The organism is Thalassotalea coralli (assembly GCF_055786205.1).
In genome coordinates this window covers 57672-173014 of sequence record NZ_JBVVBK010000001.1, presented here as the reverse complement: position 1 = coordinate 173014, position 115343 = coordinate 57672, and the positions used below count along the sequence as shown (strand labels likewise).

Annotated in this window: 84 protein-coding genes (1 of these 84 only partly in view); 24 read left to right on the top strand and 60 right to left on the bottom strand. The window is 40.2% G+C overall.

Annotation, left to right across the window (positions count from 1 at the left end):
* Positions 1 to 43 precede the first annotated feature (43 nt).
* From ACOB80_RS00660 to ACOB80_RS00565, 20 genes are all read right to left on the bottom strand, one after another.
* Positions 44 to 2410, bottom strand: coding sequence for a hypothetical protein (locus tag ACOB80_RS00660; RefSeq protein ID WP_473163867.1), 2367 nt, complete (start codon positions 2408 to 2410; stop codon positions 44 to 46).
* Between the two features lie 50 nt (positions 2411 to 2460).
* Positions 2461 to 2961 (bottom strand): DUF6931 family protein, encoded by a 501-nt coding sequence (locus ACOB80_RS00655; RefSeq protein WP_473163866.1) that lies wholly within the window; start codon positions 2959 to 2961, stop codon positions 2461 to 2463.
* 8 nt (positions 2962 to 2969) lie between these two features.
* A complete protein-coding gene (locus ACOB80_RS00650) occupies positions 2970 to 4982 on the bottom strand; it encodes a type VI secretion system Vgr family protein (RefSeq protein ID WP_473163865.1) in 2013 nt (670 codons plus the stop codon).
* 13 nt (positions 4983 to 4995) lie between these two features.
* On the bottom strand, positions 4996 to 8364 hold the full coding sequence (locus ACOB80_RS00645; RefSeq protein WP_473163864.1) for an ImcF-related family protein: 3369 nt from the start codon (positions 8362 to 8364) through the stop codon (positions 4996 to 4998).
* Positions 8361 to 9605 (bottom strand): DotU/TssL family secretion system protein, encoded by a 1245-nt coding sequence (locus ACOB80_RS00640; RefSeq protein WP_473163863.1) that lies wholly within the window; start codon positions 9603 to 9605, stop codon positions 8361 to 8363. The genes ACOB80_RS00645 and ACOB80_RS00640 overlap by 4 nt, the downstream gene beginning before the upstream one ends.
* A 2-nt stretch (positions 9606 to 9607) precedes the next feature.
* The gene (gene tssK, locus ACOB80_RS00635; RefSeq protein ID WP_473163862.1) at positions 9608 to 10930 is read right to left on the bottom strand and encodes a type VI secretion system baseplate subunit TssK; all 1323 of its coding nucleotides are present in this window, start codon (positions 10928 to 10930) and stop codon (positions 9608 to 9610) included.
* A 6-nt stretch (positions 10931 to 10936) separates the two neighbouring features.
* Positions 10937 to 11446, bottom strand: a complete 510-nt coding sequence (gene tssJ / locus ACOB80_RS00630) for a type VI secretion system lipoprotein TssJ (protein WP_473163861.1) — start codon at positions 11444 to 11446, stop codon at positions 10937 to 10939.
* The gene (locus ACOB80_RS00625; RefSeq protein WP_473163860.1) at positions 11431 to 12222 is read right to left on the bottom strand and encodes a hypothetical protein; all 792 of its coding nucleotides are present in this window, start codon (positions 12220 to 12222) and stop codon (positions 11431 to 11433) included. The genes tssJ and ACOB80_RS00625 overlap by 16 nt, the downstream gene beginning before the upstream one ends.
* Positions 12223 to 12225: 3 nt before the next feature.
* Entirely contained in the window at positions 12226 to 12984 is a 759-nt protein-coding gene (locus tag ACOB80_RS00620; protein ID WP_473163859.1) for a transporter substrate-binding domain-containing protein, read from the bottom strand.
* Entirely contained in the window at positions 12953 to 15550 is a 2598-nt protein-coding gene (gene tssH / locus ACOB80_RS00615; RefSeq protein ID WP_473163858.1) for a type VI secretion system ATPase TssH, read from the bottom strand. Before tssH ends, ACOB80_RS00620 begins: the two co-directional genes overlap by 32 nt.
* A gap of 15 nt (positions 15551 to 15565) precedes the next feature.
* On the bottom strand, positions 15566 to 16489 hold the full coding sequence (locus tag ACOB80_RS00610) for a type VI secretion system baseplate subunit TssG (RefSeq protein ID WP_473163857.1): 924 nt from the start codon (positions 16487 to 16489) through the stop codon (positions 15566 to 15568).
* Positions 16480 to 18261 (bottom strand): type VI secretion system baseplate subunit TssF, encoded by a 1782-nt coding sequence (locus ACOB80_RS00605; RefSeq protein WP_473163856.1) that lies wholly within the window; start codon positions 18259 to 18261, stop codon positions 16480 to 16482. Before ACOB80_RS00605 ends, ACOB80_RS00610 begins: the two co-directional genes overlap by 10 nt.
* Positions 18251 to 18682: a GPW/gp25 family protein gene (locus ACOB80_RS00600; RefSeq protein ID WP_473163855.1), complete on the bottom strand. Its 432-nt coding sequence runs from the start codon at positions 18680 to 18682 to the stop codon at positions 18251 to 18253. The genes ACOB80_RS00605 and ACOB80_RS00600 overlap by 11 nt, the downstream gene beginning before the upstream one ends.
* Before the next feature lie 9 nt (positions 18683 to 18691).
* Positions 18692 to 19987, bottom strand: a complete 1296-nt coding sequence (locus ACOB80_RS00595) for a type VI secretion system contractile sheath domain-containing protein (RefSeq protein WP_473163854.1) — start codon at positions 19985 to 19987, stop codon at positions 18692 to 18694.
* A gap of 112 nt (positions 19988 to 20099) precedes the next feature.
* On the bottom strand, positions 20100 to 21572 hold the full coding sequence (tssC, locus tag ACOB80_RS00590; protein WP_473163853.1) for a type VI secretion system contractile sheath large subunit: 1473 nt from the start codon (positions 21570 to 21572) through the stop codon (positions 20100 to 20102).
* The gene (tssB, locus tag ACOB80_RS00585) at positions 21572 to 22069 is read right to left on the bottom strand and encodes a type VI secretion system contractile sheath small subunit (RefSeq protein ID WP_473163852.1); all 498 of its coding nucleotides are present in this window, start codon (positions 22067 to 22069) and stop codon (positions 21572 to 21574) included. The genes tssC and tssB overlap by 1 nt, the downstream gene beginning before the upstream one ends.
* 16 nt (positions 22070 to 22085) lie before the next feature.
* Positions 22086 to 22616: an Hcp family type VI secretion system effector gene (locus tag ACOB80_RS00580; RefSeq protein ID WP_473163851.1), complete on the bottom strand. Its 531-nt coding sequence runs from the start codon at positions 22614 to 22616 to the stop codon at positions 22086 to 22088.
* Between the two features lie 52 nt (positions 22617 to 22668).
* Positions 22669 to 24009: a type VI secretion system protein TssA gene (locus ACOB80_RS00575; protein ID WP_473163850.1), complete on the bottom strand. Its 1341-nt coding sequence runs from the start codon at positions 24007 to 24009 to the stop codon at positions 22669 to 22671.
* A 258-nt stretch (positions 24010 to 24267) separates the two neighbouring features.
* Positions 24268 to 25413 (bottom strand): PepSY-associated TM helix domain-containing protein, encoded by a 1146-nt coding sequence (locus ACOB80_RS00570; RefSeq protein ID WP_473163849.1) that lies wholly within the window; start codon positions 25411 to 25413, stop codon positions 24268 to 24270.
* A gap of 190 nt (positions 25414 to 25603) precedes the next feature.
* Positions 25604 to 27679, bottom strand: a complete 2076-nt coding sequence (locus tag ACOB80_RS00565) for a TonB-dependent receptor (RefSeq protein ID WP_473163848.1) — start codon at positions 27677 to 27679, stop codon at positions 25604 to 25606.
* A 243-nt stretch (positions 27680 to 27922) separates the two neighbouring features.
* Here ACOB80_RS00565 and ACOB80_RS00560 point away from each other — a divergent pair, with 243 nt between their 5' ends.
* On the top strand, positions 27923 to 29560 hold the full coding sequence (locus ACOB80_RS00560) for a methyl-accepting chemotaxis protein (RefSeq protein WP_473163847.1): 1638 nt from the start codon (positions 27923 to 27925) through the stop codon (positions 29558 to 29560).
* 69 nt (positions 29561 to 29629) lie between these two features.
* On the opposite strand, the gene ACOB80_RS00555 is transcribed toward ACOB80_RS00560, so the two are convergent.
* The 3 genes from ACOB80_RS00555 to ACOB80_RS00545 form a co-directional block, all read right to left on the bottom strand.
* A complete protein-coding gene (locus tag ACOB80_RS00555) occupies positions 29630 to 33748 on the bottom strand; it encodes a GEVED domain-containing protein (RefSeq protein WP_473163846.1) in 4119 nt (1372 codons plus the stop codon).
* 483 nt (positions 33749 to 34231) lie between these two features.
* Positions 34232 to 35380: a galactokinase gene (gene galK / locus ACOB80_RS00550; protein WP_473163845.1), complete on the bottom strand. Its 1149-nt coding sequence runs from the start codon at positions 35378 to 35380 to the stop codon at positions 34232 to 34234.
* Positions 35377 to 36426: a UDP-glucose--hexose-1-phosphate uridylyltransferase gene (locus tag ACOB80_RS00545; protein WP_473163844.1), complete on the bottom strand. Its 1050-nt coding sequence runs from the start codon at positions 36424 to 36426 to the stop codon at positions 35377 to 35379. Before ACOB80_RS00545 ends, galK begins: the two co-directional genes overlap by 4 nt.
* Before the next feature lie 243 nt (positions 36427 to 36669).
* On the opposite strand from ACOB80_RS00545, the gene ACOB80_RS00540 reads away from it, so the two are divergent.
* The 5 genes from ACOB80_RS00540 (at position 36670) to ACOB80_RS00520 (ending at position 43562) form a co-directional block, all read left to right on the top strand.
* Complete coding sequence (locus ACOB80_RS00540; protein ID WP_473163843.1) at positions 36670 to 37710, top strand: LacI family DNA-binding transcriptional regulator; 1041 nt, start codon at positions 36670 to 36672, stop codon at positions 37708 to 37710.
* 197 nt (positions 37711 to 37907) lie between these two features.
* Positions 37908 to 39020: an efflux RND transporter periplasmic adaptor subunit gene (locus tag ACOB80_RS00535; RefSeq protein ID WP_473163842.1), complete on the top strand. Its 1113-nt coding sequence runs from the start codon at positions 37908 to 37910 to the stop codon at positions 39018 to 39020.
* A 1-nt stretch (position 39021) separates the two neighbouring features.
* Entirely contained in the window at positions 39022 to 42162 is a 3141-nt protein-coding gene (locus tag ACOB80_RS00530; RefSeq protein ID WP_473163841.1) for an efflux RND transporter permease subunit, read from the top strand.
* Between the two features lie 49 nt (positions 42163 to 42211).
* Positions 42212 to 42448 (top strand): hypothetical protein, encoded by a 237-nt coding sequence (locus ACOB80_RS00525; RefSeq protein ID WP_473163840.1) that lies wholly within the window; start codon positions 42212 to 42214, stop codon positions 42446 to 42448.
* Between the two features lie 196 nt (positions 42449 to 42644).
* Entirely contained in the window at positions 42645 to 43562 is a 918-nt protein-coding gene (locus ACOB80_RS00520; RefSeq protein WP_473163839.1) for a C1 family peptidase, read from the top strand.
* Positions 43563 to 43612: 50 nt separating this feature from the next.
* Here ACOB80_RS00520 and ACOB80_RS00515 read toward each other — a convergent pair whose 3' ends face one another.
* Complete coding sequence (locus ACOB80_RS00515) at positions 43613 to 44674, bottom strand: WD40/YVTN/BNR-like repeat-containing protein (protein ID WP_473163838.1); 1062 nt, start codon at positions 44672 to 44674, stop codon at positions 43613 to 43615.
* A 145-nt stretch (positions 44675 to 44819) separates the two neighbouring features.
* On the opposite strand from ACOB80_RS00515, the gene ACOB80_RS00510 reads away from it, so the two are divergent.
* Complete coding sequence (locus tag ACOB80_RS00510) at positions 44820 to 45662, top strand: HDOD domain-containing protein (protein ID WP_473163837.1); 843 nt, start codon at positions 44820 to 44822, stop codon at positions 45660 to 45662.
* A gap of 40 nt (positions 45663 to 45702) precedes the next feature.
* On the opposite strand, the gene ACOB80_RS00505 is transcribed toward ACOB80_RS00510, so the two are convergent.
* The 3 genes from ACOB80_RS00505 to ACOB80_RS00495 form a co-directional block, all read right to left on the bottom strand.
* Positions 45703 to 49965, bottom strand: coding sequence for a PAS domain-containing protein (locus tag ACOB80_RS00505; protein ID WP_473163836.1), 4263 nt, complete (start codon positions 49963 to 49965; stop codon positions 45703 to 45705).
* A 34-nt stretch (positions 49966 to 49999) separates the two neighbouring features.
* Positions 50000 to 51133 (bottom strand): PQQ-dependent sugar dehydrogenase, encoded by a 1134-nt coding sequence (locus ACOB80_RS00500; RefSeq protein ID WP_473163835.1) that lies wholly within the window; start codon positions 51131 to 51133, stop codon positions 50000 to 50002.
* A 65-nt stretch (positions 51134 to 51198) separates the two neighbouring features.
* Positions 51199 to 51573 (bottom strand): YacL family protein, encoded by a 375-nt coding sequence (locus ACOB80_RS00495; RefSeq protein WP_473163834.1) that lies wholly within the window; start codon positions 51571 to 51573, stop codon positions 51199 to 51201.
* 109 nt (positions 51574 to 51682) lie between these two features.
* Here ACOB80_RS00495 and ACOB80_RS00490 point away from each other — a divergent pair, with 109 nt between their 5' ends.
* Positions 51683 to 52429 carry a substrate-binding periplasmic protein gene (locus ACOB80_RS00490; RefSeq protein ID WP_473163833.1) on the top strand — a complete coding sequence of 249 codons (747 nt, stop codon included), beginning with the start codon at positions 51683 to 51685 and terminating at the stop codon, positions 52427 to 52429.
* Positions 52430 to 52492: 63 nt separating this feature from the next.
* On the top strand, positions 52493 to 53269 hold the full coding sequence (locus tag ACOB80_RS00485; RefSeq protein WP_473163832.1) for a hypothetical protein: 777 nt from the start codon (positions 52493 to 52495) through the stop codon (positions 53267 to 53269).
* 102 nt (positions 53270 to 53371) lie between these two features.
* On the opposite strand, the gene ACOB80_RS00480 is transcribed toward ACOB80_RS00485, so the two are convergent.
* The 3 genes from ACOB80_RS00480 to ACOB80_RS00470 all read right to left on the bottom strand — a co-directional run bounded on the left by ACOB80_RS00480 (position 53372) and on the right by ACOB80_RS00470 (position 55758).
* Positions 53372 to 53758 carry a 5-carboxymethyl-2-hydroxymuconate Delta-isomerase gene (locus tag ACOB80_RS00480; protein WP_473163831.1) on the bottom strand — a complete coding sequence of 129 codons (387 nt, stop codon included), beginning with the start codon at positions 53756 to 53758 and terminating at the stop codon, positions 53372 to 53374.
* Between the two features lie 96 nt (positions 53759 to 53854).
* Positions 53855 to 54763 carry a 6-bladed beta-propeller gene (locus tag ACOB80_RS00475; RefSeq protein ID WP_473163830.1) on the bottom strand — a complete coding sequence of 303 codons (909 nt, stop codon included), beginning with the start codon at positions 54761 to 54763 and terminating at the stop codon, positions 53855 to 53857.
* Positions 54764 to 54861: 98 nt separating this feature from the next.
* On the bottom strand, positions 54862 to 55758 hold the full coding sequence (locus ACOB80_RS00470) for a LysR family transcriptional regulator (protein WP_473163829.1): 897 nt from the start codon (positions 55756 to 55758) through the stop codon (positions 54862 to 54864).
* Positions 55759 to 55860: 102 nt separating this feature from the next.
* Here ACOB80_RS00470 and ACOB80_RS00465 point away from each other — a divergent pair, with 102 nt between their 5' ends.
* A complete protein-coding gene (locus ACOB80_RS00465; protein ID WP_473163828.1) occupies positions 55861 to 56709 on the top strand; it encodes a DMT family transporter in 849 nt (282 codons plus the stop codon).
* A 317-nt stretch (positions 56710 to 57026) separates the two neighbouring features.
* Here the strand turns inward: ACOB80_RS00465 and ACOB80_RS00460 are convergent, their stop codons facing one another.
* Both ACOB80_RS00460 and ACOB80_RS00455 read right to left on the bottom strand, forming a co-directional pair.
* On the bottom strand, positions 57027 to 58598 hold the full coding sequence (locus tag ACOB80_RS00460; protein ID WP_473163827.1) for a serine hydrolase domain-containing protein: 1572 nt from the start codon (positions 58596 to 58598) through the stop codon (positions 57027 to 57029).
* 18 nt (positions 58599 to 58616) lie between these two features.
* Positions 58617 to 59294, bottom strand: a complete 678-nt coding sequence (locus tag ACOB80_RS00455) for a helix-turn-helix domain-containing protein (protein WP_473163826.1) — start codon at positions 59292 to 59294, stop codon at positions 58617 to 58619.
* Between the two features lie 417 nt (positions 59295 to 59711).
* On the opposite strand from ACOB80_RS00455, the gene ACOB80_RS00450 reads away from it, so the two are divergent.
* Positions 59712 to 60317, top strand: coding sequence for a hypothetical protein (locus ACOB80_RS00450; RefSeq protein ID WP_473163825.1), 606 nt, complete (start codon positions 59712 to 59714; stop codon positions 60315 to 60317).
* 73 nt (positions 60318 to 60390) lie between these two features.
* On the opposite strand, the gene ACOB80_RS00445 is transcribed toward ACOB80_RS00450, so the two are convergent.
* From ACOB80_RS00445 to ACOB80_RS00435, 3 genes are all read right to left on the bottom strand, one after another.
* Positions 60391 to 60627, bottom strand: a complete 237-nt coding sequence (locus tag ACOB80_RS00445; RefSeq protein ID WP_473163824.1) for a VF530 family protein — start codon at positions 60625 to 60627, stop codon at positions 60391 to 60393.
* 45 nt (positions 60628 to 60672) lie between these two features.
* Positions 60673 to 61275, bottom strand: coding sequence for a LysE family translocator (locus tag ACOB80_RS00440; protein WP_473163823.1), 603 nt, complete (start codon positions 61273 to 61275; stop codon positions 60673 to 60675).
* A 122-nt stretch (positions 61276 to 61397) separates the two neighbouring features.
* Positions 61398 to 66992, bottom strand: a complete 5595-nt coding sequence (locus tag ACOB80_RS00435; protein WP_473163822.1) for a Rad50 family protein — start codon at positions 66990 to 66992, stop codon at positions 61398 to 61400.
* Between the two features lie 431 nt (positions 66993 to 67423).
* Here ACOB80_RS00435 and ACOB80_RS00430 point away from each other — a divergent pair, with 431 nt between their 5' ends.
* Positions 67424 to 70237 carry a bifunctional aconitate hydratase 2/2-methylisocitrate dehydratase gene (locus tag ACOB80_RS00430; protein WP_473163821.1) on the top strand — a complete coding sequence of 938 codons (2814 nt, stop codon included), beginning with the start codon at positions 67424 to 67426 and terminating at the stop codon, positions 70235 to 70237.
* A 101-nt stretch (positions 70238 to 70338) separates the two neighbouring features.
* Here ACOB80_RS00430 and ACOB80_RS00425 read toward each other — a convergent pair whose 3' ends face one another.
* From ACOB80_RS00425 to pdhR, 9 genes are all read right to left on the bottom strand, one after another.
* The gene (locus ACOB80_RS00425) at positions 70339 to 72318 is read right to left on the bottom strand and encodes a TonB-dependent receptor plug domain-containing protein (protein ID WP_473163820.1); all 1980 of its coding nucleotides are present in this window, start codon (positions 72316 to 72318) and stop codon (positions 70339 to 70341) included.
* Between the two features lie 171 nt (positions 72319 to 72489).
* Positions 72490 to 73245: a substrate-binding periplasmic protein gene (locus tag ACOB80_RS00420; RefSeq protein WP_473163819.1), complete on the bottom strand. Its 756-nt coding sequence runs from the start codon at positions 73243 to 73245 to the stop codon at positions 72490 to 72492.
* A 102-nt stretch (positions 73246 to 73347) separates the two neighbouring features.
* Positions 73348 to 73713: a hypothetical protein gene (locus tag ACOB80_RS00415; protein ID WP_473163818.1), complete on the bottom strand. Its 366-nt coding sequence runs from the start codon at positions 73711 to 73713 to the stop codon at positions 73348 to 73350.
* Between the two features lie 88 nt (positions 73714 to 73801).
* Positions 73802 to 75748: an alpha/beta hydrolase family protein gene (locus ACOB80_RS00410; RefSeq protein ID WP_473163817.1), complete on the bottom strand. Its 1947-nt coding sequence runs from the start codon at positions 75746 to 75748 to the stop codon at positions 73802 to 73804.
* 298 nt (positions 75749 to 76046) lie between these two features.
* On the bottom strand, positions 76047 to 77984 hold the full coding sequence (locus ACOB80_RS00405) for an alpha/beta hydrolase family protein (RefSeq protein WP_473163816.1): 1938 nt from the start codon (positions 77982 to 77984) through the stop codon (positions 76047 to 76049).
* 291 nt (positions 77985 to 78275) lie between these two features.
* Positions 78276 to 79709 (bottom strand): dihydrolipoyl dehydrogenase, encoded by a 1434-nt coding sequence (gene lpdA / locus ACOB80_RS00400; RefSeq protein WP_473163815.1) that lies wholly within the window; start codon positions 79707 to 79709, stop codon positions 78276 to 78278.
* 228 nt (positions 79710 to 79937) lie between these two features.
* Complete coding sequence (gene aceF / locus ACOB80_RS00395; RefSeq protein WP_473163814.1) at positions 79938 to 81608, bottom strand: dihydrolipoyllysine-residue acetyltransferase; 1671 nt, start codon at positions 81606 to 81608, stop codon at positions 79938 to 79940.
* 20 nt (positions 81609 to 81628) lie between these two features.
* Positions 81629 to 84307, bottom strand: a complete 2679-nt coding sequence (gene aceE, locus ACOB80_RS00390) for a pyruvate dehydrogenase (acetyl-transferring), homodimeric type (RefSeq protein ID WP_473163813.1) — start codon at positions 84305 to 84307, stop codon at positions 81629 to 81631.
* Between the two features lie 108 nt (positions 84308 to 84415).
* Positions 84416 to 85186: a pyruvate dehydrogenase complex transcriptional repressor PdhR gene (gene pdhR / locus ACOB80_RS00385; protein WP_473163812.1), complete on the bottom strand. Its 771-nt coding sequence runs from the start codon at positions 85184 to 85186 to the stop codon at positions 84416 to 84418.
* A 306-nt stretch (positions 85187 to 85492) separates the two neighbouring features.
* Between pdhR and ACOB80_RS00380 the strand changes: the two genes are divergently transcribed.
* On the top strand, positions 85493 to 87814 hold the full coding sequence (locus ACOB80_RS00380) for a penicillin acylase family protein (protein ID WP_473163811.1): 2322 nt from the start codon (positions 85493 to 85495) through the stop codon (positions 87812 to 87814).
* A gap of 52 nt (positions 87815 to 87866) precedes the next feature.
* Here the strand turns inward: ACOB80_RS00380 and ampE are convergent, their stop codons facing one another.
* Together ampE and ampD are read right to left on the bottom strand one after the other, a co-directional pair.
* Positions 87867 to 88826 carry a beta-lactamase regulator AmpE gene (gene ampE, locus ACOB80_RS00375; RefSeq protein WP_473163810.1) on the bottom strand — a complete coding sequence of 320 codons (960 nt, stop codon included), beginning with the start codon at positions 88824 to 88826 and terminating at the stop codon, positions 87867 to 87869.
* A 52-nt stretch (positions 88827 to 88878) separates the two neighbouring features.
* On the bottom strand, positions 88879 to 89466 hold the full coding sequence (gene ampD / locus ACOB80_RS00370; RefSeq protein WP_473163809.1) for a 1,6-anhydro-N-acetylmuramyl-L-alanine amidase AmpD: 588 nt from the start codon (positions 89464 to 89466) through the stop codon (positions 88879 to 88881).
* A gap of 69 nt (positions 89467 to 89535) precedes the next feature.
* Here ampD and ACOB80_RS00365 point away from each other — a divergent pair, with 69 nt between their 5' ends.
* From ACOB80_RS00365 to yacG, 10 genes are all read left to right on the top strand, one after another.
* A complete protein-coding gene (locus ACOB80_RS00365) occupies positions 89536 to 90057 on the top strand; it encodes a retropepsin-like aspartic protease family protein (protein ID WP_473163808.1) in 522 nt (173 codons plus the stop codon).
* A gap of 13 nt (positions 90058 to 90070) precedes the next feature.
* The gene (gene nadC, locus ACOB80_RS00360; protein WP_473163807.1) at positions 90071 to 90970 is read left to right on the top strand and encodes a carboxylating nicotinate-nucleotide diphosphorylase; all 900 of its coding nucleotides are present in this window, start codon (positions 90071 to 90073) and stop codon (positions 90968 to 90970) included.
* Positions 90971 to 91297: 327 nt separating this feature from the next.
* Positions 91298 to 91741 (top strand): pilin, encoded by a 444-nt coding sequence (locus ACOB80_RS00355; RefSeq protein WP_473163806.1) that lies wholly within the window; start codon positions 91298 to 91300, stop codon positions 91739 to 91741.
* Positions 91742 to 91785: 44 nt separating this feature from the next.
* Positions 91786 to 92190 (top strand): pilin, encoded by a 405-nt coding sequence (locus ACOB80_RS00350; protein WP_473163805.1) that lies wholly within the window; start codon positions 91786 to 91788, stop codon positions 92188 to 92190.
* 139 nt (positions 92191 to 92329) lie between these two features.
* Entirely contained in the window at positions 92330 to 94033 is a 1704-nt protein-coding gene (gene pilB, locus ACOB80_RS00345; RefSeq protein WP_473163804.1) for a type IV-A pilus assembly ATPase PilB, read from the top strand.
* Between the two features lie 25 nt (positions 94034 to 94058).
* The gene (locus tag ACOB80_RS00340; RefSeq protein ID WP_473163803.1) at positions 94059 to 95300 is read left to right on the top strand and encodes a type II secretion system F family protein; all 1242 of its coding nucleotides are present in this window, start codon (positions 94059 to 94061) and stop codon (positions 95298 to 95300) included.
* 112 nt (positions 95301 to 95412) lie between these two features.
* Positions 95413 to 96285 carry a prepilin peptidase gene (locus ACOB80_RS00335; protein WP_473164771.1) on the top strand — a complete coding sequence of 291 codons (873 nt, stop codon included), beginning with the start codon at positions 95413 to 95415 and terminating at the stop codon, positions 96283 to 96285.
* Positions 96285 to 96896, top strand: coding sequence for a dephospho-CoA kinase (gene coaE / locus ACOB80_RS00330; protein WP_473163802.1), 612 nt, complete (start codon positions 96285 to 96287; stop codon positions 96894 to 96896). The genes ACOB80_RS00335 and coaE overlap by 1 nt, the downstream gene beginning before the upstream one ends.
* A 108-nt stretch (positions 96897 to 97004) precedes the next feature.
* Complete coding sequence (gene zapD, locus ACOB80_RS00325; protein ID WP_473163801.1) at positions 97005 to 97751, top strand: cell division protein ZapD; 747 nt, start codon at positions 97005 to 97007, stop codon at positions 97749 to 97751.
* Between the two features lie 81 nt (positions 97752 to 97832).
* On the top strand, positions 97833 to 98069 hold the full coding sequence (gene yacG / locus ACOB80_RS00320; RefSeq protein WP_473163800.1) for a DNA gyrase inhibitor YacG: 237 nt from the start codon (positions 97833 to 97835) through the stop codon (positions 98067 to 98069).
* A gap of 10 nt (positions 98070 to 98079) precedes the next feature.
* On the opposite strand, the gene mutT is transcribed toward yacG, so the two are convergent.
* From mutT to ACOB80_RS00305, 3 genes are all read right to left on the bottom strand, one after another.
* Entirely contained in the window at positions 98080 to 98466 is a 387-nt protein-coding gene (gene mutT, locus ACOB80_RS00315) for an 8-oxo-dGTP diphosphatase MutT (protein WP_473163799.1), read from the bottom strand.
* Between the two features lie 75 nt (positions 98467 to 98541).
* On the bottom strand, positions 98542 to 101235 hold the full coding sequence (secA, locus tag ACOB80_RS00310; protein WP_473163798.1) for a preprotein translocase subunit SecA: 2694 nt from the start codon (positions 101233 to 101235) through the stop codon (positions 98542 to 98544).
* A 95-nt stretch (positions 101236 to 101330) separates the two neighbouring features.
* The gene (locus ACOB80_RS00305; protein WP_473163797.1) at positions 101331 to 102188 is read right to left on the bottom strand and encodes a M23 family metallopeptidase; all 858 of its coding nucleotides are present in this window, start codon (positions 102186 to 102188) and stop codon (positions 101331 to 101333) included.
* Positions 102189 to 102281: 93 nt separating this feature from the next.
* Between ACOB80_RS00305 and ACOB80_RS00300 the strand changes: the two genes are divergently transcribed.
* Complete coding sequence (locus ACOB80_RS00300; RefSeq protein WP_473163796.1) at positions 102282 to 102758, top strand: DUF721 domain-containing protein; 477 nt, start codon at positions 102282 to 102284, stop codon at positions 102756 to 102758.
* Positions 102759 to 102822: 64 nt separating this feature from the next.
* On the opposite strand, the gene lpxC is transcribed toward ACOB80_RS00300, so the two are convergent.
* The 11 genes from lpxC to ACOB80_RS00245 all read right to left on the bottom strand — a co-directional run.
* On the bottom strand, positions 102823 to 103740 hold the full coding sequence (gene lpxC, locus ACOB80_RS00295; protein WP_473163795.1) for a UDP-3-O-acyl-N-acetylglucosamine deacetylase: 918 nt from the start codon (positions 103738 to 103740) through the stop codon (positions 102823 to 102825).
* Positions 103741 to 103888: 148 nt separating this feature from the next.
* Positions 103889 to 105058, bottom strand: a complete 1170-nt coding sequence (gene ftsZ / locus ACOB80_RS00290; RefSeq protein WP_473163794.1) for a cell division protein FtsZ — start codon at positions 105056 to 105058, stop codon at positions 103889 to 103891.
* 80 nt (positions 105059 to 105138) lie between these two features.
* On the bottom strand, positions 105139 to 106374 hold the full coding sequence (gene ftsA, locus ACOB80_RS00285; protein ID WP_473163793.1) for a cell division protein FtsA: 1236 nt from the start codon (positions 106372 to 106374) through the stop codon (positions 105139 to 105141).
* Between the two features lie 5 nt (positions 106375 to 106379).
* Positions 106380 to 107144 carry a cell division protein FtsQ/DivIB gene (locus ACOB80_RS00280; RefSeq protein WP_473163792.1) on the bottom strand — a complete coding sequence of 255 codons (765 nt, stop codon included), beginning with the start codon at positions 107142 to 107144 and terminating at the stop codon, positions 106380 to 106382.
* Positions 107145 to 107175: 31 nt separating this feature from the next.
* Positions 107176 to 108114: a D-alanine--D-alanine ligase gene (locus tag ACOB80_RS00275; protein ID WP_473163791.1), complete on the bottom strand. Its 939-nt coding sequence runs from the start codon at positions 108112 to 108114 to the stop codon at positions 107176 to 107178.
* A complete protein-coding gene (gene murC, locus ACOB80_RS00270) occupies positions 108107 to 109573 on the bottom strand; it encodes a UDP-N-acetylmuramate--L-alanine ligase (RefSeq protein ID WP_473163790.1) in 1467 nt (488 codons plus the stop codon). The genes ACOB80_RS00275 and murC overlap by 8 nt, the downstream gene beginning before the upstream one ends.
* Positions 109573 to 110661 (bottom strand): undecaprenyldiphospho-muramoylpentapeptide beta-N-acetylglucosaminyltransferase, encoded by a 1089-nt coding sequence (gene murG / locus ACOB80_RS00265; RefSeq protein WP_473163789.1) that lies wholly within the window; start codon positions 110659 to 110661, stop codon positions 109573 to 109575. Before murG ends, murC begins: the two co-directional genes overlap by 1 nt.
* Positions 110658 to 111824 (bottom strand): cell division protein FtsW, encoded by a 1167-nt coding sequence (gene ftsW, locus ACOB80_RS00260; RefSeq protein ID WP_473164770.1) that lies wholly within the window; start codon positions 111822 to 111824, stop codon positions 110658 to 110660. Before ftsW ends, murG begins: the two co-directional genes overlap by 4 nt.
* A 32-nt stretch (positions 111825 to 111856) precedes the next feature.
* A complete protein-coding gene (murD, locus tag ACOB80_RS00255; RefSeq protein ID WP_473163788.1) occupies positions 111857 to 113245 on the bottom strand; it encodes a UDP-N-acetylmuramoyl-L-alanine--D-glutamate ligase in 1389 nt (462 codons plus the stop codon).
* A 24-nt stretch (positions 113246 to 113269) separates the two neighbouring features.
* Positions 113270 to 114352, bottom strand: a complete 1083-nt coding sequence (mraY, locus tag ACOB80_RS00250) for a phospho-N-acetylmuramoyl-pentapeptide-transferase (RefSeq protein WP_473163787.1) — start codon at positions 114350 to 114352, stop codon at positions 113270 to 113272.
* A protein-coding gene (locus ACOB80_RS00245; RefSeq protein ID WP_473163786.1) for a UDP-N-acetylmuramoyl-tripeptide--D-alanyl-D-alanine ligase crosses the window boundary here: on the bottom strand, positions 114352 to 115343 show its 3' portion. Its footprint extends 406 nt past the window's final position; the window shows 992 of its 1398 coding nt (coding positions 407–1398); its start codon lies beyond the right edge, outside the window; its stop codon occupies positions 114352 to 114354. The genes mraY and ACOB80_RS00245 overlap by 1 nt, the downstream gene beginning before the upstream one ends.

Genomic DNA, 115343 nt, shown 5'->3' with positions numbered 1-115343 from the left:
AGCGGGAATTTACTCTGTAAAAGCAAAGCTCCACAATTAATTGCTATAACGCTCCCAATATGCGACCTTTTCTTTCCCACATGGTCATTTCCATTCCATAAATACGTTTTTGAAACTCAAATTGCTTGACCGCTTTTTCGTGAGCAGCCAAGGCTTTTTGATACTTAACACGTTCTGTTTCAAAAAGGTTCATCTTATCGTTATAGGCTTGTAATGCTTTTTGATACGCAAGATTTTCTCGCGCTTCCATTTCATTATGCTGAGACAAATCTCGCTGATATTGCGACATTTTTTGCTCAAAGCCCTTCTGACCACTAACATTACTGGCGTGAACATTTTTACATTGCTGATATTGGATCTTGATCGACAGCAAGTCAGCATATTCTCGATTGGCTAGTGACCGTAAATGCTTCATATAAGGCAAGCGCTTACTTTGCTTGTGGTTCCTACTTTCTTTATCTTTAAACCACTCATCTACCCAAAATATAATCTTCTGTTTTAAAAACTGTGAGCGCTTTGAAAGCTCCACCAAGTAGCTATCAATTTGGCTAACAGAAACGGGAACAGGCCTACTAGCTGCCACTTTTATCATAGCGGCATAGTCTTTAATCGCCGTATCGATATGTTTAGTTGCGGCATGTCTAAAGCCCCACCTAACCCAAGTTAATGAAACCCATGTTTTCGAAGGAATAACTTGTTTACCAAAATTAAAGCTGCCTGAAGTTAAGCCACTTTCAGTCAAATAAGTTTGCCCTAACAAGCGCGTGTCGATTTTCGTTAAGCCAATGTCTTGTTTGCTAAAACTTGGTTTTACTTTATCAAATGCTGCTATGGTTTTTTGCTGTGGTGGTGTTGGTTTTACCGGCTCTGGCTGACTAAATATCGCTGGTTTTTTCGGCTCTTCCAAGTCAGGTTTAGAACGATAAAACTCTCGCAGTAGCTCTACGTAATCAACTGGCTTCGTAAGAATCGAATGTGTCTTAAAGGTAAAGTCACCAATTTCTTCTTGGAAGCGTCTATCATTGCCAAGCACATCTTCGGCGCCTTCGATTTCGATGTTGTAGCTTTCCAAATACTCATTGGCCATTTTTTTCAAGCTTTTAACTTGCTCCATATGAGCACTAGCCGTGCGCATCCAAGTACTAATATCAACACCTGAATTTATCATCGCCAGTAGCGTTGAATCAGTTGAACGAGAAATCACGTAGGCCACTAAGCAGGGTTCTTTTAACAAGAAATCAGGTAATTGCGGTACCCAAGGGTTTAAATAGTTAATGTTCTTTTGTAATTTCTTACGCAGACGGTAATCTTGCCAAATTTTATATATTTTAACTAAGATGCCGCCAATCGACGTGATCAAACCTTTAACTTGTTCAAAGCCGGGAATAGTGGCAAATACGCCAGACAATGAATTAATCAGCGCTTGTCCCAATTCAGCCGCCAGCCCCTTTAAATCGTCTTTGAACTTGTTATTAGATAACGTCGAAATCATCTGAGAGATTTGATACTGATGGCTAAAATTTGGCAGCGATTTATTAAATTTATATTTGTTATAGCAAAGCTCTACAATTTTCTTCAGTGCCTTTAAAATCCCTTCACAGGCATCGTAAATACTTTTTAATGTACCAATCAATGGTAATACCGCGATAAGTACCCCGTTGATCAAATTCTTAATTTCTTCCTTAATAAACACCCAAGCTTCGCGGACAAATTGCACGCTAGCCTTAAGCTGTTCAAACAAGTATTTGCGAATTGTTTCTACAATTTTGAAAGTGTTAGAGCCTTGAGTAAACGGCTTATTGCTACTCATGCCAGCTTCAATAACGGGCATATTGGTGCTGCTAATAAGGTCAGTAGCCGCCAGCTTTCCCTGAGAAATTAGTTTATTTTTTTCAGTTTCTAATTTCAGTTTAGCTTGCTGAGCTAACTCTTCAGCTTCGTCTTTAACCTTTGACTTAACCTTCTTTTTTACTGTTTTTTTGATTTTGCCAAGCCAGTACTTTTTAAAGGTTTCAACTTCCGCACCATACAAGATTTTTACCGTGTCTTTTCGCGATTCACGCAACAAAATACTTTCAAAATTTACTGACTCTTTCTGTGAATCAACATCAAAAAGTACGCTGTGTAGCACTTCTATGGGGTAGCCGGTTTCAGCTCGGTTTCTTATCGTACCTTTCCAGCCTAGCTTGCCGTTTTCACCGACATTGTCTGGGTTATACTTACTCTCTTTACAGAGTATCCAACGATAATATTTATCTTTAACTTCTTGAAGGTTAGCTTTAGTGCTGGTGTGGTTATATTTTTTTATGGCAGCATCGAGCGCCTTTAACAATGAACTACGTTTAGTCGTTAAACTGATCCAAGTGAGCGACTCCCAATCGGATAATATGTTTGTTTTACTCGCTAACATGACTAATTCCTTCTATGAAGTTCAAACTCTGCAGTACCAGTTTTATTATTCTACTTAACCATTGCCATCAATAATGAAGCATTAACTGCATGGCCCACCATACTGTCGGGTGGCATTACCGCAGGTAAATCAGGCGGCACGATTGAGCCAGTCCCAGACCAAAAAATAGCATATCCTATCCAAGAACTTGCGTGTTCAAGGCCTTTGCGCTCCGCTAATTGCTGAGCTCGAATGCGCAATGTTTCATTTGGCGATGCTAACCAGCGATCAACACAATCAAAAATTTGTACGTCATCATCTTGCCAGTCTTGTTTTTGACGAAGGCAATCTAATCCCCAGCGAATCGCTTGCATAACAGGTAAACCGTGAGCAATAAGCTGCATGGCATCGCGCTCTAATTCAGCTTGTTGTAACTTTTCAACCGCGTCAGCTGGTGTTAAATCTGCCGTTATAACCGCCGATGCTTCTTCGGTTACCGGGTAACAAGACAAGATCTGAGCAATATTCGGTTGCTTTAACTGGCTGACGATAGTTGGAGTAATGATATTCATCTTGTTACCTAGTTAATTTTGACTAAAGCGCCTGAGATTTCGGTCATGGCGACACCACTAATTTTGGTCATCGCCGTTGAACTCACCTGTGCACCTGCTGTGCCTTCCATTTTCGCCATTGCAGTTGATTTAACATTAACACCAGCAGTACCCTGCAGATTGGCCTGAGCTGTCGCTTTTAAATCTAGGTTAGAAGTTGCACTGATAGATGTAGCAGCTTTACTTGAAGATTTAACATTAGTGCCCGAAATGCTGACATCTCCACTTGCAGACAAGGTAATTTTTGACGCATCTATAGTGACACCTGAACTGGTAATTTTGATGCTATTACTGCCAACTTTTAGTTCAATTTCGCTCTTACCTTCCAAGCTAATTTTGTCTGCGGTTAAACCATAGTCATTGGTTACCGTGATAGTTTGCTTGTCTTCAATTGCTGTCGTTTGGGTTTTCTTGATAGTCAGCTTATCGTCTGCGTTTACGAGCGTTGTTGCATTATTAGTGACTGTAACTTCAAGGTCTTTACCTGAGGTTAGCGAGATTTTTTCTTCGCCTTTTTTATCGTCAAAACAAAGCTCATGACGTGTATCTTCAGCAAAACCCGTTTGAATACCTGACTGTGTGCTATCTTTGGTTGGATACAATGGAGCATTGCTACCGTTGTACACACTACCTACCACAATTGGTTGGTCGATATCGCCATTAATAAAATCAACTAGTACTTCATCGCCAATACGAGGAATAAACTGCATGCCAGCTTGACTACCAGCCATCATTTGCGCAACGCGGAGTAAACAGCTAGCAGATTTAGCGTCAGTAACGTCCCATTGAAAATGAACACGAACCTGCCCGTCTTTATCTTGGTTTAAGTCACCTTTGCTATCAGATGTACCTGAATCGGTTACCACAACAGCACTCATTAATCCTGGCGCTTTAGGCTTGCTGATAAATGGGTGTGACAAGTTAACTTTAGTGCTACGACAGGTAATTTCACATTGGTAGCTGCTTTGTGTTGTATCTGCAGATAAGTCAATGGTGTGCTTGCACCCTAAAACATTATAATCGCCTTGAAAGGCACTATTGTTATGCTTTGCTAAGGTAAGCGTTTGGCCAATAATCACTACATTAGTGTCTGTTGTTGCCGTAATGTCTTGCGAGCGACCTTCTTCACTAGCACTTAATTGTTTGGCCAAGGTAGAAGCGTCGGAATAGTCGCCTTTGTCAGTCGGCAAGCCATGGTATTCAAAATTTTTGTTGGTATATGTCGTTACGCCACTAGTGCTTACCGTACCAGTACCAGACTCAATTTTTGCTTTCGCAGCGTTGTAACCAGACACCGATAACGACTTTCTTGTTAGTCGTTGCTTAGGTTGCCAAGTGGCTAACAGTAAATTATCACTTTCTTTAACCAAGGCATGATCAAACGTTGCTTGGCTGTTTTTAGTAAAGGAGCTATCTGCCGATTGTAATTGTAGGGTATGCTTGCCACCCTCTTGGCTAAAATAATAAACAACACCAGCTTCCGCCATAATACGGTGAGCAAAAGCCAAATCAGTTTCTTGATATTGAGTGCAATATTCTCGTTGCGTCGACGGCATATTGCCAAACTTATAAAGGCCTTTAAATCCTGCGCCATCAAAAATATCAGAGAGAATATCTTTAACGGCTTTGCCTTGGAATATGCGATTCGTGCGGTTAAAACCTAATAAATAAAACCAAGGCTTTAAAATAAGAGTAAAAGCACGGACGTTATCAGCATTTGCGTCTACTTCTATAATTTCAGTGACATAGCCGTGGTAATTTAAAAGCTCATTCGCTCTACCGGCGATATCTTGAAACCAACTTATTGTCAGAGTTTCACCAAGCAAACTGGCTAAGTCATCACCGTCAGTTACTGCCTGTGCTTCAATAGTAAAATTGGCATTTACATGTTCTTCAACTACACACTTGGTTAATCGAATCGTTTTGTTAGCGCTAGAGGTAGCTTCTAAATAACTCGTACCACCTGCAACATAAGTTTCCATATTGCGCCCCCTGTTACTCGCCGACGACCTGAGCTGGTATCTGCAAACGTTTGAAAAATTGTGGGTTAATAATGCTTGATTGCTTATCCGCATTATTCACTTTTAATTTAACGCCTGACGTACCTTCATAAGGGATGGTAATGATGTCGCTATCATCATTGTTTTGATATTCAGCTAACATCTGCATTGGCCCCCATACACCTTCGAAAGACTTAGTTATTCTTTTGTTATTAGCGTCTACCATATTGATGGTTAAACTGCCTTCTTGATAGTCCTTTGGCCACACGGTTTTTGCGCCTAACAGCGGACCATGAGTAAACAGAATCGACTTATCATATGTGGTTAAGCTAAAAGACATTAATTCGGGCGCCATAGATACCGGAGTATATGAGATAGCAGCACTGATATTATCTTTGCCGTTGTATAGCTCATCGCGAATGACTTTATAGTTTTGCGTAAACGATGTGATGTTGCTGTTTAGTGTCATCACGTGCTGCTTACCAAATAATGCTAACTGTCGCTGGCCTTTAACATCTACAAATTGACTCAATATCTGTTGTTCAAACTGCACAAGTGCACTGTCTGGCGCGAAAAACTTATCAATTGCTCTAACGTTTACCGCCTCCTCACTATCTGTGAATGGGAAGTATGGCGCGAGTTGAGTTTGATACGGATTAACCACTTGCGCTTGCCATTGATTGTTTAGGTAATCTGCGAGCTTGCTTTCCGTGTATTGGCTGCTCAGTTTAACGATATCATTAACTAATCCATCAATGAGTGGTTGGTTATACGCGTTAATCCATAAGCTGGAAAACTCTTGGTAAGATTTAGTTTTAGTTATATCTTCAAAATATGCTTTGCCTGGAATCACTTCGTTATCGGCGTTATCTAACCACTTTTTCAATGCGATAAGATCTTTGTGCAGACTTTGATAAATGGCATCGACTTGCTTTGATGTGCCTGACAGCAAAATATTGTCATCAAACGCATTGTTGATTTTAGTCGATATCTCATTTTGCTCTTGTGCCATTAGCAAGTTGATATCTGGTTTTTCTGGCATCAACTTACTCGCAACTGCCTCGACTTTTTTCGCTTTAGCCGCAAACTTTTTCGGCGCTTGAACGCCTGCTTTTTCTTCTGGCTGTTCAATGGTAATTTGCGGGATATTAACAAAGTGACGGATCCCTGTATTTAACTGCTGAAGCGGAGAGTTTTCTTCCTGCGTTAACTGAGTTAACAACGCTTTAAGTGCTACACCTTCTCGCGCTTTTATATGGGTTAAATAAGTACGCCAAAAGCCGACATACTCATTAATATAGGTATATTTTAAATAGCTACCTAGGCGCTCCATATCACGCGGCTCAGGGATTTTTCTAAATAGGCCATGGTTTCGTTTGACCATGGTTTTAAAAAAGCCAGAGTCAGGTAAAAACGAAAGTTGCAACAAGCCACCTGGCGTATACAAGTTAGGCACTAAAAAGCTAGCGTGGCTTTGGTCAAAATAAAGCAGATCTTTCCCGCCATTTTGTGGTACATCTTGGCCAAATAACGTCGCCCTAATATCGTTTAACTGGCTAAATTCAGGTAACGACTCTATATACTGATATAACAGCTGAAAACGATTCTGCGTCGATATTTCTGCATCGACAATAGCAATGAGTTCATTGTTTACCTCAAATGGCTCATAACCTAAGGTAAAAAGATCTTCTAACAAGATGGTAAATTCGCCAATTTGCTCTCTACTAAGAACACCGCTTTCTAAAAATGATTCTTGAAAATGCTCAACAATAATGGTTTTGTTGTTCATGTTAGCGCCAGCAAGCGACTCATACACGTTTTCCACATTAAGCACTTTTAAGTAGTCTTCTAACTCAAGATAAACAAACAGCTCTTCTTCTAAATATCGCGTTAAAATCGGTTTGAACACCATATATAACTGCTGTTGATAAAGGGCTTTGTAATGTTTTTCTCGCTCGATTGAGACAATAAATGGCAGTACAAACCAAGGCTTACTTTGCTCTTCTAACTTAAACTCTTCGTAAGCGTTATGAAGCATAGTAAGAGGCAATAAAATGGTATCGGGCTCTTCAACATTAAATGCTGTGCCATCTAACGTTTTTTTATAGGCCTCGTGTACTTCTTCGAACTGTGCATGCAGCTTTTCATTGTACTGGTAGTTTTGGTAACCAATCCAAGTAACAAAGCTTAAAAACGCGGCACCTGCGGTAATCATCGCACCTTGCTTGAGCCAGTAGAAAAAGACTTTAAATTTATTTACTGGCGCTTTAAAGGACTTTGGCAACACGCCATGGGTAAACGCTTTTTGCAAAGAAGCCTGAACTTTTAAATTCGCACCTTGTACAACAGGCAGGTGAATTTGATTGACACTTATCAAGGCATGGGCAGTAGCTAAGTTGATTCGCTGCTGGGCTTGTTCGCTTTCCACTAAATGGAAACTGGTTAAGCTATAAGGTAGGTCTGAGCCATCAAATGACTGTAGACGTGAAAAAAGCTGTTCTATCGATAAGCGCAAGTATTGAAGCTGCATAGGCCCCAATAATTGTTTGCGCTTAAAGCCTTCATCAAGTTGCAGTGACACTTTTTTTATATTGGCGACAAACAAAGACTTGAATAGTTGATCGTACGCCTGTGTGAAAGTATCGGTTTTATCTAATGTTTCATTAGACAAATCAATCGATAAATCGGCATATTCAGCATGCTCGTAAATAGCTTCAGCAACGCCATCAAGCTTATTAATGCCAGAAACAAACACATGTAACTGGGATAAAATATCACTTCGATGGTACAAGTCTTCACAGTTAAATTTAAACTCTTCAATAAATGCATCAGTCTCTTTATGAGTACGCTGTACAATACTGAAGGCGTCAAGAATGAGCATAACACCGTTAACTGGTTGCTTAGGACGAATTTCTTTAAGCCACTCAATAAACAAGGCATCGTCGTACGATTCATTAGAACGAACCAACCAAACTAGCGCTCCTTCTACATGGTAAACGCTAATGTTGGCGGGTAAATTCGGTACAGCGATGTGATGAAATTGCGAAAAATCTTGCAAACATGAATCTTGTGCTCGAGCATAAAACCAAGAGGTTTGATAAACATCGCTAGGAAGCTTAAGCTTTTTACGTATGTGTCGGTAACTGGCATGTAAATATCGGCGCTGCCTTTTTCGATCTAATGCCGCAAGCGTGTACCTGAATAATGGCGGAATGGCATACATTCCAATGATAACAGTAACAATAACTGCCACAAGCCACCACCACGTCACCTGAAATTCAAACACAGGAATAATAATCGCAAACACTACTGCGATAAGGGCTAGAACGCCAGCAACAATGTGAGTTATCTTACGACTTGTCACTTGTACTCCTTAATATATGCTTCTTGCTGGCAATAATCAGCGAAGTACTGGCTCACTTGCTTAGCCTCACTAAAACCTTCAACAAAGTAGCCGACGTAAGTTTTGTTATTTGTTTGATCAATTTGCAAAGGATACTGGCTATTTTCGCACTTTTTAAGTAAGTGCTTAGCTGCCGACTCAGAGAAGTAAACACCTAATTGAACAAAATAATTTGCAACATTGGTTGTTTGAGGCTTTTCATCGTTGCTTACAGCGCTATTTACGTCTTTACCTATGCTTTCTGGCTTTTTAGCGCTATCGATTTTTTCTGAAGTAGGCTCACTAGTCTCTTCAACAACATAATCAAATATTTCTTTCTCAACACCGCTATCTTTCTGAGAAAGTGCGGTTGTCGACAATGCACCTTGACCGATAAAATCACTTTGTTCAATTACATGTGGTTCTGGTTTTATACTTTTCATATAGCTTATGGTTTCTGCTGCCATCACCACGTATTCTTGCTGTTGCGTCGCATACAATTTTCGAAGCTCTGTTTCATAAAAAATAACGGCAGTTAAACAAGCAATACCACACAAGAGCCAAAACCATTTTGGGCTTAAACCACGTTTCAGTAACAAGCGATATGGCTTTTTCACTTCATGGCTATACGAGCTGTAATCCAGTTTTTTACTTTTTAGCGCACCAAATTCATTTAGTACATGACTAATCTCAGCGATAAACTGATTTAATTCAACAGCACGTTTATCGTGATATTTACCTTTAAATCCAAGTTGCAATAGAAAGTAGCTAACTTGTAGCAAATCTATATTCTTGCCAGGGTTTTCCAATAATTGTTTAACCAAAGTAAAAAAGGTTTCACCACTATTTCGAATACCAAACAACTGACTAACTAATGTGTTATTTTCCCATTGAATGGTGTCGATTTCACTTTCATAGATAACGCGCTCATCAAAAAAAGCTGCCCACATAAAGCTTAACTTGTCGAGAACCTCAGCAGGCTGCTGTAGCTCGCGACCTTGCACCTTTAATTGTTTGAGGCGCGTTACGATATTAAAGCGGAACGCATCCATGGTTGCGGCGTCATCAAGGCAACTAATCACATCAATTTGCGGAAACAGTGGTAGGCATAATTTGAGTAAAGGCTCATCCTGCCAACTAAAACGTGTTAGCAATTGCGTTAATGCTTCATTTTTCTCGTCAACCAACGCAAATTGATTAACGGTGTAATTCACCGTAGTCATGTTTAGTTAATCAGGAACAACTTTACTTCGTCGACAAAGATACGACTGTCTACATGTAAGGCTAGCAACTCATTTTGTGCTATCACTTGTTGCCATAACGCATCATTTGCATCGATCTGGAAATAGTAAGTCATGGCCTGGCTTTTTAATTCTGGTGGCGGATACGGCAGAGCGTTTACCGCGATGCCCATCGTGGCATTCTTTAAACAATTAACAATGGATTTATTACCCGCCAGTTTAAATCCAGTTCTAAAGATATCTTTGGTGATTTGACCGTTTTCAGCAGTAACCGCAATGATGAGTCGAGTACTACCATCAATTTCTGCTCCTTTGATTTTTGCTAGCATCATTCTTCTGCTAGCAAACAAGGCATCATCCCACGGGATCTCAACCACATTGATATGCTGTGTTATAGAAAGAGCAGATTTGATATTACTCAGCACAGGCTGAATTTGTTTAAACAATTTGTCTGTATTTAATGGCTGCCATGCCTGTCTCGGTAGCAAGTTAACACTGTCTAGTGCTGATTCAAATTGCTTTAACTCTAAGAAAAATCGACCCAGTTTATAGTTTGGAGAGCTAAGCATTGCTTCTAACCAAGGAAGCCAATGATAAATGGTATTGAGTAACTGTTGATCTTGGTATAACGCGAGAGATTTTTGTGTATCAACGGCTGCTTGTAGGCGAGTCATCAACTGATTCACCTTAGCGTTTGCCAATACATCTAACTCTTTCAACCTTTCTTCAATAAATGCCGATGCGCCTATCGTTAAACATTGCGGTATAAACGACTTATCTAAAATCACCTGACCGCTATCTTCGACTTCAAGCACCTTAGCAATAGCTAACTTGCTGTAACCTTCTAAGTTATCATCAGATAATTTAAGGCCAATATTCAGTTTTGCCGTTTCAACTTCGATTTGATCTTGGTCATCTGAGCTAAAATCGTACACGCGACTGTGTTTGGTTTTATAGCGAGAAGTATCGGCTTGGTTATCAAAATTATTACGCCCCATTAAGTGCATGGGTACCACGAGATAAACGATTTCATCTATGGTGCCAGCAGGGATATCCAACACCACTTCTTCTGTTAATTCAAAATACGTATTATCAGGCAATTGTCCTTGGCAGTAAGTTACGGATAACTGCCCTAGCTTAAAGGTGTCTTCGTTAAAGGAAATTTTCGATAAACCAAACTGTGGCGCTAAGTCACCTGCCAACATATTGGTAGATGCTTGCAAGCTTGATTCAAGGTGGGACTCCATCTGCTGAAAATGCTGTGGATATAGAAACGTCCCTTCACGCCATACGATTTTATTTTTCAAGATTAATTAATCCCAATTTATTATTTTATCTAACAGGCTTTCCTCTTTTATGACACTAAGTCTAACACCTGTCGATTGTAATCCCAACCAAATATCAGTCTCTGGTGATACGTCTTCGGGAAGCTCAATTACTGCTGTTGTCACTAAGTTTTGGTAATCAGTAAACTCAGCAACCACGGCTAAAAATCTTGTTGTCGGTAACAATTTAACTTCTAAATCTTGTTTACTCGATGGCATGATCGGATAGATGCGCTTTAACTCTACCAATTGCTCCGCCAACAGCTGTTTGTCTGAGTTAAACAACGACATAAAATCAGCTTGTTTAAACCGTTCAGCGTTTGACAGTTGATACACTCTAAGTGCTACTGGGTTTGCCGTATTATTCGAGAAATTAAGTTTATCGCTAGCTTCTACTCTCACTTTTATCGGTAAAGAGTAGCGGCTCAACACGTCATCACTTGAACATGCCGTTATCAGAACAAATAAACAAACTGTTGTTATTATTTTTGCAAACATTCGATTAATAGTGCTTTAAATTGGCGCTTAAATTGGCCTTCATCACACTTTCTTTTATAGTATTTTTTATAAGCTTCCCAGTTTTTACCGTTGCCGAAAAAGCCAGGATTTCCCACCATATCTTCAATAAGCACAGGGTCAAATTCTTTAATAAATTCATCCACTACGCCATCCAACATACTAAGCAATTTCTTTTGTTGAATCCATGGATTTTGCGTTATTTCAACGAGATGGTCTATTTTGTCAGCTAATTCATCTATAGGCGTACCAACCATCTGCTCATGCCTGTCGGCATTGGCTATTTCATCATATTCCAAATAAGGATCGTCTACTCTCTGTGAAAAGCTCGCTTTCGTCTCTTCAGGCTTATCACCAAGACCCGACAAAATATTATTAGCATCAAATTCAACATCATGGTGTTCAACGGCAACTTCTACAGATTTTGTAGACGCTGACTGCTGACAAGAAAACAAAATGGTGTACTGTGACAATTGCACAATATCACCGTCAGCAAGGGCTTTACTTGAGCCGCTAACAACAGGGCGACCATTTATTAACGTATCGTCCCCATGCGGCTTTAGCACATATTCGCCTTTCTCTTTATCAGAAAATACCGTCGCCCAAATACTGTCTTCGGTAGGCTCAGTTGTTGTCAGTATTAAGTCACATTCTATTGAACTGCCGATAGTGACATCATCTTCATTGACTGTCGCAACACGAGTGACTAGCTTTACATCACTAGGGCACTCAGTTACTTGAAGCATTGCTGCGCTCATTAATTAATTTCCATCACTTGATACTAAACAGTTCGAAGCAGCCTGATTAAATGCTGTTAAGAACCTAGGATTTTGCTGTAAAAATGCGGAAGAAAAAAGGACGCCCAGCTTTATTTCTTCATAAGCTGTGCGAGTAAAGGTTAAATTTCCAACATTTGCTTTGTTTTTTTCGTGTTCGAACACACGTTCATCGATTAAAATGGCATCAACTTCGTGATTAATGAGCATTTTAACGAGTGACTTGGCACTGCGTGGTTTTCTTTTCACGTTGTATTTTTCGCGTTTAATCATTAACCATTCATCGGAGCCAAACTCCGCCGCGACACGATATCGTTGATACAAAGGGTTAGCCGCATCAACATCTAATTTTGTACCAGAAAAATACCAATACAATTTCTTCGTCGCTAACGGAATCGACAACTCACCATATTGTTTGCGGGTATCGCTCATGGCAACGGCAAAAACACCGTCTATCTTTCCCGTTCTCAACCTAAGTTCATCATCAACCCAGCCACCGAATTCTGCACGATAAGGTGTTTCCATACGATTAAAGGCACATTGCATTTGTCTGATCACTAAGCCTTTTACCTCATCATTTTCAACATAATGATGTGGGTAAACATCGTGAGTCGCTAACTGAACGACATCTTCACCATAGCTAAAGCTAGCAACACTCAATAAGAGTGCTGCTAAACCAGCTTTGAAGCCTTTAGCTTTTATTTTACTGTTCTTATTCAACTGACAACTCAAAACTATTGCCATCCTCGCTACCTGTTACCGTTACTTTGGTAATGGGTAAACCTTCACTAATGCGCTCAATACATTGGTTTGCTAGTTTAGGCATTAGGTGGCGGTTCACAATTTGCTCAATCGCACGACCACCAATGGTAGGTTCATTACCTTTGTTTACTACATAATTAACAAAATTCTCATCGTAATCAAAGGTCGCGCCATAAGTTTCATCTAATTTATTGGCAACGCGTTTCAGAGAAATGCCACAAATTTGTGCTAACTCATCTTCATTTAACGGGTAGTAAGGAATAATGCTAGTACGTCCTAAGAACGCAGGCTTGAAATATTCCCCTAGTGCAGGGCGAATTTGGTCAACTAAATCGACAATTTCTGGACGCTCATCAGACTGCTCACACACGTCAACAATAGCGCTATCTGCAGCGTTAGAAGTCATAATGATTAAGGTATTACGAAAATCAATGTTGCGACCTTCACTGTCTTGAATACAGCCTTTATCAAAGATTTGATAGAACAAGTCGTGGACACTTGGATGCGCTTTTTCCACTTCATCTAGCAATAACACACAATAAGGGTTACGACGAATAGCTTCAGTTAATACGCCACCTTTACCATATCCCACGTAACCTGCTGGAGAGCCAAGTAATTGAGACACTTTATGTGCTTCTTTAAATTCTGTCATGTTGATAACAGTCATATCTTGCTCACCACCGTAAAGTAGTTCAGCTAACGATAGAGCAGTTTCTGACTTACCAACACCACTTGGGCCACACATTAAAAAGACGCCCACCGGCTTACGCTTGTCTGTTAGGCCTGCACGCGAAACGCGAATACTCTTGGCAAGCTCTATCATGGCATGGCTTTGACCAATAATTCGCGTATGTAATGAATCTTCTAGGTGAAGTAATTTGTTTACTTCGTCTTTTAATAAGTTGCCAATTGGAATGCCTGTCCACGCACCGATAACTTCGGCAATGGTTTGTTCATCGACAATGGCATGTACCATTGGTTGCTCACCTTGCAATTCTTTTAATTGGTCAAGTAGTGAAGAAAAATCTTTTGTTCCTTCTAAATCACCAGCATCGGCTTTATGCTGAATTTCTGCTAGCTGCTCAACTAAAGCTTTTTCCTTTTCCCATTGCTCGTTTAACTGATCAAGTTCTGTTTCATAGCCTGCTTTTTTAGCTTGCTTTTCAACGATTACGTCGGCTTGATTACTTAACATTGAATCTTCTTTTGATAGCGATTCTATTTCATTATCCAAATAACGAATGGCTTGCTTAGTTGCTTCAATGCTTGTCGGTGTAGCACTTTGTGTTAACGCGATACGCGCGCAGGCAGTATCTAAAATACTGATAGCTTTATCTGGTAATTTGCGACTAGGCAGATATCGAATAGACAAATTAACCGCAGACTCTAGCGCTGCTTCGGTAATAAATACTTTATGATGTTTCTTTAATGAAGTGGCAACACCACGAAGCATTTGCAATGCGTCTTCACTGTTTGGTTCGTCGATTTTCACCACTTGGAAGCGACGCGTTAACGCTGGATCTTTCTCGAAGTACTTCTTGTATTCTTCCCATGTTGTCGCGGCAATCGTTCTAAATTCACCACGCGCTAAAGCTGGTTTTAATAAGTTTGCCGCATCGTTTTGACCTTCAGCGCCACCCGCGCCAATAAGTGTATGGGCTTCGTCAATAAAGACAATAATAGGCACTTCTGATGATTTAACTTCGTTAATGACATCTTTTAAGCGGTTTTCAAACTCGCCTTTTACACTTGCGCCAGCTTGCAACAAGCCTAAATCTAACGAATGTATTTGAACGCCAGCGATAATAGGCGGTACTTCACCCGCGGCAATTTTTTGTGCCAAACCTTCAACAACGGCGGTTTTACCAACACCTGGTTCACCAACAAAGATAGGGTTATTTTGGCGCTTACGACACAAGATATCTATGGCTTGACGCACTTCCTCTGAGCGACCTGAAATAGTATCTAATTCACCATTTTCAGCTGCTGCAGTTAAGTTAACTGTGTATTTATCAAGCGCACCAGTCACTACTTGTTGAGGAGCGCCGCCACCAGCTGCAGAAGCACCGCCCGCTGATTTTTGCGTTTGCGCCAGACCTTTTATGGTTTCTTTTAAGCTTTCAAGCGATACTTTTTCTAACGCTTTGTAATCTCTTTCTTTAATTCCAAAATTGTCACGTTGCTGGGTAGCGAGTAATAAGTGAAGACCAGAAACAGCGCTATGACCAAATTCAACAGAAGCTAATAACCAAGCTGATTTCACTAATTCAATGATATCAGGGCTAATGGTTGGTTGGCCTGAATGTACTTTATCTAGCTTTGCTAGACGCTGCTGCAATTCGGTAACAAAACCGGCAACGTTAACTTTCTGTGCTTCTAAAAACTGTTTTAATTTAGGGTCCCTTCCTTGTAGCAATGACAACAGCCAATGTTCAACTTCAATCGCACCTACCTCTGATTTCATGGCGTCTGCAGCGGCATATTCCAAGGCATTTTTGAGATTGCTGTCGAGGTAGTTAATCAGTTTGGAAATAGATATCTGTGACATAGGATTCCCTTTTCTTTAGTGCTTTCTAATTTGTTGCAATTGACTATTTTCTTTCGTCAATAATTGCGCATTGCAACCCAAAGTAATTGCTTGCCCCTTTCGTTTAGTTAACGCTTTTGGGGTGGTTCTTATACCAGTAAACTGAGCAACAACGTCAATCGAGGCATGCTCAGAAAAACATTGCTGACATATTTCTTTGATTTGTGTTAATTGCTTAGCCGCTTCAGTGGTTTCATTAGCGAAAAGCTCGAACTGTTCGGCATCTGAAATGATAATTTTGACGGTAACATGCTGACTTAACTGAGGGTATTTATGTCCAAGCACAACCCCCCGCCCCAGTTGAGTATGACCTAAGCGACTACGCGATTCTGGTGCTATCACCTTCCACTCGATATCGTCAGTTTCAATTTCAAACTGATAAGGAAAATAAAAGCCTAACATTCGATGGATACTGGTCATAGAGCGGCCAGCATGCCTGTTAAGTAGAGTCGACGGAATGATGTTGTATTCGTCATGGGCAAAGTTAAGCGAAGAGAAGTACTGATTCGCTAATTGTTCTCTACTTTTTTCATTCGATGCCGTTTCGGCACGATAAACCACTGAGCGCATCTTAGCTTTTTCATGACGCAGCTCTACTAAGCGCTGTTCGAAATAAGATAAAAACGTTAAGTAAGCTTCATTGCCGCGGTGATAACTAATTTTCAGCCAATCTAAAATAAAATTAGGTAAGCCGCCTCTTACCCCGAATAAGCCTTTATCTTTCGATTCAACAACATAACTCCCGTCAGATTGTTGTTCATAGCGACAATATTCTTCATGATAATTATCGGAGAACAAGGCTTGTTGGTACTTTACCGGCTTACCCGAAACAACCCGAGCAAGGCGTATCATTTGGAATGATGAACGAACTTTATCAAGCAAATGCTTACCTAGGCGCATGCTCTTACTCCTAACACTGGCTCAAACGATATTGGCAGCCAGTTAAAGTGGGTAAAGTTAACGTTTAGTTTAAACGAGCGATCGAATGATGTTACTGATGCGAAGAACTGATTAATCAAATGAGAAAATAAATAATAATCTGCATTTTGTTCCGCATTATTAAACGTAAGCGTTAACTCTATGCCTGGAACAAAGACCATTCGGCCTTCCACTAAAAACGGCGCGTTGACCTTTTTAAGGTCGATAGATTCAATGCTATCTAGCTCAATGTATTTGGCATTGTTGTAGGTAAACAGCCTTAAGAATTGGATCAGTCTTTCTTTAGTGTCTGGTTTGCCTATCATACTCGACAAACTAAAAGACATAAGTTTTAAATAATCCCAATAATGCTGCTCTGGCACATGTGTGCTGGTAGGCGTTAAGTTAACGTCGTTAATATAAAATTCACCTGGTAGCGCATCTTCAGCATCAGCAACAAACTGATTACCAATATGAATGAGTGAATGTAAATTGGTATTGCTACAGGTAATATCCGCAAACACAGTAAAGCCATTAGGTTCACGCTCTACTGCATTATTTACCGGTAAAACAACATGATGATTAATCTGACCATGAGAGCCTAATTTGTGACGAGTAGACCAATACCAGTCATCCTGATAATTAACGTGCTCGTTGCCAATAATCGGCTTGATGCGTTCTTGGTTGATGCTATTAACTTTGTATAACTCATCAACACTATAGACATCAATTGTTGCCCCGACCGAAGCGTCAGCAATAACTGGATAGGAAAGCTCTTGGTGCGTCACAGATACAGGCTCTGAGACTTGCTTGAAAAGGTTTGTTAACAAAATACGGTTAATAGCAACGTTAATGTCGCCTTTTTCCATTAATTTCTGAGCAAATTCATCAAGATAAAGATCAAGGCAAATTTCTTCACACTTAGGTAATTCAGCTAAGTTATCCTGACAAACACGCACGTAGTTACGTTTATCTTCAATAGTAAAGAATTCTTTCAATTGAAAATTAATGGGTAACTCATTGTCTTTTATCGGTGAGAACACGTCTTGCGTATCGTGAATAACAGGCGTAAAGCTATCTCGATTCAGCGTTTGTGTTATTTGATGCTCGTCACTTGAAACCGCAATTTGACAAAGGGATTGTAAAATCACATCTAAATTACAGCGACCTGTTCGCGAATGGTCAAAATGTAAATGTAAACCAGCCGCTAACGCTTTGGTAAAATCAACTTCTTCATTTACCCGTGCCATTTTAATACGCAAACAATACTTCACCTTTCTAGCGTCGATGTTTTCAGGTACAGGGTGATTAAACGGTGTTTGCTCTAAACTGGTGCCAGTAATTGAAATAGGCGCTAACACACTATCAACAGCGTGGGTAAACTTAACTTGTTGCCCATTGACATCAAAAGCGGACTCTTCGCCTTTTGCTAGTTTAACGGGTTTATTAAAATCGTCAGGACTATGAACAAAAGAGCAGGCAACAGTCGCAGGAATTTGCTTAAACAAATTTGGCGAAGTAACTTCAATAAACTCTTCAATATGACGATACTTTAATTGATCAATTTCTTGTGCCGTTTGCGCACTAACCCATGCAAAACTGTCGATTAAACGCGTAACATTGGGGTCTTCTTGCCCTTTGTTGTTCAAGTTGAGAAGTTCAGCCTCTTTTTGAAATTTAAGACGAAAAGCTTCTAATCCCTGGCGAATACCAGAAAGCTCTTCTTCAAAATATTTCAGCATTTTATTCATCATATTGGCTTTCGTTCTCTATCAATACTTTCATTTCTGTTAAGTCAATATCAGTATCTAACTGCAGTTTTTCGTCTTTGCCGTTGTTATTGCGTATCGCGCTGATTAAGAAACGTAACGTATTGGTTAGTGTGTTCTCGTTTTCTATATATTCAACACTGATATTGCTTAACCTTGGTTCAAATTGAACCAGTTTATTCTTTACTCTTAGCGCTATTTGTTCGCCTGAATTTAAACGGCTAAACAACGCGATATCTTCCAGGCCAAAGCAAAAGTTTGAACGTTGACTTGGACGCTCTGCCCCTTCCATTAGATAAGCGGCTTCTGTTTTTAAAATTAAGCCAATGTTTTGATAAATCGCCAAAATATTGGTATCAAACGCATCAGCATTTTCTTCTGCATAAAAGGCTTTAAAAAATCCCATCGTCAACGCCTAATCTGACATAGTCGACAAGCTAACCATGCTGGTAACTCGGTCATATTGATATTGCGGCACTAAATCTATTTTGCAGCTATAGCGTCTTTCGTTAGCGTCTTCTTCAACCACTTTTACCTTGGCAACTTGCAATGGCATCTTTGCTAATGTCGCCTCATCCGACACAATGGAGTTCGAGCAATACTGTTCAAGCCAATGATTGAGTTGGTTTTCACAATCATGTGGCTCCATTAAAGAACCTATCATGGTTCTCAACTGCACTTTTAGGTAATGGGCAATTCGACTTATCATCAAGGTTGTTTGCAATAAAAAGCGATTTTCGTTGCTGGTTTCCCTGCGAACCGAGTTATTCGATTGAAAGAAATACTTCTCGTTTAGCGGATTATAAAAGACACTGATAAATCCTTGGTGTGCCAAAAATGTCGCCGTTTCCGCCGACAGACGCGTTCTAAAATAAGGCCTATCTAAAGGGCGATTACCCGCTAAAGCAAATGTGCCTATCGTGCTGCCACCTAATGAATTAACTTTGCGTGACTTTAAAAAGCCGAACCAGCGTACGCGATTAAATTCCAACATGACATTTTTCATAAAGGTCATGGCAGCATTGCCCCACAAGTGAGTTTCGTTATGAATTTCGTTAAAAATAAAACCAGCGGGGTGTTCACGGTAACGCTTTCGCACCGCAACCTTGTTAAACACAAGACCGATAAACTGAGTATTGTTTAACGTGCGAAGGCGATGCCAACCATCAAAATCATTACTCGTTAATACACGGGATACTCGGTCTAAATCAGACAGAAACATTTCGCCTTTGGCACCGAAGAAGTTTTCATCGACATCAAGAATAAAAGGACACAGGCTACGCTCCCCAAGTTCCGCGATTAACTCTAAGGTATATAAGTCATCAAACTCATTTTCATAATCAAGATCTAAGCTAAACTGGTGATCTATGGTGATCAAACCAAAAGGTTCGCCACCTAAGGTATTAAACTCTTTATTCGCAATTAAGTTATACAGGCGCGAGTTTTTAACCGAAGAGGCAATATTGAGATCTTGTGAAATTTCCGCCCAACTAATGTTGAGAATTTTTACTTTCGCTGCTTGGTAATTTATCGGTAAATAGACCAGCTCTTGTAAGCTGCGCCATCTTGATTCTAGTTGTTCAAATTCAGGCGCGGTCATAATCTCTGTCAATTGCGCACTGATTTTACGATCAATCTCTCCTATTAAATATTTTGCTTGGGCAATAAGCGCTAGGCGTTGCTTAGCTTGAGCGTCATTATTATTTTTCAAAACGGATTCACCCTAAAGCAAAAAGAGCAGAGACTTAACTAAACGTTGCAGAGAATACTAAAGATAAAGAAAAAGGCGCCACTTATTCGCAGCGCCTTTTGGATTTTATCTATTAGCCTGGAAGGCTAGCAACCATACGTACTGAGGTTGTTAATTCTTCCATTTGTAGCCATGGACGCAAGTGTGCAACTGCTGAGTACGCGCCTGGACGACCAGGTTGCTCAATAACTGAAATATTCGCTTCAGCTAGAGGCGTTTTCGCACGCTCTTCGTTACCCATAGCACCAGAGTTAGTGTACATAGCGATCCACTCACTCATTTGCTTCTGAATATCAGCTGCTTCCATGTTAGAACCAATATTGTCACGACCCATTACTTTAAGGTAGTGAGCAATACGGCTACTTGCCATGATGTAAGGTAAACGCGCAGAGATCGCCGCATTACTTGTTGCATCAGGGTCTGTGTATTCTTTTGGTTTTTGCGTTGTTTGACCACCTAGGAATACGCCGTAATCGGTATTCTTGTAGTGAACAAGTGGCATAAAGCCTAAGTCACTTAACTCTTTCTCGCGTTCGTCAGTAAGGTTTACTTCAGTCGGACACTGCTGAGTAATATCACCTGAGTCTGTTAAGTACGTTAAGTTCGGAAGTGCTTCAACTTTACCGCCGTTGTCCATACCACGAATAGCAGTACACCAGCCATAAGCTTCAAACGCTTTGTTCATGTTTAAGCCAAGATCATAAGCCGCATTTGACCATACGATTTCATCATTGCTTTGTGGCTTAGGGTTGCCCGCGCTGTCTACGCCCAACTCTTCAAAATTAAACGACTTAATCGACTTACCTTTCGCGCCGTATGGCATACGAGCCATAGTACGAGGCATAGTTAGCGCAACGTAACGAGAGTCATCACTTTCACGGAAAGAGTTCCATGAAGCGTAGCTAGGTGAGTCAAATGCTGGTGCAATTGGCTTACCTTCGTCAAACGTTGTAAAGCTATTTAATTCAAACATCTCAGGTGATGCTGCGGCAATAAACGGAGCATGACTTGCTGCGCCAACTTCACCCATGTAGCGAAGTAGTGCTACATCTTCATCACTTTGAGAGAACTCGTAGTCACCAATTAATAAACCGTAAGGTTCACCACCCGCTGTACCGTATTCATGTTGGTATAGAGAGTTGAAAATCGGGCTGCGATCTACTGCTGGAGCATCTTCAAATTGCTCAAGTAGCTCATCTTTTGAAATATTAAGAAGCTTAACTTTTTGCGATGTACCTAAAGCGCTATTGCGAATAAGCTTTTGTAAGCCTAACCAAGAACCTTCAAGTTGTTTGAATTGCTCTTGCTGCATAATAGCTGAAAGTTGCGCAGACATTTTTTTGTCAATCGCAGCAACAGCATTAGCAATGGTATCTGTTAGGTTTTTATCCCAAGTAACAGTTCCTGACATCGCTTCTTGTGTTAACGATGTTAAAAGTTCTTTAGTACGATCTGGAGCTGTTTGGCTTGTCGCGTTAATCGCCTGATCTAAAAACGATAGGCTTTCACCTTCCGCGCCGCCACTTTGTTCTAATTCTTCAGACATTACTCTTCTCCTTTAACACCAAGCTCATCAGACAATGCGTTGATAGAATCAGCGCTTTGTAAAATGTCTTTCAGTAGTTTTTCAAAATCACGCGAGCGGTCAGCTTTACTTAATAACTCGTTTAATTGATTACGAGTTTCTAAAAGCTTCTTAAGCGGCTCGATGCGTTCAACAAGAGAGTCTGGTTCGAAGTCTTTCATTGAATTGAAATCAAGATTAACTTCAAACTGGCTGTCATCTTCTTCGATCACATTATCAACTTTTAATGATAGCTCAGGACCAATGCGGCTAAGAACATCGTTAAAGTTGTCTTGATCTACTTGAATAAATTCGCGGTCTTCTACGTCACGTGGGTCTTCTTTACCACCTGAGAAGTTACCTAATACTGCCGAAACAAACGGCAGCTCTTTTTTTTCTGATGCGCCGTTAGTTTCAACATCGTAAGTAATACTTACGCGGTTTTTGCTAACACGCTTATGTTGTGAATTTAAGGCCATGTTCTATACCCTTTTATTATTTCAGGTCAGCAGCTGATGTTAGCTGGTTATTCGTTGCATCGTATTTAACAGAAGCAGCTTTTTCTAACTTACCACCTTCGTCTTCTACGAAGAACATTTGTTCAATCTTAGTGTAAGTTAAAGAGAAAGACTCAGACGGTTGACCGCCATCGCTACCTGAAATGCTGAAGTTAGACATACGTGCTTCTTCAAGAGAAACAACGAAGTAAGGAACAATACCTTTACCGTCACGTGATGGCTTAGTCATCACTAATTCAACTGTTTTACCTTCTGCGCCCGGTTGGAATAGGTAAGTTAAAAGGTAAGGAGTTGCACCGTCATAACCTTTAGAAATGCTGATTTCACCTAGAGCAACCATACCGTTATCTTGGTTATTAGCATTACCAATATCCACAGATACACCACGCATTGCACCCCAAGACAAACTATCAATGGCAAACCAACCTTTTTTACTGTTTAGGTCTACTACAGTAGCTGCGCCTTTAATGCTGTCATTGCCATCAATTCTCATAAAGATTGAAGCCATTATAATCTCCTTGTTGTCGATTTATTATTTACTAATTTATTTTTATCAAAAGTTACCACAAACTACCTGATTTACTTTCAGGTGTGGGCTGTGGTGCTTGATTCTGTTCCGGGGCACTTGCTGCTGGTGGCGCAGGTTTAACTTCCTCTGTCACCTTTGGCTGTGCTTCCACTTTTGGTTGTTCCACTTTTGCTGCTGGCATTGTTACATTGCTATTCAATAATGTACCAATGTCGCTATCTACGCCAGTGAGTTTGCTAATTTCTGCTAATACAGGTGAATCCTTACTCACCAATTCATTTAACAATTCAGAAAACGACATGTTGCCCCACTTTATCGCCCTAGCTAATAAGTACGGGATTGGGTTATGAGGTTCTGTTTTCTTAAAAAATATTGCGATTCGGTTTAAGTCAGCGAGTGCATCTTCACGCGTATAGTTACCATTTGCCGAAGAAATCATCGTTGCAGGTTGCGTTGTAGCAACAGACGCAGACTGCATTTGAGCAGGAGCAGCAGCTTGACTTTGATTTTCAGACCCGCTTTGCGATGACTCTTCTACCGGAGCTTGTTGTTGCTCTTGTTCTTGCTGCTCAAGTTGAGGGTAAAAGTATAAGAACATACTTTTAATTTGCTTGATGTTGTCGCGAACAAAAGTAAAACCCAAAGGCTGAAGTTTATTACCAGCGGGCATTTCAACACTTACCTGGTAGCGGTAATTGTTAATATGTTCTTGCAGTTTCTCCAAGCTAGCATCGATGGCAATAATGCGATCGTAGCGTTCTTTTAATTCACCTTGGCGACTGGTTAAACTTGCTGCGAATTCAGCTTTAACCGATTCTAAATTTCCGGCTTTTTGTTCCGACAGGTAATTTCTTAACGCGAAATCATCAAGAAATGGAAACGCCATTAATGGGATACTGAGTAAACCGCTATTCGGGTTGTCGCCAATTAATTGCTCAAGTGGCTTGGTTTGATTGTCACATTGTTTCTTCTTCGCTTCGTTTTCTTCCAAGCCTGCCAACTTTTTCTCTGGAAGTTGCGGATGAATATCTTCTTTTAGCGTAGTTACAGCGTAAACAAAGTCTTCTAAGCCTTGTTCAAGTAGCGAAAGATCATTTCGTTTGTAGGCCAGCGACGCTAACCACCAACAAAAAATTTCGATATCGCGAGACTGATCTTTCAATGCAGCTTCACAAGCCAACCTCAAGTTTTCCCAGCCTTCGGCATTTTCTTGTTGAAGTGCTTTATCTTTTAACGTTTCTGAAGTTTCCACGAGCTTACGTAAACTAGCCTGAGCTACGTTTAATAAATTACGTAATTCGCGGTATTTTGTGCGGTCTGCTTTTAGATAATCTCCCGGTGAGAGCGTTTCACCGTCCGAATATAATATCATTATGGCTTGCGTTAGTACTTCTTATTCTCTTTGCTATATAGCTATATTGGACTAGATTAACGGATTGTCAAGGTTAATAGCTTGTTATAGGAAGGTAATTAGACCAGCTAAGTGTTTAAGTGCCTAGCTTTCCAGCGAAATTAAGCAAATAAGGAATAAATAAGGAAATCAAAGATACCTATTTATGCTTCTAAAGAATATGAAAAAGAGGTTAGTTTTTAGCTAACCCCTTGTTTATAACCCTATATTTAGTATGGTTTATATAACTTCTGCTTTGGACAAGTTTGCTATTTTACGTGCTCGAGAATTCTTCCATCGTACCCATGACAACATGATACCTGTATACACTAAAATACAGGCTAAAAGAGACGCAATACCGGCTAAGGTTTGCCCCGTTAAACCGTAAACTTCACCGGTATGTAAAAAGCGTATATAGCTTCTAATTTTTCGATACGCCGAATATTGTTCGAAAGTTACTGTTTCAAGAACTTTTCCTGTGACTGCATCGATTGCAACAGACTCTCGCTTTTGCGGCTCGCCACCAGTCCCATAGTCAATATGGAAATGATAAGTCTGCGTGACTGCTGCTGGCAAAGAAAAGCGAATAGTGCGCCATTCTGGATACTGCCCTTTAACAATTGCCAGCTGTTGCTCTTTCGTTAGCTGTGTATCTATTAAGTTCGCTACGGCCTCTTTAGGTTTACTCAGCGAAGTTGACTCGGTTGACACATACTCTTTCAGCGTTTGACCTGGCCATTTGAAAGAAAAGAACACGGCAGTAACAACAATAATAAACAGTACTGGCGCCATATAAATGCCAAAGACATTATGCCATTGATAATTTCGAGCCGTTTTATTCGGGTGTGATTTATTAAGGGTTAAACCTTGTTTAAATGAACGCTTATTAAAACGTTTAGGTAGCCACAAATACATGCCTGTTAATACTAATAGAATAAAAATAACATTGGCAATACCATTCACTAACCTGCCATTTTCACTAAAAGAGCCGTCCAATGTTAACCAGCGATGAAAAGCGCGAAGCTTGCGAAAAAACTGCTTAGTTGCCACACCAGGCTCCGTCATTTCTTCACCAGTATATGGGTTTAAGTAAGCAACCGTTTTTCTACCATCTTTAACAAGCACAGGCGCATTATCGACATTTTCTACTATTATCTCAGCGGCTTTTTTTGTTTTGTAGCCTTTAGCGATAACTAACAATTCATCAATCGCTTTCTTTTCTGCATCTTCATGCGGCGGCTGAGGGTAATCGGCATGGACACCCGATTGGATCATTTGTCGCTCATAAGTTAAGGCTACACCTGTAATTGACATCAAGAAGATGAAAATAGCTGCGCTGCAACCAATAAGCAGGTGAAACCAAAAAAAGACTTTTCTCACGTTCATATTTTTACACTTTTGTTTTTATTAATGTTTACTTTTCCGAGTAACTGGCACCGGATTACCAGTACTTGCTACCTATATTTAATACCAAAAAACCAGCACGTTTCTGTGCTGGCTTGCCCTTTTGGTTTCGTCCTTAATATGGCTAACTAGAAGGTTAGCCATTAAGAAGATAGTGAGCCCCCTGCTCTACTTAAAACGATGTTTTAACCTCAAAACGTGCCATACGCTCGCCACCTATGGTGACATTGTTTGTGCCACCACCAGCAAGGTAATCAGTATCAAATACATTCTCGATATTAAAACGGTAATCAACGCTTACACCTGATACTTTAGTTTTGTACGTTGCACCAAAATCAACGCGTGTATAAGCGTCTTTTTCTACGGTGTTGTTGCTATCTGCATAACGATCACCTTGATAAAATACACCAGCATTTAAGGCTAACTTTTCTGTCAACTCATAACGACTCCACACTGACGCAGACCATTTTGGCGCATCAACGGGTGTTTTTCCTTGATAGCTATCATCTTTCTCATATTCAGCATCGAGGTACATTGTTGAAGCCATCACAAATAAACGATCAGTTACTGCACCTTGAGCAGACAATTCAAAGCCCTTGTGAACTTGAAGCCCTGCTTGCGTAGTAATAGTGTCAAAGTTTGGATCGCCTTCAAGCTCTTCGGTAACTAAGGCACCCGATTTTTCGATATCAAAAATCGCCGTTTCCACCAATAGACGGTCTGAAACCTGCCATTTACCACCAATTTCAATTTGCTTAGACGTAACAGCATCTAACGCCATACCATGGTTTCTGTCTGTTTCATCGTTTAGGGTTTCACTTGAAGCTGGCTCGAATCCTTCAGAGTAATTGACGTAAACGGTTGCATCATCGATTGGGTGATAAAGTACACCAAACTTTGGTACGAACGAATCACTGTCTGCGTTTTCTTTGTTTTGCTTGTCGAAACGGCCACCAAAGGCTACTTGCCATTGGTCGTTAAAGGTCACTAAGTCTTGAAAGTAAACACCATAGTAATCGTACTCACTTGTATAAAGTGTGTCGTCGGTTTTGTAACTAATATCAGGCTTGCCAGGCTCTATCTGACCAGGCGTGTATTCGATTGGGTCACCTAATGTTCTTAACTGACCGTAGTAATAATCTAACTGGTTAGCGCCAACAAGAATTTGATGGTTAACACCACCAAACGATAGTTCTCCAGTAAAATCAACAAAAGCCGTTTTAAATTGCCAATCGTCAAATCTATCGTATGGTTTTGATGTATAGCTATCACCTAATTCATAGTCACTTGGTTTTTTAGGTGAAGATTCAAATCGTTGGCGTTCAAACGTTTGCTCGTTATAGCCAACTTTTACCTGCCAATCGTTACTAATGTCGTAACTTAACTTACCACCAATATTGTTAACTTTGATATCGGTAAACGCCCAAGAGAAGTCATATATTGTCTTTTCATCACCAATGACTTCACCATTGCTGTCTAACCATGCGCCTGTATCTAAGCCAGCTTTGTCGTTAGTTTGGTCATAGTAAAAATTAACGCTAAGGTCATCTGAAATGTGATAATCAAAAACAATCGAGCCTAAAAAGCGATCGCGCTCACGCTCTTCACCATTTTGATATTCTCTATCGTATTTAACGTCTTGCTTTACTAAAACACCACGATAGTTGAAGTCTTCTACAATTTGACCACCAGCATCTAACATAAATCGAGTCGAGCCGTTTTGATCCGTATCGGCACCAAAATCGAACAAGGTTTTCTCAGTTGGTTGCTTAGTTACCATGTTAATTAAGCCGCCCGGTGCCGACTGACCGTATAGTAAACTTGATGGACCTTTAATAACCTCTACTCGCGATAAAGTTTCGATTGGCTGTTGGTAGTGTGACCAATGTTGATGACCATCTCGTAAATAGCCATTTGAAGAGCTTAAAGTAAAACCACGAGAACTAAATACCTCGCGATTTCGTTGCGTTGAACCTGGCGATAAACTCGCATCGTTGCTAAGTACTTCACCAAGTGTTGTCGCTAATTGTTCATCAATAATAGTTTCTGTAATTACTGTAACGGCTTGTGGCGTTTCTAGTAGTGATGCATCTGTACGCATTGCACCCGAAGCATTGTCTACCTTGTAGTCGTTGAAATAAGTACCCTTAACTTCAATAACTTCGATATCTGAATCGTTTGCACTGGCTTGATGGGCAAGAGAAAAAAGTGCGAGAGAAATGGCTACGGAGAGTTTTCTTTTTAACATGAGATGTCCAATAAATTTGTCTACAGCGAAAAAACGCCGCTATTGTACACACCGATAACGTAATTGCAACTCATTATCATTTAGATTTACACAAAATAACATTTTCTTGCGCTGTATCAAAATAATGGCAGTTATTACGCTTGTACTTCCCTGTGGGATAAGAAGTTTGCTTTCAGAGAATTATTTCGTGAATTTGTCACTATACTTTAACGTTAGTGACAGGCTTAACACTGCAGGTTTTATATGATTAATCTAAGAACATTTCGCATAAAAACGAGACTCAACATTATCATATCTATCGTTTTTTTGGGTCTTTTGGCGCTATCAAGCTTAGCGCTGTATTTGGAAAAAACAGCCTTATTTGACCAACAAAAAGAAAAAGTAGAAAAAATAGTTCAAGGTGCGATCAGCATAATCGAATTTCATTACCAGCAAGTTCAAAGCGGCCAACTAACAGAACAACAAGCAAAATTAGCGGTTATCCAAATACTTGAAAACTACCGTTACGAAGGAAAAAACTACGTATGGATTAACGATAATAAACCAAACATGATTATGCATCCCTTTAAGCCTGACTTAAATGGTAAATCAATTGCAGGTGTCAAAGATCCAGATGGTGTTGCTCTGTTTGTTGAAATGGTCAATGTTGTCCGCGCTTCAGGCAGTGGTTTTGTTCCCTACAAATGGCCCAAGCCAGGAGCAGAAAAACCAGTCGATAAAATTTCCTACGTACAACAGTTCAAGCCATGGAACTGGATAGTTGGTACCGGCGTGTACATTGATAACGTGGATAAAATTTTTGCCCAGCATCGAAACCTGCTGCTACTGATATCCGTTGGAATACTCACGGTATTAATCTCAATTATTTATTTTGTTGGCAAAAGTATCATTGTGCCGGCTAGACAGGCCTATGAATTGATGGAGAATATTGCCGAAGGCGACGGTGATCTGACCAAGGAACTGTCGAAAGAAGGCAATGATGCTATTGCAAAACTCAGTAACTCTTACAATCTGTTTGCAAGCAAAATGCGAGAGTCTCTTAAAGAAGTTTCACACAACGCTCAGCAAACCTTGGAAAATGCCAATGTTGTCGCGGAGACGAGTCTATCCAGTAAAGAGTTTATTGAAGCACAAAGCGACAACACGACTCAGGTAGCCGCTGCCATGGAGCAGATGACAGCCAACATCAAAGAAGTTAGCACGAATGCCGACTCCGCCGAGCAAGCAGCCAAAGATGCCCAGAAAAATACCTCGTCTGGCAAGGTGATTGTTTCGGAAACCATTTCTGAGATAGAGCACTTGTCTGCAGATATTGATGAAGTGAGCACCAAGATAAATGAACTAGCCACAGAGTCACAGAACATTGGTGCGGTTTTAGACGTTATTCGCGGTATAGCTGAACAAACCAACTTACTGGCGTTAAATGCTGCAATAGAAGCGGCAAGAGCAGGTGAACAAGGGCGAGGCTTTGCTGTTGTTGCTGATGAAGTTAGAACACTCGCCAGTAGAACGGGCCAAAGCACCGATGAAATTCAAGATATGATATCTAAATTACAGCAAGGAGCGCAGCAAGCCGTAGAAGCGGTTATCAATAGCCAAAAGGTGTCTAAAAAGACGGTACAAAGTGCCGCCGAAGCAGATAAAGCACTTTCCCAAATAGATGAATTGATGCGCGTGATTTCTGAAATGAACTCACAGATAGCCAGAGCTACAGAGCAGCAATCGGATGCCGCTAACGAAGTTAATTTACGAGTGTCTGAGCTAGCAGATATGACAAACGAAGCACTAAGCATGACAGAAGGACTTTCTTATGCAAGTGCAGAGCTTAAAAAGAATAGCGATGAAGTAAATCAGGTAGTAGGTCGCTTTAAACTCGAATAGTCACGATAAATAAGGCCAGCATCTAGCTGGCCTTTAAATCTTAGCGGTTTGTCTAGTACAACACTAGATTTACTCGTAATCTACGACGAACTCTGTACCTGTACCTTGGCCAGTTACCATGAAATAGTGCCAGCCAGAGTTTGGATTGTTGATAACAATGGTTTCTTCACTGCTGTTAGCCGTTGACGCCGTATTTTCATTGTACGAAGTACTTGGCCAGCCACCTGAGTGTTGGTAAATGCTAGCATCACCGTCACCACCAGAGGTTTTAATCGTTAGTTTTGTCGAACCAGCTGGAACGCCAATGGCCATATAAACAGTAGCGCTACCTAAACAAACAGCTTCTGCGTCGGTTAGATTACCACGTGTTACCGGAGCCTTAGTGTCACACGCATTTGTCGGATTAGGATCAACAGGGTCAGTTGGATCTGTCGGATCATTTGCTGTGTAAGTACCCGTTAAAGTAACGTTGTCAGAAGCGGTCCAGCCTTTAACTGTTACGTAATAAGTTCCATCAGCTTGTGTTAATTTATCGCTGTCACATATCTCATCACGATTACCACCCGTATATGGACGACAATCCCAGTTTGATTGTGTGTTTTCATCATTAAACTTCACGTAAAGGTCTGGGTCACCAGTGCCAGCACCCATGACAACTTTCACATCTGTAGCGCCCGCAGGCACTGCAAATGTATAGGTTTTCGCTTCACCAGCTAATACAGAAATACCTGTTTTAGTGACACCGTTTTCTAAGTCAGAAGAAGGTTGAGTAACGCCACCGTCACCCGTAATGGTAACGGCGTAATCTTCAATTTCACCCCACTCTACATTGTTACACGCAGGCAATGATCCGTTGTCTAACTCATAAGACTGAATCACACGCATTCTAGTCGCGCCTTCCGTAGCTGTTGCAGGAACAGTAACCGAACCAATAACTTCATCAAAAGTTGTTGCCGCAGTGCTTAACACTAATTCGCCAGCATCATCAAAACTCTTGTTGTTATTTAGGTCAATATACACAGCCCAGTTTGCTAAGTAAGGACCATTTGAACCGTGCTTAACGCCGATTTCAGTTGCTTCACCTTTCTTGAATGAGAAGCCAGCGTTGTCAAAGTAACTGAACGGGCTTGCACTTGAAGCTTGATTAATCGTACCTACGCGAACGTTGCTGGTCCACTGAGTATTAGACTTGCCATATGCGTAGCAGTAGGCATCACCTGTTACAGTAATGTCTTTTTCTTGAATAAAGCTAACGCCGCTGTTTAACGTTACTTTTAAACGAACAGTGTAGTTGCCCGAATAAAGGTAAGTGTGGCTAGGGTCTTGTTGTGTACTCGTGCTATTCGAGTTCACCGCACCGTCACCAAAGTCATACTCAACAGACGCAATATTATTACTTGGCTCAGATGCACCATCATTAAAGCTAACAGTTAAGTTATTCGCTTGCACATTCGCAGTGAATTCTGCTGGGTTACTCGCTTGAATGTCTACAGTAAAGTCTTCAACTTCACCCCAACGAGGGAAACCACACGGGTTAGTAACATCTTCGAAGCTTTGAATAACACGCATTCTAGTTTCACCAGTTTGCGCAGTTGACGGAATAGTGAAAGGTCTTTCAATCGCGGCAGATGTGTTAGCTCCTGTCCAGTACCATGCACTTTCAGTGTCTTCAAATTTACCATTTTTGTTGTAGTCGATGTAAACACGCCAATTTGCTGTATATGAAGACTCAGATCCTGTAGCACCCTGCTGCACCGAGATGATATTGTCACCACGGACGGCACCTAACACAGTAGCAGTATGATCAGAGTAGTTAGTGGAACCAGAATCAATACTCGTACCGTTTAATGTCAGGTTTTTAGTGAATTGATATGCTGGCTGACCTGCGTATGCCCGACAATAATCTTGATTCGCCGGCTTAGTAACAGTAATCGTTTTGCTTTGTGTATATGTTTGACCATTAGTCAACGTTACTTTTAGTGTTACCGTGTAGTTACCACTAAACGAATAAGTGTGATTAGGGTTAAACGACGTACTTGTGCTAGACGCGCTATATAAGCCATCGCCAAAGTCCCACTCTACTGAAGCGATGTTGCCAGCGTTAGAGCCATCAATAAAGCTTACCGCACCATCGGAAGATACGTTAAAGTCGAAATCTGCTGGGTTATCCTCTTTAATAATATTAATGCTGTAATCTTCAGCTTCACCAAAAGTAAAGTCGCCACATGCACCTAGTTCAGTTTCACCGCTACGTAAAGTATTCGACTGAATTACACGCATGCGAGTAGTACCTGCTAGTGCAGAACTTGGAATGTTTAAGTTACCCAACGTTGCTTCGCGTGAACTATCGTTACGAGGCTCAGAGAAGTGAAGCAATTCATTCGCTTCAAACGTTTTGTTTTGGTTTAAATCAACATATACCGCCCAATAAGCGGAATAAGGGCCGAAGTCTGAGCCGCGCGTATGCTGCTCCATCGAAATACCCGTTTCAGTACCAGCATAAACATCGAAAGCTGTTAACCCTGTGTGATCGCTGTACTGTCTTCTGCCCGTTTCATGCGCTAAACCATTAATGCCAACAACACCAGTGTGTTGATAACGCGCATTTAATCCTTTTACGGCACAGTAAGTTGAGCCTGCCGCTGCTGTCACCGTTACTTGCTGAGTAACAGAGTGGATCAAACCTTGATTGTCTGTTGCAGTAAAGCGAACGGTATACGTTCCAGGGAATTTGTATGTGTGACTCACGTTTGTGCCTTGTGCATAAGGCGTTTCATCGTAGACTCCATCACCAAAGTCCCACAGCGTTGACGCAATTGAGCCATCACTATCATTTGCTTGACCAACAAAGGAAGCAGTTAAGCTACCTGCGTTGGTATTTACTTGAGAAATCGACGCTGAGGGTGCATTGTGTGAGCTTGTACGGAACGCTGCCATAGTACCTACACGCTCATTATGAACACGAGCCGAATCACTAGTGGCAGCTGTACCACCCGCTTCACCATCGTAAGTCATGTTTGGATTTGACCAAACATTTTTGCGCGTACCGCAGTCGGTAATTGCCATAATGGTGTGCCATGTTTTCGCAGGGTTACAATAACCGTGTCCATATGCAAATGGCGTAGTCGTACCATCGTTGTCATGACGTACACCAAATAAGTGGCCTAGTTCATGAGCAAATGTATTTTTAAAAGTACCCCAGCTACTTAATGTGAACAAAGCGCTTTCTGCGTCTGTACCTATCTGGCCTGCCCAGCCAGCCCAAGGAGAAGCGGCATCGTCATCGGCTAAAAATACCATTACATCGGCTTGGTATTGATCACGTTTGCTTTTTAGTTCAACACCATAGCCATTAGGTTTTAATACGTTAGGTGTTCCCAACCAGTCACTGGTATCTTCGTTAAGTAACGCTTCGTTATCTTCAGACATATCGCCCGTTGATATGTAGCCAGTTTGGTATGAATGAACTATATTAACCGTCGCGTTAATACCACTAGCGCTATAACTATCATTGGTGTCTTTTTCCATCAACGCTAAGTAAGCTGGCACATCACCAACTTCGGCCGCCAATTTAGCGGTATAAGCAACAACAACAGTAACTTCAGACGTTGAAACAGCCATTAAGCCATCTTTTAGTGCTGCCCAACCATCGACTTTTTTAGCGTTTAAAACTGGGGTTAATGAACTTCTATTTTCGTTGTGCTTATGTTCACTATCTACTGGTTGTCCGTCATCTATAAACTTGCTTAATTTATAAGTGCTACCTTTTGTATGCGATAGCAAGTAGCCTGCATCTTCGGTCATAATTTTCGCGCTATAACGACCATCTAGCTTTACCATTGATAAGGTAATGCCATCTCGGTAGTTGCGACCATTAATGTGAGTTGTTCTATGATCTACTTGTTTAACATCTGTTATTTCAACCTGAATAAAGCGACCATCAAGATTAAAGTGTAAAACATCACCTTGATGAATACCTTTGTTAATCGATTCACTTAACTCAACAGTTTGAGTAATAAGTTTAGTTTGCTTGTCTTGTGGGGTTTTAAAAGTGTTTTGATTTGTTCCTGGAATTTCACTTTCAAATACAACTTGTTGCTTTAAAAAGTCAACATTCTGTGCGTAAGATGAAAATGAAACAGTGATAGCCGTTGCAAGGGCTAACTTTTTTATAGGGTATTTATGCACTGTATTTTTCCTTCAATTGGGACCGACATAACACGCAAAGTGTTACCAGATTTGCCACTAACTGATTTTGTATTCTTTTAACAGTTAACTCTGATTGTTACCGTAGATTATCGCGATATGTTGCTCCCCTTATCGCAACTTTATACTGTATACAAACAAAATGGCGAGCTGACTATAAATACAACTACAACACAAAGTCAACATTTTGTTAACATTTAATTAACTTAAAATGACAATTAAATGAATGTAGAAAAATAGAAATGAATGGAAATTACAATAGTGATTACATTTCAGTTACTTAAGAAATGTTGAAGGTTTAAAAATTGGACATGCTACAGCAACATGTGGGACGTTAAATTATGAAATAAATAAGTTATTTATTAGGAATATCAAAGGATTTAAGAGTACTAGGCGACATAAATGTAAAGATGACGCCTAGTATATTAATGAAAATAGAATGATTAGAAACGATAAGTTTAGTTATTACAATAAAGTAACACCTTGAGCAGGCTCACTTAAATAACAATCAGCTACCAGCCCAGATCGTTTTTTATAGTTATCTTCAACCGCTTGAACGACTTCAGTCACAAGTGTTTTTGGGATCAGTGCAACTACGCAACCACCAAAGCCTCCGCCTGTCATTCGTACACCACCTCTTTCACCAATAACATCTGAAATAATACCAACAAGAGCATCTATTTCAGGTGTGGTGATCTCAAATAAGTCGCGCATAGAATGGTGGCTTTCTTTCATTAGCTGATGAATTTTTACCATATCTTGCTGTTGACAAGCCGATTTCATATCAAGTGTACGTTGGTTTTCATAAACAACATGTTCTGCACGTTTTGCGACCATTGGCTCTAAAGTGCTTTTACCCGCTTCAAATTGTTCAATTGATAAATCTCGTAAATAAGGAACTGAAAACGCTTCGGCGGCAGCTTCACACTGTTGTCTTCTTTCATTGTAGTGGCTATCAACGAGCCCACGCTTCACATTAGAGTTAACCATCAAAATCGCGCTATCTTCAGGTAAAGAAACTGGCTCTACATCTAATGTTCGACAATCGATTAATAGCGAATGATTCGTCTGACCACAAGCTGATATCAACTGATCCATGATTCCACAGGCACAGCCAACAAAATTATTTTCTGCTGCTTGGCTAATCAGGGCGCTATCAATCAAGCTGATATTTAGCTCGAATAAATGACTAAGTGCTTGTGTAACACCTACTTCCAAAGACGCGGACGAGCTTAAGCCAGCGCCTTGTGGGACGTTACCGGTAATAGCCATATCAAAACCAGGTATTTCATAACCAGCATTGAGCAACTCCACAACAACACCTCGGATATAATTAGCCCAGGTTTTATCATGGAGTGCATCAATGCGCTGGTCCAGAGAGAACTGATCAATTTGATTTTGATAATCAATTGCTAATACGCGTACTTTATTGTCGTTACGCTTTCTCACACCAACATAGGTACCAAACTCAATAGCACAAGGAAATACAAAGCCATCGTTATAGTCGGTATGCTCGCCGATCAAATTAACGCGGCCAGGTGCTTTTACGACTAAAGCAGCCTGTTCTTGAAAATGTTCAACAAAGGCCTTTTCGACAATTGCTTTAAATGTCATGACTGAGTCTCCGATGCTAAATAGTGAGTGTCACTTAATCCTTTAAGTCGCTCCGCGGCTTGCTCTGGTGTTAAGTCACGTTGTGCTTCTGCAAGCATTTCGTAACCCACCATAAATTTCTTTACGCTGGCTGAGCGCAGTAAAGGCGGAAAGAACTGCGCATGTAATTGCCATTCGGGGTGCTGCTTGTCATCATAAGGTGCACCATGCCAGCCCATAGAGTACGGGAATGAACAACAGAATAAGTTGTCATATTTAATCGTTATCTGACGAACAATATCTGCCAGGCTAGACTTTTGTTCTTCGGTTAACTCTGTCATGCGAGTAACACTAAATTTAGGCAGTAACAAAGTTTCATAAGGCCAAGCTGCCCAGTATGGAACACAGACTAACCACGATGCATTTTCAACAACAACACGCTCTTGCTTGTCACTTTCACGCATTGCGTAATCAAGTAATAATGAATTACTGTGCTTTTCAAAGTATTCACTTAATTTTTGCTGTTTTTTATCTGCAAGAGTCGGCAATTGGTTTTGTGCCCAAATTTGGCCATGCGGGTGAGGGTTAGAGCACCCCATAACCGCACCTTTATTTTCAAACACCTGAACCCATTGGTATTTTTGACCTAAATCCGCGCATTGCTCCTGCCAAGTATCAACCACAGCCTTGATCTCTTGGTTAGATAACAGAGGTAAAGAGCGAGAATGATCTGGCGAAAAGCAAATCACTCTACTGGTACCGCGCTCAGCCTTTAGTGAAAAAAGAGGATCACTTTCTTCATAATCAGGCGTCTGTTCATTTAACGCTGCAAAATCATTGGTAAAAACAAAAGTAGAGTCATAGTCAGGGTTTATTTCACCATTGACCCGGGTATTTCCTTTACACAGATAACAACTAGGGTCATGAGCAACGGTATCAGGCCTAACCACTTCTTCTTGCTGGCCTTGCCAAGGACGTTTTGCGCGATGAGGCGAAACTAAAACCCAATCACCCGTTAACGGATTATACCTGCGATGAGGATGCTCCGTAGGTTCAAATGCTGTCATATTGGTTCTCATACTTTATTGATGGCACAAGGGTAAACGTTTACCCTTCTTCGTTCAAGCTAAAATTTATCCCAAAAAATAGTCTTGCATAACCGCCCCCTTTTCATGCACTATCGTTAAACAAGGCTTATGCTCGTAATAAGCTCATATGGTGTAGACTGCTTTTCGCGTTTTCTTAAAGCTGAATCTAAATATAAATAACGTAATAATACGCAACCAATTATCTAATAAATCTCTTGCTATATGACCACTATTAAAGATATCGCAAAAGCGGCTAATGTTTCAGTCGCAACTGTTTCTCGTGTCGTCAACGATGGCCCGAAAGTAGGCAAAGAAACTAGAGAAAAAGTGAAACAAGTCATGGCGGCAATGGGTTATAAACCCAATGCTAACGCTCGAGCATTAGTGAATAAGCAAGACACAGCGATTGGCGTTATAATCCCGCAAGTGGCAGACCCATTTTTCGCTGCGCTTGCCGATGGTGTTGATTTAGTCGCGAAGAAGCAAAATAGACAACTTCTTATCAACACTTGCGGTGAAACAGCCGATGGAGAGCGAAATGCTTTGCGCTTGCTCCAAGAAAGGCGATGCCAGGCAATCGTGATGCACAGTAAGAAAATTCCCGACGATGAGCTTGTAACTTATATGCTACAGCTCCCGAGTTTAATACTCATAAACCGTCATCTAACAGGTTTTACTGAACGGTGTGTATGGTTAGACAATTACGCAGGGGGAGAACAGGCTGCTCGCCATTTGCATGCACTAGGGCACAGTTCAATCGCCATGTTAAACAGTGATTTTGATATCGACGATCCTAAACAACGGCAACAAGGGTTCTGCGATACATTGTCTGCTTTAGGGATTGAATTTAACCAAGACTTAATTGCTTTTTCCCACCCTGATCACCTAGGGGGACAACAAGCGATGACAAAATTACTAGAACAAGAAAAGCGTTTTACAGCAGTATTTGTCTACAATGATGCCATGGCGTTAGGCGCTATTTCTGAGCTCGAAGATGCTGGCATTAAAGTGCCAGAACAAGTATCCGTGTTGGGGTTCGATGATATCCAATTAGCCCAGTTTTTTAGACCAAAACTATCGACACTGCGATACCCAATTGCCGCAATGGCAACTCAGGCGGCAACAATGGCATTGAATAACTGTAAATTCGCAAAGGAAGACCTTCAATCGAGTTCAAAAGCCCTATCTAATCTTATTCCTGGTTCTACACAAACGAGTTACAAACCTGAACTTATTAGTCGACAATCAACCATTTCAATTTAAATATGTGTTCTCACCGGAACACAAGAAAACCTCAACAAAACCCATGTGTTACAAGCCGTTTACCCAGCGTACATTTTGTGCGTATAAGTTACGATTGTCACAAACAAGTACCAAATACACACAGAACTTCGCCGTTAATTACTTTTTAATCTCGCCTTATACAAAACTTTTAATCCTTTGTAGAGCGAGACTAGATTATGAAATTTAAGCCTTTAGTAATTGGTACGACATCGCTTGTTCTATCAGTACTCATGAGCGGTTGTGGTTCTGACGAGCAAGTAGAAAAAGCCGAAGTTATTCGTCCAGTGGAAATGTACTTGGTAACTTCGTCATCAAGTCAATATAGCCAGAATTTCCCTGCGCTAGTAGCAGCCTCAGATGAGTCGGCACTTTCATTTCGTGTCAGTGGTGAACTTGTTGCCATGAATGTACTTCCTGGTAACGAAGTAAAAAAAGGCGATGTTATCGCGCAAATTGATCCGACGGATTTTAAAATCAAGGTCAATGAAACAAAAGCCGCATACGACCTAGCCGTTAAAACATTCGAACGACAAGAAAAGATGCTAGCATTAGATTTAACTTCTCAAGCAGAATATGACTTAGCGCTAGCGGATAAAACACTAGCGAAAACTCGATGGGATACTGCAAAGAATAACGTTAAATATACGACTTTATATGCACCATTTAACGGTATTGTCTCTCAAGTTTACTTTGAAAATCGTGAAGTTGTCGCTTTATCTAAACCTGTTGTCAGTTTACATGCTGCTGACGGTATAGACATTAGCTTCCAACTACCTGAATCTATTTTGTCTCAAGTTAAAGGCGGCGGTAAAGCGAAACAGTACCAGCCGCAAATTACTTTCACATCTTCTCCTAAACACAAAGGTCAAGTCTACAGAGCAACATTTAAAGAAATGGATCAAACACCGGATCCTAAATCTCGTTCTTATAAAGTTGTGTTAACAATGCCACGTCCAAGCGGCATTAATGTCGTACCTGGTATGACTGCTAGCGTTAATATGGAACTTGATCAAATACTGAAAGGATTAACGCCCTACTCTCTTGTTCCTTTAGAAGCAGTATTTTCTCCCGCTACGACGGATCCAAAAGACAAAGCATTTGCTGTATGGAAAATTGACCAAGAAACAATGCGAGTTCACCAACAAATCGTAACCATTGATGGGTTAACAGACCAAGGAGTTAAAGTCATTGAAGGACTAGAAGCTGGCGACACTATTGTTGCTGCTGGTGTTCACGCGTTATTAGAAAACACTCAAGTAAAAGAGTGGAAAAAGCAGCGAGGTATTTAAAATGTCTACTGCAGTATCTCCTAACACTCAAAAGCGCACTGGTGGTGGCGTAGCAGGGTTCTTTATGAACAACTCTGTTAGTGCTTGGATTGTCACCTTAGTACTACTGTTTGTTGGTGTTAATAGTTTCTTCAAGTTAGGTCAATTAGAAGACCCAGACTTTACCATCAAAAATGCTATTGTGGTTACCACGTATCCCGGTGCCTCTGCTATGCAAGTAGAGGAAGAGGTCACTCACGTTATTGAATCTGCTTTGCAAAACCTTAAGCAAATAGACTATATCAATTCATGGTCATCAAATGGATATTCTTACGTTGAATTCAACTTACCTCGTGATGCGCAAAAGCACGAAGTACAGCAATTGTGGGATGACTTAAGACGCAAAATTGGTGACGCAGAACGTTATTTACCTGCGGGTGCAAGTAAGCCATTCATCAATGATGACTTTGGCGATGTATTCGGCATGATGATGCAAGTGTATTCTGATGGCTACCCTATCGACCGAGTAGCTGACTATATCGACTTATTAAAGCGCGAACTTCTTTTAGTTCCGGGGGTTGGTAAGGTTTCTGTTAAAGGCGAGCAACAAGAGCAAATCTTTATTGAAGTAGACCGCGACAAGATTTCCAGCCAAGGCATTACTTTCAACAACCTTGCAAACGCAATTTCTACTCAAAACACGATTTCTGACGCTGGTAATGTTCACATTGGCGAGCAGATTATTCGCTTTTACCCTACAGGCGAATTTCAAAACTTAGATGACTTACGAAATATTGTCGTGTCACCTGCTGGTTCGGAAACTGTTTTATACCTTTCAGATATCGCCAATGTTTACAAAGGATTAATAGACAAACCTTCTAACTACATCACTATCAATGGTAAAGATGCCATTAGTGTCGGTATCTCGTTTGCGCCTGGCGTTAATGTGGTAGATGTTGGTAAGGCTGTTCAAGATCGTTTGGTGGAACTAGAAGAAATGCGCCCCCATGGCATCGAGCATGAGTTTGTTTATGATCAACCAACCCGTGTAGATAATTCAGTAAAAGGTTTTTTACAAAACCTACTTGAAGCCTGCGTAATCATTTTCTTCACTCTGTTGTTTACTATGGGCCGTAAAGCGGGTCTGTTAATCAGTGCAGTACTTATTGTAACTATCACTGGTACGTTCATTTTTATGGACATGTATGGCATTCAATTGCAGCGTATTTCTCTTGGCGCTTTAATTATCGCCTTGGGTATGTTGATAGATAACGCCATAGTTGTGGTGGAAGGCCTGATCATAGGGATGGAAAAAGGCAAAAACAAATGGGACTCGATGATTGCCATTGTTAAGCAAACACAATACCCATTATTGGCGGCAACCGTTATCGCCATTTTAGCATTCGCACCAATTGGACTGTCGCCTGACTCTACAGGTGAAATTGTTGGCTCGCTTTTCTGGGTACTATTAATCTCACTATTTTTAAGTTGGGTAACTGCAGTCACTATCACACCTTATTTCTGTGATGTTTTCTACAAAGACGGTGAGTTTGATGGCCACGGCGAAGAAGGTCACGACCCATATGGTGGCGCGATCTTTGTTGGCTTCAAATGGCTATTGAACATCTGTATGAAGTATCCGTGGGTGTTTACCGCAGCATTAATTGCCATGCTTTTAGTCTCAGCTAACTCATTTAAATTGGTAAAACCAGAGTTCTTTCCACCGTCAACGATTAACCAGTTTCAATTAGACGTGCGCGAAGGCTATGGTACAGACATTCGTACCATGAAAGAAAAAGTGACCGAATTTGAAAAATTCTTAGGTCAGTATGAAGAAGTAACCCAAACAACCGCTGCCGTTGGTGGCGGTCACTTACGCTTTATGCTTGCGTACAAGCCCGAAAAGCAATATGACAACTACGCAAATATTATTGTAACAACTCGCACTCCTGATGACGTTGTTCCAGTTATTAAAAAACTTCGTGCAGATGCGCCAGAGCACTTTCCTACATTAACGTTAACACCTAAACGTTACTCGGTAGGACCGCAAACAACAGGTGCTATTGAACTTAGAATCTCAGGACCAGATCCTCTGATACTTCGCCAATTAGGTGAGGAAGCCAAAGCCTTAATGCGAAAAGCCCCAGGTGCCGAATCTATTCGTGATGACTGGTTTGAACGCTCAAAAGTCATTCGTCCTCAATTTAATGAAATCAATGGTAAACGCTTAGGCATTACTAAGAAGCAGTTAGATGCAACCATTAAGGCTAACTTCTCTGGTCGCACTTTAGGCGTATACAAAGAGGGAACTAAAGTCATTCCAGTTGTATCTCGCCCGCCTGAGCACCAGCGTGTAAATTTAGCTAACTTAGATGAATTAAATATTTGGTCGCCGGTAAAACAAGGCTTTGTACCAATTACACAAGTTGTTGATGGCTTTGAGGGTACTTTCGAAGATGCCTACATTTTCCGTCGTGATAGAAAACGTACCATTACCATCATGGCTGATTACGACGTAACCTCTGACGTAACTTCAGCGTCTGTTCGTCGCTTAATGTTAGCCGATGCTGAGGCTTTTGAAGCTCAATTACCAGCGGGCTATGAAATGGAATGGGGTGGAAAGCATGAAAAAAGCACTAATGCAAAACAAGCCGTGTTCTCGTCAATTCCTGCTGGCTACTTGGTGATGTTCATTCTAACCGTGCTGCTATTTAACTCTTGGAAGAAAGGTTTGGTGATATGGTTTGTCGTTCCACTATCGATTATTGGTGTTGTCGGAGGATTGTTAGCCTTTAATATGCCATTTACCTTCATGACCTTACTTGGTGCCCTAAGCTTAACCGGTATGATGTGCCGTAACGGTATTGTTCTTATCGACCAGATAACCATCTATCAAGATAAAGGGGCTGAAGCTTACAAAGCGATTTTTGATGGTGCTGTCTCTAGGGTACGTCCTGTATCACTTACAGCCATAGCAGCGATTTTGGGTATGATTCCATTGCTACAAGATGCTTTCTTTGCCGCAATGGCAGCAGCAATGATGGTCGGCCTTGCTGTTGCAACTTTCTTAATATTGTTAGCTGTACCTGTATTTTACATGCTTATTTATCGCATTAAGTATCGCCCTTACGCAGAAGTTGCTGCCGAAGGCTCTTTGGAATAATAAAAAAGTGACTGAAGCTATGTTTCGGTCACTTTAAGAGGAAGATTACATGAATATATTTGATATGTTACGGGAAAAAGACCATCAAGCAGAAGTCGAATCTACGAGAGCTACGCTTATCGAACGAGTAGCAGATGAATTTAAGCCGAAAGATGACATAACAACATTTGAGTTAGCCATGCTTTTCAAAATATTTGCTATGTTAACTATCGAAACAAATATTGAAGAAGTTCGAGCGCTGGCACAACAGCACAACTTAACTCGACACTTTATCTTTAAAAACTAAGATAATGGTACAAAAAATCAAACATGATTTTGTTACTCAGAAAAATCCATATCATCAAGGTTGATGATATGGATTTTTTTTTATAATCTGCGGAATAAGAAAAACTCAACAAGTAAAAATAACAATAGGCTGTCATTGTCAGAACAATCCCGTTTCATTTACTTGCTTGTACTAAAATTAATAACATGGAGTTGAAATGCAGCACCTTTATTCACACAAGGTAGTACCTAATGTAAACTGCCAGGCAGATCCCTTATACCAGCATCAATGTGTATCCAACACTTGGAGCCCTCATAGCAAAACACAAGTTGATTTACGTCATTTAATTAACACCCCCGCAATAGACCAAGGTGTACTTAACTCTTGTTCGGGATGCGCAATTTCAGCAGCAGTAGAAATTACCTTAAATAGAGAGAATAAAGCTTTTGACTGCCATCAAGGTGCGAGCGCAGAAGCATCTGCAATGTTCATCTACTATTATGAACGTGTTGAAGAAAACAAAGAATTAGAAAACGTTAGCGTATTTTTAAGTGATGGCTTTGATGTACTTGTAGACCAAGGCGTTTGTTGTGACCAATACTGGCCGTATCCGGAAAACCATTTACCAGAGCAGCTAATGAATGTAATAAGATCGGGCACTTTAGAAGAGATAGCGAAAGTTGCCGCAGAATTTACTCAACATAAAGCTTCATTCATCGAAAAAACATTGGCGATGAAGCCTTCAGAAGAAGCTATTGCTCAAGCTAAGCAATTCAATTCCGCGAAATATTGTAAATTATCTATCGATGACAATTTAACAGAAGTAAAACATGCGCTAGGTAACCAAACACCTGTTATTTTTGGTTTTAGCGTACCACAAAGTTTATTCAATTTACCATCAGACGCTATTATGCCAATGCCAGCAGAAGATGAATTAAGAATAGGTGGCCATGCTGTTTGTGCGGTAGGTTTTGACGATGAAAAGCAAGCCTTGTTAATTCGAAACTCTTATGGTCCTGACTTTGGTGAGCAAGGCTACTTTTATATGCCATACGACTTTGTTTTAGGATCTTACCAACAGAATGGACAAACAGAAGCAAACGCTTTTGACTTCTATTGTTTGTTAGAAGAATAGTCACATAAACAGCGCTTTAGCGAGAAGCGCTGTCTCTCTATGTTTTTGGGTTATTTAGCGACTAAAACAGCAACTTTTCCATTGTGGCCTGCGGCAACAATCACGTTATTATCACTCGCTAGCGTATAAAAACCTCGATCATCTTTATCACCTTTTTTAGTATCAAAAGCCTGCCATGTTTCCCCGTGATCAAAGGAAATATCACTGCCTGTTTTACCGGTAGATATACACAAACCTTGTTGGCAGGTCATCGCAGTTCTTAAGCCTCTTTCACCTGCGTTAACCGATTGCCATTTACCGGCTTTAAACGTGGCGATATTAGGGTATGCCGCAGGTCGTTGCTGATAATCCCCACCGATTGCAAACACTTGGCCTTGTGCATTAAGTGACAAACCATAGCCACCTGCCGTTTGTGTTTCAGCAAATAATGGAATTGCCTGACGCTGCCAACTCTCCCCCCAATCGTTAGACACGTAAACAGAAGCAGAAAACCCTCCCGTTACAATCCAGGCTTTGCCTTGCTTACCTACAATTAAAGTATTACCACTTGCAGCAAAAGCTGCTTCTTTTTCTTTCAAACTAGGTAACTTAGCTTTTTCGATTCGACGCCAGGTTTTACCACCATCGATAGTTTTCTTTACCATATAAAAACCATCGACAGGATCTCCCAACATCAAACCTTGTTGTTTATCCCAAAAATCAATGGCATCGAAAAAGCCCTCTTTATCCGTGTTTTCATAGAGCAGCTGCCATGATTTTCCTGCGTCGTGGGTTTTATATAATTTTGATTTTTCACCAGAGCCTGCGCTCATAATAATGACCGTTGACTCGTCAATTGCTTCAATATCACGAAAATCAAATTGTTGCGCTAAATTTGGCGAACGATTTACCCATGTCTTTCCTTTATCTTGACTTAAATAGACACTGTTTTTACTACCGCTGACCCAGAGTGAATCACCGCGCGCATCACTGCCACGAAAAGACGCTTTGTTAGTAATTTGACTTTCTTGCCACTGAAGATGCGCTGAAGCAGTATTAGTTGCGTTGACTACAGAGGCGAAGCTTACGAATAGAAAAGAGGTAGATAATTTGAACGTTTTGACCAATGTCATTATAAGTTGTTCCCTGATTTTTTATTATTACTATGTAGATTGGATACCAAGTTGCAAGCTACCATACTTTGTTATTGTATATTGAGTCAATTTGCGCGATAGTAGTTGGCGGTATATTTTTTATTCACTTTCAAAAAGATGGCGTATGCTAGCAGTAGACAATAAGGTAATTGAAGATATTAAAAAGGGCTTTTCTGTGCCACCTCAACCTGAGTTGCTGTTGTCTTTGCAACGCATTATGGCACAACCTGAGCCTGACATTAACGTTATTGCTGATACGATAACAAAAGATGTCGCGGTCTCTTCAACCGTATTAAAAACCATTAACTCACCAATATACGGTTTAGCTAGATCGATTTCAGATATTCACAAAGCAGCACGCTATATCGGGGTGGATGGTATTACCGCTTTAGTCACCAACATTCTTATTCAAAAAAGTTTCGACCAAAATCAGTGCAGTATCGCTTTAGAAGAATTCTGGAGTAATGCCACTAATATCGCAAATACTAGCGTGTTCATCGGTAAACGTTTAAAGCAGAAAGTATCAAGCGACAAATTATTTTCACTCGGATTATTTCATGATTGCGGCATTCCAGTCATGGCCATGAAATACCGCGATTATCAAGATACATACGAGCATGCCTTTAAAACACCAAGCGAAACATTAACCTCTATCGAGGACTCTGTTTACCATGTAAATCATGCAACTATAGGGTATTACGTTTCATCTTCTTGGCGACTGCCGAAAGAAATCTGCCAGCTCATTTTAAGCCATCATGACCGTGATTTTTTACAAACGCTGAGAGATCCTTCACAGTGCTACTATTTAGCCATTTTAAAATTGGCGGAAAATTTAGTGCATGAACACACACACTTTAGGCCCGCAGCCGATTGGCACTATGTAAAAGATCCTGTGCTTACTACCCTAGATCTAGATGATGATGACATCGCTGATTTACTGGAAGATAGCGCAGAAATCCAAGCCTAAGTTAGTTATAAACGGGCAATTTATAATAAGAAACAACAGGTTAAATAAAAGCCTTTAACACTGACAGTACTTTGTCTTTGTTTATTGGCTTAGAAAGATACTCATTCATGCCCGCCGCTAAACATTTCTCTCTATCTCCAACCATAGCATTTGCTGTCATGGCAACAATAGGGATCTGCTGGAATTGTTCACCGGCTTCGCCCGCCCTAATAGCTTGCGTTGCTTGATATCCGTCCATCTCAGGCATTTGAACATCCATCAACACTAGTTGGTAATCTTTACCCCTAATACCTTTTAATTTTTCTAACGCCTCTAAGCCATTTTGCGCAATATCACATTGCAGTTTAAGTTTTTCCAATACGCCTTTGGCAACCGTTTGATTGATGCGGTTATCTTCCACCAGCAAAATGAGTTGATTGTCAAAAAGGCCGCTATCGCTATCACTATTTGCTAAATCGACATAATCTTGCAGCATGCCCTCCGCAAACGTTAGTTGACTGCCGCCTGCCATTAGTTGCTGTAGTCCCGTAGCGGTGATTGGCTTAGTAACATATTGATGAACACTTAACTCCATAACAGACATAAGGTTAGAAGGCATGTTAATTGGCGTCATTAACACCAGCTTCATATCATCAAAACGGCTATCGATATCCAATAATTCCACTAAATTTCTTTCTTCTATTTGAGGTAATTCAATATCGATAATGGCAATATCAAACAACGCTCGTCCACTGTCAGCTAACTTTTGACACAATGAATACGCATCTTCAGCAGAGTCAACAGTTTGAACGGTAACTCCCCATTGAAGCAGCTGCTTTTTGATCGCATTTGCGCTTGATGCACTTTGATCAACCACCAATACACGTTTAAGCGAAACATCTTCTTGAGGCATCGACGGAATGCCATCGGTGACTTCCAAGCGCAATAAGCAATTAAACTCACTTCCTTTATCTGGCTCACTAACAACACTGACATCTCCAGCCATCTGTTTACACAACCTTTTTACGATAGCTAAACCAAGCCCTGTTCCTCCATATTGACGCGTTGTTGAAGCGTCTAGTTGTTTAAAGGCATCAAACAACTGGCCTTGCCTCGATTCAGGGATCCCAATACCTGTGTCTTTAATCTTCATGACAACATCGGCATTGCCACTACGGTTTTTTATCGAGGAAATGGTTACCGTAACTTCACCAGTTTCAGTAAACTTGATAGCGTTAGCCACTAAATTTATAAGAATTTGACGGATGCGATTCGGATCGCCAATTAAATGCTCTGCTTGAATATCGCTAGTGTCTAATACCAGTTCCAATCCTTTGATTTGCGCCTGTAATGCCATTGACTGTACAAAACTACTCGCCAATTTGACCAAGTTAAACGGGATGTATTCCAGATCTAGCTGACCCGCTTCTATTTTCGAAAAGTCTAAGATGTCATTAATCAAAGTTAACAAAGACTGTGCGCTTTCTTGGGCAATGGTCATTCGTTGCTGCTGAGTTTCGTCAAGTTGACTGTCTTGCATCAACTCCAACATACCAATAACGCCATTCATCGGTGTACGAATTTCATGACTCATGCTTGCTAAGAATTCACTTTTCGCTTTCGCGCCAGCTTCAGCTTCTAGTTTCGCTTTAGTCAGCATGTTCTCATTTTCCACACGCTCGGTTAGGTCGTAATTCACCCCAGTCATAGCGATAGGATTACCATGCTCATCATGACGCACAATAGCAGAGGCGCCGATGTGTCTTACTTCACCATTTGGCCAAATAATCCTAAATTGTGTATTAAACTTACGTTCACCTCGGACAGCTTGTTGCAACTCTTCAGCCGCTCTTTCTTTGTCTTCAGGGTGCAGACCTTGCTCCCAAGCTTGATAGGCGCCTGAGAAATCGCTTTCTTTAACACCGTAAAGCTTGAACATCCACGCATCCCATTTAAGCTCATCAGTAACTAGGTCTAGCTCCCACACCCCCATACCGGCAGAATCTGCCGCAAGAGTCATCCGCTGGTTAAAACGATTAAGCTCTTGTTCGTAAGACTTTTGCTCACTGATATCGATATGAGTACCGATCATACGCTTCGGTGAACCATCAATATTCCATTCTACAGTTTTACCGGTGTCGAGCACCCATACCCAATGACCATCTTTATGTCGCATACGCGCTTCACAAATATAAAACTCAGCCTCACCATTCCAATGCGCTTTTAACTTTTGTTCCGATATTTTCCCATCATCGGGATGACAAACGTTCATCCATGTATCGATATTAACCGGCTGTAACTCATCTAAGGTATAGCCAATAATTTGTGCCCAACGCTCATTGAATACAGTTTTACCCGAATTGACTTCCCAATCCCAAATACCAACAGCGGTAGACTGCATAACGAAATCAAGACGTTCTTTTTGATCTTTAATTTGTTGTTCAGAAAGCACGCGCTCATTGATGTTTTGGAACGAACCAACAAGGCGAACACAAGTATCCCCTTCAAAAATCGGCTTACCGCGTGCCGCCACCCAAATTTCATTACCTTTATGCGTAATGATCTCACATTCAACAACATAAGGCTGGCGGGTTCGAATAGACTCTTCTAACGCTTTTTCGATGCGCTCCCTGCTTTCCCCTATTTTGTAAAACTCAATGGCATTATGAAGGTTCGGCTTGTAATTTTCTGGTACCTCATGAATCACTTTAGTCATTGGAGACCAGTAAAGGTCTTCATTGATCAAATCTAACTCCCACGCTCCAATTTGCGCTTGTTCAGACATTTGCTCTTGTACGTTTTGCTGCGCAAGTTCACGTAGTTTTTGTGCATTACGGGTAAACTCTGCACCAATCCAGTTGCCAAACAGTTGGATCAAACCGAGTTCACGCTCTGAAAAAGGATTTAAAGACGCTTTAGGACTAGAAAAATTCAAGGTACCAAAGCGTTTTCCTTCAACGTAAATGGGTACCCCGATGTAGCTCTCTAAAGCAAAATCACGATAACAAGGATGATTGCGAATATCGCTAGCGCCCACATAATGAAAGGCCGTCGGCTTGTTCGCTAAATAGGTATGAATACAATAGGTATTTTCAAAATCAAAGCTAGCACCAACCTCCAATTCACCGTTTGGGCTATGGCAATGAATGATTTTATATTTGTGATCAGATATTTCACTAACAATGCCGAAGGGTAAATCAAACAACTGACACCCTAGTGCTAAAATATCTTTGATTTTATCGTGTAAATCGGTATTAGTTTCTGACGTTACTCTATGTAGTTCGTTTAATGCTCTTTCAGTAATTTTTCGTTCATTGATGTCATTTTGAATAACGATAAAATCAACTATATCTACCCCAAAGTTTCGAAGTGGTACGATAGTCGTATCTAACCAATGCTCTCTTCCCCCCATAATCTTGTTTAACGATTCACCGTGCCAATAATCGTCATTTCTACAGACAGAGAAAATATGTTCAAAGTCTTGTTGAGTATAGCTATCCGCGCATATTTTTCTGACATCTAACCCGATAGCTTCCTCTGCTGAATATCCGTAAAACTTAACAAAGTTACTATTTACGTAAGTTATTTTTCCTTTTAAATCAATCTTATAAACAATAGCGTGTTTGTTAATAGCTAACTTAAATTCAGAGCTTTGATTTTTAGCATTAATGAGCTCGATATAATTATGAGCGATTAAATTTTGCGTTGGTTTAAACAACAAAAAGTAGGTAATGACTAGCACCAAGATAGAAGCAACCCAAATAAGCGTTTCTAACTGACTCGTTTGCGCAACACGTAAACTGGTGTACTTTTCTATCTCCCCCACCACATGGTCTAGCTGCGAAATGGTGATATCAACATTTTCTCTGGTGAAAGCTTCAGGTATCGCTAACGCTTTTGATGTTAAATCAGCAAATGCAGAAGCATCGCGAATGTAATTTTTTACCAGTACATTAACGCCATCTTCATTACTTAAAAGGCTAGTTCGAATATGCTCAGGTAAACTGTCTGGATTGGTATGGGCAATATTTCTTAAAAAGTTATGGTTTTCAGTGAATTGATTAATGGTTCGCTTTAGTCTCAGCTTAGCTCTGTCAGACGTATTATTTCCAGCAGATAAATAGAAATAGTCATGAACATCAAAGGCAACAGTTTGGGCAAGCATGCGTTGCTTGCCAGCAATATTAATGATTTGTGCGTCATACTCTTGTTGCTGAATAAGATTATTCAACATAAAGAATGAAATACTCGACAATAGAGCCATAGTAAACAAGGCGGCAATATTCCGCTTGCTTACCTTACGCGTTAATAGCGTTACATCCACACATCGTTCCTTTGTTATTTGTTAATTTTTATTTTTATTTTTGGTTTGCGGCTTTAGCGGTAATTTCAAAAATCCCCTTGCCATCAATCCCAACATAAATCTTTCCGTCTATCCCTTGATGCAAGCTACGAACCCTACCACTGTCTGGCAAGATATATTCTTGTTGTGGCTCTTTAACATTAGAGACATCTACAACAACAATATAGCTAAACTTTAGTGACCCTACGAGTAACTTGTCTTGTAAATAAGGATATTGTTTAGAAGTTACCTTAACTAAACCGCTCGGAGCAATAGAAGGTGTCCAGTGTAAAACAGGGGGGGTTATACCTTCTAAATGCGTCTTATCTGAAATACTCGTACCAATATAATTTCGCCCAAAAGTAACCGTAGGCCAGCCGTAATTAAGGCCAGCCCTAACAATATTTAGTTCGTCGCCGCCTCTAGGACCATGCTCGTGTGACCACAACGTATTAGACTGTTTATCAAAATATAGTCCTTGCGGGTTCCTATGACCATAGCTGTATATTGCTTTTACTGCCTTAGGGTTATTCACAAAAGGATTGTCGTCAGGAACACTTCCCGAAGCCGTTAAACGGTATATTTTACCGCTGTCTATCGTTACATCCTGTGGGTATTCATCACGTTTACCACGGTCGCCTATTGAAAAATAAATAAAGCCATGTTGATCAAATGCGATTCGACTACCAAAATGGCGCCCTGTAGAGCTTTGCGATTGTGCCTGATACAAAGTGGTGACTTGAGAAAGCGTGATTTCATCATTCGACAGTTTCGCTCGCGCTAACACAGTATTTTTATAATCATGCTGTGCATGCTGCTTAGAATAAGTAAAGTAAATGAACTGATTTTTATCGAAATTAGGATCAAGTATTACATCGAGTAGTCCGCCTTGTCCTCCGTCATCAATTGAAGGTAAACCAGCAATAATCTGTTTTTTTCCGCTTACAGGGTTAACTAGCCATAACTTTCCTGAGCGCTGCGTCACTAACAAATTCTTACTGGGCAATTGCTGAATAGCCCAAGGTATTCCTACATCAGCGGCAATCGGCTTTAAACTGTATTGGTTACTTTTAGATGAAAGGCTTAGATCATTAGCAAAAGATAATAAAGAAACCGACAATAACATCGGCATTAACGCAGAATATTTCAACTAAAGATCTCCCAGAGAGTACATTTAAACTAAACAATAACAGGCACTAAGCTAAGATTCTATCGCTATTTTTTAGTAAATTGGGCCCACGATAATAATATCGAACGAAAATCGTCAATCCCGCAATTTGCGCCTTGCTGCTCAAACGCGTCTGTATCAACCGCCAACTCTTCTGGAAGCTGAGCACTGCCATTAACCAAGGCATTTAATTGAACAATAGCGTCATTTTTTGTCAGCGTTAATGAATATTCTTTACCGACAATAGTCAATTCTTGCTGTTTACCTTGCTCAACAGATTCAACTCCTTGCAGTACTTCTGTTAAAGATTCAATATCAGAACCTACCTCTGTTTCTAACCAAGGACCGATTAACTGATGCTCAAAGGAGAAATTTGCTTTTGCGCCACCAGTTGCCATGTCATGTGTAAATTCGTATTCCATCTTTTACCTCAACACTTCTTCATATAGCTATTATTATAGAGGATATAAGGTAATAGAGCAGAACAAATGATTATTGATGTATGCAAAAATCGGCCTATAATTCCCAATTATGTTCAAAAAGTTATCTCCCCGTATAAACCTGCGCTTACCAATAGCGATATTTGCCTGCTTATTAGCTAGTTTTTCCTTTGCAGAACAACGCCCAACATTGCATCTTGCAGCCTATATTGAGCCTCCTTATAGTCAATATGAAGGTGGCAAATTTTATGGAAGCCATATAGTACTTGTACGCAAATTAGCGAAACTTATCGAGCACGATTTAAAAATTACACGATGCCCTTTCGCTCGTTGCTTAGCGCTGCTTGAAAAAGGTCACGCAGATATCATGGTTGGCATAAGAAAAACCGAAGACCGAGCGCAATACTTACGTTTTATCGAACCTCCTTTTAGTGTGCAAAAGCAACCGTTACATTTCTTTTTAGCAAAAGGTGCAAACATCACACTTTCTCAGTTCCAAGACCTTAAACCGTTAACAATTGGCGTACTGCGCGGCGCAAAATATTTCCATGAATTTGATACTGATGCCAGCTTAACTAAAGTTGAGGCGGCAGATCACGACCAACTGGTTAATTTGTTGTTGAAAAATCGTATTGATACGTTTGCTGAACGAGAAGAATCCATTAGACCTTGGCTAACTGACACCAATTATGAAGAGAAACTTAAATTGGCTCCATATAAGAACACACAATTGATAGGTTCATATTTAGCATTAGCCAAAAACTCGCCTGTCATTGCAAAGTATCAACAAATTAAAAAAGCGCAACTAACCATAACACTTCCACAGATTTCAAAATAACTCTGAACCTTTACAAGGCCTTAGTGTCTATTTTCGAGTAGATAAACAAGTACGAGACATTTAGTGAGCAGCAAAGTTAATAAAGGAATATGGCTATCAGTTATTTTGCACTGCGCACTACTATGGGCGATAAGCGGCACCATTCATTACCAAGTGACAGAAAACCCATCACATAAGTTACCCATCAATAGCTATATATACACGCCGCCTAAAGTTCCCGCAATGGAGAAGCCTATACCTGAAAAGCCAGAACCATTAGAAGCTGAAGAAGAGCCGATCGTAGAAGAAAAAGAAGAATTAGTTGAAAAAGTTGAGGAAAAAGTTGAACCGATAAAGGATATCGAAATAGAAGACGTTCAAGCTGATGAAAAGCAAGAAGCTCAACAGACTGAAAACACGAAAACAACTGCAACCGAGTTAGCGTCAGAAGCTGTGGAACAAGAAGAATTAGTTAAGCCGAAAAAGCCAATTGCATACTCTAGTTTAGAGCAATTAAGGTTACGTAACAAAGCGTTAGATAGACAGTTGTTCGACAGTGTCTTACGAGAATCAAACAACCCAAATACAGGCTCTAAGCTTCACGGCACACCGCAAGTAGTTCCTCACAGTAAGAAGCAACTCACCGAAAGTGAAAAAGAAACGATGCAAACACAACAATTATCAGGTGACATCTCTATCAGAAATACTGGCGATGGGCGTTGCTCTATTACTCGTGATTTAAGCACGATTACAGGGCTAGACGGCGAAGTGGTTACGGAACACTTCAATTGTGGTCTCACCAAAATGGAACGTGCATTTAAAGAACACATGAAAAAACTCAAAGAGCAAAGAGGTAAGTAACTTTTCTAAACCAATATGCCTAACCTGTCAGGTTTGCTCTTTTGAACTTATTTAAACCTGACAGCCACATGTTTGCCAGAAGCTTACCTTGGAATAGCTGAACTACATAGATGATTTTCGAGGCTTATCACCTAATGTCGATACGCGTATAAATTCCTTATTGCAGTAACTGCTCTTATCAAAATCACTAATATTCATCGCAATATTCGGCACATGAGGAAAAAGCTCAACTAATCGACACACAGTTAACTTCGATAAGCGTTCTTTTTGCTGGTCAGTTCGCCCCTCCATGATATGTGCAAATATATGAATAAAATCTTCGCTTTCATTGCCAACTAGAAAGGCTGTAAAAGGGTTAATCCGAACTTTAATGTCAGACTCGACAAACAGTCCCGTCGAAGTTGCTACTTCATGTATTTTCTTTAAAATCGACGTTTCTCTATGTACCTTAAATACGCTTTCTGAACAATCCACGACAAAATGTGGCATTACAACTACTCCCATGATGTGCTTTAAATGTTGTTAAACACATGCACACTATCTAACAGAACAAATTTTGATTAACGAATGTTCACACTCAAATAATTAACGCTGTAACCTGAGTTCTAAAACACTCCAGTTTAAGATCTGTGTAACAAATAAGTGCCCGTTATTACTCACACTTAGGCCGTGAACAAAGCCAAATTGATCAGGGTTTCGTCCTTTTTCACCTTGAATAGTGAGAAGTAAGTTCCCATTAGAGTCCAATTGTTTAACTCGCTCGTGACGAGCGTCGGTGAACCAAACGGTATCTTTAAACAGCGCCAGCACATACGGGTAACCAATATTTTTCCACTGTTCTATAAACTTGCCCTCTAAATCAAACAGCTGAATACGCTTATTTTCTCTATCAGCAATCAAGACTCTATCGTGTTTATCCACTACAACCGAATGAGCGAAATTAAACTCTCCTTTGCTTGCCCCCTTTGTCCCCCAAGCTTTTAAAAACAAGCCATTCGAATCAAGCTTTACAATACGGTGATTACCTCTATCAACAACAAAAATATTATCAGCTTTATCAAATCCGACATCCTCAGGGTTGTTGAATAAAACCATGTTGTAATCTCGATCGAACCACCCTTCACTCGCTCTTCCTTTCATTCCGAGTACCATAGTGATGTCACCATCGACTGAAAATCGTTGGATCAAATGAGTACCCCCATCAACAGTCCAAATGTTGCCGTGGCGGTCTATACGCAAGCCATTTGGGTTAACAAACTGACCTTTGCCAATTTCTTTGACAAAACGACCTTGCTTATCGAATTCCAATAATTGATGTTGGCCACGATTAAACACGTATTTGTGGCCATATTTATTTTCAACGACTCCTACAACCTCACCAAAAGCCCAAGACTCAGGTAGTTTAAGATCGGCTTGTTTGACCGTGTATTCATTATTTGCTGAAGCGTAAAAAGATACGCACATAAACAATAGAACTTGTATAGCTTTCTTCATTTTTCTACTCACAGTAAATTAGTGAGCAAAAGGTTACGTAAATAACCGAAGAGAATTAACTACTGAAAAATGCATTCTGTTTTTCTTTAAAAGAAAAACTACTCAAATAATGAACCTAAGAACTTAATGAAAAGATCTAGTTTGAGCGATGAGTCTCTGCGTTGCTGGTAAACAGCGTAGCGCTCGCGAGATATCTGCTTCCAGTCTGGCAGCAATTCAATTAAATTTCCTTTCTCAATCTCTTCATCCACCATGTATTGGTACAAATTGGCCACACCCACACCATTTTTTGCAGATTGCAGTAAAGTAAAATAGCTATTACTCGTAAAAACAGGAGCTGGCGTTATTTCTGACAATATACTTTTTCGCCTGAACGACCATACCTCTGAAATTTGGGGCCCTTTGTAGCTCAGTAGATTTAACTCGTTTAATTGCTCTGGCATGCTGATTTTTTTCTGTCTTGCCAGATAATCGGGCGATGCGACTAACTTTTGTCGATGTTTCCCGATGTTTGTAGAGTAAAGCGCTGATTGCGCTGGAGGGACAATAGATTGAACCGCTAAGTCAAATCCTTGAGCAGCTACATCAACAATGGTCTCATTTAAAATAAGCTCTATCTTAATTTTAGGGTAAGACCTTTGAAAATTATGCAACTTTGGCGATACAAAGAACTGACCTAAAGCTGCGGGCATCGCAACTTTTAAATAGCCCGTAGGTTCGATATTTTGGCTCTGAACTTGTTGCTCCATTTCTTTAAACTGATTCAATAGCTGACCAGCATATGCCATGTAAATTCTGCCGCTATCAGTCAAACTTTGATGACGAGTCGTTCTATTTAACAATTTAACCTTTAGAGATTTCTCTAATTGATTCACCACCTTACTTACCGATGATGTTGTCATATCTAACGATTCTGCCGCTTTAGTAAATGACCCTTGGTTAACGACTTCATGAAACACATGCATGTAATGAAACTTATCATTTTCACGTCTCATATATTTTCCTTTATGGAACAAATTATTGTCATTAAGCCACATTAATTCCATTAAGTAAAAAGCATATAGTTACGCTTACGTGTTTCATCACAATTAAACATTATGAAAACTTTACACACAAAACACGCGATTATTTATATGGGAGTCTATGCATTAACACATTCGTTAGTACTCGTAACCACTAGCTATTTAAGCAAGGATTTATCTATCAGCACCTTACTCTTTTTCAGAACCGTCATTGGATTTATGTTCATCTTTCCGTTAATGGTAAAACAAAGAGCTACCTTATTTAAAACACACCAATTACCACTTCACATTATTCGGGCGTGTGCTGCACTGTTCGGGGGTTATTCAATGTTTTACGCATTATCTACTATTCCTCTGCCCTTAGTTGTCGCCATATCATTTTCAGCTCCCATTATCGCTAACTTGTTTTCATGTATGTTGTTACAAGAAACGATGACCAAAAACAAAGCGATGGCGATGTTGCTAGGTTTTATAGGTGTCATTATCTTATTAAGGCCAAGCTTTTACAGCGATCTATATGGTGTAGTTGCAGCATCAATAGCTGCGGTGATGGCTGCTGTAGCTTTTGTCTCGGTAAAAAAGCTAACGCAATACGACGATAACAATACAATAGTCGCCTTTCAGCTCACTCTCATTTTGCCACTTACCTCTTTATTAGCTCTCACAGATTGGGTGATGCCAACCCAACCTCAGTGGACTCTATTGTTATTAATTGGCGCCGGATTTAGTGCTTCTCAATACGCTATGTCTAAAGCCTTCTCTTTAGCAGACGCGAGTTTGTTACTCCCAATAGACTTTAGCCGACTTATTATTGTGTCAACCATTGGTACGTTGTTTTTGGGTACCAGTGTAGATGGATGGACCATCATTGGCGGCTTTATTATTTTAGTTGGCACGCTACCGGTAATCGTCAAGAAAAATTAGTAAAGCAGGTTTAATAAACAGCGCATAGAAAGTACTCAAAAATAAACTTTTTATGTCCCAGTTGGCAATAACTCAATGAATATCGCCTTTCAGACTCTTCAATATCTTATCTAATCACCAACAGAGATATCACTGGATACACCTAACTTAAAATAGCTCAGGAAGTCGTCGCTTCTTGTAAATTAAAAACTCCGTAATTTTTATCGAGTGATAAAGTTGGTTAGACGAAATAAGTACAAATACATCCCTTTCCCTAAGCTGATAATCTGGTCGGGCCCTGACTCGTCTCTGCTCTTTAATTGCTTGAATAAGTTACTTTACTCATGCTGCTTAGTAAACTCTAAATTCTCAATATGATGAGTTGATAAAAGTAGAGTCGAAGGTGTTTTCCTATGTAAAACAAAGTACCCGTATTCCCCAAAGCACAGATTACCGTCAAAGCAAGTTAAGGGAAACTTACCTAGCCCTGATAAAAACTCGATACTGCTAGTTTCACCTAGTGTTAGACGAATATCGCCAATTAAGTCATTGGAAAAAACTGTATCGTTAATTACTGGCTCTTTACTTTGAGCTTCCGACACTAGATCTAGTTCATACTCTTTCTGTTCATTTCTCACCATCACGGTGTTTTGGCTGCCAACTTCGATAAAGACATTACTCGCAGAAAGCTCTACTACCCATAAACTGTTTGCTAATCGTTGTAACTTCTTAGGAGAACTCACTAACTCCCCATAGTAGAAGTACTCTCCTTCGTCTTGAAAGAAAAAAGCAGACTTTTTTTTGCTTTTGCTTATATAAAAACCAGGATTTATCATCTTCTTCTTAGTAAAGTTACTCGCAATGTTTTGTTTCTGATGAAGTGAATTCATTTCTTTTAGAATGCCTCTAGTAATTTTCGCTGGGCGAAAATCCGATCGGTTACACAAAGCAATCGCAAATTCATTTCGACTGGGCATAAGCACGATATCTTGAGTTGCATGCTCATAATAACCACCATGATGATAAAAGCTTGTTCCTTTTTCATCGCTATCAACGAACAATCCTGCAGCATAATTAAAACCAGACAACCCATCACCGTTAAATTTACCTTCTTTCTCTAACAAGTTAGCATTTAAATAATGCGCCCAGGCAGCTAACTCTTTTGCCGTAATCATTAGGTTAGACGGACCGTAAATATAAGAGTTATATTTTTTATATTTAAAGTTACCTTGCCTATCCTTTATGTGTCCATGAATCAAATTAGCAGGCTCTGAATTTGGGCTATCTAAAAACTGTGCGCTTATGTCTAACTGATCGAATACATACTCAGATAAAATCGTATTTAAGGAGCTTCCAGTTATTTTTTCAATAGCATATGTTAATGCGACGTAACCGCCATTAGAGTAGGAGTACTCAGTTCCAGGTTTAAATTCCAAAAAAGTACTGGAAGTTATTAAATCAAGTGCATCCGATTGTAGGTAAGTGTCATTCAAACTTTTTCCTTGAGCTTCAAAAACCGTCCAATGATCAGCGATACCACTTGTGTGGTTCATTAGGTGAACTGGAGTTAACTTGTTTGAATTAGGCACATCGGTTAATACGCTTTCAAGTGTCGAATGCAAACTCAGCTTCCCCTTTTCAGCTAATAACAAAGCAAGATGAGCAGTAAATTGCTTAGAGACTGAAGCCGCTAAAAATCGAGTATTTTCTGTTATTAACTTATCAGATGGAATTTTTTCAACGCCTTTAGACCGGAATAAGATTTGTTTTTTATTCCCGTAAACTACTGAACATCCAGGTTCACCGTCGCTAATATATTTATCTAACTGCGACTGAATTATCGCGAGGTCTTTGTCCGAAGCAAAAGCACCAAATGAGAAAAAGCTGATAAGGATAATTAATAATTTCATTGCCTACCTTCGAGAAAATTAGTTTGAATAATAAAAAACTTGTTCGTACTTGTGTTTAAGAGGACGGAGGATCAGCTCAGAAAATAAAATGGCGTGTAACGGACTGATCAACGAAATAGCAATTGCAGGCCAAAAACTTTTATCTGCAATTGCTATGTTTGAAAAAATAGCGATAAGGGACAAGATTCCACCCAAGACACCTGAGACATAAGAATAAAAAATCATTCTTCTAATACAAGGAATCAATTTGGGTTTCGGCTTGATACTTTTTGGAATAACAAACAACCAAGAAATGTTTTGATAGACCCTCAATGAATTTTTTACACCTGCAGAAATACAACTCAACCCAAAAGGAAGAACAGTGACCAGTGTGATGGACCAGAAATCTAAATAATATTTAGGTGTTCCCGAGATAAAAAATATTGAGAAAATCAACCCAAAAGAAATGAAGAGACCAACAATTCCGTCCCAATTTACACCTTCCTTTAAAGGTATATCCTGCGCACTGCCGTCATATAATTCATTGGGGGAAGTCGAAAATGCCGATGATAAAGCCAGTTTCGATTCCAAAGAACAATTGCCTTCTTTTTCTATCCTCTGGATGGTTCTTAACCCTAAACCAGATATTTCCGCAAGCTGTTCTTGAGACCATCCGTTACTCGTTCTCAGTAGTTTTATCTTGTTTCCTGAAACCATGCTGCTATTACCCAAATACATTTACCGCTATATTAAATGATAGGCCGTTTTTTGTGTACGCCACCTTCACGCCATAAGCCGCCACCTACCCGCCAAAGGCCATTTATCAAGTTTTTTTATAATTAATTTTAAGGAAACTAAGAAACAATTAACGGATTATTTATTAAGGTCTTAGGAAATTCTGCCGCAAATAAAGATAAAACTAATTAACGAAAAATACATAAAAAAGCGGAAACTGGTGGTTACATGCCTAATCTTTGTTAGTTTTTATTACTATCTTTAACTCTATAAAACACAAAATCTGATTCTTCTTCCATAATTGCTGCACATTTAAATCTTATGATTACCCACGCTTAAAGGAAAAAGCTTAAACGATGGTTGTACCAATCGGTACTAATTAACAAGAGGTAATACAACGTGGTAATCGTTAATCGTACTTTAGTGGCTTTGCTTACGTTATTTGTAATGCAAGCACACGCAGGACTTATATTATTTACAGACCGTGACGCATTTGAAAACGCGGCAAATTCATCTTTGGCTTTTGACGGATTTAATGACAAAGATCTAACCGAAGTTATTCTGTCATCAGGTACTAATTTTCACAAATACCGCACGACCTCTAGTCACGTAAGTGAAGGAACACATGCTTTATCGATTAGAGAACGAGATCACTTTACCGTAAGCTTTGAGCACGATGTGTTTGCTATTGGCTTTGATTTAAACGAGTTAAATGGAAGTAACTTGCACTACAGTGACAGTGCAGGACACGAAATTTTAGATGCACTAAGAGTGACCGATGTGTGGAACGAAAGTACCTTTTTCGGTGTTATTAGCGATACAGCGATTAGGTCATTTACGTTAACGGGCAATGGCGACCAAAGTTTATTGGCGACTTATGGTTTTGATGCCCTCTCTTATACTGCTGACTCTGTCGCTGTACCAACGCCTTCTTCTTGGCTATTAATGATAACGGCTTTTATCGCAGTGTTACTTATTCGTACCAATAGAAAACATCAAATTTAGCGCTTTTCATTTTGTTTGAGTTAACTATTATTTTCTAAAAATCTACACGATTAAAATGAGTTAACTCAAACCTTTATTCTTTTGGCCACTTAAAGCCATGAAACACATTTAGGTACATCTCTTCTACTTTGGCTCTTGCCCAAGGCGTTCGTCTTAGAAACTTTAAACTCGATTTAATGGACGGGTCATTATTGAAACAACGAATATCAACCGTTTGTCCCATTCTTTGCCAACCAATTTTATCAACTAGTTGATTTAACATCGCCTCAAGCGTTATGCCATGTAATGGATTGTTTGGCTGTTTATTCATGTCGTTCATAAAATAAAGTAAAAATTCATTATACCCGTTTAATTGCTACCCTGAAATTGTTGTTCCTAACATTGGAGAGATTGATAGAACAAGTAACAAAGCCATTAAACGATTAAACCAAGTTAAAAACACAGGATTTTCAAGGACACCTTTTAAGCCTGCGCCAACAAAAAGCCAAGCAAAAGAACATGGCAAGCCAAAAACCAAATATGCTATTGCCACGGCTAGCACTTCAAACAGCGAAGCATCTTGCGCTGTGGAAAACGCCACAATCGCACTTATCGCCATAATCCATGCTTTAGGGTTTACCCACTGAAATGCAGCGGCTTGAATAAAAGAAATTGGTGACGCTTGTTCTTTAGCCTTAGCTGAAACCGGCGTGGTTGCGATTTTAAAGGCTAAGTAAAGTAAATAAGCGATGCCAACATACTTCATTAAGGTGTAAAGCACAGGGAATTGCTGAAACAAAGCAGCGAGACCCAAGCCAACTGCTATCACCATGATCGGGAAGCCCAAATTAATACCGAATATATGAGGCAAGCTTTTCTTAACACCAAAGTTAACGCCTGAGCTTAGTAACATAATATTGTTAGGCCCTGGTGTACCAGAGGTAGATAATACAAATAGTGCTAACGCGATGATTTCCATTTCTTTGTCCAAGTCATAAGTAAAACCTAATGCCTTTACTTTACGCTAACAAACAAAACCTAACATATACAAACAAACGAAAATCAAACCTACACAGTTTTACCAGCTATGCACTTTGTAAGTTAGCCGCCTTTTATCGCTGACAAGCTTCTTACTGCCATAGGAATTAGCCCAAGTATCGCCGTTAGAATACCTACAGCAGATTCAACCGCATCGGTTGCTGAGTAAGTCATAATTGCTGCCAGTGATATTATCAATGCAAAGAAAGGTATTCTTAAATAGCGCCAGACACTTTCATTTGCTTCATCAGCCCATGCTTCCATGACATCTATCGGTTCAGCGGTTAACACAAATTCAGCGAAGCTTTCGTTGATAATATGCCAACCATGATCTCGATAAATGTAACCACGACGAGTTAAATGCTCAATAGGAGCCCTGTTTCTAGGGTTAGGTTCTTGCCCTTTGGCAATTTGGAATAATAATAACCTTTCGTCTTTAGTACATAACTCCCAACGAAAACGATAGAAAGCGCTAGCATTAGCCGAGAAAAATTCTACGACTTGACTTGGTGTCCAGTCCTTATTAATGAGTTCAATTGACTCTTCAAACCGATCGCTCGTAATGTTTCTATTAATTTGTACCAACTGTTGGTGATCAAAAGATTCAAATTCACCTCCCGAAGCTAGTCTTTTACCCTTAACACGTTGAAAAATGCAAAACTGTTCAACTAAATCGTTTAACTCTGGCCACCCTGTTGATTCAGAATAAAGGGCTTTCATTGCAGTATTATTTTGACTAAATGTCTTACTGAAACTAGCATTCCACTGATAAATTTTTTCAAAATTCCTAAGTACGTTTGCCCACCTTAGCTTTTCAGAAGGTTCAACATTTTTCTCCACTTCACCTTCCACTGGATACGCTTCTCGATTGATAAGCATATACAAAGGCGCTAGTTCACAAAGTAGTACTATACGAATATTTTTCATGTCGAGTAAGGCTTCAAAAAGTTCAAGAGCAAGCCCTCGTTCTTTAGGGCGACTAGCAACGTTTTCTAACCCTTTTAAGAAGATGGTTCCCCCGTTAATTGATTGAAACTCTACGCCTTCTTCGACAAACAATTTATCCAAAGTAAAGCCAGCCCAGTCGCTAACCAATTCATCATTAAAATCTAATGTAGATATATCCACAACATAACTTAACAGTGGCGATAAATTATTTAGGTTTAGCTCAGAGGTATCGTTAGTATTTTGAGCGGATAATTCCGTTTCTATTTTTATAGTTAAGGCGCTGGTTGGCCTTATTACTTGAATGTAAGGGTATCGGTCAAGCTTGTCGCTTTTTACGTACTCTTCAAAAGAAAATGCTTTACTCGTCTGTCTGAAATGAGTACCAATTTCAAAGCCAAGGAACCGTTTAGTGAATAATCTAAAAATAGAATAAATACAAAATATAAAAAAAGTAACGATCAAAACTAGTGATATATTGTCAAACGTTTTCTTCAAATCCGACTCATAGTTCTTGTCTATAAATAAAGGCGATTCTTTTAGTTTCTGCGTGAATACATACTCATTTAATCTAGTGTTCACCATACTATCATGTATATTAACGACTCTATTAGGCGCCACTGAATCTAACATGCTCGTCAGCAACAATGCATCGTCTATGTCTGTACTCATAAATACAAACTGCCAAAAATATTCAACAACTTGTTCAATATAGTTATTTCTGTCACCCAACTCGGAACTTGTCTCTGAATAGGTATTTTGTTGTTTTTTAATATTTGTACCTGCTGTTAACTTACAGTACTGAGCACCTTGAACGCTCGAGTTATCTCTAATTAAACTACCATGGGTTTTGTTTTCCACACTTTGTTGCCCTAATGAATAGCCTAGATAACAATTGGCAAAGTCATACTTAGGAAATTTGGTTTTATCAAAATTATCGATAATCCTCTTTTTATAATTGATTGATTTATCAATTTTCTGTTGAATTTCTTCTCCTAGCTCTGCATTTATTAATTGTTTGAATCGCGCTTCATGCACATCTAACACAAACGTGGTGAAAAAGGCACTCCAGCTAAAAACCATAACTCCCAATAAAACTATATATCGAAACGCCCAGAGCGTTTTACCAATATGAATATGAGGCATAGGCCAGAACAATCTCCAACGTTCTATTTTAGAACTAGCTAAGAAAAAAACGTATACAACTACAATTAGAAGCACCCCAAAAAAAATTGAAATAAAAATTGCCATTAAATTGATAACATTTAGCTCTTCTTTGTCATAAAACACAACTAATCGCCATGGAATATCAGGGTTAACATTCCCCACACTCATGTTATGTATTTTGCCACGGTAGATAGCGTCAAAATTTAATGGGTAATCATATAAATATGGTGTCTTTTCAATTGATTTGAATAAGCTGTTATTGTCGGTTTCAACATAAAAGTTTTCTACTAAACTCCTGGCTTCATCTTCACTGTGATAAAGCACAATACCAGTCTTTTGATCATAAATAGCAAAACCAAAATTTGCAGGTAAAACAGCTTTAGAGAAAGTGTTCAAACGTGAACTATAAGATAACGCATCATTAATCGTTTGATTCTTTGGACGAGAAGGTTGAGAAAGATTACAAGCTCTCGAAAACTGTGTTGTAAGCTGGCCTTCTCGCAAGTTATAAAGCCTCTCGATGAAGATACCTCTACATTCATCTTCTGATATATTGAAATCAACATCCCAGACATTATTTAGTAGCCCTCTCCTAACGTATTCTCTTGAGCTTAAATCTATTTTTTTAGATTCAAACGGATCTCTAAAGGCATTAGAGGTAGACCACAAAACCTTTCCAGTTAAAAAACTACTGCTTTCTAAATTGTCTGATGCTTGCAAATAAAACAAGTTGTCCAAAAACAAGTCGCTATTTTTAAGAAAACCCCTTTTATTCTGATCGAATAAGCTATCTGTATTTTTGTAAGTATTATCTTGCGAGGTATCTGGTTTAACGCTTCTAATATTTTCATGTGCGTACTTGGCTAATAATTCGATTTCCAAATTAAACTGGTTTCTCAGCTGCACAAGAATAGAACGCCCTTTGTTGGTGATATTTTCTTTAATTTCTATGTGCTTATATAAACTCGTCAGTCCAACCGACGTACACACAATAATCAGCAGTACTCCTAGTAAGGCAGTATGGCGATCTACTTTACTAAAAGACTGGCTATGATTAATTAGCCGTATTTTCAAAAGAGGAATAAAGCCAATCAATATCAACAACACTATTATTGCGCTGATTACAATCGTTCTGGGAATCGCTAACTTTGCTGAGGTTAATTCCGAACGCTCTCTAAAGCCAATTAAATACAGTTGTTCGATGTTACTTTTGTCGTTATCAATAAGCCTTACTTTTCCAGCAATTGAAATAGGGCTTACGAAGAGCCTAAATGCACGGCCAGCAATTTCAACATCAGTATAGTCAGAATAACCAAGGCCTATTTTCTTATCACTAGACTCTGTAGCACCAATAATCAACTTATTAGATTGCGATTGTGAAGCAGTTTTAGTTGACGTTTTACTATCTTTTATTTGCTTGCCAATAACCTTATTAAGCAAATGTTTTGTTTCATGAAAAGATAACCCGGCCAATGAGGCATTTATTTTATGATTAGCAAACTCTGCAAATAGTTTTCCCGATTCATTTACCATCAAGACCAAAGGATAGCGGTCATTGTGTTGTCCAAAAAAATTCGTGATTGGTACTGAGAATTCTGCCGTTTTTTGTTTTTCATCTTTACTTTGTTCACTCACAACCTGGCTAACTGAGAATTCTGCCGCTTTTTGTTTTTCGTCTTTACTTTGTTCACTCACAATCTGGCTATACGCTGAAATGATTCTCTCTGAGTGATTAAGAACTATCTTAGTATCAATATTAGTTGAATCTACTTTTTCATCGTTTATAACAACATGTAGCTGACTTAGCGAGTTGCTTTCATTAGACGGCTTAGAGATCGGGATATTTGTCAAACAGTTGCCTTTTCTCAGTTTTGTTCTATTTAAACAGTCAATATTTTGTTGAAGAAGTTTGATTAAGACACTAACAGATCTCGGTTGAGTCTCTGTTGCATATTGAGTCTCTGTTCCATGTTGAGTCTCTGTTCCATGTTGAGTCTCTGTTCGATTAGGCGTTACTTCTCTCAAAGAGCGATTAAAAAAAGCGCTAAGATTAACTAACTTTTGTGCCCAGTCAGTTTCGATACCTTGCAATTCACTTTTTAGTTCAGATAACTTTTTACTGTCCTGTTTGTCACGTATTTTGCTTTCCTCAGTATTTTCCTTTTGAAATTCACCATATTCCTTTTTTTTAGTTTCAAGGCTTAGTTTAAGTGTTTCCTTTTCCTCTGTTTTATTTTTGAGTTGTGAAAGAAGTTGATATAGCCTTTTAGTCTTTACTTCAAACTCTTCAATTCTTTCTGAGTAAAACTGGTGATATATTTGATGAGCGTTTTGCTTTCTCTCCAACTTAGCGAGCTCAAGTTCAGAATTTTCAAGTTTCGACTCAAATACTTTTTCATCATAATCCAGAAAATAAATTTGACTTTCCTTTTGTGAATTTTTGGCTTTACTTCTTGAATTAGATTTCGTTTGTTTTTCGACAAGATCCCGAGCTATTGATGATGGAGTTGCTATCTCTTCTTTATTTTCCTCTGCCTTAATCTTCATCCTTTTATTTTCTTCACTGATTGAATTAAGAACACTTGGACAATAGCGATTAGCGCTGTCGACAATGGCTCTAACTTGCTCACTTAAATTTTCATTGGCTAACTCGTCGAACATTGAACACGCGGTTTGTATTTGCTCATGATTTTGCTTAACTTCAGATTTCACCTTCAGTTTCAAGGCACTCTTATACGCCTGTATATCATTTACCGTACTTTCGATTTTTAACTGTAAAGGTCTGATTGTATTTTGATAGTACAGAGCCTCAGTTTGGTAACTTGTTGAACCCTCTTTTCCGATGTAACTTTTAACTAGAATTATTTTTTGCTCGATAGTTTGATTTAGCTCACCACTTTCCAAATCGAGTTCAAATAGACTATCTATTACGCTATTTACATTGTTAAACCAATCGCAGTAGTTGTCCTTTGTAAAGCAAAATTCCGTGTACTCTTGTTCTGTACCACCGTTTTTTTCAAAGTAATTTGGAGTAAGGTAAATTAGCTCTAAAAGCTCATAGGTAACCGTGTGATAAGATCGGTTTAAGAGATCAATTTCACTATTTAAATCTGCTATTTTTGTCTCCAATAGAGATGATTCTTTTTCCAACCTTTTGTATCTATTTCGTTGAGCACTAGCTAAATCAGCGATTAATTTGTTGTATTCTTCATCTACTCCATGTTGTTCTATACGAATTTGTCTTTGAAACTCCTCTTTATCTTTCAGCGCATCACTAGTCGATTGATTGAACTCATCAATCTTTCTGTTTATCTTGAGTATTTGTTCATTTCTAACAGTATATTGCTTTCGATAATTAAGTAACTGTTCTATACCGTTATTGAAAGAGGTATTGATGTCATGAAGTGCTCTAAAGTGCAGCTGGTTTTGATAATTTTCATTTTGTTTAATCTTGAAATAGTAAAACAACCCACAAATACCAAGCGCTAATAGAACACTCGCGAAAACTACTAGTAAGCCTTTTAATCTTGTTTTTCTTCTATGCATTACACGTCCTTACTTCAGCTAATGGGTTGCTGAGCATTAAGGGCTGTGCTGCATATTCAGTATCGAATTATGTGAGTGGAGAGCGCTGTTGCACATTTACGCCCTTACTTGTGAATAATACATCCCTGTCCAGTGTATAAAATTTAGACAAAAATTTAATATTCTTCAACTTTGCACGGGCTAAAAAGATTAAAATTTGTACTACAATCAAACATTGGACTTAAGTCTTACAGCTTTTCTATGGCAGTGTGGCTTAAAATAAAGAGGTACAACCATTATAAGTAAAATTTCTACCTATCATAAATTTCGTGAATAGTGCTTATTAAAGCAAATGATTACGCGTTTACGAAAAATAAGGTAAAATGTGCGCCCGGATTTAGTCTACCAGTAAATAGGGTACTGGTAGTTAGTTAAGAAAAAGTGAGTATCGAATGAGCTTGTATTCAGAATATTTAGCGGAAATTAAAAACCGTAAAGAAGAGCTTGGTTTAGCACCAAAGCCAATTGATAGCGCTGATTTATTAGCGGAAATTATTGAGCAAATTAAAGATCAAGATAACGCTCACCGTGAAGAGTCATTAAACTTCTTCATTTACAACACGCTTCCAGGTACAACTAGCGCAGCAGGCGTTAAAGCGAAATTCTTAAAAGAAATCATCTTAGGTCAACAAATCGTTGCTGAAATTTCAGTTGAGTTTGCATTCGAATTGCTTTCTCACATGAAAGGCGGTCCTTCAATCGAAGTATTACTTGACCTTGCCTTAAGCGACGACGCTTCTGTTTCAGCACCCGCTGCTGACGTATTAAAAACTCAAGTATTCTTATACGACGCTGACACTAGCCGTTTAGCTGATGCTTTTAAAGCAGGCAGCGCAGTAGCTAAAGACATTTTAGAGAGCTACGCAAATGCTGAGTTCTTCACAAAGTTGCCTAACGTTGCAGAAAAAGTTGACGTAGTAACTTACGTTGCTGGTGTTGGTGATATTTCTACAGACTTATTATCCCCAGGTCATCAATCACACTCTCGTGCTGACCGTGAATTACACGGCCAATGTATGATCACACCTGAAGCACAACAAGAAATCGTTGCCCTTCAAAAAGCGCACCCTGGCAAGAAAGTTATGCTAGTTGCTGAAAAGGGTACTATGGGTGTTGGTTCTTCACGTATGTCTGGTGTTAACAACGTTGCACTTTGGGCTGGTGAGCAAGCTTCTCCTTACGTTCCATTTGTCAACATTGCACCAGTTGTTGCTGGTACTAACGGTATCGCACCAATCTTCTTAACCACAGTTGATGTAACAGGTGGTATTGGCCTTGACCTTAAAAACTGGGTGAAGAAAGTAGATGCTAACGGTAACACTGTAGTTGACGCAAACGGCGACCCAGTATTAGAAGAAGCATACTCAGTAGCAACAGGTACGGTATTAACTATCGACACCGTTGCTAAGAAACTATACAACGGCGCAGAAGAAGTTGCTGACATTGCTTCTGCATTCACACCGCAAAAGCTTGAGTTCATGAAGGCCGGCGGTTCTTACGCTGTTACTTTCGGTAAGAAATTACAAACATTTGCAGCTGAAACACTAGGTGTTGAAGCACCAGTTGTTTACGCGGCTGCAAAAGAAATCTCACATGAAGGTCAAGGCTTAACAGCGGTAGAGAAAATCTTTAACCGCAATGCTGTGGGTGTTTCTTCAGATGCGCCTTTACACGCTGGTTCAAACGTACGTGTTAAAGTAAACATCGTAGGTTCACAAGATACCACTGGCCCTATGACATGTCAGGAATTGGAAGCAATGGCTGCTTCAACAATTTCTCCACTTGTTGACGGCGCATTCCAATCAGGTTGTCACACAGCTTCTGTATGGGACAGCAAGGCAAAAGCTAACACACCTAAGTTAATGGCATTTATGAACGCATTCGGTGTTATCACTGCACGTGATCCGAAAGGCGTTTACCACTCAATGACTGACGTAATTCACAAGGTACTAAACGACATTACTGTTGACGACCGTGCAATTATCATCGGTGGTGACTCACATACACGTATGTCTAAGGGTGTAGCATTCGGTGCTGACTCAGGAACTGTTGCAATTGCACTAGCAACTGGTGAGTCTGCAATGCCAATTCCAGAATCAGTAAAAGTTACCTTCAAAGGTAAAATGGCTGATCACATGGACTTCCGTGATATCGTTCACGCAACGCAAGCACAAATGCTTAAGCAGTTCGAAGGCGAAAACGTATTCCAAGGCCGCGTAATCGAAGTACACATTGGTACTTTATTAGCAGACCAAGCGTTCACATTCACTGACTGGTCAGCTGAAATGAAGGCGAAAGCGTCTGTTTGTATTTCAAATGACGAAACATTAATTGAGTCTATCGAATTAGCTAAATCTCGTATCCAAATCATGATCGACAAAGGTATGGATAACGAAGCACAAACACTAGCAGGTCTTATTAAGTTAGCTGATGAGCGTATCGCTGGTATCAAGTCTGGTGAAACACCAGCATTAGCACCGGACGAAAACGCTAAGTACTACGCTGAAGTAGTTGTTGATTTAGACACAATTGTTGAACCAATGATTGCTGACCCAGATGTAAACAACGAAGACGTTTCTAAGCGTTACACGCATGATGTTATTCGTCCAGTTTCATACTACGACGGCAAGCCTGTAGATCTAGGTTTCGTTGGCTCTTGTATGGTTCACAAAGGTGACATGCAAATCATCGCGCAAATGTTCCGTAACTTAGAGAAGCAAAACGGTTCAATTGAATTCAACGCCCCACTAGTTGTTGCTCCACCAACGTACAACATTGTTGATGAGTTAAAAGCAGAAGGCGACTGGGATATCCTAGCTAAATACTCTGGTTTCGTATTCGACGACGACAACCCGAAAGGTGAAGCGCGTAAGACTTACGAAAACATCTTATACCTTGAGCGCCCAGGCTGTAACTTATGTATGGGTAACCAAGAAAAAGCTGAACCAGGTGATACAGTTATCGCAACGTCAACACGTTTATTCCAAGGCCGTGTTGTAGCAGATAGCGCTGAGAAGAAAGGTGAATCTTTACTTGGTTCAACGCCATTAGTTGTACTTTCAACTATCTTAGGTCGTTTCCCGACGATGGATGAGTACACAGCGGCTGTTGAAGGTATCGATCTAACTCGTTTCGCTCCACCTACAGAAGCGATGACAGTTCCAGCTTCACAAGCTGTAGCTGTAAAAATTGCAGATCCTAGCTAATCTAGTGAAAAGGTATTTATCGTTCCGTGTTATCCATGACACCACGATAAACCGTTCATCCTGAACATAAAAAAGGCTACCAATTGGTAGCCTTTTTACTTTTAGAAGTTTGAATTTAAGGTCAAAGAAATCACAGGTTTTTCTTCTCTAAATATATAGGCAAAAGAAGTTAATTCCCCTGCGCGATCTGGCGAATAGAATTGCCTTAACTCTCGTTTTTCGTAGTTATTTACTTTATTCAACGACAGCTTTAAGTTCCCATATTGCCAGCCTCGATACTCAATAAAGCCCGACCAATTTAGCTCAGTTGTTTGATCTGATATTTCATCCACATAGTAATACCTAACATCTTGTGCGAAATCTGCGGTAATTCCCCACGCGAGATTTTCACTAACAAGATCTTGTCGAAATGAAATTTCGGCATCAGGATGCTTTTCTCCCGTCAACCTTCTTTTTTCATTGGTTAAAGCGTCTTGATGTTCCGTTTTCAACGCAAACCAATTCAATGTTAATAATCCACCCCGCAGGTATTTGTCTGTAGCGTAAGTTAGTGCCAACTTGCCACCAACCCCCTCAGCCTTCCCACTGTTTACCAAAGCAGAAGCTCCACTTGATACCAATTGATGTTCAAGTACATCTTCATACCAGCGGTAAAACAACTGAAGTTGAAGCGCAGTTTTCTCTGAAAATTGGTAGTCATTAGCGAGGTTTAGCTCGTAAAAACTATCCGGCTTTAATTGCGTGTTACCCGCTTGATCTCGATTAGTATCGGCATTAGATTGCGCCGCATATAATTTAAAGTCCAATTGGTTTACCGTTCTGTCCAAACGAAATTGGGTTTGCCAATCGTGCTGCCATTGTTTACTCAGGTTAAAAGAGGGCTTCAAGAAAAAGTAGTCTTCTTCACTATCGCTATCCCCCTCTGCAGAGATTTTTGAGTATTCTCCCGCTAACCCCAAAGACAAAGAAACATCATTACTCCAGCGCCATTGTTTGCTATAAAATGCATCAGCTCTTACCTCCGACACTTCAACATTTGCTTCAGGTAAAACAATGTTAGTTCGATGACCTTCACTATCTATTTCGTAATAGCTAGAGTTTACATTAATATGATTGTAAGTAAGCTCTAGGCCAAATTCAGTCGCACCAAAGCTATCGGACTGTAGAAAACTATTTCGTAAAATAGATTCCCACTTATTTCGCTGAAAATCATTTTGACTGCTAGATGGTACTAACAAGTCGTTGTATTGCGAGTTGCGATCTATTGTCCAATGGGTGAAATTTATTAAGCCAATAGTTCGCCACTGCCAATGTGTATAATCTCGTCGCCAATCTGCACCAATTTCAGCAGTATGATAAATGCTATTTCTGTCATTTTCGAAAGTACGATCAACGTCGTTTAATTGTACTCGTGATAACTGAGGCCGGTATTGGCTTTTTCCTGCACGCATGGTGATTTGCAGGCTTTCATCTTCGAGATTTTTAGTGATATCACTAGAAATGAAGAATTCATTTAGCGCCGTATTCTTAGTTTCCTGTTCTTCAGAAAGTAAATCGCCATCCATGGACTCAGTGCGATAGTGAGTCCGTTGTTCAGTGTCTTCCATTAGTGCATCAAGTTTAATATTACCTTGCCACCCTTTTATTTGCCCAGCATAAGAAATTTCAGCTTCAGGAGACCAGTTACCTGCTGAGTCATAGTGCATGGTTAGCGACATTTGGCCTAAGGTTTCGACCTTCTTTCGAATGATATTTGCGACTACAGTTTGACTACTGCCGTCCCCTACTCCTTGTCCTCCTCTGGTTACGATAACTTTTTCAATTTGAGCAAAAGGGATACGGGCAAGTACCTCTTCTAATCCACCAGACTTCGACGAGACACGTATACCATCAACTAAGACATTACCGCCGCCACCTGCAAGTCCCCTAACACTCTTACCAAAATCTACGGTAAAGCCAGGAATGTTCGTAACAACGTCTAGCGCATTTTGTGGTGCAAAATCTTTAAAAAAGATCGCTGGAAAAGCTTGTTCTTCTGCCCAAGAAGGTAGGGCTATAGATAATACTATGGAGAATAGCAACGACTTCCGCTTTCTATATTTTTCCTTGTACATTTGAAACTAATAATAACGACAGATTCAGATATGTTATAACATCACAAAAATAAACACTAAGCAATTGAGTAACAAAATATTAATAGCGAAGAGCAGTAAAGCCTATTCTAAGGGAAATGCATTTATGTACCATCTCAATTAATTTTTAGAAACAGTAGGAAGCTTTCTTTCGGGTCCAAACATATCTAATTTTACTTTGATAAGTGCATCTCTAAATTTTTCGACAAGCGCGTCTGGTGTATTTTCATTAAATGCTAGATATAGCGCAGTGCTATCAAAACAAAACTGTTTTTTAATAACCTGTGTTGGATTTCTATTTTGCAGTTGCAAGTAATAATAGATAACCCTCTCAGGGAGCCCTATCAGGTCAGTACGACCCGTTTCTAACATTTTTAATGCGCTAGCAACGTTTACAGAGCCAAACAAGTTTTCGCCTTGTTTAAACCCTTCTCGCTCTAACAGAACACTAATATGACCACCCAATTGCGTAACCACTTTAAACTTTTTCGCGCCTTCAAGAGAGTTTACATCGGCATGGTCAGTATTTCTCAATGAGAACAAACACGTTTCAACACCGTTTAACGAGCCTACCCATTTAAATTTGTGCTCTCGCTCTTTATTTCTTGCCATAGAAAATACAAGTGAATTAGGAGTCGTTAATACCATTTGGTAGGATCTTGCCCATGGCAACACAACATAATTAGGGGTGAGATTTAGCTCTTTGAATACCCGATCAACAATTTCAACATTATCGCCAACCAGAATATTTTGATAAAGGTAATTGTAAGGAGGAAAATCTTCAGTAAATACCGTAATAGAATCTTTAGCAAAAGAAGCCGTTTGCATAAAGAAACAAAAAGCAAAAGCGGTAAAACTAGTGACGACTTTGAGCATTTAGCCCCCTAAAACATACTAAGAGACAGCTCCTTCTGTACATGTTGCACAACTCTATCGTTAATTATAGTAACAAGCAGCGTTTTCTCTACTAATAATTGACTAATCTGACACTGGGCACTGCACGTTTGCCGATAGAGATGGAATGATATAATTCGGCCTACCGCGCTTATCGTCAACATCTTCAATACCGCCAAGAACTTCTATAGTAAAACCATAAGTTTTACAGGTGTCTAATGCTTGACGCATTAAAAATGCGGCTAGTGTTCTAAAAGACTTTTTTTGATTTGACCTGACTTCAATCAGGTATTTGCGTTCGCCTATTTTTGATTGTTCAAACACTACATCGTGATCGAAGTCGTAACTTGCTTTGCTGCCGCTGCTTTCAGCTTTAGGACTCTGAGCACAACCCGTGAAGGTCAAAACAAGTGTAGAAGCGAAAACTAGCGCAATTAAGGGACTTTTCATTTGCATAGCAATAGCATAAAAGCGAAAAATAAAACTGTCAAAGGTGGCTCATATACGTAATAGTTGAGCCACCATAAATTAGCTAAATTTAATTCAAGTGCTCTTGTAAAAACTCACCAAGTTCTTTAAAAGCAGCGGTTCGATTGCCATGTTCATCCAGAAAGTGCGTTCCATATTTTAGCTCTAGATACTCTACATCTAGGCCTGCTCGCTTCGCCTTACTGTAAAAGTCACTAGACTGCGTTACTTTCACTCTGGTATCACGATCTCCGTGGATAAGTAGAATAGGCGCTTTAATTTTCTCTAAGTGATATGAGGCAGAGTTATTTTTTAATTCTTGCGCAATTGCCTCATCTTCTGGATCACCAACAGTCTCACGAATATGAGCACGTAGTCCACCTTTGCGTTTAGATCGATCAATAGCAAATTGATGTAAATCGGCAATACCTGCAATACTCACAATACATTTGTAATCATTTGGCTTTTGAAAAGCTGCGGTTAAAGCAACATACCCACCGTAACTTCCCCCTACAGCACAAGCATTATTAGTGTCGACACTGCCTTGTTTTTCTAACCAATTTACCCCATCGTAAATGTCCTGCTGCATTTTCTTACCCCACTCACGATAACCTTCGGTTTCAAATGAAGTACCAAACCCGCCGGAACCACGGAAGTTCACTTGTAATACCGCATAACCCATTCCGGCCATGAACTGAACATAAGGGTCGAAATATTGATAGTCTCTAGGGCCAAATGGTCCACCATGAGGGTGCACGATGAGTTTAGGTTTCTTACCATTAGTATTCGTTGGCATGGTCAAATAGCCAGTTAAAGGCAAACCGTCACGAGCCTTAAATGATATGGGCTGTTTATTCCCTAGTTTAGTTCGCTCCAAATAAGGAAATTGACTAAACCAAAACGCACCCGATTTATTTGATAAATCCAACCAAAAATATTTATTTGGCGAGTCATGTCTTTGAGCATTAACTAATATTTTGGTCCGGTCTTCACTCCAACTCGCGATCGACGTTTCATACGACTTAAAGCTATTTTTAACTAGACGATATACCTTTGCTTCTTTTTCATTAAAAAAATGGTTCTGTCTATAATGGTCAAAGTATCTAACACCAATAATTTCGGTTCTATCGTTGTTAAAGATCACACCTTGAACATCGTACGTATCGTGACTATATACCAGCTGTTCAAACTCACCTTTCTTAATATCAAATAGCCAAAGCGCCTGACGACCAGATTCACGATCGCTTAATACGTAAAGCTTATCCTCAATAACTAATACTGGATTAAAAGACTCTCCTTGATAATATTTACGCTTATTAACAAGCTTCCATTCGTCTTTAACAGTTTCGCGCGCCCATATAGTCTGAGTTTCAAAAGTTCGATCATCTTCATCTAAACCATAGCCAAACAGAACCTCACCTTTCTTGTTTGCAACCCAGCCGAATACATTCACTTTGTTAACAAATTCTTTGCGCCATTCGTTGCTGTAAATATCAACTTTGAAAACTGAAACAGCTTCATCTTTTCGATCGAAAATTTGCACTAAAATAGCATTCGGATCATTAGGCAATATAGAAATCAATGAAGGCGTTAAGTTTTTCTCCCATGCTGAAGCATCTTTGAAGTATTTACGCCTAATTTCAAGGAGGTCTGAACCATCTTTATTGATAGCATAAAATCGGGAACTTCTTATTTTAAAGCCATACATAAAGTTGGTATAGCTGACCTTAACCATTAGTCTTTCATTATTTAACCAATAGATATTATCAACGCGATCGATATCTTTTTTTAGTTTGATAATGCTATCCATATCGGTTTCGCCAAACTTGGTTACAACAACAGAAGGCCCCTCTTCGCTGTTATAAACAGATACAATGTTTTGACCATCTGGCGAAACACTCGCCAGCTGTACCATAGGTAAGTGGCCATACTTTTCAAAATTTGATTGTTTAGATTTAGCTTCTGACGTGAAAGGCAGTATCAACAAGATACTAAATAAAAAAAGCAGTGACTTCATATTAAATTCCATGTTCGATGTTTATTTTTATATGTGCATCCGTTTGCACAATATTCGAAAGCACTCTACAACAATATACAATTACCAGCAATTCTTTACTGAGAAAATGGCAAAGGAAAACTCTATATTTATAAATAAGTTAACAGCGGAAAAAGGCTACAATTTAAAATGAGGAAACTAAGAGATTGATTGTTTTCCAGCCGCACAAGAGCTTGAAAATAACTACGCTGGCCTAATCTAAAGGCATAAAAAAAGCACCCGAAGGTGCTTTTATCTAAGAATGAAAGTAATCTACATTTTATTTCAAATGCTCTTCTAAAAACTCACCTATCTTTTTAAAGGCGGATAGTCGGTTTTCATTTTCATCTAAAAAATGAGTACCATATTTGTATCGAACAAACTCTACGTCTACATCAGCGTCTTCAGCCTCGTCATTGAATTCTATCGATTGCTTTATTGCTACTCTGGTATCCTTTGCACCATGAATAAGTAAAACTGGCGCTTTTATCTTCTTCACAGAGTGAATTGGAGATATTTTACGCATATTAGCTAAGTCCTCATCATTTTGAGGATTCCCTATTGTATTCTGAATAAAAGAACGCATCGTAGGATATTGGTATTCAGATTCAGCGAGCATCTCAATATCTCCGAGGCCAGCAATAGAAACGATACACTTATAGTCACTTGGTCTCTCTACCGCCGCTAGCAAAGCGACATAACCACCATAACTTGCTCCAACCATACAAACTTTAGACATATCTACTAAGTCGTTAGTTCTAAGCCAGTCAATTGCTTCATAAACATCTGTTTGCATTTTCTGACCCCATTCTCGGTAGCCAGCTGTTTCGTAGCTATTGCCAAAACCTGTTGAACCGCGATAGTTAACCTGTAAAACAGCATACCCTTTATTAGCAAAAAACTGTACGTAAGGATCAAAGTACTGGTAATCCCTTGCATTTGGTCCACCATGAGGAAAAACAATTAGAGGTGGCTTTTCTGTTACATTATTTGGCAAGGTTAAATATCCATTTAATGTCATTTTATCTGACGTCTGAAACTCAAATGCCTGAACCTTCGCTAAAGGTTTATTTTCTAATTTTGGATACTTACTGAACCAAAAACCGGCTTTATTAGTTTCTCTGTCGAACCAAAAATACTTGGGTGGTGAATCATCTCGCTCAGCCAAAATTAGTACTTTCTTTCTATCAGAACTAAAATCTACAATCGTCGTTTCATAGTTAGGAAAAGAGTTTTCTACTGCCTTATAGATATTGCCGTCTTGTTCATCGAAAAAGTGGTTACGACGATAATCGTCAAAATAAACTGCGCCAATTACTTCAGTTCTTTCAGGGTTTAAAATAGCAGCATCTACATCATACTTTTCATTCGAATATAGAATTTTCTCAAACCTTCCAGTAGGTATATCGTACGACCATATAGCTTGTCTGTATAATTCATGATCTGTTAGTACTACCGCTTTATCGCCATTTACTAAAATTGGCGAAAACGTTGTGCTATTAAACATCTCTCTTGAATGCAATAGTTTCCATTCACTATTGTTGTCTTTGCGGTGCCATATATTTATCGTGTCTTTATGCTTTCTAGAGCCGCTGTAACCAATACCAAGAACAACTTGGCCATTGGCATCCGCATACCAAGAGCTAACTTCATACTTATTCGCAAATAGCTTTTCATATTTACTAGTGTATACATTGACTTTGAAAATAGCCCAACCTTCATCTCTCTCGTCATACGCCTCAACGAGGATATGCTCTTTATCATCAACAATGAGAGAACGTATACGTGTTGAACTTAAAAGATCCATCCATGCAGGCCGCTTTCTAGCAAGTCGTCTTTCTAACACGATAACATTGCTGCCATCCTTATTTACAGCATACTGACGATTCACTCTAGTGTAACGGCCATTATAGGATTTAGGGTAACTTGCGGAAATGACTATTCGTTCATTATTCACCCAAGTAAGACCATCAATACGGTCTTTAGACTTTGACAACTGTGCAATGATTTTTAGTTTTTTCTTGCCAAACTCAGAAACAACAATACTTGGATTTTCAGCTCCGTTGTAAACAGCGGCTATTGTTTTTCCATCAGGTGAAACAGTTGCATTTTCAAACACGGGTAAATGGCCAAACTGTTCAAACGTTAGTTTATCTTGCGCGATAACAGTCGATGAGTAGAGTATGATTAAAAGTACAACCTTTACAACTAGGTTCATATTCAGTCCTTGATATTATTATTGAAATGATTTGTTACAAACAACTATTCTAGCAACTACATCATCTTACCAACAACAGTGAATATTGAATACATTAGACAACTTTTCGATAAGAGATGAAAAATATCGAAAAAAATGCATAAATGAATAAGACGTTGAAAAGGAGCGACTTTACTTAAGAAGACAAGGGGGTAATGTTTCTAAAAGTGGGTTACCGACTATTATAAAATACCCAAAAAAAACAAAAAGCACCCGAAGGTGCTTTTATCTAAGAACGAAAATAATCTTTAATTATTTTTTCTTTTTAACAGCTTTTGCGTTTGGAAGGTCAGTAATTGAACCTTCGAATACTTCAGCAGCTAAGCCGATTGATTCGTTTAATGTTGGGTGAGCGTGAATAGTTAACGCGATATCTTCTGCGTCTGCACCCATTTCAACTGCTAAACCAATTTCACCAAGCATTTCACCAGCGTTGATACCAACAATAGCACCACCTAAGATACGACCTGAATCTTTATCGAAGATAAGCTTTGTTTTACCTTCAGTACGTGCAGAAGAGATAGCACGGCCAGAAGCACTCCATGGGAAGTTAGCTGTTTCAATGTTTAGGCCTTGATCTTTCGCTTCACGCTCAGTTACACCAACCCATGCAATTTCAGGGTCTGTGTATGCGATTGAAGGGATTGCGCGAGGTTCGAATACGTGCTTCTTACCAGCAATAACTTCAGCAGCAACGTGTGCTTCGTGAACAGCTTTGTGAGCAAGCATTGGTTGACCAACAACATCACCAATCGCGAAGATGTGTGGAACGTTAGTGCGAAGTTCGTTAGAAACGTTAATGAAACCACGCTCGTCAACGTTAACACCTGCTTTGTCAGCAGCAATTAAGTGACCATTTGGCTTACGACCAACAGCAACTAAGATCTTGTCGTAACGAACTTGACCTTCTGGCGCTTTCTTACCTTCGAATGTTACGTATAAACCGTCTTCTTTCGCTTCAACAGCTGTAACCTTAGTTGAAAGCATGATTTCTTTGAAACGCGGTTTGTTGTGCTTAGTGTAAATCTTAACAACGTCAGCATCTGCTGCTGGTACTAATTGGTCAGCAAATTCAACAACAGAAACGTTAGCACCTAAAGAGCTGTATACTGTACCCATTTCTAGGCCGATGATACCGCCACCAAGAACAAGCATTTCTTCTGGTACGTCTTTTAATTCAAGTGCACCGGTTGAATCGATGATGCGGTCATCTTCTGGAATGAACGGAAGGTTAACAACTGAAGAACCACACGCGATAATTGCGTTGTCAAAAGCAACAGTTGTGTTGCCGTCTGCACCTTCAACTTCAATGGTTTTATCAGAAGTGAATTTACCGTAACCAGTAACCACTTTAACTTTACGCATTTTAGCCATGCCGCCAACACCTTGTGTTAGCTTGCCAACTACTGCTTCGTCTTTCCACTGACGGATTTTATCTAAATCAATTTCAGGTTGACCAAAAGTAACACCGTGAGATGCCATGTCTTTTGCATCATCAAGAACTTTAGCAACGTGCAATAGTGCTTTTGAAGGAATACAACCAACGTTTAAACAAACGCCACCTAAGCTGCTGTATTTTTCTACTAGAACCACGTCTAAACCTAAATCAGCGGCACGAAATGCTGCTGAATAACCACCAGGGCCCGAACCTAAAACGACCACCTGAGTTTTAATTTCGTTACTCATGCTAACCTCAAATTAACTGTAAATAATCTAATGCCTCGCTAACGGATACTTAGCACTAAATTTGGAATTTATTTTTATCGGCGAAGTTTACTGAAAAACGTAACGGATCGCCATCTTTTATACAGGAGCTTTTACCATCTTCCCGAGTAAAATGTACAGGTTATAGTAAAAGCCCCCTTCTAATATAGCTAGACTTTGGTCAAAGCGTATAACCAAAGTCTAACTCTTTTATAAAACTAACTTACGAATGTCAGAGATTACTGAACCAAGCGTCACAGCAAAACGTGCCGCTAATGCGCCGTCAATAACTCGGTGATCATAAGAAAGTGATAATGGCAACATTAAGCGAGGCTCAAACTCTTTACCATTCCATTTAGGTTTCATTTCAGATTTTGAAACACCTAAAATAGCGACTTCTGGTGCATTAACGATTGGCGTGAATGCCGTACCACCAATACCACCTAAGCTAGAAATAGTGAAACAGCCACCTTGCATGTCAGCCGCTTTTAACTTGCCTTCACGCGCTTTAATGCTGATTTCCACTAGCTCTTTTGATAGCTCGTAAATGCCTTTCTTATCAACATCACGTACTACCGGAACAACTAAGCCGTTTGGCGTATCAACTGCAATACCAATGTGGAAGTATTTCTTAAGAATTAAGCTTTCACCATCTTCACTCAAGCTAGAGTTAAATACTGGGAATTCAGCAAGTGTTTTCGCTACCGCTTTCATCATGAACACAAGTGGCGTGATCTTAAAGCCCATTTTCTGCTTTTCACACACTACATTTTGTTCTTTACGGAATTTCTCAAGTTCAGTGATATCACACTCTTCAAATTGGGTAACATGTGGAATCGTTACCCAGTTGCGGTGTAAGAATGGACCTGAAATCTTCTGAATACGGCTAAGCTCTTTCGTTTCGATTTCGCCAAATTTAGAGAAATCGACAGACTTACCGGCAACAACTTGTAAACCGCCTTCGCCACCAGCTGTTGAACCGCCGGCAGTTGCTTTTGGTCGAGACAACTCGTATTTAACGTAAGATTGAACGTCTTCTTTTAAGATGCGACCTTTACGACCAGTACCTTTAACTAGGGTTAAGTCAACGCCAAATTCACGTGCTAAACGACGAATCGAAGGAGAAGTGTACACCGTACCACTTGCCTTGAATTCACCCGCTGAAGGGTGATGAGGTACAGGTGCTGCTTTTTTCTCAGCTGCAGGTTTTGTTGCTGGTGCAGCAGGCTTCTCTGCAACTGGTGCTGGAGCTGCTGGCTGTTCTATTGCCGCAGGTGCGCCGCTGTTAGTCTCTAATTTAATGACTAAGCCACCAGTACCAATTTTGTCGCCAACATTTACTAGCACTTCCTTAACGATACCGGCATGGCTTGAAGGCACATCCATAGTCGCTTTGTCAGTTTCTAGTGTGATCAAGCCATCTTCTTCTTGAACTTCATCACCAACTGACACTAATACATCGATAATATCGACTTCACCGTCTTCACCGATGTCAGGTACAACAACGTCAATGACTTCACTACCACCTGCTGGTGCAACTGGTGCACTTGGTGCTTCTGCCGCTGGAGCAGGAGCTGCAGGAGCTTCTGGTACTGGCGCAGGTTCTGGCTCTGCAACTGGTTCTTGTGCCGCGACTTCAGCGCCAGCAGCTTTTAATTCACCAATGACATCGCCTTCTTTTAACTTGTCGCCAACTGCAACAGATAAAGCCGTTAATTCACCTGCCATTGGAGCAGGGATATCCATTGAAGCTTTGTCAGTTTCAACAGTAACAATACCGTCTTCTGCTTCCAAGCTGTCGCCAACGGCAACTAATACTTCAATGACTTCAACTTCGTCACCGCCCACATCTGGAACAAGAATTTGTTGAACATCAGACATAATCTATTTCTCCTGTTCGATTACGCGTAAAGCGGGTTAAGCTTTTCAGTGTCAATGTCGAAACGCTTAATTGCTTCGGCAACGACTTTACGCTCAACTTCACCACGGTTAGCTAACTCGTATAATGAAGCAACCACAATGTATGCAGCATTGACTTCGAAATGACGACGTAAGTTAGCGCGGCTATCGGAGCGACCAAAACCGTCTGTACCTAAACAGCGGTAATCGGTATCGATAAAGGCACGAACTTGGTCAGAGTATGCTTTAACATAGTCTGTTGCAGCAATGGCAGGACCAGCATCTTTAGTGATCACTTGACCAACATAAGGTACTTGCGGCTCTGCTTCAGGGTTAAGCATGTTCTGACGAATTACGTCTTGACCTTCACGTGCTAATTCGTTGAATGACGTTACTGAGTAAACATCAGAAGATACGCCGTAATCATTTGCCAGAATCTGCGCTGCTTCACGTACTTGAATTAAGATAGTACCTGAGCCCATTAACTGTACGTTTGCTTTCGCTGATTTAGCTTCAACTCGCTCTAACTGATAAATACCTTTAATGATCTTATCAGCAATATCTTTATCTTCTGGTAATGCAGGGTGCTGGTAGTTCTCGTTCATTAACGTTAAGTAGTAGAAAATATTCTCGTTATTTTCATACATACGACGTAAACCGTCTTGAACGATAACAGCCACTTCGTAACCGTAAGTTGGGTCATAAGTGACACAGTTAGGAATAAGACCAGCTTGAACATGTGAGTGACCATCTTGGTGCTGCAGACCTTCACCGTTAAGTGTTGTACGACCTGAAGTTGCACCTAATAAGAACCCACGTGCTTGCGAGTCGCCCGCAGCCCATGCTAAGTCACCAACGCGTTGGAAACCAAACATAGAGTAGTAGATGTAGAACGGAATCGTTGTTGCGTTACATGTTGAGTAAGATGTACCCGATGCAACCCAAGAAGCCATAGCACCTAATTCATTGATACCTTCTTGAAGTACCTGACCTTTTTTGTCTTCACGGTAGTAAGCAACTTGGTCGGCATCTTGAGGCACATATTTTTGACCTTCATTTGCGTAAATACCTACTTGACGGAACAAGCCTTCCATACCGAAAGTACGTGCTTCATCTGGAATAATTGGCACTACACGCTTACCAATCTTCTTGTCTTTAAGAAGTGCGTTAAGTACACGAACAAATGTCATAGTACTTGATACTTCACGCTCACCTGAACCTTTAGTAATAGCGTCAAAGGCTTTAAGCGATGGAATTTCTAATTGTTCGTCAGCTTGAACACGACGAGCAGGTAATGCCCCACCAAGTGATTCACGACGTGCACGCATGTACTTCATTTCAGCGCTATCTTCGTCAAACTTGAAGAAAGGTAAATCTTCAATTTGCTCATCAGAAATTGGCATGTTGAAACGGTCACGGTATTGCTTGATAGAATCAACATCCATCTTCTTCACGTTATGTGCAACGTTTTGTGCTTCACCAGACTCACCTAAACCAAAACCTTTAACAGTTTTCGCTAAGATAACAGTTGGGCGACCTTTAGTATTAATCGCTTTATCGTAAGCTGCATAAACTTTAACTGGATCATGACCACCACGGTTTAAGCGCCAGATATCTTCATCAGACATGTTAGCAACCATAGCTGCTGTTTCTGGGTACTTACCGAAGAAGTTGTCACGCGTGTACTTACCGCCTTTGGCTTTACAGTTTTGGTACTCACCGTCCACGGTTTCATTCATTAGGTCTAATAGTTTACCTGATGTGTCACGCGCAATTAATGGATCCCAGTAAGAACCCCAAATCACTTTAATAACTTCCCAGCCCGCGCCTCGGAATGTACCTTCAAGCTCTTGAATAATCTTACCGTTACCACGTACTGGGCCGTCAAGACGTTGTAAGTTACAGTTGATAACGAAGGTTAAGTTATCTAAGCCTTCGCGAGAAGCTAGGCCAATAGCACCTAGTGATTCTGGCTCATCACACTCACCGTCACCCATGAAGCAATACACGCGTTGATCTGAACAATCTTTAATACCACGGTTAGTAAGGTACTTAAGGAAGCGCGCAGTGTAAATTGCTTGCAATGGACCTAAGCCCATAGAAACCGTTGGGAACTGCCAAAAGTCATCCATTAGGTGAGGATGTGGGTATGAAGATAAGCCGTTACCATCTACTTCTTGACGGAAGTTAGCCATTTGCTCTTCTGTTAAACGGCCTTCTAAGAAAGCACGAGCATAAATACCTGGAGAGATATGACCTTGAGCAAAAATAAAATCGCCGCCGTTTTCTGGGCCAGCTGCTTTGAAGAAGTGGTTAAAACCAACATCGTATAACATCGCACTTGAAGCGAAAGAACCGATGTGGCCACCTAATTCTAAATCTTTCTTAGACGCACGAAGAACAAGCGCCATAGCATTCCAACGAATTGCTGCACGAATGCGTGCTTCAATTGTTTGGTCAGCAGGCATATGTGGTTCTTGTCCCGGTGGAATTGTGTTTACATAAGCAGTTGTTGCATCGAATGGTAAATGTGTACCACTGCGACGTGCTTGATCGATTAATTTTTCTAGTAAGTAATGAGCGCGCTCTGGACCTTCATTTTCCAAAACCGCTTCCATTGATTCGATCCACTCTTGTGTTTCTAGTGAATCGATATCCATGTTTTCTGGGAGCTCAGACATAATTACTTAGTCTCCGTTAGTTTTATAAGTAAATTTTTAATTGAAACGTAGAACAACATTTTCGCTACTTTCAATCTGTAACTTTCGTTTCAGGCGCTTACCTAAAACTTAAATTCGCTGCATTCGACGCATAGAGCGTTCCATTCTGCTCTGCTCTTCCGTCAAATTCAGTAAAACTTCTTCAATGAACGCTAGGTGGCGATGGCTAGCGCCCCATGCTTTTTGGGGCTGCCCTGTTAATATCGCTTCCATTAATCGCGTTCTGTATTCAGCAATCTTGGCGAATATATCAGGTCGCTGCGCCAAAACTGTTAAATTCTGTTCAATGTTATCTTTTACGACCGCCGCCATACTGCGTGCTAAATGCAAAATCACTGCATTATGAGATGCAGCACAAATAGCGAGATAAAATTCAAACACCGCTTCGGCTTCTAAACGATAATCTGCTTCAATTTGCGCCGTACCAATTGCTTCATGCTTTTGCTTAATTAAATCAAAGTCGGCTTTAGTGCCGCGCATGGCCGCATAGTATGCAGACATACCTTCAATACCGTGGCGAAACTCTAATAAATCGAATTGTGATTCAGAGTTACTGGCCATCAAGTCAAATAAAGGATCAGAAAAGCCTTTCAATATTTGATCGCTAACAAAAGTACCGCCACCTTGACGACGACTCACTAAGCCTTTGGCTTCTAATTTTTGAATTGCTTCACGTAACGAAGGTCGAGAAACATCAAATTGCTTCGCTAATTCACGTTCAGGTGGTAATTTTTCACCTGGCTTTAAACTTCCTTCCAAGATCATCGCTTCAAGCTGCGCCAAAATAACATCTGACAACTTAGCTTGTTTCACTGGTTGTTTAATCTTTGAAAGTACCATTATGCTCACGTTTTAAAGGCCACTTAGCCTAATTCAAGTTATCTTTTATTCATTTCCAGTGCGTATAAATTCACTGGTAAATTGGTAATACCAATATAAAAATCGGCATAAAAAATAGCAAAAAGTGCATAGTTTGTAAATAGAACATAGTTTAGTTGCTCAAAAAAACAACATTTTATTTCTTACATTTACTAAACATTTTTCCACAACACACCGACATTTTTCCGACATTTTCGTTAATTCATTTTGCTAAAGATGCTCCTAATATTTCATCGCTTTCAATTAAGACGAAAAGGAAAACAAGGAATGGTAAGTCTCAAAAAAATGACAATAGTTAGTTTACTTCCACTATTAGTCGCGACGGGATGCAAGCTTGATAGTAAAGATCCCGACTTTAAAGATCACAATATTGTTATTGAATGGACTAGTTATGGCGTCCCTCATATCAAGGCGGAAAATTTCACCGATTTAGGAGCAGGTTTGGGGTATGTTTTAGCACAGGACAGACTTTGCAATTATGCCGAACGCTTTATAACAGTTAGCAGCGAACGAGCGAAAATATTTGGCGCAGATGAAGAAAACAGGAATGTGAATTCTGATCTTGCTTATTTGCACCTTGGATTAGACAAACAAGCAAACGATAACTTTAGTGCATTAGATGAGCGAAATCAGCACTTAATGAAAGGCTTCGCAAAAGGGTACAATCGTTGGCTTGATGAAAACAAAACCCTTCCACAAGAATGCGCTAATTATGTGGCAAACATAAATCATATAGACGTTTATAAACTAAATTTATCGCTCAATTATTGGGGGTTTATCGAAAACTATTTTGAGGAGCTGGCGACCGCACAACCAAATGCTAATAGCTCAATCAACTCGCTATTGAACAAGCCCTTTGAACAATATGAAAAATTCAAGGGCAGCAATGGATGGGCTTTAGGTAAAGATCTTACCCAGTCAGGGACTGGCATTTTGCTCTCAAATACTCACCTACCTCATGCCCCCAAATATTCTTGGTATGAAGCACACTTAACGATAGACGATAAAATAGACGTATATGGAGGGTTTTTACCTGGGTTTACTACACCCGCGCTCGGCTTTAACAAGTCTTTTGGATGGACACATACATGGACAGCATCGACACCAGGGTCTTTTTATTTGCTTACACAAAGTGAAGGAAATGCGTTGTCATATGAATACGACGACATTATAAAGTCTTTAGTCGCGAATACTTATACCATCGAAGTTTTAGATGATGACAATCAACTTAGCACCATAGAGCGCACACTATATACAAGTCACTATGGGCCTATTGTTGCTTTTAACGATGACGGCACTATGGTTGCGGCTAAAGACGCATCTAGTCAATCAAGTAATCAAGCTGACTACTGGCTTAAGCTTGCCACAAGCAAAAATGTTCCTAGTGCAATTTCGCTAAATGAACAGGGATATAAAACAGGCTCTCAAAACATTATGATGACTGATAGCAATGGTGACACGTTTTATGCAGATCTAGCATCAATACCTGATTTATCAGACGAAGCTTGGCAGATAATATCAGAGCACCCTTTGCTTTCTAAAGAGCGAGGTGTCTTACTTGACGGTTCAAACTCTGTATTTGAATGGAGCCAAACAACCCCTTACGCGAAAGTGCCCAAAAGATCATCGACAAGTTATGTTCAAAACGCAAATGAAGCTGCGTGGCTAGTTAACCTTGAGGCGCCATTAACCGAATACTTACCTTTATATGGTGTAATAAATTACCCACAATCGACAAGAACACGGCTTAGTGTCGAGCTACTAGAAACCTTTAAAGACAGCAAGAGCAAAGTAACGCTTACAGATGTTCAACAAGTAATGTTTGATCAACGGTTGTTTTTAGCAGAGAAAATTGTCGATGATCTTGTATTGCGCTGCCAAGCTCACCCCGTCGTATATTTATCTGTTATCGAACAAACTATTGATACGTCTGAGGCATGTTCAGTTCTGGCTCAATGGGACAAAAAAGCCAATTTAGACAGTATTGGAACCCACATTTTTAGAGAGTACGCATACGTCGTTCATGAGTCTTTGCTTTTTAACGACTGTAATGGAGAGCCATGCTGGCGTGTCCCTTTTTCTGCAGAAAACCCAATTAATACACCTTATGGCCTAAAAGGCGCAGTCAATTTAGACGAGGATATTCATTTACAAGCCCTCGCCTACGCTACTATGGTTATTAACAATGCAGGAATTTCACTCACAGCCAAATTGTCCGAATTACAGTCACTTGTTAAAGAAGAACGATCTTTCCCCATTAGTGGAGGCTATGGCGATATAACTGGAAGTTTCAGTACCATCGGCGTAAGCCCTAGTAAATCAAAGAATTACTTTTCATTTGCGGGGCTAGAAAGCACAGGCTATTCCATAAATACAGGTGATGGCTTTATATTTATATCTGAATTTACCGATACCGGCGTAAAAGGAAAAAGCATGTTGTTATATAGTCAATCGAATCTAAAAACATCATCGCACTATTTCGACCAAGCAGCCCTACTAGCAAACGAAGAGTATAAAACTATCGCATTTACGCGAGGCGAAATTAAAGCAGACAAAAACTACCGAAAAGAAAAACTGGAAATTAAATAAACCCAATAAAAAAGAGGTGATAAACACCTCTTTTTTTACTCGAAGAAATTAGTTAGCTAATAACACCCGTAATAATAAACAATGAAATGGCAGCTAAACAAAGGAGTAAAGTACGTTTTGCTAACCTAACGAGTAAGCATGGCTCAGCGGTACAGTCGCCTTGCTCAACCATAAAATCTTCAGATTTTTGCGCGACGGTTGTTAGCATTTCATAAGGAGACTTATTTACTTCAAGAAGATAATCTAGCCATACAGGCATTGCGCGAGAAAAGTGCCCAACTAACATATAGCCAAAAGACACGATACGCACTGGCAGCCAATCTAAAACAAACAACGCTTTACGATTGAACTCAATAATCTTCTGATCAGCCTCAGTGCAACTTGAATAAGTGTGCTCATCCTGCTCAAGGCTTTCATCGTTAGTTTCTTCTGCGCTATCAATTTCATCAGAACTATCTTCATGTGCAGACGCTTTCATCACCTGTTCGTCATTTTCATATTGGCATGCAGGAGATTCATTTAACTTTGAAAGTAGTCTGTAAAATAGAGCTCCAGGCGCTCCAAACAGCACAAAGAAAATCATAATAGCGATAAAGTAACGGTAGTTTAGCCACACTAAGGTAGCGCCAAAGCCGCCATCAGGAAGGTTTTTATCTTGAATCAACTGTTTGTAATACAATGAAGCAGTTGTTTGCTCGCCTCTAAAAGCAGCCATTAAATATTGTTTGTATGTGTCGCGCGTTTTAACGCAACCAAAGCAGCCAATCAATATTAAGGTTGATAATAAGAAATGGATTAGGCCATCGCTAACCAAACTAAGTAAAAAATAACAAAGCAAAACAGGTAATACGATAAGTGTAATGTTGGCCGCTAACGAGCGTGTAGGAGAGCCAAAAGTTGCAAACTTTTTGAACAAACGAAGGTAACGTTGATAATACACGTTAAATTGCCACGCCGAAGAAGATAAATAGCGCTCTGCCGCTAAGGCAATTAATAAGCTTAGTAAACTCATGTCTACGTCCAATAGTTAATAACTAAAATCAAACTAATCCCAATTTAAATCGCTATATTAGCGATTTAAATTTTTGCCAATCAAATGCTTTACCAGGATCGGTTTTCCTCTCTGGTGCGATGTCGCAATGCCCTACAATATTTTCGTTAATTTGCGGGTATTCTAACAACAAGGCTTTCGTTAATTTGCTAAGCGTTTGATATTGCTCATCAGTATAAGGAATTACATCGGTTCCTTCCAGCTCTATTCCAATAGAAAAATCATTACATTTATCTCTTCCTTGATAGTTAGACACACCCGCGTGCCAAGCTCTATCATTAAAAGAAACATACTGAATCACTTCACCGTCTCTTCTGATTAAACAATGTGCCGAGACCCTAAGTTGATATATTTCAGGAAACGTTTCATGTGCGTGAGGATCTAGGCGCCCTAAAAACAAATCTGTGATGTAGTTTCCACCAAACTCCCCCGGTGGCAACGAAATATTGTGAACAACTAATAGATCTATATTTTCAGGTGCGTAATTTTCACGTTGGTCAAAGTGTGGTGAAGGCTCTTTTTGAGCCATAATGTACCAACCATTTTCAATAAGCGGCTTTTCACGTTGATCTGTTGATAGGTTAGAATCCGTATTTTGCATTGTGGATCAGGTTTTATTTATTCTACACTGGCAATTAGCTTACTGCTTCCTAAGGATGAAAAACAAGTTGTGACTAAACAAACACCTCCTGATATTAATTTAGGCCGATACTTCGTTTGGGTTGCCTGGATAATAGCCTTTGCAATTTTAATATTTGTCTTTCAAAAATTGCTTGATGATCAGTGGAACCCAAACAGCTCCCCCGAGTACTTTTTAGACGAGCGTGGCGACGCGCAAGTTGTGCTTGAGCAAAACCGAGCGGGACACTACGTTACACGCGGTACGATAAATGGCCATTCAGTCGTCTTTTTGTTAGATACCGGCGCGACAAACGTATCAATTCCAGCTCATTTGGCTCAACAATTGGGATTGAAAGGCTATGGAACTTACCCTGTGCAAACCGCTAACGGTACAGTGCGTGTTGCTAAAACTAAACTCAATGAACTCTCAATTGGCAATATATATTTGTACGATGTCGACGCACATTTAAACCCAGGAATGAGATCCAATGAAATATTGTTAGGCATGAGTGCATTGAAACAGGTAGAATTCACCCAATCAGGAAAACAGCTAACCTTAACCCAAAGATAAAAGCGATTTATTCATGTTATCTCCAAACCTTCTAAATGATATTCAACGAACAGTTTCATGGGCTTTATGCGAAGACTTAGGCGTAACGTCGCCAGAATTACTGCACGAAGCAAGTGATATAACTGCCGAATTAATTCCACAAGAAAACCGAGCTGTCGCCAATGTTATCAGCAGAGACGAATGTGTTATTTGTGGTGTGGAGTGGGTCAACCAAGTATTCAAGTTACTAGATAGCGCGTACGGATTAACCGGAGATAACGCCACTAAAATTACGTGGTTTGTTAACGACGGACAAAGCGTAAGAGAAAACACTACCTTATTTGAATTGTCTGGCAATAGCCGAATTCTATTAACGGGTGAGCGCACTGCTTTAAATTTCTTACAGTCGTTATCGGGTACCGCAACAATTACGTCTACTTACGTGTCGGCATTAGCAGGTACGACAACTCAATTACTTGATACTCGAAAAACAATTCCAGGTCTTAGAAGCGCACAAAAATATGCAGTCACTTGTGGTGGCGGCCAAAATCACCGTATCGGTCTGTTTGATGCCTTTTTGATAAAAGAAAACCACATCGCTGCTTGCGGGGGTATTGAACAAGCGGTAACAACGGCTAAACAAAACCACGCCGATAAAAAAGTAGAAGTAGAAGTAGAGTCAATAGAAGAGCTCACAACAGCGCTAAATGCTAAAGCAGATATTATCATGCTAGATAACTTCACACCTGAGATGATCGAACATGCTGTTGAACTCACAGCGAGCATCTCACAAGGTAATACCAAATTAGAAGTATCAGGCAATATGACACTAGAAACGCTAACAACCTACGCTAAAGCTGGTGTAGATTATATTTCTGTTGGCGCAATCACAAAACATGTTAACGCCGTCGATTTATCGATGCGCTTTGTTTAAAAGAAGCAAAGTAAAAAGCTGACAACAAATAAAAAGGCGCGTAAGCTGACTGCTTGATTGCGCCTTTTCTCGCTCTATTAACCTTTCAATTCGTTTTTTATAAACAAAAGCACCTTTAAACTTTCTTTTTCTTGTCAAATTACCGTCTTTGTAATGCAACAAACGGACAAATTACGACTAAAAATCCATTAAATTTTAACCAATTGTTATTAAAGCCCTGCAAAAATGAAAAAAATCAAAAAAAAATGGTTTCAAAGTTTTACATTTTAGCGATTTTGTCGCAGTATGAAGAAAGCCCCCGTAATAACTAGTATGGAATTAATTATTATGAACAAGACACTCCAAAATATCCTAACGGCTAAAAAAGGCCAAAAAGGTTTTACTCTAATTGAATTGATGATCGTTGTTGCCATTATCGGTATTTTGGCAGCGGTAGCTTTACCTGCATACCAGAACTACTCTGACCGTGCAGCGTTTGCAGAAGCCGTTCTTGCAGCGACTCCTTATAAAACTGCAGTTGAATTAGCAATTCAAACAAAGAACCCAGCAGCGTTAACAGCTTTAGATGCTGGTGCTCTAGGTATTCCTGCGGCAATTGCTCAAACAGCAGCAGTTAACGGTGTTGGTGTAGCAGACGGTGTTATTACTGTAACTTGGGCGAATGATGGCTCAAACTTAGCTGGTGTTACTTATACACTTACAGCAGACGGTATTACTTCTCCAGTTACATGGACTGAAGGCGGTTCTTGTTTAACTAACGGTTTATGTTAATCAGTTAGTAATAAAGGGAGCTACTTGCTCCCTTTTTTGACTCTATGAAAAGAAGTTCTGGATTCACCCTCATAGAATTAATGTTAGTAGTTGCCATTATCGGCATACTGGCAGCAGTCGCACTGCCTGCATATCGCCTTTATACAGATAGAGCAGCCTTTTCAGAAATTGTTCTATCCGTTTCAAAATACAAGTCTGCCGTTTATACCGCTATTGCCACTAAAAATCCTGCCAACTTGACCGTTTTAGATCAAGGAACCAATGGCATTCCGGTACCAGATCCAGGCTATAGCCGAATCAAATCGATTACAATTCAAGATGGTGTAATTGAAGTGACAGCTGATGGTGGCTCGTTAGACGGGGTAACTTACACCTTATCGCCGAGCGGAGTAACCTTTCCATTAACGTGGACAGAAGGCGGCACCTGTAAAACCTTAGGGTATTGTTAAAAGTCCGAAACTTTTTAATTCGTACTCCATTTGATATTTAACTGGGTTACCAACCTAACATCAAAGCAATTTTTCTTTCCTAGCAAAAATACGTTACACTTTAACCTAGTATGAATAAACTAAAGATTACCAAGGTGTTATGAAAGGGCTTCATCAGCAATCCAGTGTCTTATCGGCACTGTCCAAACATGATTTGGTGCCAAATGAAATGGTGGACCAGATCAGTGCTGATTTTATCCAGCAAAAAAAGCCATTTGTTCGCTACCTTGTTGAAGATAAACACTTTAATGCGGAAAATATAGCTAACGTATTGTCAAAAAGCTTTGGTTACCCATTGTTAGATCTCAGTTATTTTGACACTACCTTAGTACCAGATGGCGTTCGCAACGAAAAGCTCATTCGCAAACATAATGCACTACCGCTTTACCTCAGAGGGAAAGTGCTCTATGTAGCAATGTCAGATCCCACTAATTTAGACGCTCTAGAAGAAATTCAGTTTAATACCGGTTACGCCACTGAACTTGTATTAACTGATGAAAAAAGCTTACACGATAATATTGAGCGTATCTTAGAAGAAGAAACTGATGCATTAGATATTAGTGATATCGACACTGAAGAGTTGTCGGGTATCGATGTTCAAGAAGAGAAGAAAGAAGATGAAGATGTCGGTGCTGAAAAAGAAGACGCACCTATCGTTGTTTATATTAATAAGATCTTATTAGACGCCATTAAAAAAGGGGCGTCTGACTTACACTTTGAACCGTATGAGAAAAGCTACCGCATTCGTTTTCGAATTGATGGTATATTAACAGAAGTAGCCCGTCCACCTAGTTCGTTATCCGCTAGGATGGCAGCAAGACTGAAAGTTATGTCTAAATTAGATATTGCTGAGCGCCGAGTACCTCAGGATGGCCGCATTAAACTCGCCTTATCTAAGCGAAAGTCCATCGATTTCCGTGTCTCTACACTACCTACTATGTGGGGAGAGAAAATAGTAATGCGTATTCTCGATTCTTCTAGCGCTATGTTAGGAATCGACATGTTGGGTTATGAGCCAGACCAAAAGCAAATCTACATGGACGCGTTAGCTCAACCGCAGGGTATGATTTTAGTAACAGGGCCAACGGGTTCAGGTAAAACGGTTTCTTTGTATACAGGGCTTAATATCCTCAATACTGCAGAACGTAACATTTCAACTGCGGAAGATCCTGTAGAAATTAACCTAGAAGGTATTAATCAGGTACAAATAAACACGAGAGCAGGCTTGACCTTCCCGAGTGCGCTGCGTTCATTCTTGCGACAAGATCCCGATATTGTTATGGTCGGTGAAATTCGAGATTTGGAAACCGCTGAAATAGCAATAAAGGCAGCACAAACCGGTCATTTAGTGCTATCGACTTTGCATACCAATTCAGCAGCTGAAACGCTTACCCGTCTTTTAAATATGGGTGTCCCCTCTTATAACGTTGCGAGTTCTGTTTCCATTATTATCGCCCAACGACTTGCTCGTCGACTTTGCACTCAATGTAAAGAAGAAGAACATATCCCTAAGCAAGAGCTACTCAATCAAGGGTTTCCATCGGATGTTATCGGCCAGTTTACCTTATATAAGCCTGTAGGATGCGACCAGTGCACTGGCGGCTATAAAGGGCGAGTTGGTATTTATGAAGTAATAAAGCTAAACGAAAGAATCTCAAGCATTATTATGGAAGGTGGAAATTCCTTAGATATTGCCGCACAATGCCAAAAAGAAGGCTTCAATAACTTACGACAATCTGGCTTACAAAAAGCCATGCAGGGTGTGACAAGTTTAGAGGAAGTAAACCGAGTTACTAAAACTTAATGTAATAAAAGAATAAGGAGCGCTTATGGCGGTTTCAGCAGCAAAAGCAACGGCACCTAAACCTTTAGATGTATTCCTTTGGCAAGGAGTAAATCGCAAAGGGAAGAAAGTGAATGGTGAGTTATCTGCTGTTAGCATGCTGGAGCTAAAAGCGCAGCTTAGAAAGCAAGGTATTACCCCTGGCCGAATAAAGAAAAAGCCAAAACCATTGTTTGGTATGGGCGGCGATAAACCGATTACTCAAGGGGACATCGCCGTAATAACACGCCAAATTGCCACTATGCTAGGCGCTGGTGTTCCTTTAGTTCAAACGATAGAAATGATCGGCAAAGGCCATAGTAATGGCAAAATGCAAAAACTTTTAGGTGAAATAGGCACCAAGCTTGCTTCTGGCTTACCCCTTTCAGACTGTTTAAGAGAACACCCCATCTACTTTGACGATTTATATTGTGACTTAGTTGCTTCAGGCGAACAATCGGGTGCTTTGGAAACCATTTACGATCGAATTGCAACCTACAAAGAAAAGGCTGAAGCGTTAAAAGCTAAAATAAAGAAAGCGCTCACCTATCCAATTGCGGTACTCGTTATAGCCGCAATTGTTACTTCCATTTTATTGATTTTCGTTGTGCCTGTTTTTGAAGAAATATTTCAAAGCTTTGGCGCCGAGCTTCCCGCTTTTACCCAATTTGTATTATTAATATCAGAGATTATGCAGTCTTATTGGTATATAGCATTAGGCGTTATGTTTGCTATAGGCTTTGTTTTTAAACGTGCACACCGCAATAGCCAAAAATTTAGAGACAGTGTTGATAAAAAAATCTTAAAAATCCCTGTGATTGGTGATCTATTAGAAAAAGCAGCTGTTGCACGATATGCTCGAACGTTGTCAACCACCTTTGCTGCTGGTGTGCCTCTTCCCGATGCGTTAGCGTCTGCTGCTGGAGCTTCCGGTAACGCTGTATTTAGAGATGCTATATTAGAAATTCGTTCTGAGGTATCTTCTGGTATGCAGATGAATCTAGCGATGCGCAACTGTAGCATTTTTCCTGACATGGTTATTCAAATGGTTGCCATAGGCGAGGAATCGGGATCTGTTGATGACATGCTGAGTAAAGTAGCAACCGTATACGAGCAGCAAGTAGATGACGCAGTTGACTCTCTTACTAGCCTTTTAGAGCCAATGATTATGGCGGTTTTAGGTGTCGTAATCGGTGGTCTTATTGTTGCAATGTATCTACCTATTTTCCAAATTGGCCAAGTCGTCTAGCTGCCAACACCAAATTTAACAATAGGTGTTGGCTTAAGGTTTATCTTTGAAAAGTATTGCCTTACACTGACCACATTAACACCCAAAAAGAAGAAAAACCGTGTTCTCTGATATGTTGTTTGTGTTTGAATCTTACCCTTTAGCCTTTTATATAACGGTAGTTTTAGTAGGTTTAGCAATTGGCAGCTTCTTAAATGTCGTCATTTATCGTTTCCCCAAGATGCTAGAAAAAGAGTGGTATTTCGAATGCCGAGAATTTTTAGCCGATGAAGTTAAAGACGTTCCTGCGAAATCGTTTCCTGAACTAACCCTTTCAACGCCAGGTTCAACTTGCCCTAAATGTCAGCATAAAATTCGATTTTACGAAAATATTCCCGTTATCAGCTGGTTATTTTTAAAAGGTAAATGTAGCCAATGCAAAAGTAACATATCCATTCGATACCCTATTGTTGAAGCTATAACTGGCTTATTGAGCTTAGTAGTAGCCCAGCATTTTGGCTTAAGCTGGCTAACCTTGGCCGTATTAGTGCTGACCTGGGGATTGATTTGTTTAACTATGATTGATTTTGATCACATGCTCCTTCCAGATCAAATCACATTACCATTATTATGGCTTGGCTTGTTGGTAAACCTAAATGGCGCGATCGTGCCACTAGAACAAGCTGTCATTGGAGCCGTAGCTGGTTATATGAGCCTTTACTCCGTATATTGGCTATTTAAACAATTAACAGGCAAAGAAGGAATGGGCTTCGGCGACTTTAAACTAGTTGCAGTTTTTGGTGCCTGGATGGGATGGGAGCTGCTAGTGTTACTGATATTATTGTCATCGTTATTAGGCGCAATAGTCGGTGGTGCACTCATGGCTATTCAAGGGCGAGATAAATCTCACGCCATCCCTTTTGGCCCTTATATCGCAATTGCTGGTTGGTTCTGTCTTTTATGGGGTGAGCCTGTTTGGCATTGGTATTTAGGTAGCTACAGTTAATGAGTAATTACATTATTGGCCTAACGGGCGGTATCGGCAGCGGTAAAACAACAGTATCAAATGAATTTGCCAAGCTCGGCATCGATATCATTGACGCAGATGTCGTAGCAAGGCAAGTAGTCGAGCCAAATTCTCCAGCATTAGCACAAATTTCCCAGCGTTTTGGCGAGAAAATACTGTTAGATAACGGCGGTTTAAATCGTGCAAAATTGCGTGAACTGATTTTTGCAAACGAAAGTGATAAAGAGTGGCTAAACAACTTACTTCACCCGCTTATAAGACAAGAAATGCTAACACAAATAGATCAAGCAAGTTCTCCTTATTGTCTTTTATCCGCCCCTCTTTTATTTGAAAATAACTTGCACAAACTAGTCAACCGCTCCTTGGTGATCGACATTGACCAAGAAACGCAAATAAGCCGCACGACTAAAAGAGATAACGTCAGTGAAGAGCAAGTTGAGGCCATAATCAACAGTCAAATTGCACGACAGCAACGCCTTAAACTTGCTGATGATGTTATTGATAACAGTACACTATCTTTCAATGATATTCAGAAAAAGGTCGCCCCCCTGCATCGCGCTTACCTTGAGTTAGCAGAGTCTCAACCTTAAATTTCTTAATCGTTCACAACGCAAGTGGTTGACCTCTACCATGAAAAATATTCGCGATTTTTCTAATTCATGGTAAAGTACTGATGAATTTTAAATTTTGTACAAAAAATGGCCTTTGTTTTATACGAACATCCGCTAAACGAGCGAATAAGAAATTACTTAAAACTTGAGCAGCTTTTTGCCCATGCAAATGAGTGTGTCGGTATAGAAGCTAAGCTTGGTCATCAGCTGTACTTTCAATCGTTATTTTCAATTTTAGATACGTTAGAGCGAAATGACATTCGCGGCGATCTCATTAAAGACCTCGAAAAATTAGAGCAAAATCTTGTCGTTTGGTCAAAATCACCTGAAGTTAACGACTCGGCTCTGCAAGATACCCTACAACAAACTATTTCGCTTTTATGCCAATTGAAGTCTAACAATGCTAATAGACAACCACTGAAAGATGATAAGTTTCTTTCTAGCCTAAAACAACGGTTTGCCATACAAGGCGGCAGTGCTTGTTTCGACTTACCACAATTGCACTATTGGTTAAGCCACCCTTCAGATAAAACCAGTGCGCAAATGCAAGCTTGGCTAAATCAACTCGATGAAATCTACCGCTCTCTCTTTATAATTTTAAAGTTTATTCGTATCAAAAGTAATTTTACCCAGATAGAAACTGATAAAGGTTTTTTTCAGGAAAGCGGAGAAGGCTTATCCTTACTAAGGATTAAAGTACAACAATCGGCTGATCATTACCCAACAGTTAGCGGAAACCGTTTTCGTTACTCGATACGTTTTATGTGCCCATGTGAAAAAAGTGGCCGACAATATTGTGATACCGCGATTACTTTTGAATTAGCCCGTTGTTAAAAACGCCGGTGTCATTCACCTTTACCTCACTTCCGAATATAATACACAACAGATTAAAAAATAGCGTTCAAGTGATCTACTATGACAACAACAGTTAACTGCCCTACCTGCGAAAAAACAGTAAAATGGGTACCCGAAAGTGAGTTCCGCCCTTTTTGTAGTCAGCGATGCAAGCTTATTGACCTAGGTGATTGGGCGGAGGAAAACCACAAAATATCTCAGCCGGTTCAAGCTGATATTGAAATGAGTGAAGAGCTACTTGACGCTTTAGAAGAAGAGTTTGCTCAACACAACAAGTTTTTTGTAGAACCGGAATAATAAATAACAATTACAGTTGTTTTAGCGCTGCGACAATCTCTTTATTTGCTTCAGGAAAATCTAACTGGTCAAGTTCGCTAATGTGAAACCACGCTTCTTCTTGACCTTCCTGAGCACTTGGCTCTCCTTGAAAGTTATCAATAACAAACACTTCTAGCTTCACCTGCTTATCACCATAGTCATGCTCTATCGTAATCAAAGGAAAACACGATAGTATATCAATAGCAATTTCCTCTTGAAGCTCTCTATAAAGCGCTTCAGCAACAGATTCGCTTTTTTCCACCTTGCCACCAGGAAACTCCCATTTTCCACCTTGGTGGACATTTAAGGCACGTTTAGTAAGGAATACATCTTCATTAACTAAAACAACACCTACTGCTACATGAACTTGTTTCATTTTAACTCCGCATAAAAAATGCCAATCTCTAGATTGGCATTTTATTAATTTTTAATTTGGCTTATAGCTAGATAATTAAGACAGCTTGCCACAACATTGTTTGTACTTTTTACCCGAACCACATGGGCATGGCTCGTTACGCCCTACGCGCGTGGCTGGCTCTTTGAAGTTTGGTTCTGAGTCATGACTTAGTTGCTTAGGCGTACTCTCAGCTTTTCTATGTTGCTCTTCGACCGCTTCAACATCTGATTCAGCTTGAATACGGACTTTACTTAAAATACCGACCACGTCATGTTTTAAGTTATCCAGCATTTCAGAGAATAGCTCAAAAGATTCGCGCTTGTATTCTTGCTTAGGATTCTTCTGTGCGTAACCACGTAGATGAATACCCTGACGTAAATGGTCCATCGCAGCCAAATGCTCTTTCCATAAGCCATCTAAGCTTTGCAACATAACGGCTTTTTCAAAGTGACGAATAACCTCAGGGCCAACTTGCTCTTCTTTTTCTTGATATTGCTGCTCGACAATACCTTGAATTTTTTCACGTAGCGTTTCTTCGTGTAAGCTCTTATCTTCTTCTAACCATTGTGCAATTGGCATTTCAATCGATAGATCGCCCTTCACGCGCTCTTCTAAGCCTGCAACATCCCACATTTCTTCAAGAGATTGTGGTGGAATGTGTTGGCTAATCATTTGATCTACAACATCATGGCGAATGTTTGCAATCACATCTTTAATGTCTGCTTCGTCCATTAATTCGTTACGTTGCTCGTAAATCACTTTACGCTGATCATTAGCAACATCATCAAACTCTAACAATTGTTTACGAACATCGAAGTTTCGGCCTTCAACTTTGCGTTGAGCATTCTCGATACTCTTAGTTACCCACGGATGCTCTATCGCTTCGCCGCGCTCCATGCCTAATTTACGCATCATGTTAGTAATACGCTCAGACGCGAAGATTCGCATTAAGCCATCTTCCATAGACAAGTAGAAACGGGTAGAACCGGCGTCACCTTGACGGCCAGAACGACCACGTAGCTGATTATCGATACGACGTGATTCATGACGCTCAGTAGCAACAATATGTAAGCCACCAAGTTCTAGTACTTTGTCGTGTTCAACCTGCCACTCTTCTTTTGCTTTAGCAATGCTTGCTTCAGATTGGTCTTTAAGCTTCGCAATAGCAGCATCCAAATTACCACCCAACACGATATCGGTACCACGACCTGCCATGTTAGTAGCGATAGTAACTGCGCCAATCTTACCTGCTTCAGCGACAATTTCTGCTTCTTGCTCATGGAATTTAGCATTCAGTACTTTGTGTTTGATTTTGGCTTTTCTTAAGAAAGAAGATAAAAATTCAGACGTTTCTATGCTAATCGTACCAACAAGTACAGGCTGTCCACGCTCTACACAGTCTTTGATATCTTCTAATATCGCTTCAAACTTTTCTTCAGCGGTAAGATAAATAAGGTCAGCCATATCATCACGGATCATTGGGCGGTTAGTCGGGATAACCACGGTTTCTAATCCATAGATATGATTAAATTCGAATGCTTCTGTATCTGCCGTACCTGTCATACCTGAAAGACGTTGGTATAAGCGGAAATAGTTTTGGAAAGTAATTGATGCTAACGTTTGGTTTTCATTTTGAATCTTAACACCTTCTTTTGCTTCTACCGCTTGGTGCAAACCTTCAGACCAGCGACGGCCTTCCATCGTACGACCAGTATGTTCATCAACAATAACGATTTCATCTTCTTTAACGATGTAATCAATATCCTTTTGGAACAAGTTGTGTGCTCTTAACGCCGCCATTACATGGTGAAGCAAAGTGATATTTGCGGCAGAGAATAAAGAGTCACCCTCTTGAATTAACTGCTTCTCATGTAAAATTGATTCGATGCGAACTTGTCCACGTTCTGTTAGATAAATTTGCTTCGCTTTTTCATCAATGGTGAAGTCACCTTCAACGAAGTCTTCTGATTGACCAGTTTCTTCATCTTTATCTTCTTCACTTTGACGCTCTAAATTCGGCACGATCGCGTTAATAGCTAAGTACAATTCTGAGCTATCTTCCGCTGCACCAGAAATAATAAGAGGTGTTCGCGCTTCATCAATCAAGATTGAATCAACTTCATCGATAATGGCGAAATTAAGTGGTTTTTGTACTCGCTCTTCTGGAGAGAACGCCATGTTATCGCGTAAATAATCAAAACCAAACTCGTTGTTAGTACCGTAAGTGATATCTGATTGATACGCAGCTTGTTTTTCAGGGTGTGGCATTCCAGGAATATTACAGCCAACCGTTAAGCCTAAGAATTCAAATAAAGGACGTGACCAGTCAGCATCACGTTTAGCGAGGTAATCATTCACGGTAATAACATGAACACCTTTGCCCGTTAATGCATTTAGATATGCAGGTAACGTCGCAGTAAGTGTTTTACCTTCACCCGTTCTCATCTCGGCGATCTTGCCTTGATTCAGAACCATGCCACCAATCATTTGTACGTCAAAATGGCGCATACCAAAAACACGCTTACTGGCTTCACGCACAACAGCAAACGCTTCTGGTAATAACGCTTCAATGGTTTCATTGTTCGCAAGACGCTCTCTAAACTCTGCTGTTTTGGCTTTTAGCTCGTCGTCAGACAAAGCTTCTATTGCAGGTTCCAGTGCGTTAATTTTTGCGACTTCTTTGCGCATTTGTTTGATTAATCGGTCATTACGGCTACCGAAAAGCTTTGTTAGTATATTTGCAAACATCTTGTTTAAACCATCATTAGAAGAACTTTCTTCTGTCTATAAAATAAAAGTGATCGGCTAATGCCGATCACTAAAAAATTTCGCTATATCATCGCTTATTTGGCTTTGCGATACACGTACTTTATTGGATTAATTTGCTTATTATTTCGCAAAATCTCGTAATGAACATGAGGACCTGTTGATCGCCCAGTACTGCCCATGCGAGCAATAACTTGTCCTTTACTTACCACATCACCTACTTCAACGAGTAGCTTTTTATTGTGGCCATAACGTGTTTTCATTCCCTTGCCATGATCAATTTCAATTAATCTACCATAGCCATAACGGTCACTTGCCCAAGTAACAACACCAGCTGCTGTAGCAATTATCTCAGCATCTTCTTTGCCAGCAAAGTCTACGCCTTTGTGCATAGCAGGGCGACCAGTAAACGGGTCTTTTCGCGTGCCAAAATAGGATGACAACCAACCTTTAGTGATAGGTCTACCCGATAAATAGCTCGTGTTTTCTATATGGTGACCTAATGTTAAAGATTCAAGCAGTTTTAATTGTTTTTCTTCAAGAGCAAGCTCAGATTCAATTTGCGTAATGTCCTGCAATAACTCTGCTAAGGTTTTTCCTTGGCTAGATTGAGCGCTTTCAATAGGACCACCTGATGGTGGCTGCTCTTGAAAGTTAAATTCGTTTTCAGGGATATTCGCTTTATCAGCTAATCGTTCCCCTAGGGCATTTAAACGTAACACCTGACTTTGTAATTCCGCTAATTTTACTGTTAACGCAACGACTTGTTGCTTGCTAGCTGCAAGCTCAGGATTTACTTGTGTAACGGGGGTAAGTAATAATTCATCTTGTTGACTAGGTTTCGCATCTGACGACATGATCAAATGAACGACAATACCCGACACTAAAGCGAAAGATGCTAGCGCAGATAGCCAGTGAAGCTTATTGAGCTTCATTGAAAATCTTACATTCTTTCCGCGGTAAAGTAGTGTTAAACTCATATCTGAATTACTATGTTCTCATTATTTGTTGTTACTTGGTGCTGCATTATGGCTAGAAAAACCGTTTCACCTAAGGATACGTTAAGTCTCCTCAATGCTTCACAGGGCACTTTGGCACAAATTACAAAAAAATCCAACTATTTATCCCAAGTAAAAGACATTGTACGACAAACCTGCCCTGACCTACCACCCCAAGTATGGCATATCGCTAATATTAGAGAAAAAACCTGCGTTATAGGCGTATCCTCAGCTATCTGGTCACAACGATTGCAGTTTGAGAAAGTAAACATCAGTCAACAACTTGCCGAAAAAACAGAGGGATTACTGAATCAAATAGAAATTTCCGTCCGCCCAATGATGAATAAGGCTGACTCATCTCAATATGGCAAGCAGGATCGGGAGGTTGAAATGAAGTCTATGTCACAATCTTCTGCAAATCATTTACTAGACGTAGCGATTAACGCGCCCAAAGGGCTGCAAGAAAAACTAAGAAAATTAGCGACACACGTAAATAAGAACAAATAGCGCTAATAAGAAGGCGAAAAAAAACCGAACTAAAAGTTCGGTTTTTTTATAACCATTAATTCGATTAGAAGCTAGAAGCAGTCACTTCTTGAAACTCAATCGGCGACGCAACTGTATCTTCGTAAGTCACCCATTCCCAAGCGTCTGTCTGCTTGAACACTTCACGTAACAATATGTTGTTAAGACCGTGACCTGATTTAAACGCATTAAGCTCGCCAAGAATACTGTGGCCACACATATATAAGTCGCCAATAGCATCAAGGATTTTGTGCTTAACAAACTCGTCATCATAACGCAGTTCATCTTTATTTAGCATGGTAAAATCATCTAAAACAATTGCATTTTCTAAGCTACCGCCTAATGCCAAATTATGTGAACGTAAGTACTCAATATCACGAACAAAACCGAATGTTCTAGCACGACTAATTTCTTTAATAAAAGAGCAAGTCGATAAATCCATTGTCATGTGTTGACCAGTATTCGCGATAATTGGGTGATCAAAGTCAATTGAGAAATTAACTTTAAAACCTTCATGCGGCTTTAACTCTGCCCACTTATCACCTTCTTCAACACGAATAGGCTTTTTAATTCGAATAAAGCGTTTAGCTGAAGCTTGTGACTCAATACCAACAGATTGAATAAGGTAAACAAAAGGTAACGAACTGCCATCCATAATAGGAATTTCATGCGAATCGACATCAATAATAAGATTATCAATTCCCATACCTGCAACAGCAGCGAGCAAGTGCTCGACGGTGGAAATCTTGACACCTTGCTCGTTCACTAAACACGTACACATAGTAGTTTCGCCAACCGCTTCAGGGCTCGCTTTTATATCGACTACAGGGTCTAAATCTACACGACGAAAGATAATACCTGTATTAGCAGGAGCAGGACGGAGAGTGAGCTGCACTTTATTACCTTTGTGTAAACCTACACCAACAGCCGTAACGCTGTTTTTAATTGTACGTTGTTTAATCATAAATAGCCTTCTTAAGCCTTTTTAACGCAATATATTACCACCGCCAAAATCGCGGGCGCATAATATAGCAAAAAAACCTAACAAATTCAAAACATCAGCATATTGAGTTTTCAATAAGCTTCAACCAATCTTTTCTAACGCGAGATTATTAGTCTGCCTGCTTTCTTAAAAATGCAGGAATATCTAAATAATCATCTAACGCTGCAGCAGGCACTTTCTGTGCTTGAACCTGTGCATTAGCCTCTGGCATAGCTGCTGTTTGCGCAGCGGCTTCAGGCTGAGCATTTGGCACAAACTCTTGACCTACAGCAATAGGTTCCACTGCTGGAGCAGGGTTTACTAAGGTAATATCAGGCTTACGCTCAGCACCAATACCTGTTGCAACAACAGTAACACGAAGTTCATCTGTCATTTCTGGATCGATAACGGCACCTACAACTACGGTCGCATTTTCAGAAGCAAATGCTTTTACCGCATTACCTACTGTTTCAAACTCATCAATTGAGATATCCATGCCCGCAGTAATATTAACCAAAATTCCTCGCGCGCCAGCTAAATCAACATCTTCTAACAGCGGGCTAGAAATTGCCGCTTCTGCTGCTTCTTCTGCACGATCTTCGCCCGATGCGATACCTGAGCCCATCATGGCAGTACCCATTTCAGACATAACTGTTCTAACGTCGGCAAAGTCAACGTTTATGAGTCCAGGACGCGTAATAAGTTCCGCAATACCTTGAACTGCACCTAATAAAACATTATTAGCCGCTTTAAATGCGTCTAATAATGACGTACCTGGGCCTAAAACCTTTAATAGTTTTTCGTTAGGAATTGTAATTAATGAATCTACGTTTTGCGCAAGGAATTCGATTCCTTGGTCTGCGTAATTCATACGCTTTTTACCTTCAAACGGGAAAGGCTTAGTAACAACAGCTACGGTAAGAATACCTAACTCTTTTGCAACTTCAGCAACAACCGGCGCAGCACCTGTACCTGTACCACCGCCCATACCAGCAGCAATAAATACCATATCCGCACCTTGTAAAGTTTCACGGATAGTATCGCGGTCTTCTTCAGCACTTCGACGGCCAATTTCTGGGTTTGCACCAGCACCTAAGCCTTTAGTCACATCACCACCGATTTGTAATGTCACGTTCGCTGATGAATTACGCAATGCTTGTGAGTCGGTATTTGCTGTTACAAACTCTACGCCTTCAATAGTTTGTGTCACCATGTGTTCTACGGCATTACCGCCACCGCCACCAACACCGATAACTTTGATCACTGCTTCTTCGTTATGATCTTCCATTAATTCAAACATTTTTTCTCTCCAAATGTTATGTTTTGTTCCACCAAAACTGTTTTTACCAATAATTATTTAACTTCTTAATAAACCAAGAATTAAAATTCACCTTTAAACCATGCAAGAATACGTGAACCTAAACTCACGCTATTTTCGCCGGATTTAGTCTCATTATTTTGCTGCTCATTTGCTTGCATACCGTAATGAAGCAAACCAACAACTGTTGCGTATGTTGGGTCGTTAACATACTCTTTTAAACCAGATACACTTTGTGGCGTCGCTACGCGCACAGGCATTTGAAATACTTCTTCAGCAAATTCGACAACGCCTTCCATTTTTGCAGTACCACCAGTAAATACATAACCAGCAGCTATTTGATCTTCCAAGCCACTTTGTCTTAACTCTTCTTGAATGAGTTCGAAAAGTTCGTGATAACGCGGCTCTACGACTTCCGCTAATGTATGACGAGACATAGAGCGTGCAGGACGGCCACCAACACTTGGTACTTCAATGTTCTCTTCCATACTCACCATCTGACGCAACGCACATGCGTATTGCACTTTGATGTCTTCTGCATGGCTAAGTGGTGTTCTAAATATCTTCGCGATATCACTAGTCACTTGGTTACCTGCCACTGGAATAACAGCTGTATGGCGCAGTGCACCACCAGTAAACACGGCTATATCTATGGTTCCAGCACCAATATCGACTACACAAATACCTAACTCTTTTTCATCGTCTGTCAGTACGCCATAACTTGACGCTAAAGCAGAAAAAATAAGTTGATCTGCGCGAACGTTACAACGCTCCACACACTTAACAATATTTTTCGCCATATCATTAGCACAGGTAACAATATGTACTTTGGCTTCCATACGAACGCCCGACATACCAATTGGGCTCTTAATGCCGTCTTGACAGTCGATAGAGTATTCTTGTGGCAATACATGCAACATGCGACGCTCTGCTGAAATAGGAACAGAGCGTGCCGTATGGATAACATTATCTACGTCGTCTTGAGTAACTTCTTGGTCATTAATCGGCACCATGCCATTTTCGTTCTGACAACTAATGTGTTTACCTGATATACCAAGATACACAGACGTAATATTGCAATCTGCCATCAACTCAGCTTCATTAATCGCTCGTTGAATAGACTGAATGACGAGGTTTAGATCGTTAACACCACCTTTGTCCATGCCGCGCGCAGGCTGATTACCCACACCAACAATACTCAGTTGGTTGTCTGGGGTAATTTCGCCAACCGCCACTGAGATTTTTGACGTCCCAATGTCCAGGCCGACCACAAGATTTCGTTCTGTTACTTTCGCCATTTAATTTAAACTCTTGTTTTGTTCTGAACTTCCTTCCAACCCACGGCTAAGCCTGTGTCGTAACGAAGATCAATATAATCTATTGTTTGCCCACTCTTTTCGTGGGATTTAATTTCTGAATATGCATCCAAAAATCGTTGAATTCTCTGTACTCGGTTTTCTCGCCCTAAGTTAAGAGTTACACCATCATCCAAGGTGAGTTGCCATGAGTAACGTTCTGATAGCATCACTTCATCAATTCGAATTTCGTCATATTCAAGCAATTTGCTCAGATTAACGTAGTTCTCTAACGCCGTTTCTTCAGCACCTTCGGGACCAAAAAACGCAGGTAAATAATGCGTTACCCTGGCGATATCTGCTTGGAAAGCAACACCCTGCTTATTTATTAAAAAATCGCCATTCCAAACAGCAACTGGTGTTTGGTCTACCACATATATCTTCAATTCATTTGGCCATTTTTTTCTCACCGATACTGAGTAAACCCAAGGCAGCTCAGCAACTCGCTGTCTAACCTCATCAACATCTACCTGAAAGAAATTACCTAAATTCACGTTTTCTATTGCAACTTCAATGTCTCTTGTTTGGGTGTAGGGCATTTCACCACCAATAACCACAGACGTAACGGGGACCGATTCGTCTGCAGACATCTTTTCAACTAAGTGCCAGCACAAAGTCGCAATACTCAGAATGACCAAAGCAAAAAAGCACACACCTACCCAAAAGCCCCAGTGGACTTGGTTAGTTTGTGAATGTTCTTGTTGCTTAGTCACGCTTATTTTCTCTTCGTATCCCAATAATCAATTATCTTTCTAATGCTAATCTCGCAATGCGATCAACTAATTCAGAAAATGACAAGCCATAAACTTTGGCCGCCTTTGGCACCAATGACGTTTTCGTCATTCCCGGTACCGTATTCACTTCTAATACTTGCCATGAGCCGCTTTTATTACGCATAACATCTACACGCCCCCAACCTTTTGCCCCCAAGCACTTAAAGGCTTGCAATGCTATCGCTTGCAACTGAGATTCATCTTGCTCTGGTAAATTTGACGGACAATGATATTGCGTCGTCGTAGATTGGTACTTAGCTTCGTAATCGTAAAATGAGCGCGGTGTTTCCATGTGAATCGCTGGTAACGCCTCATTTCCTAAAATCGACACAGTATATTCAGGGCCGTCAATCCAAGCTTCTAGTAATACGGCATAGTCATAAGTAAATGCCGTCGCTAAGCTTTCCGCTAATTGTTCCGCAGATTCAGCGACAGACATGCCAATGCTTGACCCCTCATGAGCCGGCTTCACCATCACCTTGCCACCAAGTTCGTTAAGCAATGTCTCATTGTTTACCGCTTGATAATCAGCTTTATGCACCATAGCAAATGGTGCTGTTGGAATATTTGATGCCTGCAATAACTGTTTAGAACGGATCTTATCCATTGATAATGCAGAGCCCAACACATCAGAGCCTGTATAAGGTAGCCCCATAAACTCAAGAGCGCCTTGCAAGCTACCATCTTCGCCACCTCTGCCGTGAAGCGCGATAAAAACTAAATCTAAACCTAACTTAGTTAAATCAGCTAAATCGTATCCTTTAGTATCAATCAAGCTAACTTGATAACCTGCTTCTTCTAACCCGCTAGCAATCGCTGCGCCCGACAATAGGGAAATCTCTCGTTCTGCAGATGTTCCACCATATAGAACCCCAACATGAAGATTTTTCGCTTGCTGGTTATTAACCATTTGATTGGCCTCCTTGTGATAATGCTAATAAAGGATGTTCAATCAAATTTCTTGAAACAGCGCCTATATTGCCCGCGCCTTGTGTAATAACCATATCGCCATCTTGTAATTGCGCAGCTAGTAGCTCAGGCAATTTACTTGCGTCACTCACATAGATTGGTTCGATTTGACCACGTTGACGGATACTTCTTGCTAAGCTTTTGCTATCTGCTCCGGTTATATGTGCTTCACCCGCGGCATAAACATCTAACAACAGTAAGCAGTCAACTTCTGATAGAACTTCAACAAAATCTTCGTATAAATCGCGAGTACGAGAATAACGATGTGGCTGAAACACCATAACAAGGCGTTTTTCAGGCCACCCATTGCGCATTGCTTTAATCGTGGCTGCAACCTCTCTGGGGTGATGACCGTAATCATCAACCAACACCATGTTGCCTGCTTCAGTTGTTAAGTCAGCAAGTTGTTCAAAGCGTCGACCAATACCAGCAAACTTAGCTAATGCTGATTCTATTGCTTGGTCAGCCACACCTTCATCACTGGCTACTGCGATACCCGCTAAAGCATTTAACACGTTATGCTGCCCTGGTAGGTTAACCGACAATTCTAAATCGGGCATGCCTGCTCTTTCCACGGTGAAATAGCTAACGCCACCACTTTGTTGATAATTGCTGGCAACAACATCTGCATCTTGTGAAAAGCCATAGGTAATAACTTGACGCCCAATGCGCGGAAGAATTTCACGAACCACAGGGTTATCAATACAGACCACCGCTAATCCATAGAAAGGAAGGTTGTGAAGAAACTCGATGTAAGTATCTTTTAACTTCTCAAAGTCACCTTGGTATGTTTCCATATGATCTTCATCAATATTAGTAACGACAGCGACCATAGGTTGTAGATGAAGAAACGAAGCATCACTTTCATCAGCTTCGGCAATTAAATAACGACTTGTTCCTAAGCGTGCATTTGTACCCGCGCTGTTTAGCAAACCTCCAATAACAAAAGTAGGATCTAACTGTCCTTCAGCAAAAATACTGGCAATTAAACTTGTCGTTGTCGTTTTACCGTGTGTGCCAGCGACAGCAACACCATGTCTAAATCGCATTAATTCTGCGAGCATTTCCGCGCGCCTGACGATAGGAATTCGTTGTTCACGTGCCGCAATAATTTCGGGATTTTCATGATCAATCGCCGAAGAAACAACAATGACGCTTGCGCCAGATATGTTCTCACTAGCATGACCAATAGTCACCTTGGCACCCAATTTACGAAGGCGCTTAACCACTTGGTTTTCACCAATATCAGAGCCCGTTATTGCATACCCTTCATTCAATAGCACTTCAGCAATGCCCCCCATGCCAGCGCCACCAATACCAACAAAATGGATTGATTTAACTCTGCGCATTTCTGGCACTTTTATCGGTGCGCCCACTTTACTCTTGATGTCACTACTCATTATTGAACATACTCCTGACATATTTGAGCAACGCGCTCTGTAGCATCTTTGTGTGCTGCTTGTTGTGCAGCATTTGCCATCGCGTTTAAATTAATTTGTGAACTTAATAAGCTGTTTAGCATTTGTGCCAACGATGTACCGTTAAATTCATGTTGTTTGATTAGTTTCGCCGCACCTCGGTCAACTAAATACATTGCATTCCGTGTTTGATGGTCATCTACCGCATGAGGCAGAGGCACAAAAATCGCTGGTTTTCCTGCCATCGCAAGTTCAGAAACCGTTAAAGCCCCAGCTCGACAAATAACAACATCAGCCCATTGATAAGCAGCTGCCATATCATCAATAAACTCCGTTAACTTAACTGTTTCATCGGCAACGCCAACTTGTTGATAGTTTTCTTCAACCGAAGCTAAGTGGCCTTTTCCTGTTTGATGCCAAATCGATAGCGTTTGATTAGTCATCTGACTAATCGCTTGTGGTACAGTGTCATTTAGCACTTTTGCACCTAAACTTCCGCCAACAACAAGTAAACGAATATCGCGTGAAGTTTCATCTGATGCGCCTTTTGACTCCACAGATAAATTAAAAGCAGAACGCACAGGGTTACCTACGACTTCTTGTCGCTTTATCGATGAAAATGCATTTGGAAAAGCAGAAAGTACACGCGACGCTAAATGCGCTAAGTAGCGATTAGTCATGCCAGCCACAGCATTTTGTTCATGTAAAACAAGTGGTTTACGCATTAGCCATGCAGCAACACCACCCGGACCACTCGCGTAACCTCCCATGCCTAGCACAACATCAGGTTTGTTCTCTTTAATGACTTTGATTGATTGGCGTAAAGACGCCAACATCTTAAAAGGTAATTTCAGCCAATCAACGAGCCCCTTATTGCGAATGCCCGCAATATTTATAAATGAAATATCGTAACCATGAGCAGGGACTATATCTGCTTCCATTCGAGTTTGAGTGCCTAACCAATGGACTTCCCACCCTTTGGCTTTTAAGTTGTCTGCCACTGCAATACCTGGGAATATGTGTCCGCCAGTGCCACCAGCCATAATCAAAATTTTAGGTTGGCTCGTCATGATACTTTACGCCCCCCTTTACTGGTCGCTTGAATACTTTGCAAACGAATTTCGTGATCAATGCGCATTAATACCACCATCGCAATTGTCATGATTATCATTGAACTACCACCTGAACTTATCAGTGGCATCGTTAACCCTTTAGTCGGCACAATACCTGCGCTTGCACCAACATTTACTGCGGTTTGGAAACTAAACCAAATACCTATGGCATAGGCGAAAAAGCCTTCGAAGTACTTTTCTTTTTCTAAAGCCTTACGCCCAAGCAACAAAGCTTTCACAACTAGAGTAATGCTTAGGATTAACACTACTGAAATCCCGAAAAACCCCATTTCTTCAGCGAGTATTGCCATGACAAAGTCAGTATGGGCTTCCGGTAAATATTCTAGCTTTTGAATACTATTGCCTAACCCCTGACCAAAAAACTCGCCGCGACCGTAAGCCATCAATGATTGAGTTAGTTGATAACCTGTACCAAACGGGTCAGCCCAAGGGTCTAAAAATCCAGTTACGCGAGCCCAGCGATAAGGCGAAAAGTAAGCTAATGCGACAATAGCTGAAAGTCCGACAGTGGCTATGCTAATAAACTGCCACAACTTAGCGCCCGCCAAGAACAACAAACCAAAAGTAGTCACAAACATAACCACTACGGTACCTAAATCTGGTTGTGCTAATAGCAGCATTGCTAATACACCAAATACTACGAGAGGTTTGATGAAGCCTTTAAAGTTCTCCATCACTTCATCACGACGACGAACCATATAAGCAGCTAAATAACAGAAGAAATATAATTTTGCTGGCTCTGCTGCTTGTACCGTAATAGGGCCAATAACAATCCAGCGTTGCGAGCCATTTACTGTACGGCCAATAATGAGTACCAATACCAATAAAACGATAGCTGACATCAACAATAAGCCACTGTATTGTTGCCACTTGCTCATTGGAATTTGCATAACAACGGCAGCAATACACACGCTGATAACGATATAAATGCTATGGCGAATGAAAAAATGAAATGGGTTATCAAACAATCTTTCGGCGACAGGCATGGATGAACTCATCACCATTACTAGGCCAATTGCGTACATCGCCATTGCCAATAATAGATAGCTGCGATCAAAGGTAGCCACATCATTAGCAGGGCTAGACACCCATTGAGGCATTTTAAAAAGTGATAATTGCTGAGCAAAGGCCATTAGCTTGCCTCCTGCATATCAGCTACTGCACGCGCGAATTGATCGCCTCGTTGCATGTAATTTTTGAACATGTCTATGCTCGCACAAGCAGGCGATAGCAATACAACATCCCCTGCTTTTGCACGTTTACTAGCGGCTCTTACGGCTTGCTCAATAGAAGTAACTTGCTCACTATTTTTCGTTAATGCCGCGATTGCAGCCCCGTCTTTACCAAGCGTCACTAGCCAGTCTACATGCTGCTCTATTGCTACTTTTAACGGAGTAAAATCTGCTCCTTTACCATCACCACCCGCAATGACAATTAATTGGTTTTCTTTACCGCCCATTGCTAAACCAGAAATAGCAGCTAATGTAGCGCCAACATTGGTGGCTTTAGAGTCGTTTATCCATTGAATGTTATCTCGACTAGGAACACGTTGACACCTGTGCTCAAGGCCAGAGAAGGAAGCAAGTGCGCTAATCACTTTGTCTAAAGGCCAACTTGCCGCTTGAGAAAGCGCTATAACCGCTAGATAGTTGGCGGCATTGTGCTTTCCAGCTAACGGCAATGATTCCATATCAATTAAATGCGTATCACCAAATGCTAACCAAGAGCGCCCGTCTTTTTCAGTAATGCCATATTCATTAAATGCAGGTGTAGAAGAGCCAAAGCTCACCACATTCTGCTTCATATTAGTTTGAGCATTATCTTGATTATAGCTTTTAGGTACCAAGGTACGTTCATCGTCTCGATTAACAAGGCAATGTTGGGCGTTGAAGTAAATTTTCTGTTTAAGCTTTTGGTAGTTTTCAATCGTTAAGTGTCTGTCTAAATGATCATCGCTAACATTTAACACCGTTGCTGCTAGCGCTTTTAAACTACTAATGGTTTCTAATTGAAAGCTCGATAGTTCGAAAATAAAAAACTCAGCACCACTTTCTAATAAATCAAGTACCGGTGTACCTACATTGCCAGCAAGTTCGACTTTTATCCCGATAGACTCAGCTACTTTTGCTAAGCAGGAAACAACCGTCGACTTTCCATTTGAGCCGGTTACTGCAATGATTGGGGTGCTATTCATTCGACAAAATAGCTCGACATCGCCAACGACTTCACATTCTGCGGAAATCGCTTTTGTTAATCCGATCTTGTCTGTGTCTATGCCTGGACTAACTATCACCATATCCATGTCAGAAAGGCGCTCAAGCCCCCACTCGCCAAGAACAAGCTCAAACGTTGGAAACTCAGCACTAAAATCAGCGGGTGCAATTACCTTGTCACGGCTGTCTATAACTAAGCAAGATTCAACGCCACTGCGCTGTAAAAAGCGAACACAAGAAAGCCCTGTTAGGCCTAAACCCAACACAGCGATTTTCTTGGTTGTTAATTGCTTAATCACAGCTTGCATAGTGATAAAAATTCTTTCCTAAAATTAACGTAACTTTAAGGTGGCTAAACCCACTAGCACCAACACTAAGGAGATGATCCAAAAGCGCACGATTACACGAGGCTCTGGCCACCCTTTTAATTCATAGTGATGATGAATTGGCGCCATACGAAAAATTCGCTGGCCCCTTAACTTGTATGATCCTACCTGTAAAATCACAGATACAGTTTCCATCACGAATACCCCACCCATGATGAACAACACAAATTCCTGTCTTACTAAAACAGCAATGACACCAAGGGCAGCGCCTAAGGCAAGAGAACCAACATCGCCCATAAACACTTGCGCCGGATAGGTGTTAAACCACAAAAAGCCCAAACCAGCACCAACGATGGCGGTACAAACCACCACCAATTCACTGGTTAAGGGAATGTAAGGAATATTGAGGTATTCAGAAAAATTAACGTTACCCGTTACATAGGCGAATATGGCAAAAGCTGCTGCCACCATAATAGTCGGCACGATAGCAAGTCCGTCTAAACCATCGGTTAGGTTTACTGCATTACTGGTACCAACGATAACGAAATAACAAAGTAATATGTACATGACACCCAATTGCGGCAATACATCTTTAACAAATGGGATCACTAATGCCGTTTCTTCAGGTTGCTGTGCACTGGCGTAAAGAAAGAATGCAGTGCCTAAGCCAATAACGGTTTGCCAAAAATACTTCCAACGAGCAATCAAGCCTTTCGAATCTTTGCGAATGACTTTGCGGTAATCATCAACAAAACCGATTGCACCAAAACTTACAACGATAAATAGAACCGTTAATACATAGCGATTAGTTAGATCGCCCCACAGCAACACACTAAATACAATTGAGCCTAAAATCAGTAAGCCGCCCATCGTAGGCGTACCAGATTTAGACAAATGACTTTCTGGGCCATCGTCGCGAACTGTTTGACCAATTTGCATACGCTGTAAAGCACGGATCAGTTTAGGACCAAAATATAGCGATACACCCAATGCCGTTAACGTAGAAACGATCGCTCTAAACGTTAAGTAAGAGAATACGTTAAAGGGTGAAAAGTACTGGATTAAGTACTCGCTAAGCCAAAGTAACATTAAGCAATTTCCTCGTGGTGTTGGCTATTACGCCATTGAATAATTTCCTGTACCACAAGTTCCATGCGGGCACTACGTGAGCCTTTAACTAAAATAGAGACTTGCTGATTTTCATCAGTCAACATGGTTTGTAAATGCGCGACTAACGCATCTCGTTCACTAAAATGCTTCGCGTGATTAGTGTTGCGAGCAGAAAAAGCATCGCTCGCACTTTGGCTTAACACACCAATCGTGAGTAATTCATCAATACCTTTTCCAGCGGCGTAATCGCCCACTTCTTGATGGTAGCCACGTGCATTCTCACCTAGCTCCCCCATATCACCTAAAATTAGGATACGGCGTCCAGGGTAATTAGATAATAAATCGCTCGCCGCTTTGATCGACTCAACATTAGCATTATAGGTATCGTCAATCAGTTTAAAATTGTCACCCAATTGATGAAGATTTAATCGGCCTTTAACCGCGGCCATCTCCAATAAACCAAGACGAATATCATCTAAGCTTGCGCCAAATTCTAGCGCAATAGTTGCCGCCGCCACCGCATTGCACACATTATGTCTGCCAGGTACGGTTAGCTCGATAAAGCTTTTGCCAATAGGGGTATTAAGCGAAAATGCTGCACAGCCATTATCGTCTAATACAACATCAGTGCTGTAACAATCGGCCTCGTTGTAACACGAGAAGGTTTTGACATTTTTATCGACTAAACGCCATTGCCATTTATTGGCAAATTTACAATCTTTGTTATAAAGAGCGACACCACCTTCAGGTAAACCTTCGTATATTTCACCCTTGGCACGAGCAACGCCACATAAATCACCAAATCCTTCTAAATGAGCAGCTGCGATATTATTGATAACCGCAACATCGGGCTTAGTTAATCCCGAAGTGTAAGCTATTTCACCTTTGTGATTTGCGCCCATTTCAATCACAGCGAAGTCATGATCTTGCTCTAATCGAAGCAAAGTTAAAGGCACACCAATATCATTGT

What these genes read in the sequence shown, in the direction of transcription:
- ACOB80_RS00660 (WP_473163867.1), bottom strand. Translation starts at nt 2,410, where the DNA reads ATGTTAGCGAGTAAAACAAACATATTATCCGATTGGGAGTCGCTCACT.
- ACOB80_RS00655 (WP_473163866.1), bottom strand. Translation starts at nt 2,961, where the DNA reads ATGAATATCATTACTCCAACTATCGTCAGCCAGTTAAAGCAACCGAAT.
- ACOB80_RS00650 (WP_473163865.1), bottom strand. Translation starts at nt 4,982, where the DNA reads ATGGAAACTTATGTTGCAGGTGGTACGAGTTATTTAGAAGCTACCTCT.
- ACOB80_RS00640 (WP_473163863.1), bottom strand. Translation starts at nt 9,605, where the DNA reads ATGACTACGGTGAATTACACCGTTAATCAATTTGCGTTGGTTGACGAG.
- tssJ (WP_473163861.1), bottom strand. Translation starts at nt 11,446, where the DNA reads ATGTTTGCAAAAATAATAACAACAGTTTGTTTATTTGTTCTGATAACG.
- ACOB80_RS00625 (WP_473163860.1), bottom strand. Translation starts at nt 12,222, where the DNA reads ATGAGCGCAGCAATGCTTCAAGTAACTGAGTGCCCTAGTGATGTAAAG.
- ACOB80_RS00620 (WP_473163859.1), bottom strand. Translation starts at nt 12,984, where the DNA reads ATGGCAATAGTTTTGAGTTGTCAGTTGAATAAGAACAGTAAAATAAAA.
- tssH (WP_473163858.1), bottom strand. Translation starts at nt 15,550, where the DNA reads ATGTCACAGATATCTATTTCCAAACTGATTAACTACCTCGACAGCAAT.
- ACOB80_RS00610 (WP_473163857.1), bottom strand. Translation starts at nt 16,489, where the DNA reads ATGCGCCTAGGTAAGCATTTGCTTGATAAAGTTCGTTCATCATTCCAA.
- ACOB80_RS00605 (WP_473163856.1), bottom strand. Translation starts at nt 18,261, where the DNA reads ATGATGAATAAAATGCTGAAATATTTTGAAGAAGAGCTTTCTGGTATT.
- ACOB80_RS00600 (WP_473163855.1), bottom strand. Translation starts at nt 18,682, where the DNA reads ATGGGATTTTTTAAAGCCTTTTATGCAGAAGAAAATGCTGATGCGTTT.
- tssC (WP_473163853.1), bottom strand. Translation starts at nt 21,572, where the DNA reads ATGTCTGAAGAATTAGAACAAAGTGGCGGCGCGGAAGGTGAAAGCCTA.
- tssB (WP_473163852.1), bottom strand. Translation starts at nt 22,069, where the DNA reads ATGGCCTTAAATTCACAACATAAGCGTGTTAGCAAAAACCGCGTAAGT.
- ACOB80_RS00580 (WP_473163851.1), bottom strand. Translation starts at nt 22,616, where the DNA reads ATGGCTTCAATCTTTATGAGAATTGATGGCAATGACAGCATTAAAGGC.
- ACOB80_RS00575 (WP_473163850.1), bottom strand. Translation starts at nt 24,009, where the DNA reads ATGATATTATATTCGGACGGTGAAACGCTCTCACCGGGAGATTATCTA.
- ACOB80_RS00570 (WP_473163849.1), bottom strand. Translation starts at nt 25,413, where the DNA reads ATGAACGTGAGAAAAGTCTTTTTTTGGTTTCACCTGCTTATTGGTTGC.
- ACOB80_RS00565 (WP_473163848.1), bottom strand. Translation starts at nt 27,679, where the DNA reads ATGTTAAAAAGAAAACTCTCCGTAGCCATTTCTCTCGCACTTTTTTCT.
- ACOB80_RS00560 (WP_473163847.1), top strand. Translation starts at nt 27,923, where the DNA reads ATGATTAATCTAAGAACATTTCGCATAAAAACGAGACTCAACATTATC.
- galK (WP_473163845.1), bottom strand. Translation starts at nt 35,380, where the DNA reads ATGACATTTAAAGCAATTGTCGAAAAGGCCTTTGTTGAACATTTTCAA.
- ACOB80_RS00545 (WP_473163844.1), bottom strand. Translation starts at nt 36,426, where the DNA reads ATGACAGCATTTGAACCTACGGAGCATCCTCATCGCAGGTATAATCCG.
- ACOB80_RS00540 (WP_473163843.1), top strand. Translation starts at nt 36,670, where the DNA reads ATGACCACTATTAAAGATATCGCAAAAGCGGCTAATGTTTCAGTCGCA.
- ACOB80_RS00535 (WP_473163842.1), top strand. Translation starts at nt 37,908, where the DNA reads ATGAAATTTAAGCCTTTAGTAATTGGTACGACATCGCTTGTTCTATCA.
- ACOB80_RS00530 (WP_473163841.1), top strand. Translation starts at nt 39,022, where the DNA reads ATGTCTACTGCAGTATCTCCTAACACTCAAAAGCGCACTGGTGGTGGC.
- ACOB80_RS00525 (WP_473163840.1), top strand. Translation starts at nt 42,212, where the DNA reads ATGAATATATTTGATATGTTACGGGAAAAAGACCATCAAGCAGAAGTC.
- ACOB80_RS00520 (WP_473163839.1), top strand. Translation starts at nt 42,645, where the DNA reads ATGCAGCACCTTTATTCACACAAGGTAGTACCTAATGTAAACTGCCAG.
- ACOB80_RS00515 (WP_473163838.1), bottom strand. Translation starts at nt 44,674, where the DNA reads ATGACATTGGTCAAAACGTTCAAATTATCTACCTCTTTTCTATTCGTA.
- ACOB80_RS00510 (WP_473163837.1), top strand. Translation starts at nt 44,820, where the DNA reads ATGCTAGCAGTAGACAATAAGGTAATTGAAGATATTAAAAAGGGCTTT.
- ACOB80_RS00495 (WP_473163834.1), bottom strand. Translation starts at nt 51,573, where the DNA reads ATGGAATACGAATTTACACATGACATGGCAACTGGTGGCGCAAAAGCA.
- ACOB80_RS00490 (WP_473163833.1), top strand. Translation starts at nt 51,683, where the DNA reads ATGTTCAAAAAGTTATCTCCCCGTATAAACCTGCGCTTACCAATAGCG.
- ACOB80_RS00480 (WP_473163831.1), bottom strand. Translation starts at nt 53,758, where the DNA reads ATGCCACATTTTGTCGTGGATTGTTCAGAAAGCGTATTTAAGGTACAT.
- ACOB80_RS00475 (WP_473163830.1), bottom strand. Translation starts at nt 54,763, where the DNA reads ATGAAGAAAGCTATACAAGTTCTATTGTTTATGTGCGTATCTTTTTAC.
- ACOB80_RS00470 (WP_473163829.1), bottom strand. Translation starts at nt 55,758, where the DNA reads ATGAGACGTGAAAATGATAAGTTTCATTACATGCATGTGTTTCATGAA.
- ACOB80_RS00465 (WP_473163828.1), top strand. Translation starts at nt 55,861, where the DNA reads ATGAAAACTTTACACACAAAACACGCGATTATTTATATGGGAGTCTAT.
- ACOB80_RS00460 (WP_473163827.1), bottom strand. Translation starts at nt 58,598, where the DNA reads ATGAAATTATTAATTATCCTTATCAGCTTTTTCTCATTTGGTGCTTTT.
- ACOB80_RS00455 (WP_473163826.1), bottom strand. Translation starts at nt 59,294, where the DNA reads ATGGTTTCAGGAAACAAGATAAAACTACTGAGAACGAGTAACGGATGG.
- ACOB80_RS00445 (WP_473163824.1), bottom strand. Translation starts at nt 60,627, where the DNA reads ATGAATAAACAGCCAAACAATCCATTACATGGCATAACGCTTGAGGCG.
- ACOB80_RS00440 (WP_473163823.1), bottom strand. Translation starts at nt 61,275, where the DNA reads ATGGAAATCATCGCGTTAGCACTATTTGTATTATCTACCTCTGGTACA.
- ACOB80_RS00435 (WP_473163822.1), bottom strand. Translation starts at nt 66,992, where the DNA reads ATGCATAGAAGAAAAACAAGATTAAAAGGCTTACTAGTAGTTTTCGCG.
- ACOB80_RS00430 (WP_473163821.1), top strand. Translation starts at nt 67,424, where the DNA reads ATGAGCTTGTATTCAGAATATTTAGCGGAAATTAAAAACCGTAAAGAA.
- ACOB80_RS00420 (WP_473163819.1), bottom strand. Translation starts at nt 73,245, where the DNA reads ATGCTCAAAGTCGTCACTAGTTTTACCGCTTTTGCTTTTTGTTTCTTT.
- ACOB80_RS00415 (WP_473163818.1), bottom strand. Translation starts at nt 73,713, where the DNA reads ATGAAAAGTCCCTTAATTGCGCTAGTTTTCGCTTCTACACTTGTTTTG.
- ACOB80_RS00410 (WP_473163817.1), bottom strand. Translation starts at nt 75,748, where the DNA reads ATGAAGTCACTGCTTTTTTTATTTAGTATCTTGTTGATACTGCCTTTC.
- ACOB80_RS00405 (WP_473163816.1), bottom strand. Translation starts at nt 77,984, where the DNA reads ATGAACCTAGTTGTAAAGGTTGTACTTTTAATCATACTCTACTCATCG.
- lpdA (WP_473163815.1), bottom strand. Translation starts at nt 79,709, where the DNA reads ATGAGTAACGAAATTAAAACTCAGGTGGTCGTTTTAGGTTCGGGCCCT.
- aceF (WP_473163814.1), bottom strand. Translation starts at nt 81,608, where the DNA reads ATGTCTGATGTTCAACAAATTCTTGTTCCAGATGTGGGCGGTGACGAA.
- aceE (WP_473163813.1), bottom strand. Translation starts at nt 84,307, where the DNA reads ATGTCTGAGCTCCCAGAAAACATGGATATCGATTCACTAGAAACACAA.
- pdhR (WP_473163812.1), bottom strand. Translation starts at nt 85,186, where the DNA reads ATGGTACTTTCAAAGATTAAACAACCAGTGAAACAAGCTAAGTTGTCA.
- ACOB80_RS00380 (WP_473163811.1), top strand. Translation starts at nt 85,493, where the DNA reads ATGGTAAGTCTCAAAAAAATGACAATAGTTAGTTTACTTCCACTATTA.
- ampE (WP_473163810.1), bottom strand. Translation starts at nt 88,826, where the DNA reads ATGAGTTTACTAAGCTTATTAATTGCCTTAGCGGCAGAGCGCTATTTA.
- ampD (WP_473163809.1), bottom strand. Translation starts at nt 89,466, where the DNA reads ATGCAAAATACGGATTCTAACCTATCAACAGATCAACGTGAAAAGCCG.
- nadC (WP_473163807.1), top strand. Translation starts at nt 90,071, where the DNA reads ATGTTATCTCCAAACCTTCTAAATGATATTCAACGAACAGTTTCATGG.
- ACOB80_RS00355 (WP_473163806.1), top strand. Translation starts at nt 91,298, where the DNA reads ATGAACAAGACACTCCAAAATATCCTAACGGCTAAAAAAGGCCAAAAA.
- ACOB80_RS00350 (WP_473163805.1), top strand. Translation starts at nt 91,786, where the DNA reads ATGAAAAGAAGTTCTGGATTCACCCTCATAGAATTAATGTTAGTAGTT.
- pilB (WP_473163804.1), top strand. Translation starts at nt 92,330, where the DNA reads ATGAAAGGGCTTCATCAGCAATCCAGTGTCTTATCGGCACTGTCCAAA.
- ACOB80_RS00340 (WP_473163803.1), top strand. Translation starts at nt 94,059, where the DNA reads ATGGCGGTTTCAGCAGCAAAAGCAACGGCACCTAAACCTTTAGATGTA.
- ACOB80_RS00335 (WP_473164771.1), top strand. Translation starts at nt 95,413, where the DNA reads ATGTTGTTTGTGTTTGAATCTTACCCTTTAGCCTTTTATATAACGGTA.
- coaE (WP_473163802.1), top strand. Translation starts at nt 96,285, where the DNA reads ATGAGTAATTACATTATTGGCCTAACGGGCGGTATCGGCAGCGGTAAA.
- zapD (WP_473163801.1), top strand. Translation starts at nt 97,005, where the DNA reads ATGGCCTTTGTTTTATACGAACATCCGCTAAACGAGCGAATAAGAAAT.
- yacG (WP_473163800.1), top strand. Translation starts at nt 97,833, where the DNA reads ATGACAACAACAGTTAACTGCCCTACCTGCGAAAAAACAGTAAAATGG.
- mutT (WP_473163799.1), bottom strand. Translation starts at nt 98,466, where the DNA reads ATGAAACAAGTTCATGTAGCAGTAGGTGTTGTTTTAGTTAATGAAGAT.
- secA (WP_473163798.1), bottom strand. Translation starts at nt 101,235, where the DNA reads ATGTTTGCAAATATACTAACAAAGCTTTTCGGTAGCCGTAATGACCGA.
- ACOB80_RS00305 (WP_473163797.1), bottom strand. Translation starts at nt 102,188, where the DNA reads ATGAAGCTCAATAAGCTTCACTGGCTATCTGCGCTAGCATCTTTCGCT.
- ACOB80_RS00300 (WP_473163796.1), top strand. Translation starts at nt 102,282, where the DNA reads ATGGCTAGAAAAACCGTTTCACCTAAGGATACGTTAAGTCTCCTCAAT.
- lpxC (WP_473163795.1), bottom strand. Translation starts at nt 103,740, where the DNA reads ATGATTAAACAACGTACAATTAAAAACAGCGTTACGGCTGTTGGTGTA.
- ftsZ (WP_473163794.1), bottom strand. Translation starts at nt 105,058, where the DNA reads ATGTTTGAATTAATGGAAGATCATAACGAAGAAGCAGTGATCAAAGTT.
- ftsA (WP_473163793.1), bottom strand. Translation starts at nt 106,374, where the DNA reads ATGGCGAAAGTAACAGAACGAAATCTTGTGGTCGGCCTGGACATTGGG.
- ACOB80_RS00275 (WP_473163791.1), bottom strand. Translation starts at nt 108,114, where the DNA reads ATGGTTAATAACCAGCAAGCGAAAAATCTTCATGTTGGGGTTCTATAT.
- murC (WP_473163790.1), bottom strand. Translation starts at nt 109,573, where the DNA reads ATGAGTAGTGACATCAAGAGTAAAGTGGGCGCACCGATAAAAGTGCCA.
- murG (WP_473163789.1), bottom strand. Translation starts at nt 110,661, where the DNA reads ATGACGAGCCAACCTAAAATTTTGATTATGGCTGGTGGCACTGGCGGA.
- ftsW (WP_473164770.1), bottom strand. Translation starts at nt 111,824, where the DNA reads ATGCCTCAATGGGTGTCTAGCCCTGCTAATGATGTGGCTACCTTTGAT.
- murD (WP_473163788.1), bottom strand. Translation starts at nt 113,245, where the DNA reads ATGCAAGCTGTGATTAAGCAATTAACAACCAAGAAAATCGCTGTGTTG.
- mraY (WP_473163787.1), bottom strand. Translation starts at nt 114,352, where the DNA reads ATGTTACTTTGGCTTAGCGAGTACTTAATCCAGTACTTTTCACCCTTT.